The following is a 111,380-nucleotide window of genomic DNA, read 5'->3' as shown; positions in this document are numbered from 1 at the left end:
GGAGAGGCGTAATTGGTGCTGAAATATTATTTTCATTCCTAGGACTGGGCTTTTTGCTCAATGCTGGACGTTCCCTAAATGATGTTTCTCAGGTAATTGGAATCATGCTTGTAATAATGGGAATTGGTCTTGCAGTAGATGGTGTTGTCTTCAAAAAACTTGAAGACAAAGTAATGTCTCGATGGGGACTGCGATAGTTTTCAAAACTAGTTCAAGCCTCTATACCTTATCAAGATCCTTTAAATTTAATTTAGAATCTCTTCACTTCATGAATCTTCTAGTTTTTGCATTCATTCCTCTTATTCTATCTCTTGGAATCATACCTGCTTTACAATCCGAAATTATTCCAAATGCAGACGCCATCAAGGCAAAAGGAAATTCTCTAACTGAAACAAATTCAAAAAAAGTTTGCGGCGATAGATTATGTTCAGAAATTTCTGAAACCCAAAACGACTCTCCTCCAATGATAATAAAATCTGAAAAGAAATTGTTTGCATCTACAATTGATTACACAGTTACAGGACCTGAAATAGATCCTGAAAAAGGATATGCAGTAATTGAGATTGGTGATGGTCTTTACTGGCTCACTGATGGAATGTATCAATTAATGTTCTTAACAACAGGTGAAGGTGTAATTCTAGTTGATGCCCCTATGGGAATGGGAACAAAAATTCAACAAGCCATCTCTGATGTGACTTCTGAAAAAGTTACTCACTTCATTTACTCTCACATTCACAAAGACCATGTTGGTTCTGCAAGCTTACTTCCTAAAGATACGGTTTACATTTCACATATTGATACTGCTGAACATTTGAAAATGAAAAATGACCCTCAACGTCCAGTTCCAACTGTAACCTTTCATGATAATTTTACTTTGATGGTAGGTGATCAATTTTTAGAATTATCTTATTTGGGACCCTTTCATTCCAAAGGGGATATTGTAATTTATTCTCCTTCTCACAAAGTTATCATGGCAGTTGATTTATTCCATCCAAATGCAGCACCATTCCAATTCATGGGAATTACAAGAGATGTTGGCGAACACTTAGCAGTACATGACAAACTTTTGGCAATGGATTGGGAGGTAATTGTTTCTGGTCATGAACCAATTTTAGGAACTCCTGAACACTTGAAATTTAACAAAGAATTCACTCTGGCAGTTTTAGATAATGCAATAACTGCAATTCAGACAACTCAGCCAAGTGCAAATTACTTTGGGGATTTGGCAAACAAATGTGCTGAATTAACTGTCGAGCAATATTCAGATCTTAAAGACATTGAAGTTTATCCTGTTGAAAATTGTGTTACTATGGTTTTCTATGCCATGATTGACTAATCTGCATTCATTTTTGTCCCTCTAAATAGTTCCGACCTCAACGGATTCAAATTGATGATTAGAACGCTTTATGAATCTCCTCCCAACAATGTGTCCTTATGGTAATACTGTACGCAATCATTGGAGCTGTAACTACAGTAGGAATTATACTACTTCGGTATTATCTTGAAGAGCGCAAAAAAAGACCTAGAAACGATAAATTTTGCTATAATTGCAACCTGAATTTTCCAAATAATTATACTGTATGTCCAAAATGTGGATTAAGATTTGGCAGTTAGAAAATGAAAACTAGATTTTTGATAACTACTGGGCTATTGATTCTTGGATGTTCTCTAGTTTTACCAACAATGTCTTATGCATTTGCAGCATGTGCAGCAACACCGTTTGGTGAACATATGCCATGTTTTGATAGTTTTCATGTGTCACATGAACCTCTCACAGAAGAACTGATTATGGATACAATATACAGGAATCTTGATACAAACTATGAAGGCTGGATTCAAACTGACAGAAACTGGACAAACACTGATGAAGGCTATGAACATCCAACAATAATTTGTACTGCATTTGATTGGAAAGGTCAGACTCATTACAGAATGCTACAATGGAAAGATGATTATCGAATTTCAAGTTTAGAAGATTACAGAAATGATTCAATGTGCAACAAGTGGTTTCCTCCAATATCCTTGGATGCTGCAAATCCTAGTTTTGATTGCAAAGAAGCAGTAAAAAATGAAATTCCTACTGATTGGAAATACCATTGCTATGATGAACCTATGGGAAATCCGCTAAGAGACATCAGCTTGTCCAACTTTGATGATCCACAAAGATTAGAATTTATCTTGGAGCATTGTGAAGAGCATGGCCCACTTGATTATGTTGGAGAATTAAGATATCTTAATGACACTCATTTGATAGATCTTAATACCTGTCAATGGGATACTAGAACCAACAGTGGAATAAGTTTGGATAGAACTGCATACACTGTTCCTTTTTCTAGTGAAGAATCTGACTCAGAACCTAACTATGGACAAGATTGTGAAGTCTTACATATTTGGAATTATGCTATAGATGATTGTGATTTTAGGATAAACTCACTTAATTTTATTTTCTCACTTTTATTGCCTATTGGTGCTACAATAATTGCCATAATCTTAATTGTAATAAAATACAAAAGAAGATTTTGATTTGTGCATGTTTGCATCTCATTTTGAATCCTAAAATAACGGCTGAATCTCTATGGATTCAACCATTCTTTGTAGATTAAAAACACAGAGGTTCGATTCATGCAGAAAACAATCCAGTTAAGTTCAAGATAAGATTGCCAAAATATTTAGATTAATGTATTTTTAAAAAATTTATTCTGATGTTGATTCTACTTGAGGAGTGATTTCTATTTTATTTATACAATCTACATTTTTGATAAAGTCTTCTGCAAATAGTCCCTCTGCACGTAAACCATCATCGTGTCTTCCTTCTTCATTTACAATATTGCATCTTACATTTACATTGATTCTATCATCCCATGTGTCATAATACATGTCTAAAAGAATTTGATTACCTGTCTCAAAATCCATAACCCCGACATTGAGATTTCCATTTCCTCTATGACGATTCTCAAATTCTTCTTTTGCATCAGGATATGTTTCATAAAATGCAATGTATGCTGGGTGTGCTGTAAATTTAGCCATTAGTTTTTCTTCCGAGTCTGAAATGTTCCCAATGGCTCGTTCCCAATCATTAGATGAATTCTGAATCATATGTGGAAGAACAGAATACAAAAACATACCAAAAATTATTACTCCAATAGCAATTCCTAGATAAATTGTAAATCGTGGTAATCTTTCCAAAGCTAATGATGTGCATTTTGAAGATTATTTAAAGATGTTTTACAATTAATTCAAGCTTGTATTGATTTGAACTCATGAGTAGAACACTTTATGAATGTCTTATATGCACAAAAAGAAAATGAATAAGATTTTTCCAATATTATTAGCAGTTTTAATCTCAGGAACTTTTATTGCAACTAGTGTGCATGCGGGAGGACCATCCCTCAAGATGCAAAAAGAATGGGGGTATGATTCTGATGAATTTGGTTGTTGGTATGATGCTAGTGTATTAGTTGAAAGGCCAAATGGTGATTTTGCCTGTGTTTACCCTCAAACTGCTGAGAAACTAAATCTGCGTGGATGGATTATCTTTGCATCTAATGTTGAGAGTCTAGATAAATCTGAAATATCTACTTTGTATATTGATTCTAAACTTGTTGATTGTGTAGGTGTAGCACCACAACAATGTATGTTGGTTCGAGAAAATTCTGATGTTGACTGGGAGATGTTTTATGGACACATTGGTGGATTTGAATATCAAGAAGGAACCGCATACAAAATTAATGTAGAAATTACTGAAATTGACAACCCACCAGCTGATGCATCTTCTTTGAAATATACTTTAACAAACATTCTAAAATCTTCCAAAGTATTACCTCCTGTTGACATATCTCATACTGTAAATGCAAATAATCAATTTGCACTTGATTTCTATTCTGATGTTTCTCAAGACAATGATGACAACATCTTCTTCTCCCCTTGGAGTATTTCTACTGCAGCTGCTATTGTTTATGAAGGTGCCAGAGGAAATACTGCAGATGAAATGCAACAGGTATTTGATTTTTCATCAGATTCTTCCACAAGGCAATCAGAGTTTCAATATGCTAACTATCTTCTAAATCAAATTAATTCTGAATATCGACTTGATGTTGCAAATGGATTATGGATTCAAGAAGGATTTGAACCTCATGCAGAATATGTTGACATTGCAAGAACTTTTTATGATAGCAATGTCGAAACTGTTGATTTTGAAACAAATGGTGTGGATATAATTAACGAATGGGTATCAGAGAAAACTCAAGAAAAAATTACAGATTTGTTTCCCCCTGGACCTAGACCTGATACAAAATTAGGAATCACAAATGCCATTTACTTTAATGGAACATGGGCATATCCATTTGATGCTGAAAATACTCGAGATGCTCCATTTTGGATAACCCCTGATGAAAGTATTGATGTTCCAATGATGAATCTTGGAACTCAATTTCTAAATTCAACATGGACAGAAGATCTACAAATTGTACAGCTTCCATACAAAGGAAACAAACTGTCAATGTTAATCATTTTGCCTCACGAAAAAGATGGTTTGTCATCAATTGAAGAAAATCTTTCTGCAGAAACTCTTGAGACCTGGCAAAATTCCCTTTACAACAGCAAAACACATGTGTCTATTCCTAAATTTGAACTTGAAACTGATTATGGATTAAAACCCATATTGGAAAATCTTGGAATGATTGATGCATTTGTATCTAACAAGGCAGATTTTTCTGGAATGTCTAATTTTCAATTATTTGTAAGCGAAGCAGTTCACAAAGCATTTGTCAATGTAAATGAAAAAGGCACTGAAGCTGCAGCTGCCACTGGATTCTTGATGACTTTAGAATCTGCTCCTCAACCAATAATAGCTGATCATCCATTTCTATTTGTGATTCAAGATGATACAACTGGAAATATTCTCTTTGTAGGTCGAGTAATTAATCCATCAGAATAGTCTGTATTTTTTCATATCCAAAAATGATTCAAGCCTCTAAAGATTCATCTAAATAAACATCAATTCTAAACATCTTGTGAACAAAACAGTACTTGTAGGAATTGGAATTGCAATAATTGCTGTTGCAGTATTTGCTACTAGTTTTGATTATGATCTAGAACCTGCTCCTCCTGTAACTCAACATGATCTAAGAGTTATGATTGATGAATGGATGAATAATCCTCAAGAGGATGATATGGAACAAAGATTTGAGATAATGAAAGCATATTACACATTACAAGAATCTGGTCAGAAATTGACTGATGATCAAGAAGGCAGAGTCATGTACAATCAAATTGTGAAGATGGTCAGTTTTGATATTCCCAAAGTTGAACTTGATGCAATGAAACAAGAAATTAGAGATGAACTTCAAGAACTTGGTATTCTAATTCAACAAGAAGAACCAACTGATATTTCCTCCTCTGAATGTTTGGGTACTGCCCGATGTATTACTGGAACTGTGACTTCAATAATAGATGGGGATACAATCAAAGTAGATGGACAATCTGTCAGATTTGCACTAGTTGATGCTCCTGAATTAAAATACGATGGTGGACAGTCTGGTAAGTTTATTGAAGAAATTTGCCCTGTTGGTTCAACAGTTGTAGTTGATCAGGATGATGATCAGCTTCAAGACAAATACGGTAGACTCTTGGGAGTGATTTACTGTAATGATTTGAATCTAAACAAAGAGGTGCTTGATTCAGGAATTGGAGACCTTTACTCTGCATTTTGCGATCAAAGTGAATTCAAAGAGAGTGACTGGGCCATAAAACACGGATGTTGAAAATCAACTAATAGTATAAATTCCAAAAAAAACATTCTACAATAATGCAAAAAATTTTAGTTCCATTTGATGGCTCTGGATATTCTCAAAAAGCATTTGATAAAGCATTAGAGATAGCAGAAAAGTTTGGCTCAAAACTCATAGTCGTAACTGTACTACAATCCAAAGTCTCTGACTCTACTGGAATTTCTCTTGAAAGAATGCAAGAGATACAAGATGAGGAGAAGGATGCTGCTACTGTTATGTTAAAGGAACTGGAATCTCAAGCAAACGCCAAAAGTGTGGCATTTTTGATGGAAGTAATTCACAACCCTTCTTCTTCTGATGGAATAGTAACTTTTGCTGAGAAGAATAATGTTGATCTGATTGTAATCGGCTCTCATGGCAGAACCGGTTTTAGAAAGATTGTGTTGGGAAGTGTTGCAAATGGTGTGCTTGCAAATGCAAAATGCCCTGTTCTAATAACCAAAGGAACGGAATAACGAATCTGTATTCAATTCCTAATTATATGAACATTCAAATATATGAAATTCATAAAAAGTATGAATTTGTGAATGACTGAAAGAGTATCTTGCCCCTACTGTAAAAGACATCTAACCAGCAAAGGTTTTCTCCAAAGACACATTAGAGCATTTCACAATAGAGAAAATTCTAAAAAATAATTTTAGTATTGTTTCAATCCTTTTTCTAGTACTTCGTTTATTACTCTTGAAAAACTAACTGATGATGGAGATTCTTTTAGTTTTTTTGCTTGTAAGTTTCTTAGTTTTTTTGAAAGTTCACTGTTTAATATGATTGTAATTCTTTCTCCCATAACAATTATTGTTGTTTACATTACTTTGAATCAATAATAACTGATTTGTTTACAAGAATGTCAAACAAAATTAAATATTTCCATTTTTGGAAATGTGTTTAGATTTTATGATTTGTATTTAGATTATGAATTCGTTGATTACATTTATTTGAAAAGCTTACATTTAGAACACTTTATGACTCTCAATTAGGAACATATTTTGTGGACATTCGAAATTTTCGTCCAAATTACACTCGTGTAGTAATTTTATTCTCTGCATTTGCAATGGTTGCTTTAGTCATAAACACATTATTTTCTTATGAACCTGAACAAATTTCTGATAGCGTAAGTCATATCTTAGAAGGTGATGTCATTCTGACTCGACATCATGCAATCAGTCTGTCATTAGTAAATACTCCTGGGCCCGGCGAAGATGGATTTGAAAATGCTGTATTATTTACAGAATCATTATGTCCTGTAAATTCTATAGTTATTATTGATAAAGATAATTTGCAACCATTTGATGCTGATGGTAATACGGTTGCCAAAGTAATTTGCAAAGATGACAAGATTCTAAATCTTGAGTTACTAAATAAAGGACATGCCACTCTCTTAGAACCCTATTGTGACACAAGTGAATTTGCAAAAGAATTTGGTTGCTAGTTTTCCAAAATTAGGCAAATCTGATTGAATATACGAAGATCCTTTTAGCATACTTTATGAATGTGCTTTAATTTAGAATGTTGTATTGCAATATTTTTCTCTTATTTTCTTATTATTTCTTATTTCGTTTGTTTCAATTTCATTTGCTGATCCGCTTGTTTCAATTAACCATCCTGATCCTGTGGAAAACATACGCTTTGGAAATTCTGTAGACATTTCTGAAAATTATATTTTAGTTGGAGAACAAGATCAAGGTGCAACTAACTCTCCACTTGGTACGGCCTACCTTTATGATTTATCTGGAAACTTGGTACATGAATTCACAAACACTGATGCTTCTTTAGCAGTTGGTTTTGGAACTTGGGTGCAATTTTTTAACAATGATATTCTGATTGCATCTCCATTTGATGATACTGATGCAATTGATTCAGGTCATGTCTACCTCTATGATGTATCTGGGAACTTGATACGAACTTTTGAAAATCCTGAACCTTCTAATTTTGATAATTTTGGTTCTGTGATGGTTGTGTCTGAGAATCGTGTTTTGATTAGTGCACCTAGTCACAATCTTAGCGGAATAGTCTATCTGTTTGACTCTTTAGGTAACCTACTTCAAACTTTTGAAAATCCTGATCCTATTGATTACAATAATTTTGGTCATTCAATAGCTATTTCTGGCAACCATGTTTTGATTAGTAATCCATTTGATGACACTGATGCTGATGATGCTGGTGTTGTTTACTTGTTTGATGCAACAACAGGTAACCTACTTCAAACTTTTGAAAATCCTGCTCCTGCTGAATTAGATTATTTTGGATTTTCAGTAGCAGTTGATGAAACTAGAGCATTCATTGGAAGTTATGGGTATGATGTTGGTGGAACAAACTCTGGAATAGTATATGTGTTTGATCTATCTACTGGCAATCAGATTTCTACAATTTCTAATCCAAGTGTAATACATGCTTGGGATAATTTTGGCTCTTTTGTTTCTCTAGATGGTGATTATCTGATTATTAGTGCACGAAATGACGGTGAACCAAGTAATGCTCCTGCAGGAACTGTTTACTTGTTTAACGACGAGACTTTTGAGTTGATAAAATCCATTCACAACCCAGATCCTCATTATAATGACGTATTTGGAACATCTGTTGCATTACATGGTGAAAAACTGGTAATTGGTTCACCTTTTGATGATACTGGTTTTTCTAACGCAGGTTCCGTGTATCTTTTTGATACATCACCTGATGACATCCAGGTGGCACCCACTGTTCAAATAACGCCTGGTTCACCTCAATTCCTATTCAATATTGATGTGATATCCTCTGAATCTGAGCATGATTTTACCCCTACTGACATTGCATTTTCTAATGATGGAAAATTGTATGCAGCAGATAGCAGTAACGAACAAGTTCAGATTTTTGATACCGAAGGAAATTTTCTTTCTAGCTTTGGCGAATCAGGAACTGATGAAGGAAAATTCAAAGGTTTGTCTGGAATAGCAGTTGATTCTGTGGGAAATATCTATACTTCTGAAATTGATATCAACACAAGCCGAATTCAAATCTTTGATAAGGATGGCGAACATGTATTTTCCTTTGGTTCACGTGGTGAAAGTATATCTCGATTCATGAATCCAAAACACATTACAGTTGATGATTCTGGAAAAATTTTTGTTGCAGATTCTGGAAATAATAGAATAAAATCCTTTGATAGTTCTGGTGAAAATGATTTAGTATTTGGAAATCAAGGTGTGCAGAATGGCTACTTTAATGATGCAAATAGTGTTGCAGTAGATTCCAGTGGAAAAATATACGTTGCAGACTTGCATAATTATCGAATTCAAGTATTTGATAATTCAGGAAACTTCCTCTCCAGTTTTGGTGAGACTGGAACTGCCAATGATAATTTCTATCCGTTAGATGTGGACGTTGATTCTGTTGGCAACGTCTATGTCACAGATCTTGGAGAAAGACCAATTCACATCTATGATGACACTGGCTCTAGGTTATTCGTTTTTGGTGAACCTGGAACCAAAAATGGTCAGTTTAGTTCTATGCGCAGTATTACAGTAGGACCTGATGGACGAATCTATGTTGCTGATACCTACAATAACAGAATCCAAGTTTTCTCAGCTATTGTTGATTTGACACAAAATGATTCTGCAGATGAAGATATACCAATTGATGATTCCACCACTGAAACTGAACCGATTTTAAATGACATTTCACAATTTACTGATCTCGATTATGATGATACTGTTGGTACCCTTGTTGAGAATGACATTGAACTGTTCACGTATCATGATGATACATACAATTTCTCAATTGACTACCCTTCGTTTTGGAAAGTATCTGACACTGTGATACATTATGATCCTACTCCGGGCGTTGATGATGGTCACATACATCTGGTCTCTTTTGAATACATTTACACTGGAGCAATGAACCGCATCAGTGTTTATTTATCTCAAAATGATATTGCTGCAAAACACGATGGACAATCTTATCTGGATTATCTGGAAAAAACATCAATCGACATATGCGCCAATAGTCAAGAAAATCTTGGAACGATATGTCAAAATCATGTAATCAATGATCTATCTACTATAGAAATAGATGAAAAAACATGGTATCAAGTAAGATACAGTTATGATTCTGATGATATGCGATACGAAACTGACTCTTTTGCGTTTAATCACTTGGATATTCTAACTGACACCCTAGTTGGTGATGACATTTGGATAATTGAATCTCACAACTCGTTTGTCAATGACAAAACCCAGTATGCCATGCCTCTGTCAATAATTGACCAATCCATTGAGTCATTTAGATTTACTGAACCATCTGTTGAAGAATCTGTAACCCTTGAAGATTCCCCCGAGTTAGGTCTTGCACCTTTTGTTGATCCAACCAAAGATCCGCAGTACTATGTAGACCGATACAACAATGAACCATCCTACAAAGAATGGTTTGACAATAATTATCCAGAATACACAATTGAGGAAGCAGTAGGCTATGAAGAAATAATAGAGTTGGTCCCATCATGGGTAAAAAACAATGCAAAGTGGTGGGCAGATGGCAGCATTAATGATGATACGTTCAAACAAGGAATTCAGTTCATGGTCAACGAAAAAATTCTAGATGTCAAAGTGGAAACTGATTCAAAATCTATCTTGTCTTTTGTTGATAAAGAAAAAGATCCCCAAAGTTATGTAGACCGATACAACAATGAACCATCCTACAAAGAATGGTTTGACAATAATTATCCAGAATACACAATCGAGGAAGCAGTAGGAATTTCTAATAATGCAATTCCAACTTGGGTAAAAAATAATGCTGAATGGTGGGCAGATGGTTTGCTTTCAGAAGATGATTTTCTAAAAGGCATTGAATATTTGGTAAAAGAGAGAATTATCAGTGTAAATTAATTTCAAAATTAAATCTCTATTCGTTTTCAACTTTTTGATTCTGGAATTTTTACTTTAAATTCAAATTCCTCTTCATTTGATTTAAAATTACTTGTAGAATATTTTGCGTCATTGAACATTTTGAAATATATCATTCCATTCACATAAAGCCAATTGTAACCCATGTCACTATTGGCACATACAATTGTTCTAATTCCATTGTTGTCATCATAATACAAATGATGTCCATTTTGTTTGAACCATGTAGACATTGTTGCAGTCATCTCTTCAAATTTTAGCATTGGAGAAAATAATTGCATGCAAGATACTGTTGGTTTATATTTTTCTTTAACCCAATTATCTAACTCATCTTTTGCAAATCTATTGTATAGCTTTTTTATTTCACCACGTTGTACTATCAAGTCTTGACGCTTGAAACATTTGTTTAATACGTCAATGTTGTTAATGATCATATTTTCTGCAGCTTTGGTAGGGGAGATGTTTTGTTCTTTTGCAGCAAGTCTGATTGAATCTGCATGATCTTTTGTAAATCGTAAACTGAATACTTCGTCTTTTGTCTTACCCATATCTGTAATGGCATGATTTTATTATAAAATGATTTTTAGCATGATTTTTGTCAAAATATCATATTTCTTGCAAAAGCTTACATTTACAGCTAATATTATATGCTATTCATACTCATTATTGTTGTGGAAATTATGGATTTAGCCAAAGTTTGTATCCGATGTCAAAAAAAATTCCAAAACAGATCTAGTGATTATTGTTCAACTGAATGTGCAGAAGAATCCATGCCTACGAAAAATTAATTTCTGATACTAAACTCCAAAAAGTTCAAGTTTTGTTATGGCCGTATCTTTTCTTCTTTATTGTTAAATACAATGATTTGAAAATTTTTTTGTGACTAGAACCAATAGCAAAAAATCTGTCGCACTTACTGCCATAATGGCAATAGTTGTCATGATGGCATTGGGCATCACCGATGTTTTTGGTGATCATGAGGCAGACACACTAGTTCACGAGTTTGGAGAGCTTCTTGATGGTGTAGAGGCAGAGATTCTAAAAATCCCAAATGATACAGAACCCTCTGTAAATACATCTGATACGATGCAAACTGAAATAATTTTGTCACAGATTGCATACATTGAAGCCTTTGACGAAGTAATTCGTTCACAAATTCTCTAAAGTACTCGATAGATTCCACTAGTGGAAACTAAATTTTGAGTACTTGATTTTACATTCATTTTTTTGTAGCAAGTACTCTAACCCTCATTTTTTTATGCAAATGATGCGAATACTTTATGAATCACATTTCTCAATTTTTTGTGATGATTGATGAAATTGAAGGTATGACTGTAATGGTTTCTGATCAACAAAAGGCATTAGAGTTCTATACAGAGAAACTAGGCTTTGAAACAAAATTGGATACTGATGTTGCAGGATTTCGATGGATAGTGGTGGGTCCAAAAAACTCTAACACAGTCATTAGTCTGGCAGATCCTACTAGTGTTGAAAAATGGTCTGAAAAAAAATCAAAAAAACTAGATCTGAAAATAGGCACTTCTACTGGAATTTGGTTTTTTACAAAAAATATTGATGATACATATCATGAATTGCAGTCAAAAGGCATTGAGATTACAAAGCCTGAAAAACAAGTTTGGGGAGGAATAATGAGTACTTTGTTTGATCAAGACAAGAATAGTTTTGGTCTTGTGGGCGATTCTGAAAAACACTAACTAATATTGAGAAAAGAAATGAACAGTAAATACAAAATTCTTTCAATTGTAATTTTAGGAATTACTGTAATTAGTAGTAAACATTTTAGACTTTCTGAATTTAATACCCACACTTGGCGGTTTTTGGTTTATGATGCAAAGTTCTGATTCTTCTTTTGCTAAAAGATATTATCCATTAATCTTGATAGCAATAGGCAGTTTTTTCCTACTATTTCCATTTGGCGAGATTGGTGGCGAATATGCGTTTTATCTGTCAGGAATTATTGGATTTGCTGCTTTGATCATAGGGGTAGTCATATACTATCAGAAACGAGCCACATATTCTACTAGTCTTCGAAAGAAGATGAAGATTTTAGGAATACTGTTCCTTGCAAGCGTGGTTGCTATTCCATTGGTAGGAGTTGGAATGGGCGTGGCAGTTGGATTGGGCCATGTCTTTTATGATCCTAGTAGTTTGGATGACACCCAAGATATTGATCCCATACTTTTACAGACTCGTATTTTGGATTGGGTGAATACCAATCGTGTCAAAAGTGATGTTAGCGGTCTAAATCTCGATGATACTCTGAATAGTCTTTCAAAATTACGTAGTACTGATATGGCAAATGAATCTCCAGAACAAGCAGAGATTATTTCTGATTTGGATGTAAATCTAATTGCAAAAAACAACAATCTAGAATGTGTTATTGATAACGATGTCATACCAATACAAGAATACGTTCTTTTCATCCCTCATTCAAAATTTACTAACATCGAAGAGTTTGTTGATTTTATCATGGGATTTTTGATTGAACATGAAACTGAAAAAAATACGGTATTTGATTCTGATTCTACTCTAACAGGAATTAGTGTTTCAAAGAATGATGAATTTTTGGTGGTAGTGCAAAATTTCTGTTAGATCATGAAAACTAGTTATCTAATTCTAATTTTAATTGGAATTGCATCTTTGGGAATTGTCTTTGCATTAAATTATGATAATTCTACGTTTTCTAAACAAAGCTTGCAAACAGGTGAAACAATATTTCCATCAGGAACATTTACTTCTATAATTATTGGCAGTCTCGGTCCAATTCTAATTGTATTTTTTATTGTGATTTATGCTATTAAAAAAAGAAAAGCAAAAACAGCATCAAAAAGGGGGTTGTCAAATAATTGATAACAGAAATATTGTCTATGGACTATAAACTTGGAATTTGGATTGTTCTAGGTGGAATATTGGCAATTGCAATTGTTTCTACTTTGATTAACCACCACAAAAAGAAAAAATCCAATCAAGAGATGTGTATTTCGTGTAGAGGCATAGGGTTTATGCCTACATACACTAGTAAGCCTATTCCACCATGTAAACGATGTAACGGTACAGGATATGTGAAGAAAAAATGAGTCTAACACAATTTTTATGTGAAATTGGAATTTTTCATTCTTTTACTGAAATTGATGGTCAAATACGATGTCAATATTGCAACAAACTTCCTGGATTTTGGGATTTTTTTTGGGGTAGTTAGAAAATGAACACTAAACTTTTGATAATTATTGGAATTGTTCTGGCATCAGTAATTTTTACTGCATTAGGAACTGTAATGTATATTCAAAATCAATGTGAATCTCTTCCAGGTTATTGGCATATGCCTAGACCCCCAACTTTAGAAAATTGTTTACAGTATTTGCAACAAAATGATAATTCTAAACAATCTCAACTCGACGATGATCACCTGCGAAAACTTCATTGTGTACAAACCTTTGAGAAAATTTATCTTGAATTTCTTGACCGGCCATCATGTGAAAGATCTCCTCCTGAACCAACATGTGAACCAGAATTGTTTGAAACAGTAATTAGAGAAAACAAGGAATTTCTCGAATCCTCGTGTGTATATGATTTTGAAGACTGGGCATATTTTTCAGAATACAATGATGTTATCTGGTACTCGTTAACGCCTCAATATTCTTTTGATGTTCCCAAGGTAAACCCTGCAAGTAAACCTGTCCCACTTGTAGTTGAAGAATGGGGTTATCACATGTGTGATGATTTCAATGTGATGATAATTTCCCATGATGAAAAAAGAGATGTAGTTTGGCATGATAGAAAATCCAACTTTTGTGTTGTTGTAGACCCTCCAAAATGGCAGAAATTTACCCATGAAATGTCTGTTACATCTAATCCGATATTATTGGAGCATGGAAATTACTATGCGCTACTTTATTTTGGCAAAATGCTAGAGATAGACAATCTAATTGATGATAGTTATGTGGAGTTTGATGAGGTTTCCAAAATTTACTTTAGTGTAAATGCCAATATGGATTTAGAAAATGAAAATTAGATACATTGCAATAGGTGCAGTATTTTCTCTTTTGCTAGGTATTTCCATATCTATTCTAAGTATCGAAACATTTCCATCTGAACCTCCTCAAAACTTACCCAAAGGAATGGTTCCTATAACACCTGAAGTTGGAAAAACATCAACTCCTATTGGAATTTACATGATTATTGCAAGCGTGTTAGTTCTGATTGGAACTGGCATCTATTCATTAATTGACTTTCAAAAAAGAAGAACTGGCAAGACGGATATGAGGAACAAAAAATGAAAACTAGACTTTTGATAATAATTGGATTTGTTGTAGTTGGAATTATAGGTGTGTCTGCAGTTTCCCCTGTTTTTGCTTCAATATCTTTTGACAAATCTACATACACATGGACTGATAAAGTAAACATTAGAGTTACAGAACACGGTGTTGATTCTGAAAACACATCTGTTAGAATTTACACTTCTGATCATGAACTAAGAAATTACAAGTTATCAAAGGCTGGAAATGGACTATTTACAGGCCAAATAACACTTTCAGGCTTTACACATGATGCTGATGGTGATGGCAAATCTGATACAATTCCACAAACAACTGGAAATGGTCCCAATAATGGTTTTATTGAAACAACTAGAGATGATGAAATTACAATTTCCATAAGATTTGCTGATGGTGATAAGATAAAAAAAACTGCAAAAATTCTTTGGAACGTTGGAAGTATAGATTTTGAGAGATTGTTTCCTAGACATAATGAATCTATTCACATCAAAGTGACTGATGTTGACATGAATCTACATCCTGATACAATTGATATAGTTCCAGTTCATGTATATTCTGATTCTGACAAGGCAGGAATTACTCTTGATGCAAGAGAACAATATGATAGTCCTGGACTCTTTGAAACAATCTTCTCACTTTCATCAGGAGAATCTAGAGGAGATCGTCTTCACGCACTACCTAATGATACAGTTTATGTCCAGTATGACGATTACACACTTCCAAAACCATATGGAATCAATGATGACTTGGCAATCATTACAAAATTGCATCCTTTCCCACTTGAACCGCTTGATGATAAAAAAATAGAATGGAGTCAGGGAAACTATGCAGTAAAAAATGGAACAGGTACTGCAAAAATTATTGTAACTGATCCTCAAAAAAATACTTTTGAAGATAGTGTTGAAACTGTTTCTGCATCTGTCTTCTCTGATAGTTCTCGAGAGGGAATAGTTATTGATCTATATGAAACTGAAAAAAACTCGGGAATCTTTGAGAGAACTTTTTCATTTAGTGACAAACGTTCTGCACCAAACATCTTGTATGGTGTGGAAGGTGATACTGTAACTGCACGCTATTCTCCTATTACTGACGAATCTGAAAATGTGTTTTTGGTATCAACTATGTTTCTGGGACTTTCTGCCCCTCCTGTAGAACGTGCACCTGTAAGCAGTCCTAGGATATATGATCTTGAGCACAACACAATAGCTTATCCTGTTGTTGGAGAGCAGGTCTTACTGACATCTGATATTACTAGTCAACAAAACCGTGAGCAACCATTTGTTTGGATTGCTCAAATAACTGATAGTGAGAAAAAAACACAAGCACTATCCTGGATTAATGGAACATTAAATCCTCAATCATCCTTTAGCCCTACCACTTCGTGGACTCCTCAAATTGCAGGTGAATATCAAGTTGTGTTCTTTGTATGGGAAAGCATTGACAACCCCTCTGCCTTATCTCCTCCAATAGAGTTAGATTTTACAGTATTAGATGAGGATCCTACAAGACATCAATATGAAGAACTTTCAGATGATCAAATCCTAGAAAGACAAAATCTGATTGAAGAGTTGAGAATAGTTCCTAGGGAAAACAGCATGGAACATCTGTCTGATGATGCACGTGATTTTGTGATTTCTGAAGTGTTGCAAAACAAACAGGTTTCCTCAATACTTGATGGTTATACATATGATGTTGAATGTTGTTCTTTTTCAGTAGATAGACAGAATCCAACTCTTAACCAACATGTGGGATTGAAATTCCATGTAGATGAAAAATATCTTTTCGTTACTATTACCTTTGATTTGAAACAAGAAAAAATAACTGCAATCCTAAAGGGCTCTAGTGATGGATTTTCCATAATGCCAATTGATGATTAAAATGAAAACTAGACTTTTGATAATTATTGCATTTGTGTTGTTGTTGCCTCTTCAAACGATTTATGCTCCACCTCCACCTGACCCCGAATCGGACTTTTATTATTCAGACCATGTTGTAACAGGAGTAATAACATCTTCTGAAATTATTGTTGATCCTAGAGAAGATAATTCATCTACAACATTCTATGATACCGTAATCTATCAAGTAGAAGTTTCACAGTGGCACAAAAACCCCTTGACTGAGAACACCGTTACCGTTTATGGAATACATTTTCCAAATAATGTGAACCCCGAACCGCAATGGGGTATAGCAGAGTTTGAAATTGGAGACATGGTGTATCTTTATCTTGATTATACTGATGATGGTCTGAAATTTCGAGAGTATGGCTCTTACTTGATTGAACCCGAACCCGAACAAGATGAACTCATCTATGTCAACTGCGGTTTTGGAACAACACTACAAGATGGAATATGTGTAGTAAACGAAACAACGGACAATGCTATAGATTCCTCTGATTGTTGGGGAGGACCTGCATGCAAATATGAAATTCAATCTCCACTAAAACAATTCAAGTTAGGAATTCCAGTTGATGAAATTCAATGTAATGAGTCATTAATTCTTGTAACAAAAAATAATGGCACTCCTGCTTGTGTGAAAGAACAAACTCTTCTAAAATTAGTTGAAAGAAAATTAATCATCACATCAAAAGCAGAAGGAGATCTTATGCTAGATGCTGGATACAAACTATTTCCTGGTGTTGGTTGGGTAGAACAAGAAAAATCATTATCTCCTGAACCCGAACCCGAACGCAATCCTGTTCCAGAAGGAAATTATGTTGATAAGAACATCTACGTCTATTCAGTTAATGATGCTGAATCCCATCTAAATTACACACTTAGTACACCCTATCTTCCAGAGGGAACAGAACTTGAAAAAATCAAAATATCTGGTGACAAAAGAAAAGCAACCATTTTCTATTCCAATGGTTTGGAGATTAAACACAATCCAATGGGAATAAACTTCAACAATACTCATTACAAACTAAACCCTGAACGAGAAGCAGGTAAAATATTCTATGATTTTCGTGGAACGTTTGCAGAAGGATATGAAATAGATGAACCAAATCGACCGCACTATTCTACAATAATAATTCACAGAGATGACAGAATCTATATCAGAGCTACAATGGATGCTGGCCTTGATGAATTGTTAAAAATGATAGAGCCCATGGATTTGAACGTACCACACGTTCGGTACACCCCGACTCTTGATTATGTAATGGGTGCTCCTGAACCTGAACCGACACCTGAGCCAGAAAATGAAAACTAGATACAAAATAATTTTAGTTATTGGAATTTTTGTTTTATTCTATGTGACAATTCCCTTGTTTACTCAACATTGTTTTGAAATTTCTGATGACTGTGAGGTGTTTAGACAATTAATGAATCATACAAGGGCTGGAATGGTTGTAAGTTCTGGGGATGGAGGTATTAGAGAATGGAGTGGTACGGCACAAGGAATAGAAGAGCCAACACTTGTTCAGCAACTAAGAGTAAACATTCCATTTATTCAAACTATGATTCTTCCCCCAATAGTAATTATTATTGCAATAATATTTTGGGATAGAAGAATATGAAAACTAAAACTTTGATGCTGCTTTTAAATTCAATTCTATAGATCTTAGGTAGGACATTTGTTAGGACATCTAAAGCCTTTCATGTTTGTTGGAGAATCTGCAACAAGTTCTTCCATAATACTTCCACATTTTTTACAAATTCTAGTTTTCAAATTCTATCGCCTAACAATTCTAAAAATTCATCAGGCACCGAATCGTATCGCTGTTCATAGTGCTTTATTTTTTCAGTAAATTCTGTTTCATCAAAATTGTTATCCATGGCAAGGCGTACCAATTCACTAAGTAAGTTTAATCGATGCAAATCTTTTACAATTGGATTGATATCTTCAGGATCTTTGCTATCTTGTTGTTGAATTATTTTGAGATAATTTTTCACATCAATTGAGATTTGTTCATTGTATTTTGCAAGTTCCTGTCTCCATGGGTCTAGATGGATTTCACAAAAATCATCGCTTTGAAGGCTTGAAATTACTTCATTTGGATAATTACTGCTTGTTGCGTTTTTGATTACGGGTTCATGACAACGCAAAAAGAAGTAATCCAATGTCTCCCCCGTACAAGAATCTACATGAAAGAAAGTTGATGCGTGTTTGTCTCCTGATTTAGCTGAAAAACCATAATGTACTGTGGAGTTGTAATATCGCTCATCAGCAATATCTAATTCTATGGGATACTTTTGATATTTTTCACTATACATAAAGAAAAGTTCTGTTTCACGAATATTTTGTAAATGAAGAGAAAGATTAGGTAATATGTTACAGATGGGAGTATTCTTGTATTCTTCACTAGAGTGTTTTACCTCTGATGAATCTCTAAACGGGAAATTCCAATCCTCTTTGAGATATATCGAATCAATCTCAACTCCTAGAATTGATGATGTAACAGATTGTAACTGTTTTTTCATTTTTGATTTGTGTTCATCAAGACTGTTTTGATTTTCTGATTCTTTTGCTTCTTGTGCCTTTTGATTTATTTTTTCAAGACTTGACAAGGATACAATTTCATTTGGATCATTTGTAATCAACCCCAAAGATATACAAGCCAAAACCCCCACAACTGTAATTATTCCATATTCTAGTTTCATTTTCTAATTGTATTCCATTTTCGTGAACATTTTACCAGGTACCGTCAATTGATTTTTTGTTTGGATACTCATATAGTATTCTTGTGCTTTGTTCGTATTGATTTTAAGTCATCTAGAATTATAGTAATACTTTCATATAGTAAGCATGATTGTGTTTTTGATATGGGACTGTCTGTATGCAAAAACAACTGCCGTTCTTATGAACAAACATCAAAACACAAGGCATATGAGATTGGAGGCTGTTTTTGCAGAAACTGTGACTATTATTTTGCAGAAAAATTCCTGAGATGTCCTTGCTGCAATGTTAGAGTACGATATTCCACGCGCTCAAATAGGCGAAAATTAGAATCTGAAACTGTAAGACTGTGAGATTTGGATTCGAATAAAAAATAAGAAAAAAATTAACTTGTAGGATTCATCAAGGCTGCTCTCTCTTTGACTTTTTGGTCAACATATGCAGTAACCCATTCTCCTGGAGATGCATCACATGCTCCTATGTTCACTGCATAGCCGTCATAGGTTTCTCCAATACATCCTGATTCTGTAACTGCGACTATTTTGACACTCTCCAAATTCTCTTCTGGTGCTACATACCACATCAAATATGCAAATAACAATACTGCACCAATCGCAATAACTCCTCCAACTATTGCCAGAGATTTTATGTTTGATGAATTGTTTGTTTTGTTTGGTTGTCTATTGATTGCAGACATACCATCTCTACTTGAAAGTTAATTAAAAGACAAGGAGATATTTTCCAACAGTAGATTTCAGATCTGGAAATCGATTATGAAAGTTGTTCCTGTCCTTTTTATCTGATTTTGACGTAACTATAGTGAAGAACATGTTAGAGCAAAAACAATCAAAAAAACCGCCACGACTTGCAATTATTGCATTGATGGCAGCAGGACTAGCAGTAGTTCTTGTTTTCACACTCACTCCATGGAACTTTGTTCCAACTCAGGTAACTGAAGATGTAACTGTACTTGCAGTTACTGAGCATGGCTGTGTTGGAGAATCCCAATATGGGGTAAGTGTTGTCGTGCCTCAATGCAGTGCACAAGTTGGCGATATAGTATCTGCTACATTTTATGTTCCATCAATGGAACTAAACGGATACTATGACAGATTACAAGATAGAGTTGATGTGGTAACCCCATAACTCTATTTTTTTAAAAATTATTTTGCATTTTCTATTACTTTAATGAGATTGTCTTCTATCTCTTCGCCTGAAAATTTGAGATTATTCTCTGATGCCATTGAAAGCAATGATGTTGGTCTTGCCAAGCTTATGTAATTCTCTTTATCTTTTTGATATACTGCAATTGTGCATGGTAATAACAATCCCAGGTCTGGATTTGCCTCTAGAACTTGCTTTGCCAAGTTTGGATTACATACCTCCATTAGTCTGTAATTATCTGCAAATTCTAATCCTTTTTCTGACAAAATTTTCTTAAAATCCAGAGTTTCTAAAACCCCAAAACCAATCTCTTTTAGATCTTCTGTAAGCGTATTGATCACATCATCAATATTTTTTTGTGTTTTTACAGTATGTGTGAAACTCATTGTGTATATTTCTCATTTTATACATATATTGAAGAAATACGATTTCCACACTTGAAAGCTATTTGTGGAAAACATATTTTGGTATTATAATCAGAAATATTGTATGACATTCATGGAAACAAAAAATGTTGGAATTATTGCAGCCATTATAGTTGGAATTGCATTAGTAGGTGTAATTGCCATTACTCCTGATAATTCTCAGCGCACTCTTGATGAAAATGCAGTAGATTTTGATACAGTTGATGTGTTACTGCAAAACAAAGAACATGTTTTTGTTGTAGATATTAGAGATGCAGAACAATACAACGCAGGCCACATTGATGGTGCTGCACATGATGTTTTGGATTCTGCAACTCTTGAAAAAAGAGTAAATACAATACAAAACAGATTGCCTGAGATAGCCTCAACATACAACATTGTATTAGTTGATGATGATGGAATTGGTGCAAAACAAGCAGCCCAGACTATGACTGCAATGGGAATCAACACATTCTATCTTGAAGGTGGAATGGATGGTTTGTCTGAAAATCTAGATGTTCATTCTCAGACTGTAATTGATTCACAAGAACTATCCCAAAAACTTGCAGCAAACGAAGATCTATACTTGCTTGATGTTAGGGAACCTGATGAACTACTCCAATCCAAGATTGATGGTGCAATCAACATTCCTCTTGCAGAAATATTTCAATCAAGCACATTAGATGAAATACCAAAAGACAAACCAGTTGTGATTATTTGTGGTTCTGGAAATAGGGCAACGATTGCAACTTATGCCATGGCACAAGAAGGAATTGACTTTCAAGTATTGGAAGGAGGAATGATTGCCTGGAATGCTTACCAAGAATCATGATTCTGATTCCCATCTCATTTTTTTAACCAATATTATATGGTATGATAATTTAGAGGAATAGATTGACCGATTTCAAAATTCTAGCAAGAGACTCCGATTTCAGAAAAGCGATTCTAAAGGCACTCTCTGATGATTATTCTAGAACAATAATGAATTTTACAATAGAGAAACCAAAATCGGTTGTAGAGATTGTTAAGGAATGTGACATTCCAATGACTACTGCTTATAGACGTGTAAAAGAACTTGAAGAGGGTAAAATTCTCAAAGTTACCGGTTCAATTATTACTGATGATGGAAAAAAATATTTTCTTTATCAAAATAGATTAAAGTCAATCTATGTGATATTTGGTCTAGAGTCACTGGATGTTCAAATTGTAGAAAATGAAGGAATGGGTACTAGTGCTTACTGGTAATTAGATTCTTGTTTTTGAGTTTGGAAAGTTTGTTTCGTGGTTTTGTACGTAGAACCATACTGCAACATGGACATCTATTTTCATTAGTATCCATAAAAATCCCACAAAACGTGCATCGTCTGTATCCTAATTGATATCTTGATTTCATTGGCATTCCTGAAATTTTGAGTGTTTCACATATGCCTCTACACGTTGCAGCCATTCTTACTCAAACTCCCACAATAATCCACAACATCTACAAAAAATTCCATATTGATTTACACATGTGTTGTTGCTCCCACATACAAGACAGATTCTTACTTGTTTCTCAAGATGTCTATGTTTGCTTGAAAAATTTAGATTTGCTAATATCGTTTTCATATTATTACTTCGGCATTCCGATATATTACAAAAATAGACAATTCCCTATCTAGACTTTCACATTTGGAAATCAGTCTTGGAAGATGTATTCTCTATTTTAATTCAAAATTCAATATAATATACACATGAAACAAAAATCAATCATTGCACTTTTTTTGGGTGCAGTACTTGTCTTAACTTTATCAACTGCAGAGATTGCCTTTGCTGATGACGATGACAGATACGACGATGACGACCGATACCATGACGATGACAGATACGACGATGACGACCGATACCATGACGATGACAGATACGACGATGACGACCGATACCATGACGATGACAGATACGACGATGACGACCGATACCATGACGATGACAGATACGAAATAAGCGAATATTCTGATTTATCTGAACTCGAAAAACTAAGACAAGAAAATCAACAATTAAGAAATGAGATCAAGGAATTGAATCAAAAAATAGATGAACTTCACCAAATTATTATGGAACAAATGAATGTCATCTTAGATACATTGATCAATCTGAAATCTCAATAATCCCTTTTTTTACTCCCTAAATTTATCAAACTTTACTTTACATTCCCTGTTTAGATCTTTTACTATCATAAAATACGTGAAAATAAGAATTGCAATTGAGATTATTCTTAGAGGAATTTCAAAATTTGTAAGAACTGAGGTTGCAACTCCTCCGATTACCCCGAAAATAGAAATCAACGCTACTCCTATTCCTCCGCAACATGCACCAGCTCCTGCACCGATTATGGAACCTAATAGTCCAGTTCTGAGCTTTTTACTGCTTGCTTGCAAAAATTTTATTCTGTAAATTGACATACTAAGAACTAATCCTGTCAAGAAACAAATTACAAAAACTGATAAAAAATTTAGAATCTCGTATTCGGGAACATAGAACAGAAAATATGGTTCAAAGAATAGATATTCTGTTACATAGATTAATGGCAAGAATAATCCTGAAAAAAATAACGCAAATAACGCAAGATAACTAAAATTTGAAAATACAATTTTGAGAGCTAACTCGTGTTTTTCAAAAAAAGAAAATTCAACTCATCTCCTTAATGACTGACTCAAAGACCATAGGGGGTTGTGAACCTGCAATTTTTTCAACCTCCGTGTCTGGTCCTATAATAAAGAATGTTGGAGTTCCCACAACTCCATGTGCTAATGCAACTTTTTTGTTGTAATCCACTCTTATTGCCTGCTGATCCCAAAAAAGACAATTATCAAATTCATCATAGTTCAAATCTAGTTCTTTTGAATAATCTGTTAGTGATTTTACGCTGGCCCATCCGTTTTGAACCCCTGCGTATTTTTCACTGAGGATGTCCATATATTCAAAATATTTCTCTTGTTCTAATGCACAATAAGATGCCTCTGCAGCAGAAACTGAATCCTCACCCAACATTGGGTAATCAAGAATAAAGAATTTGGCAATTCCTGAATCAATTAATTTTTCATCAATTACTTCTTTTTCATGTAATAACCATTTTACACATTTTTCACATTGATGATCACTAAACATGATTATGGTAAATAATGCATCTGGGTTTCCTTCAAAAGGACCTGCATTACTCAAATCAAAACTCCCAATCATAAATTTTTCATCAATGACATTTTTTCTTTCAACAGAAATTATTCCATTTGAAACAAGATATTCTATTCCTTTTACAAAGTCTGCATCTTCAATAGCTCCTTCGGCCCACCATCCAGCAGAATTTTTTACCCATAAAGGAATACTTTCTGAATTTTCTTTATTGGAATTACTAGTATCAACAAAAATGATTTTTTCATTAATCAAAAACTCTATTCCTTTTACAAAGTCTGCATCTTCAATAGCTCCTTCGGCCCACCATCCAGCAGAATTTTTTACCCATAAAGGAATTTCTTGAGCATAGGCATTTTGTGCTGAAAAGATTATCATTAACACAAAAAAAATTGCAAAATAATTCATGTGATGATATACGTTTTTTTGCAATATAACATGAAACACAATTTTCACTATTGAAAGTAATTTCATAACTGTACCACTTTTTCAAAGATGGAAATTGTTACTTCTCCTTTTATACGAAAAATGCTCAAATTGGTTTTAATGAAATTAACAGCCCTAGCGGTACTATTTGTTACTGGAATCTTGTTCTCTGGTGCAATCATGACATCAACTGTTCAATCTGCTGATGCTATTAGAGGTGAAGGAGTTTCTAGTTCTTCATATGGTTCCAAAACAAAAGGAACTGTATGTGGTGATAGACTATGTTCTGAGATCCCTGGTGGTAGAGAAGCATGGGAAGAACAACAATCCTCCCCAGATGTTGTAATTCCAAAATATGGTCTTGAACAAAAAGGATTACCTGCATCTGAAACTGTACATGAAAAACGAGCTCATGGCGAAATGTGTGACTGTGCAGAAGGATGTGCATGTGATCAAGGTGGAATGTGCATCTGTTCAGGAGAACCTGGACCATGTATGTGTGGACCTGATTGTAATTGTGGAGAATAATCTCCCCTCTTTTTATTTTTAGAACATAATTGTGCTTAGACCATGTATGGGATTTAAATAAAAAAATTATCCAGTTATGATGAAGCAATGAAAAACAAGTTACCCATTATAACAATAGGTCTAGGAGTACTATGTCTTACTGTGTGGTTTTTCTTTGTCATTCCACAATTAATGAACACTCCTGATTTCTATGAGGTATCTGCTCAGAATGTTGGAACTATTCAACTTGCTGATGAAGTTGGATCTCCTTTATCTGACCCTGTGAAGATGGTTTTTGATTGGGATGGAAAAATAATCAAAGATAATGGTAATCAAATAATAATACAAACGTCATATACTTACAAAGATATTCTTACTGATGAAATTTTTTGGGAAGTAATATTTGATGAAACTGTAGAGAAAACTACTCGTCAATATATTGACAAACCTGGTTATTTCATATTTCCGTATAATTTAGAACAAAAAGACTATCAGGTATATGATGTTGGAGGAGCAGTTATGAATTACAATTTTGTTGGTGTAACAGAAATTGACGGATTAGAAGTATACGAATTTGTTGGAAGTACAACTTTTGATATATCTGAGATTTATCCTGATTTTGACTATCAAATTTTTGAGGATTACTCTGCAACTAATCTCATTGAACCTAAAACTGGTATTGATGTATCATTTACAGAAGAGTTTACTGATTATGCCATTATTGATGGACAAAAAATTCCAATACTGATAGCATCTGACGGTCCATCTGAATTGTCTCAAAAAATTCTGATCCAAAAAGTTCAAAGTTTGAAAATTTTACATGAAATCTATCATGAAATCATGCCTGTTATAATTATGATAATGACTGGTGTTGTTACAATAATGACTTTGTTCCAACAAAAATTTAAAAAAGCAAAAAAAGAATTTCTTGAATTAGAAGAAAAAGAGAAACTAAAAGATGAATTTGTATCGATGCTAAATCATGAAATCAGAAATCCTCTAACTCCGATAATTGCTATGTGTAATCTTCTTCTAGTTGAAAAAGATGGAAATCTCAACGAAAAACAGCGTGAAAGACTAGAATTAATCCTCAAAAATGGGCATGTTCTAAAAGAACTCCTTTCTGACTTTGCAGATGTCAAAAAGTTTGATCTAGAGCAAGGACAACTATCAAAAACTGAGGTTGATTTGAAGGAATATCTAGAAAATGTGGTAGAGAATGTAAAGTCCTTTACTGGCAAGAAAGACATACAACTTTCATTAAATCTTGACAAATCTTGGAAAATAACTTGTGATCAAACACGAATTTCTCAAGTCATATCTAATCTAGTAAAAAATGCAATTGATTTTGTTCCTAAAGAAAAGGGAAAAATTATGATTAGTGCTGAATTGACAAAGGAAGGTACTATCATATCTATAGCAGATAATGGTATTGGAATTCCATCAAATAATGCAGAAATAATTTTTGAAAAATTCAAACAACTTGATTCTCCAGCACATATTCAACACGAAGGAAGTGGTTTAGGTCTATCAATTTGTAAGGTAATAGTTGAAGCTCATGGTGGACGAATTTGGTTGGATACGAGTTATGATGCAGGATCTAAATTCCAATTTTTAATTCCATAAACGGTTCAAGCCTCTATAGATTCTATACCTAAAACAGGACATTTAGGTACGATTTGATAAATTTCCAAAACCTTTATACAATCGATTGACTAATCAGTCAATATGTCAAAGACAATATTCATCACAGGAACAAGTTCTGGAATTGGTAAATCTACTGTCCAATATTTTGCTCAAAAGGGCTGGAATGTAGCTGCCACAATGAGAAGTCCAGATAAAGGAAAAGATTTAGCTGAACTTTCAAACGTTAATGTCTACCAACTAGATGTTACTGATGAAAATTCAATAGATCAAGCAGTTACCAAAGCAATTCAAGATTTTGGGAAGATAGATGTGGTCCTAAATAATGCTGGATATGGTCTGATAGGTCCATTTGAGCTTGCCACAAAGGAACAAGTTCAGAGGGAATTCCAAACAAATCTGTTTGGTGCAATGAATGTAATGCGAGCATTTCTGCCACATTTCAAACAAAACAAAGATGGTTTGATCATCAATCTTACATCAGTTGGAGGTCTAATCACGATGCCTTACACAAGTCTATACCACAGCACCAAATTTGCCTTGGAGGGATTTTCTGAATCTCTTGCATATGAGCTAGAACAGTTTGGGATTCGCATAAAGATTGTAGAACCAGGAGCAGTATACACTAACTTTGCCACTTCCTCAATAGATATGGCAACAAGTGATTCTGTAAAAGACTATGATGCTGACTTGCAAAAACTACAGGAAGCATTTACAAAGTTAATGAATCCAGAAACAAATCCTCTTGGAGGAGGAAGTACTCCAGAAATGGTTGCTGAGACAATCTATACTGCAGCAACTGATGGTTCTGAACAGATGAGATATCTTTCAGGCAAAGACGCAGAGCAAATGATTGCTGCAAAAAAAGAACACGGGGATGCTGGATTCCACAAGATGATGATGCAAATGCTTCTAGGACAAGAAGCATAATCATCAAATACCCTTTTTTTATTGAGTGATTAGTCATGGCAGAAGATAAGCGAGATTTGCTGATCAAGACAGCTGTACAATTATTTACTGAAAACGGTTTTGATAATACCTCTACTGCTAGTATTACCAAGAAAGCCAAAGTGGCTACTGGAACTCTATTTCATTATTTTAAAAATAAGAAAGAGCTGATTAGCGAAGCATATCTGGATACTAAGAAAGAGTTTTTCGGAGAATTGAAAAAAAATCTTTCAGATAAAGATTCAACAGAAAATGTCATCAAAAAGTTGTTTACTAACTCAATTTTGTGGGGAATTAATAACCCTGCAAAAATTCAGTTTCTTTTACAATTTTCATCATCTCCTTACATTTCATCAATAACAAGAAAGAAAATTGAAGAAGACGAGGAGTATTTCATTGATTTTATCAGAAAAGGAATCAAAGAAAAAGTAATCAAAAATCTTCCAATAGATTACATTCTGGCCAGTTCTTTTAATCAGATAGTGTCTTCAGTCAATTACATGATTATGACCAAATCCAAAGACAAAAAATTGATTGAGAAGATGGTTTTATCTTCATTGAATTTTCTAAAAAACTAGGCCAATACTCACTAAACAGTATTTGGCGTGCAAACCAAGAGTCTTAAACTAAAACAACAATTCCCTTTTGAAAATCTAAATTAATCTTCAATCATGGTTCAAGCCTTTATCCAAAACCCCTATTGCCTCCCATGAATTTTAACATCTTGACCATGAATAATTCTCTGCATGCATGGCACTGATATGTTGATGTTTTTTCTAGCATTGGATTTCCGCATGAAATGCAGTGATATTTGACATGTTCTTTTCTAGGATTTATTTTTTCTAGCTTGATTTCGTCTACTTGACAAATTAAATCTTCGATCTCTTCTGGAGTAAGATGCTGTAGTACCAGCTCATCAAGATACACCTCATTTTTTGCAAACATGGGAAGCCCTCTTGCCAATTTTAATTGAATTTTTTTTAATCGTTCAATGTCCCCTATTTTTTTATCAATTAACAACTGTGCTTTTTTTATTCCTAGTTGTCTTTGTTTTCTTGTGGTCTCTATGAATTTTTTAGAGCAAGATTGTTCATAAAGACTTCTATTGACTTGACCCTCATGGATTCAGTCTTCTGATTCATCATCAAGTTTTTTATCAATGTCTTTTTGCTGTTCCTTAAATTTTTGATATTTCTTGTCCCACTTTGATAATACTGTCCACTGTCTAATTCCTATGCCTAACCAAACTAGCGAAATCACAAAAATTATCATCTGTGGCGGGCGTAGCATCACTGGAGGCTTTTCCTTGTCAATCATTCTGTCTTTGAATCTGTCATATTCCTCTTGAGTTATCCTGCCTGAATCTAGCTGATGTTGTAATCTTTCTTCCATTCTTTTTGGGAATTTATCTTCAAATGGTGAATCCAACACTGCAGTAGATACTAGTAATGCAATTGGTGGAATGATTAGAGTAGTCAGGATCATTATCATAAACATCTTTTTTGTTCTTCCTAACTGGATCATTACTCCGTCAAGAACTTCAAAAATATTTTCTTTCTTTTCACTATCTTTACTCATTTGAATCCTCCCTTGGAAATAGTTCTTCATATGGTTCTAAAACTGCTCTCAAAATATCTTGTCCTTTTTGTGACACTTTGTATTTGAAAATTGTTTTGCTGCCCCAAGCTTCTTCGGTTTTTTCTAGAATTTCTTTTGCAACCATATCATCTAGAATTCCTTTGTGTTTTACATTGTTTAATCCACAAATACTCATCAGCCTACTCTGATTCATCTCTCCATATTCGTAAAGTTTCAACAAGATATCCTTCCTAATGTAAATTCGGTCTCTATATTCACGTACCAAGTATAGTCTCCTCTAAAAGCACGTTCCATAAATCATCATTGTTCCTAGTTTCCTTTATTTTCGTAATTTTCTTAGATAAAGGTCAGGTAACATTGTTACGTTACTTTGGTTAGCAATTCCTTTTATTCAAAATCACATCCACTATTCAATGAACAGAAAAACAACATATCTGATTCCAGCATTCGCAGCAGTCTTTGCTCTGATGTTCTCAGTTGGCTCTCCCCTTGCCATGGCAGAATACAGCGAAGGAATGCATGGCGAAAGCATGGCTCAGAAACACAAAAAGATGCACAAAGTTGTTGAAATTGAAGGATTCACAGGTTCAATTCAGATAACTGAAGATGCAGACAGACAATCCCTAAAAGATCAAGTCTCAGTTTCTCTAAGTGAAGCTGCTTCAGGATTAGATGTTATGAAGGGTCACATTGGAGTTGCATTAAACGAAGATGGTGACAAATTTGTAGCATGGATTCTAAAATCAATTGAAAAGGATTCTGAATCTACAGTTGCAACTGTAACAATTCATGTAGTTGATGCAGGAGATGCAACTAACACTGCTACCATAACAAAAGAGGTTGATTTTGCAGAGAAAAGAATAAACAAAATCTCAAACAAAATCGACAGAGTACAAGAGAAATTCTCTGAATCATCTGGAGATGCAGAAATTGATGCTGCAAGAACTACATTTGTAGAAAAATTGCAAGAATTAAGACAAGCAATCGAGGATGGAGACTCTGAAAGAGTTTCTGAGTTAAGAGAAGAACTCAAAGATCTTAGAGGCGAGTTAGGCAACATCAGATCATACAGAAATTAGGCTAGCCACCTATCTTTTTTCTTTTTTAATAATTTTCCAAATCTGAGTAATGTCTTGATAGGATCCTTGATTAAACACCTTCCAAGCCTATTATTGTTGGACAAAGTTTTGATTGAAAAAGTTCAGACTCTTTTGAGTTTGGGCATAGGTGATGTTGGAAGATTAGAACATATCAAAAGTACACTGGAACAAGATCTATCACTGTATATCTCAGATGCAAAATATTTGGATAATCTTATTCAAACTCATTTACCTGATTCTCCAAACCCTGCTCCAGAATCTGATACAGAAAAAAAAGATGTCTCTACAAACTCAGAACAACCAAACAACAACGATAAGCCTGAACCAAATCCCGCAAAACCTAATCAACTTCGTATCTCCTCCACTAGAAACTATGTGAGACCTACAGGTGTCACTATCCTTGCAATTTTGGTAATTATCTCTGGAATTTCTGCAATAGCATTTGGTTCTATTTTTAGTGTGTTGGTAGGCTTTGTAGGCGCAAGTGCTTTTGATATGATTAGTGGCACTGTCATGGGAATTTTTAGTGGTGCCATGATTGCGACGGGCATAGTATCTTTTGTTATGGCTTGGGGGCTGCTTAAGGGAAAATCATGGGCATGGACTCTGACCATTATTTTGACTATAATCAGTTTAATCATTGATATTCCATCAATGAATGTAATTGGTTTGGTAATTGATGCTGTGATATTGTATTACTTGTATAGACCACATGTCAAAGCATATTTTGGCAAAAATGCAGAAGTACTGTAAATATTTTCAACCTTACACAATAATCAAATCATATTTTTTATTTTCAAGTCCATGTTAGTAGGAACATATCCTTGGGTTCATACAATAGATTAGAATACTTTATCAAGTTCTAATTGTCGATTTAATCAATTTATGAACAAATTAAGAATACTCAGTATAATTTCAACTGTTATCATCATTGTTGTGTTTTTTGGAACAGGCGAGATATACAAAGAACAAATTGAAGAAGATGCACAAAAGGCCAATCTTGATAATCCTTTCTTGCCTTATGCTGGGTTGTTCTTGTTTGGTATTCCACTTTCTGTTGCAGGAATCATAGCGTCATTTCTCAAAACCACTAAATCAAAAATCATAGTTTCATGCAGTATCATTGGCGTATCTTACATTGTAATTTTTATTATTGCATTTTTGATGTTAGAATACCCTGCAATGTTTGGAATTCCCGAAACATACTGGGATTAAAAATGGAAACTAAACGAAAATTATCAAAGGATGTTTGGAAAAAAACTGGTCCCTTAGTTATGGGTCCTTTTGAAAAATTAAATGTTGATTTTTTATCTCTTGCCAAAAAGATTGATGAGTTTTTTGATGATATTGGTTACAAAGTCAATATGTCTGATGTTGAAAAATTGGATACTGGCGAAGATAGAATGACTTTGCGATGTGCACAATCTACTTTCAGTGTCTTTGGAGCATACAGTCCAGTGCTTCAGATACTAATCAAAGGCAATCCTGATCATTTTTCATTGATAATTGACCTTCATGTTGTTGCTGGTTCTTTGTATAGTGCACTAACACCATTAGCCTCAAAAACCACAATAGCTGGCATTCTCATGTATCCTAAAAGAGACAATTCAATTGTGTATGAAATTCCAAAATTTATCGAACAGTTGAAAAATTCTGGTTCCTAACTGAATCTATTGGAAAAAAGGTTATCAATTATTGTAATTTTGTGTCTGTATGAATAAAGTAGTACATTTTGAAATTCCTTTTGATGATGAATCAAGAGCACAAAAGTTCTACCAAGATGTCTTTGGATGGCAAATAACAAAGTTTCCAGAAATGGATTACTTTCTTGCCATCACCACTCCAAGTGATGAGAACATGAAACCAAAAGAACCTGGTTCTATTAATGGAGGTCTCTTGAAAAAAGATCCTACAGGAAATCACCCAGTTATTGTAATTGATGTTCCATCAATTGATGACCATATTGCCAAAATTGAATCTGCAGGAGGCAAAACAATCATGCCAAAAATAGAGGTTGGTGATTTTGGATTATATGCACGAGTACAAGACACTGAAGGAAATATTATTGGAATTTGGCAGACCTTGAAGGCTTGCTAAAAATTCTTTTTCTTTGATTTTAATTTTTTAATTAGTTTAATTTTCATTGGTGGTAATCATCTTTTGTTTTTTATAATCTGATGAACCCTTAAAGTTATGAAGCACGCTTTAGATTACAAAAATTCTCCACGAACGATAAAATTCGAATCTACTATTGCTGATGTTTTAAAGAAAATCATTGATGAAAAAAAGAGTAGACTACTAGTTACAGAAAATGACCAAATAACTGGTATTGTTACTGAGAAAGATCTGGGTGTTTTTCTTCTTACTGATGATAGTGAAAAGAACTTGAATGAAATACCATTATCTGCAATTGTTAAAAAAATTATTTCTGTTGATGAGCATACTAGTTTAATTGAATGCGCCGAAATCATGTTGACAAAGTCAATTGGCTCACTAGTAATAACTTCTAAAAATGAAGTTGTTGGAATATTAACCAAAACTGATCTTGTGAGATATTTTTCCAAAACACATCCTGATGAAAAGATAGTTGGAGAGTACATGTCCCCATACTATGCTTGGCAATATTCTGATACTCCATTACACAAAGTAGTTCTAAAAATGATCGATGAGAAGATATCTAGAGTGATTATTCGTAATCGTGATGATGCTCCAGTTGGAATAATCACATTCAGAGATTTGTTTGAACTGGCACTAAAACAAGGAAATTTTGAAGACGTTCTTGATAATACAGATCCTGTAATTTCTGTAATATTTCCTAGAAAAGGATTCATCACAGAATCTGGCTTTGGTAAGAGTATCAAGGCTGAAGATATCATGAGTAAAGATATAGTTTCTGTAAATTATGATGATGATCTAGCAAGTACAAGCAAAATGCTTTTGGAGAAAAATATCAATGGTGTTGGAGTCTTGTCTACTCATGGAAATATTGTAGGAATTCTCAGCAAAACTGATATCATGAAAGTAGTAGCATTTTTAAAATAAATTCTAGATTACACTCTCTTTTCTGATTTTTAGTGATACTGCAAAGGCACATACAATAATTGCAATTGCAAAGTACATCACTGCAACATAGTCAAATACAAATGCAATACTTCCTGCAATTACAGGACCAACTACCGTTGCAATTGACAATGTTGAACTAAAAATTCCAGTCGAAGTTGAACGCGGATTATTTTCCATTAGGTGAAAGTTTCCTCCAATAAACAAGAATGCCCATGTTGCACCTACAAGTGACATGAATGGCATTGCCATCCACCATTCAGTAATAAACGACAATCCCACAAAAACAAATGTTGTACACCCTACTCCTATTTTGAATTTAGTAACATTTGAAAGATGAATCTTACTTGCCATTACATTCATCAAGATAAAAGCAGTTATCGTATTTGCTGTGTATACAATTGATATGTGATAAAGTTCTCCTCCCCATTTATCAACAATCATTATTGGAAGAATTACCCAAACAGCTGCTGCTCCAATATGTCTTAGTAATAACGACAAGAAAAGAAACTTGTTTTTTGAAATGACTCTTTTTGTTGTTCCGGGTTCTACTTCTTTTTCTTGTTCTGGATTTGGAAGTCTGATTGTAAACAACAACCCTACAACAAATGATGCAGCACTAATCAAGAAAATTAACTGCAAGTCGTTTGCAAGTCCAGCTGCTGCAATCCCTGCCATCCATCCTAATGCATGAAATGAGATTACTGTTGCAGCTCTTTTCTTGTCAACGTTTGCCTCATAGGTATATGCAATCATTGCAGGAATCATTATTCCACTTGCAACTCCTGCTGCAATCCTCACCAAGAAAAACATGGAAAGGTCTGTGGCAAAATAGTGTAATCCAAATGCTATAGCACAGCCAATAAAGCCAATTCTGATGAATTTGAGTCTGGTTCCTTTCTTGTCTGAGTGTCTACCAAAATAGATTTCAGATAAAATTTGAGCAAAACTAAACGAGGCTACCAAAAGCCCTATCTCAAATACAGAGTCTGTAACGCCTTGGGCAATAATGGGCATGAAAACAAAGACAATGGAGATTCCAGCGTGCTGAAAAAATGTTGCACTACGTACTAGATTATTTACTTGAACTTTTTGCATAAATGTACTAAAAAATTATCTTTGACCTAATTTCAACATACGTATCAATACTACCATGATTGGTGGTTTTTTCTGAAAAGAGTTAAACTGTACAAACTTATTTTCAAATTAAATTGGCTGAAAAAGAACCTTTTCTAAATGCTCTACAAAATAGAGTTTTACTTTTTGATGGTGCAATGGGAACTGAAATCCAAAAGTTCAACCCAAAACCAGAAGACTTTCCAAACAATCAAGATGGATTCAATGATGGTTTAGTAGTAACACATCCTGATTGGATTAAACAAATTCATAGACATTACTTGGATGCCGGAGCTGATTGCATTGAAACAAACTCTTTTGGTTCAAATAAAATTAAACTTGATGAATATGGTTTTGGTGATCAAACAGTTGATTTTAACAAAAAAATTGCACAACTTGCATCAGAAGTTTGTCAAGAATATTCAGACAGACCACGATATGTAATTGGTTCTATGGGACCTTCTGGATTTCTTCCAAGTTCAAATGATCCTGATTTGGGACAAAAACCTCTTGATGAAATTAAAGAAGCATTTGCATTACAAGCAGAAGGATTGGTTCTTGGTGGTGTTGATGCATTACTAATTGAAACAAGTCAAGATATTTTGGAAGTAAAGTTGGTAATTGAGGCATGTCATGAAGCAATGGAGAAAACTGGAAAGAAAGTTCCAATCATTGCAAACACAACACTTGATCAATACGGAAAAATGTTACTGGGAACAAACATCCAAGCTGCATACACTACTGTTTCTGATATGGGAATTGACATTTTTGGAATGAATTGCTCTACTGGCCCAATTGAGATGACTCCAAGTGTAAGGTGGCTTGATGAGCAAAATGAACACAATATTTTGGTGGTCCCAAATGCCGGCATGCCTGAGAATGAAGGTGGTCAGGCAGTCTACAAGATGACTCCTGAGAAGATGGGTGATGCATTGGGTGATTTTCTTAATCAATACAAAAAAGTTCGAATAATTGGAGGCTGTTGTGGAACAAATCCTGAACACATCAAAGTCCTAAGAAAAGTAATTGACGAAAAAGCCAACTCTGTCGAGGGTTAAGTATTTAGAAAAACCGAGATGATTTTACACTATTGACTATTCCTAGAATAAGCTCCGCATTAAAGGCAGTTGATCTAAAACAAGTTCCTGCTCCTCTCATTATAGGTGAAAGAATCAACACTCAAGGATCTCGCAAGGCAAAAAAATTAGTTCTTGCTGATGACTATGACGGACTGGTTGATTTAGGAAGAACTCAAGTTGAAGATGGTGCACACTGTCTTGATGTATGTGTTGCAACAACTGAACGTGCTGATGAAAAAGAGTTCATGTTAAATCTGGTTAAACGCTTAAGCTTGGAAGTAGATGCTCCTCTTGTAATAGATTCTACTGATCCTGATGTAATTGATGCATCAGTAAAACAAATTCCAGGAAGACCAATTATCAATTCGATTAATCTTGAAGGTGACGGAAGTAGGTTTGAAAAACTTGCACCAATAATGGCAAAGTATGGATTACCTGCAATTGCATTGTGTATTGGACCCAATGGAATGGCAAAAACACCTCAGCAAAAACTAGAAACAGCTGAATTACTTTTTGAAACCGGCAAGAAATATGGACTAAAAATTGAGCAGTTTATCTTTGATGTACTTACATTTACTCTTGCAACTGGAGAAGATGAATTCCTTAATGCAGGAAAAAATACTCTTGAAGGAATTCGCCTTGTAAAAGAAAAGTTTCCTAACTCCTTTACTACATTGGGTCTAAGTAACATTAGTTTTGGTCTTGTACCTTATGCCAGAAAAGTTTTAAATTCCGTATTCTTACATCATGCAATAAAGTCTGGTCTTGACACTGCAATTGTAAATGCAAAAGAGATCATTCCATATGGTGAAATTGATGAAAAAGAAAGAAAACTTGCTGAAGATCTAATCTTTAACACTAATTCTAATGCATTATCTGAACTAATCACTTACTTTGAGAATGCAGGACCTCAAACTAGTACTGCATCCAAAAAAGTTGATGTGGATCCCTCTTGGCCTGCAGGAAAGAAAGCTCATTTTAGAATCGTTAACAGGCTTAAAGATGGAATAGAAAATGATGTAGTTTCTGCCATTTCAGACAAAGTCGGAAAAAATGAAATTCTAAAAGACACTGATGGTGTGCTTTCACTTGATGCTCCTCCTGAAGTAACTCATGATGGCGCTATTAGAACTCTCAATGAAGATTTGTTACCTGCAATGAAAGAGGTAGGTGACAAATTTGGAGCAGGGGAATTAATTCTTCCATTTGTTTTGAAATCTGCTGAATGCATGAAGGCAGCTGTTGGTGAATTGGAGAAATACCTGGTTAAAGAAGAGGGCTCTAGCAAAGGAAAACTAGTTTTGGGAACCGTATATGGTGATGTTCATGATATTGGAAAGAACTTGGTAAAGACAATCTTTCAAAATAATGGTTATTCTGTTTATGATCTTGGAAAACAAGTTCCTTTACAAAAATTTCTTGAAAAAATTGATGAGGTAAAACCTGATGCAGTTGGACTTTCAGCATTATTGGTTTCTACTTCAAAACAAATGCAGTTCTTTGTAGAGCATGCAAGAAAAAACAAAATGAACATTCCAATTCTTTGTGGGGGTGCAGCAATTAACAGCAACTACATTAACCGAATTGCAAAAGAAGATGGAATCTACGAACCAGGTGTTTTTTACTGTAATACAATGTTTGAAGGCCTAAAAACAATGGACATTTTGATTTCAGATGAAAAACCCAATCTTCTAGCACAATGGAAAGAAAAATTAGAAAACTGGAAGGAAAAATCTACTGCAACAGTTGATCCTGCTAGCTTGCCAAAAAGTAACATCCAGCCTGTCTCAGCACCTACCCCCAAAATTATTGGTGAGCCTATACGTCTGAAATCTGATCAAATCAAGATGGATGAGGTATGGCAACTAATTGACAAAAAATCACTCTTCAAACTTTCTTGGGGTCTAAGGGGCAAAGCCGGCTCTGAATCAGAAGATGATCATGAACAACTGCTTAGTGAATGGAAGATTAGAATAATTCGAGAAAAACTGTTTGAACCTGAAGTGGTTTATGGATATTTCAAATGTCATAACAAAGATGGAAAATTATCTGTAGACAACCCTCATGGTGACGATGTCACATTTGATTTCCCACGTTCGACCAAACCTGAACATCTGTGTTTGACTGATTATTTTGGAGATGATGATGTTGTCGCATTTCAGGCTGTAACTGTGGGAAATAAGGTTGCAGACATTATTGAACAATGGAATCAAGAAGACAAATACACTGATGCATACTATCTTCATGGATTGGCAGTTGAAGTTGCTGAAGCATTAGCTGAATGGATTAATCAAAAAATAAAATCTGAATTGAATTTGGATGCAGGTGGTTTAAGATACTCTTGGGGTTTTCCTAGTTGTCCTGATGTATTGCAACACAGATCTGTGTGGAAGCTCTTGGAACCTGAAAAATCTGGAATGGAATTAACTGAATCAGGTCAGATAGTTCCAGAACAATCCACTGCCGCAATAGTGGTACATCATCCTAAAGCACAATACTTTGTACTTTAGATAGTCACTTTACTCAAAAATTCGTTTAGTCCTGTAAAATCATTTGGAGATGTAAGTAAAATATCTCCTGTAATTTTGTGTGCTTGTTTTAGTAATTCTTCAAATTCTTTACTGTATGAATCTAAATCTAAATCCAAAAACTTTGCAGATTTTTCATTTTTTTGTGATGGAAATAGTATGATTGGAATCACTGAAAATTCCTTGAGATTGTCTGTTAGTGCTTGTACTTGTTGTATGTTTTGAACTACTTGAGTCATGAATCCTTTTGGTTTTGCATCAATCTTCTTTCCGAGTTTAGAGAAATTTGGTTTGTTTGATACTGAAAGATACAAATCAATTTTTGAATCTACATTTTTCTCTCTTAGTTTTTTTACAGTCGAGCTTGGAATCTGTCCAGAGTCAATTTTTCCTGTTTGTGAAGGATCTCCCATTAAAATTAGGATTCCTTCAAAGCCAATCTCAATACATTTTTCTGCAAATTCAAAAATTTCTTCTTCTGATTTGTCTCTAACTCTAAGACTTACTGTAATTGGTAAATCTGGGATTTCTTTTTTTATTATTTGACCTACATCTAGTGGTGATACTCTTTGATACCCTAACACATTTTCTGTAAGATGAATTGCATCACATTTTTTTGAAATATTTTTTATCCTTTCAATGAATTTTTTTATTGATTCATTTGTGTCTACATCAGGTAAAATTTTAGGTGGATTAGCTTCATACCGGATTGCCATATTGTCATTTTTTGCATCCTTGGTTAAAACCTTTGAATACCAAAACCCATATGGAAAAGTAGGAAAGAAGAAAAATGATTCTTGAAGATATCAAATCTACTCTTACTAATTCAATTCATCCTACAATTGAAAGTCCTGGAGACTATAGATTAGCATCAGTGCTTGTTGTAATTTATGGCAATGAACCAGTTGTTGTAATGACTGAAAAACCAAAGAATATGAAATTTCATGCTGGTGAAATTTCATTTCCTGGTGGAAAACTTGATTCAAATGATTCTGATCTTTTGGATACTGCATTACGTGAAACAAGTGAAGAGATAGGTCTGAATATTTCAAGAGAGCAAGTAATTGGTCAACTGGAACCTGTTGTTACTTTGAATTCTGGATTCTTGATATTGCCATTTGTATCAATACTGAATGAAATTCCTACTCTTTCTCCAAATCGTGAAGTTGAAAAAATTTTTCACATGCCTCTTGATTCATTACTGAATACTATGGCTCATGATCCTGATCCCTCACACAACATAATTCAGGAAATGTTCACATTTGAATATCAAAACAAAATTGTGTGGGGTGCCTCTGCTAGAATCCTAAAACAGATTCATGATGGCCTAAAACCCTGAGATTCATTTAAAAAGAGCTCTACGTGCCTGAAAATCTATGGCTGCACGCAAGTCCTCTCCAAGGAAGATTCGTCTGTTGAAAAAAACAAAACAGGCATCACCAGTACCTGCATGGATTATTCTCAAAACAAAAAGAGGCGTTAGAACAAATCCAAAACGTAGAGCTTGGAGATCAACTGATGTGGAGGTAGGATAGATGTCTCAAGAATTAGAACGTGTTTACACAATTCCACTTGGCAAAGTATTGCTCTCACAATCCCAACACAGAGCAGTTAGAGCAATCAACATGATCAAAGAGTTTGCTCGTCATCACATGAAAGTTGAAGATATTAAAATTGAAGAAGAATTAGCTCATCAGATTTGGGCAAAAGGAATCAGAAGTCCTCCAAGAAAGATTAGAGTTAGAATGAGTAAAACCGATGAAGGATATGTTCTTGTTTCACCTTATGAGGAAGAAATTGAATCTAAAATAACTCCTGAAAAAGAAACTGCTAAAGTCGAAGACAAAGTAGAAGAGCCAGCTAAAGAAGAACCAAAAGTCGAAGACAAAGTAGAAGAGCCAGCTAAAGAAGAACCAAAAGTCGAAGACAAAGTAGAAGAGCCAGCTAAAGAAGAACCAAAAGTCGAAGACAAAGTAGAAGAGCCAGCTAAAGAAGAACCAAAAGTCGAAGACAAAGTAGAAGAGCCAGCTAAAGAAGAACCAAAGAAAGAAGATAAAGAATAATCTTTTCTCAAAAAAACTAATTTTAAAAAATTAATTTATTCTAATTGATACAAATCTAATTTACAATCGATACTACAATCTGGTGTGGACCAGTCAAGTGTATCTTCTTGTGGAATCATTCCAAGAGGATCATAGTTATCAAATTTAGTCATTCCTTGAATGGATGATAACATTACTACTTTGGATTCTTCAGATTCTGAAGTCATATCAATTTGTGAATTAGTTTCATTAAGAATTCCACTAGTGAGATTGGTGATGGAATTTAGTACTCCTACTGGAATGTTACTTCCTCCAACGACGTATAACATTGAGCGTTTTACGGCATTTGGTGGGGCATTTTCATATAACATTTTGAGAGAGTCTCTAAGTGAGTCTTCAATGTCTTGTCCTTCTTTGCTTGTAGTGAGAATGTTTGTCTCTGAAGACATTTCTGAGGTTCCAAGTGATTCAACTACGTGCATAATTGCAGAGTTTGCAATATCGTAGCATGCTTTTGGAGTCAAGTCTGGATTGCTTTCTAATAATGAATCATTATCAAGCACAACAGTGCATTCAGAGTTCTCTCTAACTCGCTTTAGTGATACACCTGAATTGAAAATTCTGTCTTTTTCATATTTGAAAGGCATAATTGCAAATGAAACTAGTCCAATGTCTGATTCTTTGCACATCTCTGATACTACTGGTGCTATGGCTGAGCCTGCTTTTCCAGCTAAGTTACTCATCATGACAATAGTAGAATAGCCTGAAATTTTTGATTTGATTTCTTCTGAAATGTTGTAAGTTGAGCCTCTGATTAATTGCATTGATGGATTTACTACTGAATCTGTTGAAACATGCACAGAAGGAACATCTCCTGCAAAGTCCTTTGAATCGTTACTGATTAAGAGGCAATCTGAATTTAGTGAATCTTTGGCTTTGAGTGCTAGTTTTGAGCCTGCACCACCGAGACCTACTACTAAAACTGGTTCTTTTACTTGAAAACTCATTTCAGATCCTATTCTCTGAATTCCATAAAAAACCTTCTTACGTTTTTTTAATCAAATTTTAGATCTAAAAAATTTAGCTTGCGATCTTTCCTAGAAGGCTATTCTGTGTAGCATCAATGATCTCCACTGCGTGTAATTGTCCAATATCTACTTGTTCAGGGACAAACACTGGCTTGTAAGCAAAGTTTCTACCTTTGATTCCTTCATCTGTCTTTTCATCAAAGAGAACGTTGCCCTTCCAGCCGATCCACTTTTTGTTGTTATCTAATGATATTTTGTTGATCTGTTCAAAAATTTTCTTGCTTCTTGATTTAACTTCTGCAACATCGATTTGTTCCCATTCAGCAGCTTCAGTTCTTGGTCTGGCACTATATTTTGAAAGATTAACTACATCGGGTCTTGTCTCATCAAGTAATTCTACTGTTTTCTCAAAGTCTTCTCTAGTCTCTGATGGGAACCCAACTATGATGTCCGTAGATATGGTAAAGTCTGGAAATCGCTCTCTTGCTTTTTTTACTATCGCTCTAAATGTCCCAGCAGTATGACCCCTTTTCATATCATGTAGGACTTTGTCGCTTCCACTTTGTACTGGGATGTGGAGAAACTTGAAGACTTTGTCATTATCATATGATTCAATTAATTTTTCTTTAATTCGTGGCATGTACATTGGGTTCATCATTCCAACTCTAATCATAAATTCTTCAGGGATTTCTGAAACCGCATTAACCAAAGAAGGCAAGTCTGTTCCAATATCAAATCCATAACATCCGTTATCTGTTGATGTTAACCAAACTTCTTTACATCCTTCACTGATCTCTGTTTTTACTTGTCTTACAATGTCTCCTAATCTGTAACTTTGCAGATCACCTTTTGAAATTTTAGTCTGGCAAAATGTACATTCACTCATACACCCACTTGCAATCTCTACAATTCCTACTGCTGGATTCAATCTTACTTTTGGCAGCCCTACTTTTGATAAATCAGAGTCCTCTAATGCAATTTTTCTTCTTCCTTTGAGTGTAGAATCAATGACTTGGAGAGTTTGACCTAAAGAATTTGGACCAAGTAGACTAGCATTATTAGAAAATCTCTCAACAGTTTCTTTTTCAGCTTTTGGCAGACATCCAGCTACGACAAGTGGTTTTGTTTTTAATGATTTTATTCTGTGAACCATTTTGTTTGCTGTTGCATCTTTTACAGAACATGTTACAACGATGTTAAGATCTGATTCTGAAGAATCTTCCACCAAAGTGTGACCGCCGTTTAGAATCAATCCTGAAATCATCTCAGAGTCTGCAAAACTTGCAGAACATCCGTAAGATTCTACAAATATTTTTGCCATGCTTTATCCAAACAGAGAATCAATTTCTTTGTTAGTCATTAATTTCTTTGAAACAACTAGTTCTCTGATAGTTTTTCCAGTCTTTAGCGACTCTTTGAAAAGTTCTGCAGATTTTAGATAACCGATTTTTGGAGTTAGTAAGGTTACGATTACTGGACTGTTTTCGATATCTGCACGTAATTTGTCCTTGTTTGCAGTAAGTCCGTCAATTAGGTTTGCAGAAAATATTGGCAAGAAATTCTTTAACATGTCTGTTGACTCTAACATGCACTTTAACATTCCAGGTAACATGACATTAAGCTCAAACTGACCACTTTGTGCTGCATATGATACTGCAGTATCATTCCCAATTACATTGAAGCAAATCATATTCATGCATTCAGCTAATGATGGATTTACTTTGCCTGGCATAATTGATGAACCTGCATGAACTGCAGGAATTCCAAGTTCTGCTAAACCTGCAATTGGACCTGATGCCATTAATCTAATATCGTTTGCAAGTTTTCCAATCTCTAATACCAAGTTACGTAATGCACTTGAACAATTTGCAACTGCATACTTGCTTTGCAGTCCATGTTGCATATCTTTTTCAGGCTTTAGTGATAACTTTGAAATTTTTGCAAGTTCTGATATTGCAATCTTTCTGTAACCTTTTGGTGTGTTTGCACCAGAACCAACAGCAGTTCCGCCAAGTGCAACGTTTTGCAATTCTTTTTGTGATGCAACAATTTCGTTTCTTGCTTTAGTGATTGATGTAACATAAGCTGCAAACTCACTACCCAAAGTTACTGGCAATGCATCCATGAGATGGGTTCTACCAATTTTTTTAAATGATGAAAATTGTTTTGCCTTCTTTGATAATGATTTTATTAAAACATCAATAGCTGGAATTGTTTCTCTGAGATTCATCAAAATTGCAACATGCATTGCAGTTGGATATGTATCGTTACTTGACTGTGACATGTTGACATGATCATTTGGATGTAAGAATTCATACTGTCCTTTCTTTTTGTGTAATACTTCTAATGCCACATTTGAAATAACTTCATTTGAGTTCATGTTAAATGCAGTTCCTGCACCAGAGTTTATCATATCTACGACGAATTGATCAACATACTTTCCTGCCAAAATTTTATCACATGCAGAAACTATTGCTTTTCCTCGTTTGTTGTCAATTACTTTAGTTTTCATATTAGCTACGGCAGCTGATCGTTTAATCATAACAAACGACTTTATCAAATTCTCATGAGACTTGTTTCCTGTAACATGGTATTGTTTGATTGCTCTACCAGTAAATGCTCCATAATATGCGTCTGATGGGATTTTGACTTTGCCCAAGGAATCTTGATCTAATCTGTATTTCATCTAAAATAGCCGTATTGTACCCATTATTCATTGTTTTTCAGCATAGTCTCACATTTTCATAATTCCTAGTGTTGGGAAATTATTATATAGGAACTGGGTGTCATCGTGCTTAATGAATAAGCGTGTTAGTATGCTCTTTACAATTGCAGCAGTAGCTGTAATGGGCGCAACCTTATTCGGAAGCACATACACACAAACCCAGATTGCTGGTCAATCTATTGACATGGACCAAATGGATGTCGATGTCTTAGAGAAAATCAGACATATGGGCGGTTTACAGCTTGTAATGCCTCAAGCATTCGCAGAAACTGATTGTGGTGTTCTAGAAAACTCTGGACGTAATGTTGTTGAGTTTAATTTGACAGGTGAAAGTGTCGAACTTCCAATCATGGGAGGAAAAACTTTCAACGCCATGACCTTTAGTGGACAAGTCCCAGGACCAACACTAAGAGTTACACAAGGTGATGTTGTCAAAATGACCCTAACAATTCCAGATCATGAAGTTACTGGACACGGTAACGACATGCACGCATCACAAATGTCAGCAGGAAACTTTGAATCAGTTAATCCTGGTGAAACAAGTCAGTACTGTTACATCGCTGAATCTGCTGGTATTTTCAAATACCATTGTTCTGGTGTTAAACTAATTGGTATGGACCAACACGTACTTTCCGGCATGTACGGAATTACAATTGTTGATCCTGCAAATGGTTACAAGAAACTAATGGTAGAGAAAACAAGCGGAAGTGGTGAACTTGACAGAAAATTCTATGATGCAGATGCATTAGAGTTCCAACTCCAATACAACCAATTGTATCTAACTGAAGACGGCAACTATGATGCCGGTGCAATGTTCAAACATCAAAACACTGCAACAGTTGTTAACGGATTACAATTTGGTTATGTACCAAACATGGCTCATAACTTACTCGTCAATGGCGATGTAAACAAGAACATCTTTGTTGCACAACCATGGAATGGTCTTGAACACAAGCAATACCAATCACAACTCTTATTTGTTGAAAATGATCAACACGTAAGACTATTCGTTGAAAACCAAGGTAACGAACCAGTCTTCTTCCACATTGTAGGAGAAATCTTGGACAGAGTTACACAAGGTAACAGAGTACAATCCGCAGCAACTGAAACATGGTTGGTCGGTGGCTCACAAGGAATGATTGTTGACTTGGTATTTGATGAACCAGGTGCATACGCAGCAGTTAACCATGACTATGCAGCAATTTACACTGGCGCAGCTACAGTCTTTGTAGCAGGTGACCCATTCGGCTTGAACCCAGTTCTAGTTGAGAAAGGAGTTATTCCAGCACCAGTAGCATCTTATGCATATGCTTTGGGTAATCCAAGTAGTGCTGTCCCTCCAATGGGAATGAACAGTATTGCTCACCCAGCAATTAACATTCATGGTCTAATGACTGATGATGTAGCTTCTGAAATGCAAGCAAGTGGCGATTATGTCGCATTATGGGAAGTAATTCCTGTAGTAGCAGAAATCCTAACTTCTTGATCATTTAACATCTTTTTCTTTTTATTATTTTGAATGAATTATATTCCCTAGCTCTATTTTCTATTTTATGGGATTTGATGATTCTGTACTGATCTGTGATGAAGTGGATCCAATTTTAAATAAAATTCTGCAAGATAATGGCTTGAAAGTATCTTATGAGCCAGAGATTACTCCTGAACAAATTTTAGAAAAAATAATTGATTACAATATTGTGATTGTTAGAAGTAGAACTACCATTACAAAAGAAATGATCGACAAAGCAGATAACTGTAAAATTATTGCCCGTGTTGGAGTTGGACTTGATAACGTTGATCAAGAAGCAGCCAAAGCAAAAAACATTCGAGTAATCAATGCTGTAGAGGGAGCAATGAATGCAGTTGCTGAACTAGTATTAGGTTTGATGTTGTCTCTTGCAAGACAAACTGCAAGAGGTGATAGAGGAATTAGAAATGAACAGTGGCTCAAAAAAGAATTGAAAGGAACCGAGCTTAGAGGAAAATATCTTGGAATTATTGGATTGGGAAACATTGGAAAAAGATTGGGAAGACTTGCACATGCACTTAACATGAATATCATTGGATATGATGTAGTTCCAATTGATGAAGAATTTTCAAAAGAAGTTGGTTTGATGAAAGCTGATTTGAATACTTTGTTACAAAGCTCTGACTATATCTCAATTCATGTTCCGTTGTTGGATTCAACTTATCATTTGTTGGATGCACAGAAAATGTCTACAATGAAAAAGACTGCAAAAATCATTAACACATCTAGAGGTGGGGTAGTTGATGAGGATGCACTTTATGATGCACTCAAAAATGGAACTTTAGGCGGTGCAGCCTTAGATGTATTTGAAAAGGAACCTGCTATTGGAACAAAGTTAGCAGAACTTGATAATGTAATTTTGACTCCTCATATTGGCGCTCAAACAAAAGAAGCACAATCCTTGGCTGCAAATGTAATTGCTGAGAAAATTGTACAGATTTTGAGAGGCGTTATCTGATAATTCCTGCGTGACTTTTAAAAATACGCAAAAAAGTTGACTTTTACGTGATTAATTATCGTCTCTTTGTTTTTAACACCCATTTGGAGGAATTCAATCGTTGAATAATTACGGTATGGCTCAATTGCAATCTGAAAGATTACGAAGTTTGGCCAATGGGAATTCTTTATTAAAAATCTCTTTGGGATTGATATTCTTTACAATACTCTCCTCGGCATTTGTATATGCTGAAACAATATCTGTTGATGTTGAAGGGACTAGTTATGATGTTGATTATACTGTAACAGGAATGTCTGTCTCTGGTATTGAGTCTGATTCAGATTTTATTTCCTTGATAGTAACTGTTGATGTGACTGATTCACCAGGAGTTTTAGATATTACCTTTGATAGAATTTTCTTTGATTCTGTTTATGATGGTATAGATGATGAGTTTATTATTTTAGCTGATGGTGATGAACCATCTTTTACAGAAATTGAAACTACTTCTCAAAGTAGGACTTTGAGTATTGAACTACCTGTTGGAACTGAAGAGATAGAGATTATTGGTTCTGTATTTGGTCGTACTGTAGATGAAACACCTTCTGAACCTGAGGAAACTCCTGAAGAAACCACTGAAGAAACAACCCCTGAAAAACAAATTCCTGCACCATTTGTAGATCCGTCAAAAGATTTAAAATTTTATGTTGAACGATATGTTAATGAATCATCCTACAAAGATTGGTTTGAAGATAATTATTCTGATTATACTTTCCATGAAGCCTTAGATATTTCAAAATCTGATTTAGACAAACTAATTGCAGAAATTGAAAAAGAAAACTCTGAATCTGCCCCCGTAGAAACTCCAGTAGAGACTCAAACAACAGAATGTGGATCTGGAACAATTCTCAAAGATGGAGTATGTGTTTTAGATGAAAGATGTGGTCCTGGAACCGTTCTAGAAGGTGACGTATGTATTCTTGTTGAATCCCAAACATCTCCGCCAACAACTACCACACCGATTTCTACCAAAGGACTTGGTAAAGAATTAGGTTATGGACTAATTGCAGCATTTATTGTAACTGGTGCTATTGCAATTATCTTAGCATTAATGTCAAAGGCAAGTAAAAGTAGCGATTAGTCACAAGTCAAATCTTCAGCATTCATTATTTGATCAAATTCAAATGCCGAAATTTGTGTAGTTGATGAATATGGTATTATGCCTAGAATTGGTGTTTCAGTATTAACTCCTACAACAAACTGGTTTGGGTCTAATCTGACATCTCCTGAATCAAATTCAAAATCAAAATTCATGAAAATATGTTGCGCTTCTTCAATACTTTGAGATGAAAAAACTCCTTCTTGAATTCCAGATGAAGATGGATCAAGTGTTAGTTGTTTCACTGTATATGATCCAAGATATGTTCCTGTGTAAAATACAGAAACTTCAAACTTTTCAAATGTTATCCAAAATGGTAATGTATTACAAAATTCTATTTCTCCATGATTTAGCATTGTAAAAAAGGAAAAAATTCCTGGAGAGTGCCATCTGTATTCTAATTGTTGACTACCAACAATATTCATTGCAGAAAATAGGAACGGTGTAACTATAACAATAATTGCAATTGTGGTTATGATTGAATATTTGTTCATATCTCATTTTCTGTTTCTTGATAAAGTGATATTATGTTTCTCTCAATTAGATTATTTACTGCATTAGCTAAATCGTCATCAGTTATTACCCCTTCAAGCCACCAGTAACCTACATTCTTCACCCATTCAGGAATTATTACATTGTAAACCGTTGTTTCATTTATGTCAAAAGGAATTTTAAAAATACCTTGTCCTTCTGTGAATTTTTGAAATGCATCTATCAAAAATCCATCTGATATGTTTCCTGAAAGCCAATTCGCCATAATTGGTTTTACTACTTCTGGAATGCATACTTTGTTTGCATCCATTAATGTAAATTCTGTTGTTGTTTGTACTCCTGAATATTCTACATCAATGAAATATTTTCCCAATGGAAAAATTTCTTTTTCAAAAGCAACTCTTGATGGTACTGGATTCTCTAAATCTGTTATTGGAAATGGAATTGCACTACTTCCTTTTCCTGTTTCATCTCTAATGTGAATTATTGCATGTTCTCCTGTAACCTCTGAAACCTTGATCGTATAGAATAATTTCTCACAGTAACTGTAAGTTGTTTTTTCCATGATTATTTCCACTGTAGATTCTGCATATGCGGATGGAAAAACTGCTAAACTAAGTGTCAAAACTGTGGCTATTACTACAGCTGTGACTTTCATCTTTTTTCTTATTCTTACTGTTCAATAAAAATCTCAAATCAATTCTCAGGAATCCTTTTTAACAACTTTAGCGTGATTATAATATCGAGTTTTCTGCGGATGCAACTCTTTGAGTGTGTGGAATGTGATGCCCCACTCAAGAGAATTTTAACTGCTTAGCGGTGCTTAGATTTGTTCGATTTACAGTTATTAAAGGGGATTTTACTATGCCCGATATGCCTAGTCGTCAAGACCAAATTTGGATCAGACTCTGGAAAGAAAATGCTCCAGAACTACGTGAACGTATAGTTGGCTGGCGTAAACAAAATGCAATTACTCGTATTGACAAGCCTAGTAGAATACAAAGGGCAAGAAGATTGGGATACAAAGCAAAACAAGGCGTTATTGTTGTTAGAATGAGAGTTGGTACCGGTGGTATGAGAAAACAAAGACCTACTGGTGGTAGAAGACCAAAACATCTTGGTGTTACAAGAATCAAGGCAGATGACAATATGAAAACTGTTGCTGAACGAAGAGTTAGTGAAAGATATCCTAACATGAAACTTTTGGGTTCTTATTTTATCTATAAAGATGGAAAACACTATTGGTTTGAAGTAATCCTAGCAGATCCAGATCATCCAAGAGTTGCACAAGATAAAGAATTAACTAAACGTATTTCTCAAACAGCATAAATTGAAAATAATATTTTTCATTCCGTTACTCTTACTTTTGATAATATCTCCTGTGTTTGGTCAATTATCTGATAAAACAGGATTGGTTACTCGTTTTGATGTTGATACAAGTGGTCATCTTTTTGAAGTTGTAACTGTTTCAAATTTTGAGATTTTAGAACATGAGTTTGATAAAGATGAAAAGCGTTTGACCATCTTCATTAACAGTGGACTAGAAAATAATCTAGCTGAAGTAACGATTCCACAAAATTTGCTTGGCGGTAATTTCACTTTTTACATTAATGATGTTGAAACTATTCAAGAATCAAAATCAAATGAAAGAATTTCATTTATTACCTTGAATTTTACTGGAATTGGTAATAACAAAATCGATGTCATTGGAACAGATGCACTTGTAGGTATAAAAGAGATTGTAGAATCTGTTCCTGATGAAAAGGAATCGTATGAAGAGTCTGGTGGTGGTTGTTTAATTGCAACTGCAACATTTGGTTCTGAATTATCTCTCCAAGTTCAACAATTAAGAGAATTAAGAGATAACAAATTACTACAAACAGAAACAGGAAAGTCATTCATCAATTCATTTAACACGTTTTACTATTCATTTAGTCCACAAATAGCAGATTATCAAAGAGAAAATCCAATATTTAATGAAGTGGTCAAGGTTGGAATCACTCCTATGCTTGCTACTCTATCGCTAATGGATTATGCAGAGACAGAATCTGAAGTGCTATCTATTGGAATATCATTAATTATTCTAAATATTGGAATGTATGTTGGTATCCCTGCAATTATAATTGTAGGAATTAAAAGAATCTAAAATCTATTTTTTAAACATAATCCATATCCTTGTTCCTACAAAAATTCCAACTGCTACTGCAATTAATATTGGAACAATAACTTGCCCTTCCTCCATATTTTATGTTGTTTTAATTTGAATTAATGTTTTTTACAAATCCTTAAAATTTAGAAATCAAAAACAAATCTTATGGATACCCCAAAAATTGCTATAATTGGAGGATTTATCACAGCTGTAGCAGTATCTGTTGCTGTTCTTTTAATTAGATGAACTAATCTTCATTGAGTAATTTTTGAATCATTGATTCTGTTTGTCCAACTTGACCAAATGAAACATCTCTTAGAATTCCTTTTCTGTCTACTAGAATGGTTGATGGTGTTCCTTGTAATGCAAATTTTTCAAATGTTTCAGCAGAATATTCCTTTGATTTCATATAGTCTTTGACTCTTTGTATGATTTGATTTCTGTATTCTTCTGGTTGTGAGTCAAACTCTGGAATTTGTGGATAGATAAATTGCATAATTTTTTCTTGACTGATTTCCCCTGTTGTTTTTACCAAATTATCCATTGCTAAAGGAAATGGAATTTTGTATGGTAGTTTGTCTCCTTCTTGTAATTGCCCGCTCATTTGAAATGCACTTTTTGTTTCTCCAACTATCTCTCCTGTCTCTGCAAGCATCTTCAAATTGTCTAGTGTATTTTTATCAAAATCCTCAAAGGCAGTTGCAATTCCAATTACTCTTACCCCGTCGTCTTTGTACTTGTTGTAAATCTCGATGGCTTCAGGTAATGCATGCATAAAACATCCTGGGCAGTTTACCTGAAATACCTCTACTAGAACGATGTGGTCTTTTTCTTGATCAAAATTTGTTGGTGCTCCCTGAACCCAGTCTGAGACTCCAAAATTTGGTACTTTTTCACCTATTACTGCGCTCATGAGACATTATCGTATTTTTTCCATTAAATACATACCTCAAAAATTTTGGATTTTCTTCTGATTAACTAAATATAGGACGCAGAAATCTCAAAAAACGTTGCAAGTAGTTACTGATGATCGATTGACACTTTTTGCTGAAATGGAAAAAAAATATGAGCAAAAAGATACTGAATACTTTGTAAAACTTTTAGATCATCCTGATTACGTGGTTAGAACAAGAGCCACTTGTATTTTAGTTGATTTTGGTGGGGAAGATAAAGTTCCCTATATTGCCAAAGTATTGAAAGACGATGATAATGAATTGGTAAGACACGAAGCTGCATTTTCCTTAGGTCAGATGTGTTATTCTAGCTCAGTTCCTCCACTAACTGATGCAACTTTGAACGATCCAAGTATGTTTGTAAGACATGAGGCAGCAATTGCATTAGGTGTTGTTGGCAATAAAGATGCAAAAGATGCTTTAGAGAAGGCATTAGATGATCCTGATAAACCCGTTGTAGAATCCGCTGTTGTAGCACTATCTAATATTGAATTTATGGAAAAGTTAAGTAAGAACGAAAAGTTTGCAAAGTTGACAGGTGGATGAAATGAATTTCTCTTATGGAATTATAGCTACAGTTGGAGTTTTAGTTGCAATATCTATTGGCTTTATTGCAATGTCTCCTGATGAAATTATTGAACCTCGAGTAGTTGGGGAAAAACCCACTGTTTGTACAATGCAATGGGATCCTATGTGTGGTGTTGATGGAGAAACTTATGGAAACTCATGCATGTTAGATGCTGCTAATGTTAAACTTGATTATGTAGGTGAGTGTGTTGTTGCAGAACCAACACCTGAACCAGAAGCAGAACCAACACCTGAACCAGAAGCAGAACCAACACCTGAACCAGAAGCAGAACCAACACCTGAGCCAGAAGCAGAACCAACACCTGAGCCAGAAGCAGAATCTGATTTACCAATGTCATTAACTATTTCTGCACCTGAAGGATCAGGTGTTCCTGGATGTGAGGAAACTAACGAATGTTATTTGCCTTATGAAACAACTGTAGCAGTTGGTGCAACCGTGACTTGGAGTAATGACGATACTGCCGCTCATACTGTGACTAGTGGAAATGTAAATGCAGGTCCAACTGGAGTGTTTGATTCTGGATTATTCATGTCTGGTGCAACTTTTGAATTTACATTTGAAAACTCAGGAACTTATGATTACTTTTGTATGGTTCATCCTTGGATGACTGGAATCATTCACGTAGAGTAATTATCTATTATAGTTTGATTCATAATTTAATTTGCTATTGAAGTGTTAAGAAATTTTGATGATGTTTGGTGAAAACAGATTGAAAAATCTGTTCCACAATTAACGCACCAAGGATCTGTTTCTCTAGCAGAGTGTTTACAGATAATACATGATTTTTGATTTTGTTGCATGTTTTCAGTATTGATTTTGGTTTTAAAGATTCATTGAAATTATTGCGGCATGCTATTGATCTGTTTTTATTTGAATATTTTTTGTGTTTGAAGTTCTTTGTAAAAACAATCTAGAAATTCAGGCATATGTTCTGAACAATAATTATAAGACTCCCATATCTCGATTCCACATTTTTTACATATTGTATTTGGCATTTTTTTCTCCGAAATAGGACTTGGGGAGAATTTCTTCCCCCCAAGGATAACATGAATTTCTATCATTATTAGAAATGACTGATATATGACAATACCAATCCATTTGCGGTATGGCTTAAAATTTAATTAGATAACGTAATTATTTTTTGGTATTAAATTGAATCATTAGGAACGAAATAGGACTGCCGGGCCATAAAAAAATCGACCCGGCTGTCATTTGGGGCGTTTGATTAATTTAGATAATTGTTATATATGACAATACCAATCCATTTGCGGTATGTCTTCAGATGAAAACACTCCAAGATATGGAAATCTATATTCTTACAAATTCTATCTTAGGCCTACTGCCCATAGACTTTACGGTGATAGATTCTCCTCAATAAAAAAAATCAAACATCATGAGAATGTTCAAAAATTATTACAAGTATTATTTCTTAATGGAACATGTACTACATGGGAAATGGCAAAAATAAAACACCCAAATGACGTATCTACAATTAGAACAAAAGAAAAAGAATATCGACGATTAATCAAAGGACGTACTGATAGAGGTAAACATTCTTCTGGAATTATGGAATTAGGTTTAGTAATTAATGATGGTCAAAAATTCAACAAAGGATATTCAGACACCTATCGATTATCACTCCCAGGAATTCTTTACTGTCTTGATGTATTGAATCTAAGCAAAAAAGATATTGATCAAATGGCAGCAAAGTATGCTGTGTTTGTTCCAAAGCTCTTTGGAAAATGGGAATTTATAAAATCCATTGTAGATGATGATGTGTATAAAATTCAAATTCTTGCTAGAGGACTATTGCTTGATAACCCTGAACTTTCATTAGAAAAATCGCCTATGTATGAATTAATGTCTTATCTAAATTTCAAATATAGAAAATTTTATGAATTTATTTCTGAAGAAGATTTATCTGAACAAATCTCATATTGGTTTTATACTTGTATATTACATCAAAATCAAAGAAAGGGGAAAAATACTCTTTCTGGTGTTGAAAAATTACATGCGATTTTTAAAAAAGACAAAGAAATTGCAGCATGGTATAAGGAATTCTTTAAGGAATCAGAACTCTATTTCAAAAACCGAACTAAAATTTTAAAAAACTCTGGAATTTTTTAACTATTTTTTGCGAATTTTTTTATCATTTTTTCATATTCATCAAAATCTGCAGGTTTGTTAATAATGCCACACAAATTCATTTCTTTTGTTTTTTTGTATTTTTCATTTTCTAATGCATAACTTGATGCAAACACAATTTTTGCTTCTGGATCTATCTTTTTTATTCGAAAAAATGCCTCATATCCATCAATTCCTGGCATCTTTATGTCTAAAAATACAATATCTGGCTTTGATTCTCGAAACTTTGTAATTCCATCTTCCCCATTGATGGCAGGAATAACATCATACCCTTCATCCATTAACATTAACTGAGTAACTTCCAAGTAATCTGAGTCATCATCTACTAGTAGGATCTTAGTGGTTTTTTCCAATTCAATCTAATTATTTTTCTTTCTTTAAATTTTTTGGGATTTTGATGGTAAATGTCACTGGATTGTTTGTTACTGAAATTGTACCTTGATGCTGTGTAATGATGTTCTGGCAACTTGAAAGGCCCAGCCCTGTTCCTTTAAGTTTTGAAGTAAAGAGTGGCATGAAAATTTTTGAAATATTTTCTTCTGAAATATTTGGACCTGAATTCTCAAATGATATGATGATCTCTTTTTCGTTTTGTTTTGAATTTATGTTTATTTTCCCTTCTTTTGAATCAATTGATTGGATTGCATTTAGTAGTAGATTCTCAAATACCACCTTGAATTTATCTGAATCACACTCAAATTTGATATCTTCTTTTGGAATGACAAGTTGAATATTTTTTGGGATGGTTAGTGAATTAGAACTCGATTTGATTAAATTATTTAAAGAATTTTCAGATAAATTTAGAGGCGTCGTTCTAACATAATTTAAAACACTTTCAACTTGATGATTCATTCTTGCCACTGAACGTTTAATTCTTTTAGTTTCTTGATCTATTACTTCATTCTGACTCATGTTTTGTTTTTCAATTCTTGTAATTGAACTTCGAATAGTTCCTAATGGATTTCTAATATCGTGTGCAATGTTTGATGCTAATTGTCCTATAACTTTGAGTTTTTCATTTTCAATGGATTTTGCTCTTTTTATTACAATCACAATAAACAGAATTGTAATTACAAATAAAATTAGATTATTTTTTAAATCCTCTACAAAGAGATTACTCTCTATATTTCCTATGATTTGCTTTACTGGAGTTGTTACAAAGAAAAAGAATCTGTTTTTTTCTTCAATACTGACTGCTGTTCCTGTACTGATCACTTCGCCTTTCCTATGATCTTCGTATGCAAATGACTCTGTATTTCCTAAAAATACACTTTTGTAATGGGAATTCTGATTTTCATTTTCTCCAAAATAGCTTTGTGCAAAATAACTTGTAAATTCCCTTCCAAGCAAATCATCATTTTCTGCAAATAATATTTTTTGATTTTCATCAAATATGGTAATTGATGAAAGTTCAATTTCATAAATTCCGATATATTTTGCGATAATTTCTGATGGTTCAATTATTCCAAACACTATGCCTTTGAATTCTCCAGACTGTGAATTTGTTATTGGGCTGAATACGAGAACCCTGTAAACCCCATCTGTGCTAATTATCTCTCCAGAATATCCTGATTTGGTCATAAATTCGCTGCTTGATTGAATATTTTGTAGATTTAATCCGACTAGACCAAATTTCTTATCATTTACTTGTGAAACTACTGTAAGTGAATCATCTACCAAAAATATATCTGAAATTTTTGTTATTGAATTAATGTTCTCAAAACTGTCTGTAAGGTAGTCTTTTGTTTGACTACTTGTTAGATTTTCTTGAACTTGTGTGGATTCAGAAATAGCTTTCATATCTATCAAAAGTCTCTGAAATTCTGAATTTACAGAGGCAGCAAGACTTTTGGTCATAATCATTTGAATCTCACTTTTTTCTTCAATCAGAGATTCTCGGATATTGGTTTTTGTAAAATCATTAATGTAAAATCCCACAACGATGATCGATATTATCCCTAATCCTAACAATCCCCATAAAATTTTATTTTTACCTAACGCCATTTTGCCCCAATTGATTATTCCTTTACAATTATTTAATTAAATTTTTTATCGTCTATGCTGCTTGAGCATTTACTGCTTTCATTTCTTCGGCAACTCTTGCTTTGAATTCTGCGTTTGTCTCAAACCACTCTTGTTGGAATTTCTTTTTATCTGGGATTATTTTTGATTTTTTGTTTTTAGAACCTTTTGGTCTTCCTCTCTTTCGAATTTTTGGTGTTTCTTGTGTAGATTCTAAATCTATTTTTTGAGTTGATACCTCATCGCTATTTTCTAATACTTTTTCAACATTTTCTGTTGTTTCTTTTTTAAGCATCTTTGTGTTTTCCTGTTTTGTTCCTTGTGTTGATTCTGGAACTATTCTTAAACTAGAATGAATTTCTCCGTTATCGTCTAAGAAAAATCTGATGTCTATGGGTTTTGTATTTGAAAAAACAAACCTCACATCAGATGCAGGGGAATTGTCGGTCTCGTTTGGTAAGGTAAAAACGAATGAAAAGCAACGACTAGCAGATGACTCTAAAAAACAACTGTCGTTTTCTTTCTCTGATGTGAGTGTTTGTTGATTCATAGACTGTAAAATGAGTAGTGATATATCATAATACCAATCCTTTTGCGGTATGCCTTTGATGTGATTAATTGAGTAATGTAACCTTGCTACCTTGTTCTGATGATTCAAATTTGTAAATTTGTTCCACTGTAGAGTCCTCAAAAATCTCGGCATCGTGTGTGATTATGATAAATTGCATTGGTGTTTCAGAATTTGAAATGTTTGATAACTGAGAAAGTACCCCTACTAGTGATTTTTTTCTCTCTGCATCAAGGTGGGTTGTAGGCTCATCTAGAATCATCAAGTTAAGATTTGATGCACCAAGAAGATTTGCCATTCCTAATCTTAAGGATAATGCTACGCTGACTTTTTCTCCTCCACTAAGTGATTCTAAATCTAATTCTTCACTCTTTGAATTGCAAATTATTGAAATGTCTCTTGCTTTTTCAGTGAGTTGAATTCTTTGAATTTTTGTATTAAGTAACGCAAGATACTCTGATGCTTTTGCTGAAATTGCATTTAATGCCCATGATCTTAAACTTGTGGCAACAGGACCGTCTCTGCTAAAGATATTATTTTGTATCTCGCCAAGATTTGTAACATATCTTTTAACAATTTTTAGTTCTGAAATTGTATCTTCAAAAATTTTGACTTGTTCTGTTCCTTTTGAAATTTTTTCTAAAATTGCTCCTATCTGTTGATCTATTTTTGATAATTCCATCTGTTTCTCATTAACACTATTTTTAAGGTTCAAAAATTCTTGTTCATCAAATCCACTTGTTTCTAATTCTAGTTTTGAAATATTCTCAAAAATTGTTTTTGCATGTGAATCAATTTGTGATATTTCAACTAGATTTGTACTAGAAGGGATTTTTTGTATGTTCTCTTTTTTTGTTTTCACTTCTTCTTGAATTTTATCTAATTGTTCTTTTGAAGAAATTGAATGTGCTCTAAGTGTTGCTTCTGCATCTCTTGCAAATTGTAGTTTCTCTGAGAATTCTTTTCTTTTTTGATTATACATTTGATGTTCTTTTTCTTTTGAAATTATTTGTTCTTCCAATGATTTTATCTCTTGTTTTAAATGCTCTTTTTGAAATAGTGGATTTAGTTTTTCTACATTTGAATCACAAACAGGACATTTGTTGTCTTTTAGTTGTAGCTTTTCAGCCAGTAGTTGTTTTTCTCTAAGGGATGCTGTCTGATCTTTCATCTCTTGTATTTTTTTTAATGTCTCTTCGACTGCCTGCTCTACTTTTTGAATTTTTGATTCTAAATCATCTTTCAGATTGGCATGCTCAAAACATCCTTCACAATCTCTTATTTTACGCTCATTTTCACTGATCTCCTGCTGAATTTCACGAATTGCCTCTTTTGCATATGCTACAAGTTCTTTTTTCCTGAATTCCAATTGATTGAGTTTGTCAATTTTTGGTGCTTCTGTTTCTATTTTTTTCCTTAATTCCTCAACTTCATTCTGTAATTTCTTTTGATTAGTTTCTAATTGTATTTTTTTAGGTTCTGATTCTTTAATTTCATTTTGATATTTTTCTAAATCTCTTAATAAAATTTCGATATGTGTATCGTCATATCCTATTTTACTTCGAATATTTTCACGAAATTCTTTACTTACTGTCTTCATTGATTCAGAAGCTACATCTAACTTGTCAATTCCAATAATTGCATTTAGTAATTCTTTGAATTCTTTTGGTTTTGCATTAATAATTGCATTTAATTCCCCCTGTTGTACAATTGATGCAATTTTTAGTTTTTCAAAGTCAAGACCAATTGCTTTTTCAACTTCCTGTGTCATTGATTCCCCAAATTGTTTTCGTTCACCAGCTGCAATCTCTATTTTTTCATCTCCTCTAATTTCAGTAAATTTTGCTGAAAGTGTTCCTTTACTATCAATTTTTCTTACGGCTTCAAAAGATTTTTCATTTACAGAAAAATTTACCTTAGAATATCCTTGATTTGAACCGCGTTTGATAAGTCCTTTATTAGATTTCCTTGTGTGTTGTCCAAATAATGCAAATGTAATTGCATCAATAATGCTTGATTTTCCTGCACCATTATGTCCTACAAAAACAGTTACTCCATCATCAAACTCTAATTTTGTATCTGAATGCGCTAAAAAATCTCCTAACTCAATTGATGTGATCATTATTTTTTCTCCTTTTTGAATTTCTCAAAATCCTCAATGATTATTTGTGATGCCTCTTGAATTTGTCCTGATGCTAAAACTGGAAGAAGTTCTTTGATTGCGAGATTGGCAGCTTGCTCTGAGCCTAATGCATCAACTGATAGTCTGTACATCTCATCATCTATGATGTTTGGTCTATCTAGGAAAACAGAAGAATCTGAAACTTGTTTTGTGCTGATTCTCCAAAAACATCTCAAAACCATTGTATTTAGCCTTGCAATTTGTGCCTGAATGTGGTCTGTTTCTATGTTTTCTCCTTGAATGTTTATTTCTACTATGGGTTTTTTTGAAAAATCTACAATTTTCTCAGAAATACCATCAATGACCTTTGATAATTCTTGATACTCTGTTTTGAATGAAAATTGTGGCCTAGTGTCAAGTTCAATCCATCTTGGATTTGCTTCTTGTCCTGAAATATCTACTTCAAAGAACCCCTTCTTTGTTTCTTTGATTCCTTCACTTGTTGTTAGTTCAATTGATCCAGGATATGCAATTGGTCCATTTAGATGATTAAATTTTTTGATGTCTGTATCATGAAGATGACCCATTGCATAATATGTGAAATTTTTTGGAAGATCAGTTGATTGTAATTCCCCTGCAAATTTGTTAAATTCTGTTATGCCTTGATGTAAAACTAAAATTTTGTGCCCTGAAAAATTTTGAGCAGCTTTATCTACCTCTGCAAATTTTTCTTCATATTGTGGAATCTCTGTTTTTCTTATCTTATCAAATCCTGCAAGAAAAACCCCTTTGTATTCAATTGGCTTTCCTTGACCGATATACTTTGAGAACTCTAAATTATGATACACATAAGGAATTGGTGTTGTTCTAATTCTACTGATATCGTGTTCCCCTAAAATAAAAAAAGAATCGATATTATTTTGTTTTAATCTCTTTAACCCATTTGCCATTTGTACAATTGCCGTACCATTAGGATTTGGAACATGAAAAATATCTCCTGCAAAAATTACAAAATCTACGTGGTCTTTGATTGATGTATCAATTGATTGATTAAATACATCATACACATCTTGTGCACGTTCTTCTGAACCATATTGCACTAATCCTAAATGAGTATCTGAAATATGTGAAAATAACATTTATTCTACCAACCTTTTTTTAATGAAACATAATTTCAGATAAATTTCCTTGATTTTAGGCATGTTTTTAGTCATATTGAGGCTGTATTTAGTAATATCAATGTGTTTTTTGATTACAATCACTTTCCAAAAATTAAACAATATCTTGTCTTGTATGGATTCAGATCAAGTAAGTAATTCTTCTATCGTTCTCTCAAAAACTGTGTATGGCTGAGCACCTGTAATGGGAATTGCTTCTTCTGATGGGCCAACTATCACAAATGATGGAGTAGAGTCGACACCTGCTTTAGTTGCAATATTTTTATTATTTCTTACTTTTTCTTCATATTTTCCAGAATCTAGACACTGTGAAAATGATTCTATGTCAATTCCGTCCATGTCTCTGACTAACAGTTTTAGATTCTCTGAATTTACCCAACCATTATTTTCATGTCCTTGTTTAGAATACAAATAATCATGATATTCCCAATACTTCCCTTGGTCTCCTGCACAATAACTTCCCGCATGAGCTTTAATTGAATCCGGTCCAATTATTGTATAATCAATAAAAATTAGCTTAGCTTTTCCAGTCTCAATAAAATTTTTTACAATAGATGGTTTGGTTTGCATGTTCCATTTCTGACAAAATGGACATTGATAATCTCCAAATTCTACAATAGTTACTGGGGCTGATGGTGAACCAAGAATAGGATAACTTGCATTTGGATCTAATGATAAATGACTATCTGAAGAATTCCCAACAATAAAAGAATCTGGACTAATGATTCCAAAAGAAACAATTCCTATAACTATTGCACCTATAATTCCCATCACAACGAATTTAGTTTTAGGATTGTCTGATGATTTTGATTTTTTGTTTCTTTTTGTCATGTTCCTACCTATTCTAATAACAAATCCTTCTTAACTAATCCTTGTGTTGATTCTACTGCAACTTCTTTCATTTTTTCTGCATTAGCCCAGGCATTTACTGCGCTTTGGTCTGCTCCCATAATTTTCTCTTTAACTTCTTCAACATGTACTAGTGATGGCAAGTTAGTCCATTGTCCGACTAGGACTGCATCTCCTACGTTTAGTGAGGTTAACTGAGCAATCAATTCACGGCTAGTTGACTCTGTTGCTGAGGCTATTTGGCGTTGATCATCTTCTTGAATTATCTTCATTATTGCAAAAGAACCCATTTGGCTGAGAACATTAAGATCCACACTTCGAGGTCTCTGGGATACCACTCCTAATCCTAATCCGAATTTCCTTCCTTCTCTGGCAATTTTTGCTGCCCAATATTTTGCACTAGTATCGTGGTCTTTTGGAATGAAAACATGTGCTTCTTCAATAATTACAAAAATTGGAGAATTGAATCTATAGTTTCTCTCTCTCTTGCTTTTACCGTGTCTTGCAATACTTGCATCTTTTCTATCTTTGAGTAGTTGTTGCAAGTAAAATGCCACTGCAACATTTGCTTGTTTTTCAGATAATTCTGAAATGTTGAGAACATTAGTGCGTCCTTCTTTGATAAAACTAATTGGATCTCCCATATCCGGATCCAAAATATCTTCAAATCTTTTTTGAGATTCCTCTATGATGTCTTGAACTCTATATGCTGATGTTCTGATTTCTTTTAGTTTTTTATCTTCTGAATTTACAATAAACTCTATCTCATTTTCTAATTTACTCCAAAACTCTTTTGATTCTTTAACATGTTTTGTAAATGCCATTCTCAAAACCCTTTGTTGAACATTTGCACCGTCTCTAATCTCTAAAACTTCTGAAAGTTGATCTGCATCAAGTAATCTTGGATTAATCTTTGCGTCAACTACATTAATTCTTGGAATGTTTAATGCTGTGTAGTCATTATGGTAATCAAAAATTATTACTGTTCCTTTTAATTTTGAAATTTGTTTTGTAACTAGTGATACGAGATTACTTTTACCCATACCAGTCATTGCTAAAATCCCTAAATGTCTTGAGACAATCTTATCTAAATTCACTTTTGCATCAATTGTTTTGTTTCTCAAAAGATTTCCAATCTTTACCCATCCATCATTTTTAGGACTAAAGATTTCTTCCAAATCTTGCTTACTTGGTTGAGTGATTTCTGTGCCTGGAATAGGTGGAATTGCAGGAATAATTGACTGGCCTTTTCTCAAATTTTCCAAAAACCCCAAAATTCCAATATGTGCAGTAAATGTTTTGTCTCTTTTGTTTAGTTCTGCAATTTCTGTGCTTTCAACTGCTTCATCAAAATTTCTAACATCTGTAAATGCTGCACTAGTTACCGATGACTTTTCTACGAGTCCTAGAATCTCTCCTTCATCAGAACCAATCTTAATGTATTCTCCAACAGATAAAGCTCTTGCTGTGATTGCAGTAACAAATGTTGGTTTTGATTCCCCAATCACAAATCCTAAACTCAACCTAATACCTCACGTGAACCGATCTCATTACTTAGACCTAACAAACTAACCATTTTTGCAAGTTCTTTATCAGATATTTTACAGTTATTATGTGCAAGCTTTAGTGCATATGGATATCCACCAATACTTGTTTTGTATAATTTATTCATGACTGATTTTATGTCATTTTCATCATGTTGTTCTCCTAAAAATTCTAGTTTTATTATTGGTGTAGAATCACTAAGTCTGGCAAACGTAGATGATATTACTTTATCAGAACCATATTTTTTTTCTACAAATAATTTGCTAAATCCTGGATTATTTGTGACATGATTATAGTAGAAAATATCTCCTGCAAGAGAACCTAATTTTTCAAATTGTTTTTTTGTGTTTGATGTTTTTGCAATGAAAATTACATTGTCCTTTTTTCTCATTGTTCTTACTACTTGTGCATCTAATGTTGATTGTCTTGTCATGAATTGAGAATGCAAAGAGCCATCCATTAAAACCAAATCTACTTGGTCTACCGTTTTCTCACAAGCATCAATCTCCATCTTACTTGCAATTCGTGAAAGGTCCGTATCTGAGCCTAATCCTGACTCGTGTAAATCAACTAGTACTTCGCCATCTGCCTTTATGGATACCGCTGTAGTTGCCCAAAGCTCAATTCCTTGGAATTTTGTATTGTTAAAACTTGAATCAATACCTGCAGTAACAACTTCTTCTTTTACAGGCGTAAATTCTATCCAATTCTCTCTTGCCTTTTGTATTATTTGCTCAAATTTTGGACCCTTTAGGATAGATAACATCTTGTCTCTATTGATGATGGCATCTTTGTATACAGTATTGAGCACAACAATAGTTCGTTGGTTTGAATAAAATCTTTAGGTTATACTGAACCTTGACAAAACTGATCCATCTATCCAATTCTTCCTTTGAAGATTACCTTCTCTTCTGTTCCTGAAGGAGTACTTCTGTCAATATACCTAATTTCATATTTGTCTCCGATGTGAATTGTTTGACCATCTAATTCTCTTGGAATCTTGATCTTTACTTCAAATGTACTTGTATTGGGACCTGTTTCAATCAATGAACTAGAATTTGCATCAAATCTAGGATTTGCTAGAGTGGTTCTAATTCCGCCATCTCCTCTATATTCAAATGAACTAAGAGGAATTTTGTCTTCATCTTTTGAATCTTTGTTTGCATCTGGTTCGTAGATTCTTAATGTAAACTCGTGACCTATTCTAGAACCTCCTCCAGAAGTTTCTACTTTTGCAAATGTTTGGCTAAGCACAAATGATTTTGTCAGAACTCTTTTTTCACCTGCAGCGTCTGTTTGGTCTAAATAGCGAATCAAAACCACATCATCTTGTGAAATTGTTTTTCCATCAATTTCGTTAGGTAAATCTAGTTTCAAATAGAATTTTCCTGTATCTGGTCCTGTTTCAACCATTGTTTCTGGCCCTTGAATTGGAATTCCATTAATTGTGAATTCAAAGAGTTCCTCGATGTTAATTGTATCAACACCACTGTGACTTGTGTTTAGATCATCATCTGTGATATAGAAATTTACACTAGAGCCTTGAGATGCAGGAATGTTTTCAATTTCTTTTTCTGCTCTCTCAAATTTTTGAATAACTTCTTTCCAACCCCTCTCTTCTAATCTTTCTGCAGTAGTTGGCTTTACACAAGCTGGCATACCTGATATTTTTAACATCAAAACCAACCCTTCGTTACAGGTTATTTTTTCTGGCATAATCCCAAATTTGATTTGTTTTCTTGGTGATTCTACATCTCCAAATGCTGGTTGAATAGCAATTAAACAAAATACTGTAAAAATTGTTAAAACTTGGGATAATTTCATAATTTTTTTTTGAGTTTCTTTGCATAAATAATTTGATAATCAATTATACGCTTTAATCTCAACACTGAAAATCAACGGAGAAAATATCGATACTGAATATATCTGAGAATTTTCTAAATTAAATATGAAATGTCAATATTTTGTATCGGTTGTAGTTTTGTTGTCTCTAATGATTCTTCCAGTAAATGTCTATGCAGAACATGTTTTGGATATTGAAGCATTTGGACAATATCTTGATATTTCACAATTAGAATCTGATAAGGTTACATTTTTCTTTGATGACAAATCCTATGATGTCTACTATGGATATCGTGGTAGTCTTGATGACATGAGTTCTAAAACATCTTACCCAATTCTTTCTTCTATGAATATCAATCAAGAAAACAAATCAATTGATATTGTAATGGAAAGTGTTCCAGAAAAAACTGATTTTTGGGTTAGAATCCCTGATAATGTACTTTATGCAGAAAATGAAAAATTCACAATATTTGTTGATGGCATTGATACTAGATATGATTTGATGAAATTTCCAACAGATCATGTAATTGGATTCATAATTGACAAGAATACAAAAAATATTGAAATTATTGGAACTCACATTATTCCTGAATTTGGAGCCTACACAACTTTGATTTTGGCAATTTCTATTGTAGGGTTGGTATTTTTTGCCAGAAAATTCCCCTTTGGAAATAGTTTACCTAGAATTAATTAAGTGATGTTTTCTAGATATTCTGTTTGAAACGAATAGCTCTTCTTGGATGTGGTTCCATGGGAACTCAAATTGCATTAGCAATTGATTCTGAAAATTTTCCCGCAGTTTTAACACATGTGTATGATTCATCAAAAGATGCCTCATCTGCTCTTGTTCAAAAACTAAATAATAAACCAGAAATTGTTGAAAACTCCCATCTACTATCTTCTCAGCATATAGATATTGTTGTCGAGGCAGCATCTCAAGATGCAGTAAAAGACGTTGCACTAAGTGTTCTACAAAACAAAAAAGATTTGATGATCATGAGCGTAGGTGCATTGCTTGATGAATCAATTTATGATATTTTATCAGATGCATGTAAAGACTTCAAAAAAACGATCCATCTTCCCTCAGGAGCTATTGCAGGACTAGATGGGATCAAATCAATTAAAAATGAATTGGAATCTATATCCATTACAACAACAAAACACCCACGTTCATTAAAGGGTGCAAAGTTTTTTGAAACTTCTGAAATTAATTTAGATGAAATCAGTTCCCACACTGTGGTATATGAGGGAACTGCAAAAGAAGCTGTTATGCTATTTCCTGCAAACATCAATGTTGCAGCACTCTTATCATTAACTGGAATAGGAAGTGAAAAAACTGATGTAAAAATTATTGCAGATCCCAATACTGATAAAAATACACACCATATTGAAGCTGCAGGAAAGTTTGGAAAGATGACATTTACAATCGAAAATGTTCCTGACGCAAACAATCCAAAAACAAGCAGATTGGCAATTTTGTCCGCAATTGAAACTCTGAAAAAGTATTGTTCTGATGATATTCAAATTGGCACATAATCTGGCAATAATTGCCACTATTGTTCAGATGTATGAAAATTATGGGCACGATCCCATTCTTTAAATCCTCACCCCTCAAATTTTCTATGGTTTATGCTCGTACAACAAACCTCTCAACTCAAAGAAGAGATTGAACGTCTCAAAAAAGAAAAAGACGTGATCATTCTTGCCCATAATTATCAAATTCCTGAGGTTCAAGATGTGGCAGATTTTACAGGTGATTCCTTGGGATTATCAAGACAAGCAGCAAAAGTTCCACAAAAGACTATCCTTTTCTGCGGTGTAAACTTTATGGCTGAAACTGCTGCAATAATCAGTCCTCAAAAGAAAGTAATCCTACCTGATTTAGAAGCTGGGTGTTCCTTGTCTGATTCAATTACTGTTGATGAATTAAGAAATTGGAAGAAACAACATCCAGGTGCAATTGCAGTTGGATATGTTAACACCACTGCAGAAATTAAAGCCGAACTTGATTATTGTTGTACATCATCAAACGCAGTAAATGTGGTTAAAGCAATTTCTGAAGATAAAGAAATTTTATTCTTGCCTGATATGTTCTTGGGATCTTATGTTGCAAAAATGACTGGTAGAAAAAATATGCATATCTGGGCAGGTGAGTGTCATGTCCATGCAGGAATAACTCCTGAAGATGTTACTAAAAAACTAGATTCAATGAAAGATGCAGAATTTGTAATTCATCCTGAATGTAGTTGTACTACCCCCATGATGTATGATGTTGCTGATGGAAGTTTTGATGATCAAAAAGTTTCAATTCTTTCGACTGAAGGAATGCTAAATCATGTAAAAGAATCAAAAGCTAAAAACTTTGTTGTTGCAACTGAAACTGGAATATTATACAGAATGAGACAACAAAACCCTGATAAGAAATTCATTCCAGCTTCTGAAAAAGCTGAATGTCAATACATGAAGATGATTACGCTTGAAAAAGTTCATGATGCACTTGTAAATGAAAAAAATATTGTAACTGTTCCAAAAGAAATTGCAGACAAGGCCCGTTTGGCAATTGATAGAATGCTTGCAATAAGCTAATTGTGTGACTATTTTGGTTGGATTATTCAGTAGAACTCCAAAGGATCCTAATCAAAAAAGAAATCAAGAAAAATTCAAAGAATTTAAAAAATTGGCCAAACAAAAAAAATATGATGAAGCCCTAAAATCAGGCACAGAATATCTTAGAATGGTGCCAAACAATCATGATGCATTGTTTACCATAGGTGGAATCTATTATTTGAAAAAAAAGTACAAAACTGCAATATCTCATTTTGATAAAGCCCTTGAAATCGGCTCTTATGATGTTGATGTCTTACTTCTGAAAGCATATTCACATCAAAAACTAGGTGAAAAGAAAAGAGCACTTCAATGTTGTGAGAAAATTCAAGAAGTTGACCCAAAAAATAAACCAGTTTCTGAATTGCTGTCTCAACTAAATTCTTAAATTTCTAGACTCATATCAATTCCTTTTACAGAATTGGTGATGCTTCCAACTGAAATAATATCTACTCCTGTTTGTCCATATCTGGAAATATTTTTGGAATTAATTCCTCCTGACGCTTCAAGAAGAACTTTTCTTCTCAAATTTTGATTTTTGAGAGCTATGATTGTTTTTTTAATTTGATTTGGAGTAAAGTTATCTAACATGATTATTGTTGCGCCTTCTTTTGCAGCAAAAACTGCATCTGGAGTATTTTCAACTTCAACTTCAAATTTTCTATGTCTCTTCTTTGCTTTTTTAATTAATGATTCTAATGAATTTCCTATTGCAATGTGATTGTCTTTAATCATAACCATCTCATCTAGTCGTAATCTGTGTTTTTTACCCCCTCCAATCTCTACTGCTTCTTTGTCAAAGTATCGTAATCCTGGTGCTGTCTTTCTTGTAGCATAGAGTTTTGTTTTCTTTGGAATTTTTTTTACAAGTTCGTTTGTTTGAGTTGCAATGCCACTCATTCTTGTTAAAAGATTCAATGCTGTTCTTTCACATGTCAGAATTTTTCCAGCATTGCCTGATACCCTCATTATAGTTTCATTTGGCTTTATTTTTGAGCCATCTTTTTTCAAAATTCTTACATTACATCCTTTGATTTTGAAAATCTGTTTTGCATAATTGACTCCTCCAACAATTGCAGATTCTCTTGAAATTATTCTAACTGTGATCTTTTTCTTTGGTAATAGTGCGCTTGTGATGTCCCCTTTACCAATATCCTCAGCTAGAAATTGTGATAACTGTTTTTTAGAATTAAATGACAACATTATGATAAAACGCTAGTTTGATTTTAAATATTTAGAAATTTTATGTTACTTTGATTGCGTATTTGCCTTTCTGAGTAATGCCAAGTGTTTTTGAAATCTCAGAGTTTGTTGGATCTACTACTAGCACTACTCCACTCCAATCTGGTGTTAAATCTGATGATTTGCATACTGGACAAACTTTTCCAACAGTTACATACTTGCATTTTCTGCATGCCATTTCTCGTGCCATCTTAACTTGCCTCTACTTTAGCTTCTTTTGCTGGTTCTTCTGCACCACCAGAAGATTTCTTAATCTCTTCTTCAATCCATTCATCTGCACCAAGGAATGGTTGTCTACATGTAATTCCAATTTTTCCCATTGCTGCTGCTTTACCTAATGATACTGCAGTAATTCTTGCACGAAGTGTAGAACCAACTTTTAGTGTTCTTCCACTTTGATTGGCCAAAATCATTCCAGATTTTACATCGCTCTTAAGATAATCATCCATTACTTGTGACAAGTGAAGCAATGCATCGGTAGGACCAATTCTTACAAATGCACCAAAGTCTGTAATATCTACGATTTCCCCTTGTACAATTTCTTGTAATTTTGGATAAAATGTCAATGCTTCAAATTGAACTCTGTGGAATGTTCCGCCGTCTCCGGCAATCATTTTTCCCATTTCGTCAACTTTAGCATCTAAAATCATAATGATGTAACCTAAATCTGCATTAATCATACTCTCGTACTTTTCTTTGAGAATGTTTACTGCTGCCTTTTTGAGTGTGGTTCCAAACAAGCTTGGAGGAATCCTGACAACATCAACTAGGGTAGATATAGAAAACAACTGTGCTGTTTTTCTTGAATTTCAATTTATGAATCTTTGGGTAATTTGGGCACATTTTTCCAAAGATTTTGCTAATTTTGCAAAATAATGACAATTTCTTTTTGGCTTCGACTTATGTTTAAATAATGTAGACGGGTTTTTTGACGCAATGGTTGGCATAGATCAAGTCCTTGAGAAACTTAGTACTGTAATTGATCCTGATTTGAAAAAAGACATCGTATCAATGGGAATGATCAAAGACTTGGAACTTAATGATGGTAATTTGAAATTTACACTGGAATTAACTACTCCTGCATGCCCTTTCAACGTCGAAATTGAAGATGATGTAAGAAAAGCAATTGGCGAACTTACTGAATTGAAAAACTTTGACATGAATGTAACTGCAAAAGTAATGGAAGGACGTTCACTTGATGCTGACACTGGAATGGCTACAGTCAAAAACATTATCGGTGTTGCAAGTGGAAAAGGCGGTGTAGGAAAATCAACAGTATCTCTGAACTTAGCTTTGGCACTGCAACAAACAGGTGCTAAAGTTGGATTACTAGATGCAGATATCTATGGTCCCAGTATTCCATTAATGCTTGGAATGAAAGATGGATTTATGGAAGTTGAAGACAATAAACTTCAACCGGCAGAATCAAACGGTCTCAAAGTTGTTTCATTTGGTTTCTTTGCAGAACAAGCACATCAAGCAGCAATTTATCGTGGTCCAATTATTTCCGGAATTCTTAAACAATTCCTAGTTGATACAAACTGGTCTGACTTGGATTATCTTATTGTAGATCTTCCTCCTGGAACTGGTGATATCCCATTAACTCTTGCACAAACAATTCCTATTACTGGAATCCTAGTTGTTACTACTCCTCAAGATGTTGCAAGTAACGTTGCAGTAAAAGCAATTGGAATGTTTGAAAAACTAAATGTTCCAATCATTGGTGTTGTTGAAAACATGAGTCACTTTATTTGTCCTAGCTGTGATGAAAGACATTACATCTTTGGTGATGGTGGTGCAAAGAAAATTAGTGAACAGTTTAACATGCCTTTCTTAGGTGAAATCCCATTAAACTCTGGAATCATGTCTGGTTCTGATGTAGGAAAACCAATCATGATTACAACTCCTGATTCTCCAAGTGCTGATGCATTTAGAATTGCTGCAAAAAATATCGCAGCACAATGTAGTATTCTTGCAGCAAAACTTCAAGAAGAGATGGAGTCTGAAGGCTCTAATGAAGAATCTGCTCCAGAGGCAAGTACAAACTAGAATCGATTTTTGTGAAGTTACCTGATTCTCTAAGAGAGCAAATGAAAATCCCTTTAGGTATCCTTTTACCTGAAAGTCAAGCAAACAAAGAAAATATTCTCAAACACATTGAACAAAATTCCTACATCATAACAGTTGGTGATAGAACTACTGAAAAAATGATTGATTTTGACTTGACTCCCTCATTGCAAATTGTAGATGGTATTGAAAAAAGAGAAAAAAGAAAACCGCCAAAACTTGTTAATGCCACTGAGATTACAGTTGACAATCCTCCTGCAGAAATTACTCCTCAAAGTATTGATATTATCAAAAAGGCATTTTCAATGAAATCTCCAATACGTATTCTTGTAACTGGTGAGGAAGACCTTTTGGTGTTGCCTGTTTGCATTCATGCTCCTGAAGACTCTGTTGTAATGTATGGCCAACCAAACGAAGGACTAGTAATAGTCAAAATTACCTCAGAAATTAGAAATAAAGTACAAAGTCTACTTGATCTAATGGAATAACGGGGTATGATGAGACGGTGGCTGTATGATTAATGATTACACTACTAAAACCTCTGACCCTATTAATTCCTAATTTTGAAGAATGAAAATCAACCAAATTTCTTACAAGAATTGACATTCCAAGATAAACACAGATTACATGATTGGATTGTGTGAAGCTTGATCCTGAACTAAAATTACAAATTCTAGAAAAAGTTGGAATTTACTCTAATAGATTCTCAATACCTGAACCTATGATTCTACTAACAACAAAAGAAGTTCTTGATGCACCAAAAGAGATGACTGAAGGAAGACGTACATCTGCTTACAAGTATTATGGAGTATCTTACCTTCAACATAACCTAGTTTTCATAAATGTGAGAAAAATTCCTGATGAGAAAACTCTAGAAAACACAATTGTTCATGAACTGATCCATATGAGATTTCCATATCTTGCACATGGTAAACGATTCAACAAACTAGTAAGACAGGGTTTGCGTGGCAAATCCTTTTTGCCATATAGAAAAAGAAGCAAAGCCAACGCTATTTGATTTATATTTCCCAGAATTGGGCATGCGAGTATAACATGGAAATCTCTGAGATTCTGCCATTTATCGCAGGAATTGCATCATTTTTAGTCGCTGGTGGATTAGTTGCTTGGATTTCAAAGCAACCTGCTGGAACAAAAGAGATGCTAGATATCTCAAATGCCGTCAAAGAAGGAGCTTCTGCATTTCTCAAAAGAGAGATGAAAATTATTGTTCCAGTAGCTATAGCACTTACTTTGATTATTGGTATATTCTTAACTCCGTCAAACGGAATTGCATTTGCAGTTGGTGCAGCACTTTCAGCAGTTGCAGGAATCATTTCATTAAAAATTACAGTCAAAGCAGCAGTAAGAGCTGCAAATCTAAGTGGTACTGGCTTGGGTCAAACCTTTGCTATGGCATTTAGAGGTGGTGCAACAGTAGGTCTTGCAGTTCCTGCAATGGCATTGTTAGCAATCACAGGACTTTATCTAATTTATCCCGACCCAATCACTATTGCAGGTGTAGGTATCGGTGCAAGTCTTATTGCATTATTCATCCGAATTGGTGGTGGTATTTTCACAAAGGCAGCAGACATGGGTGCTGACCTAGTAGGAAAAGTAGAAGCAAATATTCCTGAAGATGATCCTAGAAACCCTGCAACAATTGCAGATAATGTGGGAGATAATGTAGGTGATGCAGCAGGTATGGGCTCTGATGTTTACGAATCATACATTGTAACTATTCTAGCCGCATTGTTAATTGCTGCATTAATTGGCGCACCAAACTTTTTCCTTTATCCAATTCTAATTGGTTCATCTGGAATGATTGCATCAATCATTGGTGTTGTAATTGTTGGTTCCAAAAATATAACAGATGTAATGAAGCCGCTTAATCGTTCGTTTTATGTCTCGGCTGCAATTGCAATTGGACTAAACTATGTGTTTATCACACAATTTATCGGTGACTCTATGGCCTCATATGCCTTGTTTGGCTCTACTGTAATCGGCGTAATCTTAGTTCCAGTAATCCAAAAAATCACTGATACTTATACAAGTTACAAGAAAGGACCTGTTCAAGAAATTGCAGATTCTGCAAAATGGGGCTATGCATCATTAACATTAATGGGAATTATCAAAGGAATGCAATCAACTGGACCATTCATGATTGCACTAGTTGTTGCAATTATCATTTCATACAGTGTTGCATCTGCAGCGGCACCTGAAGGTGCTGATCCAATTCTTTACGGAATCTTTGGTACAGCATTGACAGCAATGGCAATGTTGAGTCTTGCAGGTATTGTACTTAGTATTGATGCATTTGGTCCAATTGCTGATAATGCAGGTGGTATTGTTGAAATGACTGGGATGGGAGAAGAAAACCGTAAAGTCACTGATGAAATTGATGCAGTTGGAAATACAACAAAGGCTGTAACCAAAGGCTTTGCAATTGCAAGTGCAGCTCTTGCTGCATTGGCAATGATTCAGGCATTCCAATTCGAAGCATCACACGTCTTTGAAGGTGCTTTAGATTACAGTTTGACTAATCCGGCAGTTGTTGTTGGATTGCTAATTGGTGGTTTAATTCCATTTATCATTACTGGACAACTAATCAATGGTGTGTCTCGTGCAGCAGGAAAGATGGTTGATGAAGTTAGACGTCAATTCAAAGCTGATAGTGGTATTCTTACAGGAAAATCAAAACCAGATTATGCAAAATGTGTAGACATTGCTACTGTTGCATCCATCAAAGAATTATACAAACCAGCACTTGTCGCAATTATCGCTCCCATCATTTTAGGAGTATTGCTCGGTCCAACTGCAGTAGCAGGATTGCTAATGGGTTCTCTAGTTACTGGAATTCTACTTGCATACCACTTGGCAAATACTGGTGGTGCATGGGATAATGCAAAGAAACTAGTTGAAATGAAAGGCGAAAAAGGATCTGATGTTCACAAAGTTGCAGTAGTTGGTGATATTATTGGTGACCCATACAAAGATACAGCAGGTCCTGCACTTAACACTGTAATCAAATTACTAAATACAATTGCAATCGTATTTGTATCTGCATTTGTCGCAATTATTGCACTTTAGATTCTTCAACAACCAAAGTCATATCTAACTCATCAATTTGAGCTTGAATTGCTTTTTTCAAAGTTTCATTATGTGAATCACAGAATTTGAAATAGTTATCTGCAGTTTGAAAACAACCACATATCCATTTTGTTTTTTTATCTCCTTCTACTGTCCACTTTGAATATTTTTGTTCATTCATGTACGATGAATACCTGTTAATCTAAAAAATGTGTCTTGTAGAAAAAGGAAAAAATGTTTAAGGACAGCCTTCCATTTTTTGGATAAAGTAGCCGTTTTCCTTAATTGCCTGTTCAACAGGCTCTGGTGCTCCTTGGGAGTGGCAAAATTGACATTCATTTTGAGTCATTGTTGCATTTTCTTCTCCAATGGATTTTAACCACTCTTTACCATATGTGATGGCTTTGTCGTGGTCTTTTTCACCAGTAATTACATCAAAGTGCATGGTGTGACCGTCTGCTGCTTTGACATAAGTGTCGTATACGTGAATTTCCATAAATTTAATCAAAAAAAGGCATATTTAATTCAAAATGAAATTCTACATTCTAATCCTGTGTAATTATGCATGAACAAATCATTTTGCGATTAGAACTGGTTTCTTTGATTTATGTAGCACATAATTTGATGTGCTTCCCAAGAACATCTCTTTTGCAGCTCCCATACCTCTTGAACCAATAACTATAAGATCAAACTTATTTTTATCAGCAATCTCTACAATTCTTTTTCCTTCATCACCATATGATACTCTGTCAAAAAACAAAATTCCTTTTTTTGCTGCCTTTAGTTTTGCTTTACTCATAATCTTTTGTGCATGTTCTAATAGAATTTTTTCTACAGGTGTTATTGGATCATTAGTTCTAGGTTTTGTGATTCCAAGTATGTATATCCCTGTAATTGTCGCATGATTCTCTCTTGCCATATGAATTGCCATATCTAACCCTCTAAAGGAATTTGAAGAACCGTCAAGTGGGACAAGAATTTTTGAAATCTTACCTATCATGATATGTTTTCAAGAATTTTCAATTTAAAAATATTTCATGATTACCTGTCATGATTTTCACTCTTGATATTCTAGCAGAGTCTAAAATAACAAATTACTGTAAATTAATTGTAAGATGTCTAATGGAAAGACCTTGACTATTGGAGATATTATGACAAAATCTGTCATATCTGCTGACTCTTCTTTGAATGTAAATGAAGCTGCAAAAATGATGGAAGATGCAAAGGTTGGTGCAATAATTGTAATGGAACATAACACCCCTGTTGGAATTGTTACTGATAGAGATTTTTCAGCAAAAGTTGTTGCTCATGCTTATCCTATAACCACTTCTGTAAAACAGATAATGTCCTCCCCGATGTTCTCCGTTGGCTCTGATGATTCTGTTAGATCTGCTGCTGATTTGATGCATGAACGAGGGATTAGAAAATTACCTGTTATTGATAATGATGCTGTTGTTGGAATTGTTACTGCGTCTGATATTGTTAATTTATTGGCAGTCTCAACTGAAGATGATATTCGAGATATTTACTTTCATTCTGTAGTAAAGATTTTTACAAATTATAGTCCATACAACTAGTAAGAAATGGTTCTGCCAATCATAATCCTTGTTGTAATACCAATATTTCTTGGAATCTCATATGTTACTCCATTTGAGGTACCTTCAGAAATTGAAGAATCTCCGGTTTCTGAAAATTCTGGTGCCACTGTTCTTTACGTTCTATTGATGGGAATATGGATTATCTTTTTGCTTAGAATCATAATCTTGATGAAGAAAGGATCTTACAAGATTACTCAGAGGTATTGACATGAACACTGCACCTTATTGGAACAAAAACATGTGTTCAGACTGTAAAAGAATCAAATGTCAAAAAGGATGTATTTGTGATTGTCATCAATTACGAGATAGAGTAAACTGAGTATTCTTATGTATGTCAAATCTTTTAGAAAATTATGAAACATACAATACATGTTGATGTTGATTCATCAAAAATAATTTTAGAATTAGATGATACTTATTCTCCAAAAACTGTAAATGAATTTGTTGAAAAATTACCCTTTACTGTGGATCTCAATGTTTGGGGTGATGAAATCTATTCTTCAAAATCACCAATTAATCAACCTGAAGAGAATGCAAAGTCTCCTGTAGAACTAAATGATGTTGCCTATTGGCCAACAGGAAAAGCTATCTGTTTGTTTTATGGATCTACTCCAATCGGTGAACCTGGGGAGATAACTCCTGCATCACCTGTAAACATTATTGGTAAAGTGATTTCACCTGACAAATCAATTCTTAAAATAGCTGATGGAACAAAAGCCATATTTAGAAAATCTTAGTTTTCTTCAATAGGAATTTCTTTTATCTCTGATTCTAGTAGATATGCTCTAAAATCCTTGGTTGTTCCAGAGTAAATTATCCATACAACGGGGTTGCTTTGCATGAATTTCTTATCTGTGTTTGATGGATATGCCTCAGAATTTGGATGGGAATGAAAAATGCCTATCACATCTACTTTTTTTTCTTCTGCAATCTTGTATCCTTCGATAAGCTGCTCATTTGAAATGGTGAAGGTTACTGGTGATTCTTCAATATTTTTTGTCAAAAATATTTCTGAAACGATTTCATCTTTACCAAATAATATGGCACATGATTCATTTGGTTTTTCATTTTCAGCATGCTGTGTTAGAATTTTTTTATCTGAACTTGATAATGTAATTTTCTGCAAATCTATTCTACGTTAACAGTTCCTACCATCCATGGATGGAATGTACAGTAATAATCATAAGTCCCTGCTTCTGTAAATGTAAATTCAAAACTATCTCCTGCCATCATCATTTCAGAATCAAACACTCCTGTTGAATCTGTAGGTGGCATACCTGATGTTACAGTGTGTACAGTAGTATCTGCATTATCCCATAGAACAGTGTCTCCAACTGATATTGTGATTACTTCAGGATCATAATAGATTTGACCTTCTTCTGGAAGTGCTGCACCTTCTGGCATTACTACTTTGATTGGTTCTTTTGCCCCTTCAACGGTTAATGTTGCAACCATCCAAGGATGTACAATACAGAAGTATTCGTACTCACCAATTCCTAAATTAGTTGTATCAAGTGTAAATGATTCACCTGGACCTAACAATCCCGTGTCAAATGTTTCTCCAAAGTCTTCAGAACTAGTTGCTGTGTGTGCTGCAGAATCTGCATTAACCCATTCTACAATATGTCCTTGTTGAACAACTGCTGCATCGGGTGCATAATCTGGATTTCCTTCTTCAGCTGAACCTTCTAACATTTCAATTGTAAAGACTGGACCTGCCGGTGCAACTTCTTCTGCACTTGGCTCTTCAACTGTAACTTCATCAGGAATCAAATATGTATCTGGACTAACAAACCCAAATCCAATCCATGCAATAATTCCTGCAGCTGATGCCATTCCTACTATGGAACCTACCGGTTTCAAGTATTGTGGATGCTTCATTGCAAGATATGCTATGATGATTGCTGGAAATGCTATTGCCATCAAAATTCCAGCTATTGTAACAGTATAAGCTGAAGTATTCGCTGTAAATGCAAACATTCCAAATCCTAGTGAAATAGACGCAATTACCAAAACTGTTGCTTTTGCTCTATTGCTAGTTGAGACTCCTCCGTCTAAGATGCCTGTTGCTAAGAAGATCATTCCTATGAACATAGTAAGACCAGTCAACGCATGCATTCCATCAATGAATGTGTGTGCAATCTCAGCGTATGATATGACGACTCCTGCCAATCCTATGGCTGTGAGTCCCATTCCTGGCATCATGAGGTCCCAATTACTCATTTAACGTAGCTGGTAGGACTGAGATACTTATTCCTTTTGAAATGGTACGGATCAAAGACGAAGAAATTAAATGGCTTTGGACTAGGATAGAGTGAGATTGGGATTTAATGAAATAATGGAGATATCCAAACCAAGGATAGTTGTTCTTCTGGTAATCACTGCAGTTACCTCAATGTATGCTGCAAGTAAATTGGTTCCAGGTGCTCCTGAGCTTGATTATTGGTCATATCTACACATCATTATAGCTGGTGCATTGGCATCTGCCGGTTCTAGTGCTCTAAATCACTATTATGACAAAGACATTGATCCAAAAATGGAAAGAACAAGTAAAAGACCTATTCCATCTGGACGGATGGCAGCATCTCATGTTTTGATTTATGGTTTGGTTGTAAGCTGCATATCTGTTATTTACGGATTTTTTGCATTGAATGCAGTTTCTGCATTTTTTATTGCAGTGGGAATTTTCTCTTATGTAATAATCTACACTGCCTGGCTCAAACGTCTGAACACTTCAAACATTGTAATTGGCGGTATTGCAGGTAGCGCTGCTGCATGGGCTGGTTGGTCTGCAGCTACTGGAAGTATGGATCTTTTGGGATTCTTAGTTGGATTTCTTGTTTTTGTTTGGACTCCATCACACTTTTGGTGTCTTGCAATGAAAATTAAAGATGAGTATGCACAAGCTGAAGTTCCAATGTTGCCTGTTGTAATTGGAATGCAAAAAACTTCCAAGTATATCTTAGGAAACACAATGATCTTACTTCCTTATTCTCTGATACTTTCTTTTATTCCAGATGGAATGGGTGTTGTATATACTGTAATTGCAACTGTATCTGGTGGGCTTATGTTGGCATATCATTACAAACTTACAAAAACTCCCACATCTGAATTTGCTTGGAAAGCATACAAAGTAACTGCGCCTTATCTCACAATAATTTTTGTTGCAGTTGCATTAGATGCTGCATTCCATATTCCTTTGTTTTAGGAATTATTTTTCAAAACCTGGAAAACTTGCTTCGTAGTCTTTTTCCATCATTTCCTTGTTTTGTTCTTCGATTTCATCGACTTCTTCTTTAACTACGAAAACCTCGATTCTACGCTCATCTTTTGTAATCCAAGATACTTTGATGAGTCCAAGAATTTCTAAATCTAATAAAATTTTGTTAAATTTTGCTTCTGCCATGGTAAATCCATCTTTTGTTAGCATCTTGTAAAGCTCAACATCTGTTAGTGAACCTGCATCTCTAATTTTGTCAAATACTGTATTTCTGATTGGAATTGCCATTTTTATCCGTAGAATGTTTTATCTCCTGTCTTTGGTACCACGTTAGATATACTTTCCTTAACTGATTTGTACCACTGATCAACTTCTTTTGTAATTGAGGGTCTAACCTGTTTCAAACTGTTTGCAAAGTCTTGACTAGATATCTTTGTTGCATTATTTTGCATGGCTTGAACTGCTGCTTCTCTACATAATGCGGCCAAATCTGCACCTGTGTAATTTTGAGTTGCAACTGCAATTTCTTGCAATTTTACATCATTAGTTAATGGCATTTTTTTTGTTAAAATTTTGATAATTTCTAATCTTCCTTTCTCATCAGGAGGTTCAACATACAATACCAAATCTAATCTTCCTGTTCTTAACAATGAATTGTCTACAACATCTGGCCTGTTTGTAATTCCTATCACTACAACACGTGAAGAAACTCCATCTTCAATTTCTGTAAGTAACTGACTGAGAATATTTTCACCAACTCCTCCTTCTCCTGACTTACTGCGTGCAAGTGAATCTAATTCATCAAAAATAACTACACATGGCGATGATGCCTTTGCTTTTCTAAAAATTTCTCTAACAGCTTTTTCAGATTCTCCTACCCATTTTGAAAGAATTTCAGGACCTCTAACTAAAATCATGTTTGCACCTGTCTCTGTTGCAAGTGCTCTTCCAAGCAAAGTCTTTCCACATCCTGGCGGTCCGTAAATCAATGCACCTTTTGGTGGCTTGATTCCCATTTTGGTAAATTTCCCTGGTTCGTTCATTGCTAAAATTAGATTATCTGTCAATGATTTTTTAATTTCATCCAGTCCTCCTACATCTTGCCACCAAACTTTTGGTCGTTCTACATAGACTTCTCTCATTGCAGTAGGAACAACTTCATGCATCGCATCGTAAAAGTCAATTAATTTTATTTTCATTGATTGTAATACTTCTGAAGGAATTTTTTCTGTTTCAAGATCAATTTCTGGTAGATATCTTCTAATTGATTTCATTGCAGCTTCTCTACATAGTGATTTGATATCTGCACCAGTGTATCCATGTAATTCTGATGCCAAATCTTTTAGATCAATGTCTTCATCAATTGGCATTCCTCTTGTGTGAATTTGAAGAATCTCTATTCTTCCATCTTCGTTTGGAACTGAAATCTCAAATTCTCTATCAAATCTACCTGGTCTTCTAAGTGCAGGATCAACACTATCTGGTCTATTTGTTGCTCCAAGTACAATTACGTTACCTCTATCATTTAGACCATCCATTAAAGCCAAAAGCTGCGCAACTACTCTTTTTTCAACGTCTCCATATGCCTCTTCTCTTTTTGGTGCAATAGCATCAATTTCATCAATGAAAATTATGCTTGGCGAGTTATCTTTTGCTTCTTTGAAAATATCTCTTAACTTTGCTTCTGTTTCACCGTAATACTTGTTCATGATTTCTGGACCGTTAATTGGGAACATGTTAGCTTCTGATTCACTTGCCATGACTTTTGCAAGCAAAGTCTTTCCACATCCTGGCGGCCCATAAAGTAAAATTCCACTATGAGGTTCAATTCCTAATCTGGAAAATAATTCTGGATGTCTTAATGGGAGCTCAACAATCTCTCTCATTGCTTTTACTTTTTCGCCTAATCCTCCTACTTCTTCATATGTCACTCTAACTTTTCTATCAACTGCAGTTTCAGTTGAAATGTTCAGTGTAGTAGAACGGTCAATCTTTACTACTCCTTTTGGTGTAGTCTTTGTAATTTTGAAATCCATCGAGTTTCCTAAAATCATTACTGAAATTTCATCACCGTGATTAATTGGCAATCCTTTTAGTCTATTTTTTACAAAATCTGTAAATTCTTTATCTACTGTAACTGAATCATTAACTGGAGTCAAAGAAACAGACTTTGCAATCTTTGATGTTACTTTTCTGATCTTTACGATATCATTTAATGACGCACCAACATTTTTCCTTGTTTGTCCATCTACTCTGATTATATCTGGGAATTTCTCATCTTCGTCTACTGGCCAAATTACTGCACAACTTGTTCTTGAACCCATAACTTCAACAATGTCTCCTGGAGTTACTTTGAGAAAGTCCATTGCTTCAGGACCAATTCGAGCTCGTTTTTTACCTACATCCCTTTGTTTTGCTTCTCCAATTCGCATTTGCAAAGGTTCTTCTTTGCGTACCAAAAAATCACCTATTTCATGTCAACTGACATTCGGCTCATGTTGAGGACCTCAAACTCACTTACACCCTCTGTACCTTTAACCGCATTTTCTAATGCGTCACTTTGACCTTCTTTGTCTTCTAAAACAAATTCAGCTTTCAAAAATTCCAAACCAAATGCTAATGGTTCTTTTGCATGTCTCTTCATAACGATTCCTTCTGGTAATGTGCTCTTTAGAGTCTCTGCTAATTTGTCAAGATCTACTTCAGTTCCCTCCGGAAGAATTTTTGTGATAAATAGTAACTGTGCCATTTTCTTAAGGTCCTTGTGTGTTACATGAAGAACAAGTGTAATTTCTTGCTGATTCTCTGCAACTTTGACATCTCCAAATCAAATCTGCCCCGCAATCTGGGCAATTGAATTTTACACATTTATCATTAGGCATAATATGTCGGTGACAACAACTACATGTTGGCAATGATATTGTAGATGATGACATACCACGATTTTCTGCAAACATCATTTATATCTTCCTTAGAATTTGGGCACGTTTTATCGAAGTAATTTTTTGAACTCTCCTCCAATTAGAGTTTGAGCTGTTTTAATTGATCCTTTTAATCCTAATAGTTTTACAATCGAACCTGTATGAAAATCAAAATCATCTTTTTCTGATATGTCTTTTAGAATTTCTGGTGTAATTGATTCAAATAATTTGTTGATTGTGTTGTTGTCAAGTCTTTCTAAAATTTTTCTTGCAAAAATTTGTTTTTCAAATTCTTTTCCGAATTTTTCTGTCCATCTGGTTTGATATTCTTCTAGTTTTGATTTATCATCTGTTTTTAGAAATTCTACTATTGCTTGTCCTGCAAAAACTCCTCCCATACCACTAGTGAAAATACCTCCTGCTGTAGTTGGTTTTGCTTGTCCTGCTGCATCTCCGACAATTACTATGTTGTTTTCTACAAATTTTTCAATTGGACCTTTTATCCAAATTGGGGCAAAAATCTTTCTTATTGTAGAATGTTTTCCCTTTTCTTCAAGGATTTTTTCTATTGTCTCTGACACATTAATCCCTCTTCCTGCAACTCCAACTTTCCCTTTTCCTTCATTAGATGGAATTACCCATGCAAAGAATCCTGGATATTTTTCTTGATCAAAAATCACTTCCACCTTTCCCTTTTTTATCCAGTCCGCATAGATTTCATACTGTGCAGTTGATAAAATTCCTGTTCTATCTTTATGAATTAGAGATGAAACTCCTCTTGCGTCTACAAATATCTTACAATCAACATTTTCTTCATTTGTTCTAATTCCCGTCTTAGTCATTTCCTGAAAACTGGTTCTGACTTTGATTACAGCTCCATTTTTTTGAGCTTGAAAAGCAATTTGTTTATCCAACTCTCTTCTGCTAATCTCAATTACTTTTTGTTTTTTTGAATTTATTGAAAATCTTTTTCCATTAGGGGCAATAATCTCTGCTGATTCTATCATATGATCAAATGTTTTTCTAAATGGAACTACTCCTAGTTCTTCTAATCCAGAAATACTGACTAATCCTCCACAATGTTCTGGTGTACCTATCTCATAATCTTCTTCAATAACTAATACTGAGAAACCCTTTGCAGCAATTTCTCTTGCACAAAGTAATCCTGCAACACTTCCACCTGCAATTATTGCATCAAAGTACACAGTTTTTGTTTCTTTGTCAATTATTTAATTCAAAAGTTTTTCATTATGCCTGTTTTTGATAATAGTATGGGTGATATCAAACAGGTTATTGTTGTTAGAACTGACCTTGAAATGGGTAAAGGAAAAATTGCTGCCCAGGTAGGACATGCTTGTGTTCTTGGTGCAGAACATGTTAGAAAATCTCATCCTGAATGGTATGAACAATGGTGGGGGGGACAAGAAAAAGTTGTAGTCAAAGTTTCTGGTATCAAGGATTTACAAGAAGTAAAGAAACATGCAATTGATTTGAATTTACCTTGGTCTGAAGTTACTGATGCAGGTCATACTCAAATTGCTCCTGGAACAACTACATGCATTTCAATTGGTCCTGCTCCTGAAAATCTTATTGATAGAGTGACTGGGGATTTGAAGTTACTATAGATATTTTGGAATAAGATATAACAAGGAAAGTCTGCTTTTTTATTTGTGAAAAAACAGACCAAAGGAATTTTGGCTTTTGCATTTTTGGGAGGAATTATGGTTACTTCTGGAGTTGTTATTGCAATTCCTGGACTTGATCCCGGTGAGGATGCGCCTGAAATTACGATGACTGGAACTCCTGCAGATAATTTCCCTGATGAAGATCGTCCTCGATTTTGTGGTTCTGGAAATGCCAAGTCTACTGATTTTGTAACAGAGTATTCGATTCCAACTGAATGTACAAACCCTTTGGCAATTGTTGCTGATTTTGATGGTAATGTTTGGTTTGCCCAAACAAATACTGGGAAATTAGCAAAATTTGATCCTAGTACTGAAACATTTATTGAATATGATAATCCGACATGGCCAAAAAATGGCCGTTCAATGATGTGGGGAATAGATTATGCCCCTGATGGCTCTGTATGGTTTACTGATGAAACATTTGATTCTGTTTGGAAATTCTCAACAATTGATGAAAAATATGATAGACTTGGATATCCTTCTGAAGGTGACTCTTTACCTCAAAGACTACACATTGATGGATCTCAGATAATCATTAATGATTTTACTGGAAATAAACTCACATTCTTTGATATCGGTCAACCCACTGGTGATGTTGAATACATTAGTCTACCCTCTCCTGTTGATAACTCTGTAACTGCTGATTTTACAATAGATGAAGATGGTAATGTATGGTATACTAATTGGTTATTTCAACAAGGTGGTGTTTTGGTAAAATTTGATCATGATGGATATAGAAATGCAGTTCAAGAATCTGGAAAAGAATTCTTTGCAGGAGACATGTTTACTGAGATTTATCCATTACCCGTTCAATTACTTACTCCAAATGGAGCTGCAATCTCTAATGATGGAAAAATTTGGTTAGCTGATACTACGTCATCTTCCTTCTTTAGTTTTGATCCAATAACTGAAGAATTTGTTCAATATGTGACAGCAAAACCCTTGCTTGAAACATATGGAAATCAAACTGGCGTAATTAAATCCCCTATTTCTAGACCATATTGGATTGACTCAGATGTTCAAGGACGAATTATCTTTAATGAACAAAATGCAAACAACATATCTGTATTTGATCCAAAATCTAACTCTTTGATAGAGTATCATGTACCTTCCAAGAATCCATACTGGGGTGACTGTGATCCTGGAACTGGTTTAATGGTTGCTGATTGTGGACTAGCGCAAATTTTTGATTTTGCAGTTGATGGGGAAAAAATTTGGTTTACTGAATGGGTTGAAAATAACATTGGTGTAGTTAACACGTCTGTTCCACTACCTCTTGAAATACAATTAGAATCTGAATCAATCTCTCTTAGTTCTGGAGATTCAAAACATTTCAACTTTATAGTATCTCCAAATTCCGACAATGAAACATTGGGCGGTTCTCTAATTCTCATTACCTCCCATGACTTTTTGAATATAGAACTTTCTCACGATAGCTCTGAATCTTTCCAGTTGGTTCCTGGTACATCTCAACCAATCCATACAAACATTTCAGCATCTGATGAAGCAATTCCTGGAAAATATCAAGTTCTAATTGGAACCCAATTATCTGATATTGCAGTTAGCAAATATGTTACAGTGACAATAGAGTGATACCTGCTTTAGATTCTCAAATTGGGATTTCTGTTTATAGTACGGAATTTGATGGCATTGGTGGAAAAATCCGTGTAACTCCTGAAGATTTTGAAGTATCTGAAAAAATTTTAGAAAAAACCCAAAATACCATTAATCAAGAACAAGGATATGCTGTTTACAAACTAAAAAAGAAAAAAATCGATACAAATCACGCACTATCTGATATTTTTAGAAAGAAAGGAATCCGATTGAAGTCCTTGGGATTAAAGGATGCATCTGCAATTACTGAGCAGTTTGTATGTTCTGGAAATAAGGACAAAGTAATTGAAGATTACTCCACAGAAAAATACTCTCTTAAAAAAATTGGTTTTGTAAAAAAACCCCTTTCAAAGAAAGATATGATTGGTAACCATTTTAAAATTAAAATTTCTGAATACTCTGATGGTTTGACTTCATTTACCGAATTTAAAAATATTCTAAATTTTTATGGTTATCAGAGATTTGGCTCAAAAAGACCTGTAACACATCTAATAGGTAAAGCAATTCTTCAAAGAAACTTTGATGTTGCAGTTGAACTGATTTTGTCTTTTACTTCTGAATATGATTCAAAAGAAAATAATGAAATCCGACAAAAACTTGCTGACAAACAGAATTACAAACAATATTTTGAAAAAATTCCAAAACAAATGGATATTGAAAGAATTGTAATAAAAGAAATGATTGAACATGGTAATTCTTTTCGAGCAATACGTACAATTCCACTATCTTTGAGGAGATTTTATGTTCAGGCATATCAATCATTTATCTTCAATAAATCATTAAGTGCTGCATTTATTGATGGTGAAAATTTGTTTGAATCTGAACCTGGCGACATTTGTTTTGACCTTAAGGGAATTATTGGAAAATTCACAAAGGGATTGGACCAAAATCTGGCATTACCTTTTGTTGGATATTCATATTACAAAAAAACACGATTTGATTATCAAATCTCACAAGTACTTCAACAAGAAGAAGTAACTCCAAAAGATTTCTTTATCAAAGAGATGCAAGAAGTTAGTAGTGAAGGTGGATTTAGACAGGCTGCAATAGATTGTTCTAATTATTCTTCTCATGATGATGTTGTAGAATTTACCTTGTCAAGAGGTTCGTTTGCAACGATCCTTCTAAGGGAGATAATGAAGCCTTCTGATCCCATTCATGCAGGCTTTTGAGATCTATTTTAAAAAATATTTTCTTAGATGTGTTTAAGTTGGTGTCTTTTTGAAATATTTTAGATATGGAGAAATCTTACATGTTGATTAGTTGTGAAATTGGTGAAGAACAGTTTCTCTATTCTCAACTAAAAGAGATTCCTGAAGTAAAAAACTGCTTGGTGACATTTGGCAGTTATGACGTGGTTGCTGAATTTGAAACTGATACACAATCCCAAATGAATGAAGTAATCACAACAAAAATTAGAAAACTAAAAAAAATTCGAAGTACTATAACACTTCGTGCAATGAACTAATTCCGTTTTACTACGCTCAACACTATTCCTGACATCGCAATGATAATTCCTATGATCAAGATTTGTAATCCATATGTTATCCAATCAGGGTTAGAATACATGAATGACGATTCAGGACCTATGACTGATTGACCTTGAAAATGAAATATTATTCCCAATATTGTGATAACCCCTCCAATTATTGTAAATAATGTACCTAATTTCATGACTTGATTAGTCGATTTCTCCTAAAAAGGGTAAAGAGAATTGATAATTTGACCAAATGATTTTTGGATTTGGTCTTTAATGATTTTGATATGACCAGGTAGAGTGTATAATTGGACTAACTCCTACGAGTCAAATGACCACAAGTATTTGGGGCTTATCTTATTTGGCGTTTCTGCATCACTTGCAGTAATCTTGTTTCTAATCTTCCATCCTCAAATCGAAGAAATTAACAAACAATCTCCTATTCTCATCAATATCATGTTCATTCCAGCTATGGCAGTTGGTTTTCTATATGGTGTAAGGATTACTGAAAGAGCTGTTAAACCCTCTGAAATTAGGAGTCCTTTAAAACGTTCAATTGTTAAAATTTTCTTATTCTTCTTTGTTATAGGTGGAATGTTTAGCTCTGTAAACTTTGCAATAAATGGTGGTAGTATTATGCCTGAAGTTTCAATTTTTGAAGATGGATTGTTAGTATGGCTTAACAGCTTTGTTGTTGCAAATGGCGGTGCAACATTTCTAATTATTACAAGTATTGCATTGATGGCAGCAGCTACTAAAAGAATCGTTGGAATGAATTCCGGCTTTCTAAATAGAATGGTGACTTCTGTTGGAACATTTGTGTTTGTTACGATGTTAGTTCTTAGTTTTACAAAATCTGATCCTACTTCATCAGGTGTCTTTTTGTATACTTTTTATCAGGCAGGAATTGTGGGTGGTGCATTCTTTGCAATGAATAGACTAACAAAGAATCAAAACATGTTAGAAGATTTTTCAAACGGATTTTAGAAATTATTCATCAAGATCTACATAAATTCCTGAGATTTGATTGTTAATCCTATCCCAGTATTTCTCACAACCATCTGTTTTGAAATCATTTGCTTTACATTCGTTAAAGTGTATTGTATTGTCTCTTTGTAAATTGTCAGCATATAACACATCATCTGCCATAAACAGGGCCATAATTCCAATCACTGCTAGTGAAGCAGCTACTGCAATCATAGAATATCCTACTTTTGCATGATTGTGAGGCTCTTTCATTTAAAAAAAATCAATTACTCTTGAATTTAATCTTTTCAAGTCCAGATTTTGCGATCAATTTCATGGCACTAGGTAATTTCCTAGGAAAAGAAGAAAAGACAGTTATTCAAAATATCTCTATTGAGCATTCAAATTCTACAATATGAGTTCCTAGGTCCGATTCCCCTTGATGGTTGGGGTCCTCCGATGGAAAAACTCGTGTTTTTGATCATGTCTAGAGATAAAGATAGATTCAATATTGTTTATGCAGGCGATTGTGAAAAAACAGATGACAAATCATTTTTTGTTCAGCATTCTGGTTTCAAATGTTGGGTTGAAAAATCAGGCTCTGAAAAATCACTGTATCTTGCAATATTGCCTTTGTTTGATGCAAGTAAAGATCATCGAGAAAGCGTTCTAAACAAAATCAAAGTACGCTACAATCCCCCATGCAATGTAGGCGAGATTATTGAACCCAAACCTGATTATGTTGTTAGAAAATCAACAGATTCTTCTGAAAAATTTTCTTGTCCTTGCTGTGGTTCTGAAATGAAAGCAGAACAAATTCTAGAAAAATCTACACTCTATAGATGCAGCAGTTGTGGAATTAGTGATACTAAACTTAATTCTTGACTTTATTTTGAACATCAAAGAGCTGTAATGTTAGCAAATCAATTGCTTTTTTCAAATGACCAAATTCTTTTATTGAATGAATTTGTCCTTCAACTAGAGCCCTCATGATTTTAATTGAATTTTTTTGAAAGTCATCTGATGCAACAATTTCCATAGCATTAATTTTTGACAATAAATTGTCTAATTCCTTTATCATCTCTTCAGATGGTTTGTGTTTTTCCATGAATATTCAAAATGATTTTGATATATGAATTGTTACAACAATTCTTCATCAATTTCTTGTATTGGATCCAAGTATTGATTACATGTACATGTTGGAATCTGACATTTGCCCATTTTTATCAATGAATTGCTTTGTTCATTTGGAACATGTGCCTCATCTGTATGATGACACCTCTTACAATTCATACTAGAGAACATCTCCTCCGATATTTAACTAGTCAAGGAATCAAAACTGCTCTAGCTTCGATGTTTGAATCTTTTAATTTTTTGAGAACTTCATTTGCACTCTCTAATGGAAATGTATCTGTAATCACTTCAATATTTTTTTCATCACATATCTTGATTACTTCTTCCATGTCTGCAGTTGAACCAATTAACGTACCTCTGATTGTTTTTTCTTCAAATGCCATAAATGCAGGATTTTCACCAACTGTTGCAATAACTATCAGTCCTCCTTTTTTGACTGCTTTGATTGCAGTGTCAGTTACAATATCTGCAGGCGCAAAAACAATTGCTGCATCAAGCATCCCGTGTTTTTCTTTTAATTTTTTTAAAAATTCTTCTTGATTTTCAGAAAATGTCATTGCATCAACTGCTCCTAGTCTCTTTGCAATATCTAGGTGATTTTGTGATCTTGAAAATGCTACAACTTCACAATCTTTTACTTTTGCAAATTGTACTGCCATATGCCCAACACCTCCAATACCAAAAACTCCAATTTTCTTATGAGTTTGCGGTTCTGCAGCTTTGACTGCTTTGTATGCAGTGATTCCTGCACAGAATAATGGTGCTGCATATTCTGGTTTCATATTTTCAGGCACTTTGGTGGCAAAATCTTCAGTTACTGTAATGTATTCAGTATATCCTCCCTTGAAAGACTCTCCTGTAATTGTTGATGATTCACAAAGATACTCTTTTCCTTCTTTACAATATTGACATTCTTTGCATGCTTCTAGTAATGGAGTGATTCCTGCCCTATCCCCAACCTTGAATTTTGTTACGTTTTGTCCTACTTCTACCACTTTGCCCACAACTTCATGTCCTGGAACTGTTGGTAGTTGTGGAGGAATTCCTATGTCTTGCCAATCTCCTTCAATACCATGAAGTTGTGAATGACAAACCCCACATGCTTCAATTTTCAGTAAAATCTCATTTGGTCTTTTAATCTCATGTCTGTCAATTTGAGTTAATTTTAACGGATTAGTTTCAATTGCTCCACATTTCTCAAGTACCATTGCTCGCATCTTGTCCATGTAACACAAAATTTTTCAAATAATTTTAAGATTCTCCTTGGGCCATTAGAAAAATAAAGGACGCAAATTATCCTATTTTGTGCCTGAAATTACCGATGAAGACCGAGAACGAGTAGAATTACTGCGTCTTGTGTCTAGTTCAAAAAATGAATTCAAAAACCTCACCCTTGAACAACTAAAGCGTTTACAAGAATTAGTTGAAAAAAAAGATTATAGTCATGATAAAAAGGCTCACAGATCTAAAGTAAAATTACTTGGAAAAATCAATGTTAGAATTTATGAGATAACTGAAGGACGAGGAATTTGGGGCTGACCAATTAGGTACAAATATCAAAACAAATCTGAAAAACTGTGGCAGAAAATAATCTCATTCGTGAAACTAGTCCTTATCTTCTTCAACATGCCCATAACCCTGTTGATTGGTATGGATGGAATGATGAGGCACTAAAAAAAGCAAAAGATGAAAACAAACCAATCTTTCTTAGTATTGGTTACAGTTCTTGTCATTGGTGTCATGTGATGGCACATGAATCATTTGAAAATGAGGATGTTGCAAAATTCATGAATGAAAATTTTGTAAACATCAAGGTTGATAGAGAAGAACGCCCTGACATTGATGATATTTATCAAAAAGTTTGCCAAATAGCTACGGGTCAAGGTGGATGGCCTTTGAGTATTTTCTTGACTCCTGATCAAAAACCATTCTATGTTGGAACGTATTTTCCAGTTTTGGATTCTTATGGCCGCCCTGGATTTGGAAGTATTTGCAGACAACTTTCCCAAGCTTGGAAAGAAAAACCAAAAGACATTGAAAAATCTGCTGAAAACTTCCTTGATGCTCTAAACAAAACTGAAAAAGTTTCAGTACCTTCAAAACTAGAACGAACTATTCTTGATGAAGCAGCAATGAATCTGTTCCAATTAGGTGATTCTACCTTTGGTGGATTTGGTTCTGCCCCAAAATTTCCCAATGCTGCAAATGTCTCATTTTTGTTTCGTTATGCAAAATTATCTGGTCTGTCAAAATTCACTGAATTTGGGCTCAAAACTCTCAAAAAAATGGCAAATGGAGGAATATTTGATCAAATCGGAGGTGGTTTTCATCGATATTCTACAGATGCAAAGTGGCTTGTACCTCATTTTGAAAAAATGCTTTATGATAATGCACTAATTCCCGTCAATTATGCTGAGGCCTACCAAATAACAAAGGAACCTTTCTATCTTGATGTTTTGAAAAAAACACTAGATTTCGTATTACGTGAAATGACTTCTCCTGATGGTGGATTTTACTCTGCATATGATGCAGACTCTGAAGGCGTAGAAGGAAAATACTATGTCTGGAAAAAAAGTGAGATTAAAGAAATTCTTGGTGATGACGCAGATGTCTTTTGTCTTTTTTATGATGTCACTGATGGTGGAAATTGGGAGGGAAACAACATTTTGTGCAATAATTTGAATATTTCTACAGTTGCTTTTAATTTTGGAATTACAGAAGATAAAGTTCGAGAGATTCTTCAATCTTGTTCAGAAAAACTACTTGATGTTCGTTCCAAACGAATTACTCCTGGATTAGATGATAAAATTTTGGTTTCATGGAATTCCTTGATGATTACTGCATTTGCTAAAGGATATCGTGTAACAAATGATGTGAGATATCTTGATGCTGCAAAAACTTGTATCTCTTTTATTGAAAATAATTTGTTTTCGGGAGACACGTTATTGAGAACTTACAAAAATAAAACTGCAAAAATTGACGGTTATCTTGAAGATTACTCTTATTTTGTCAATTGTCTCTTAGATGTATTTGAAATTGAACCTGATCCAAAATATTTGAAACTGGCTCTCAAACTAGGTCATCATTTAGTGGATCATTTCTGGGATTCAGAAAACAATAGCTTCTTTATGACTTCTGATAATCATGAAAAATTAATTATCAGACCAAAAAGCAATTATGATTTATCTTTACCATCGGGAAATTCTGTCTCTGCATTTGTCATGCTTAGACTATTCCACTTTTCTCAAGAACAACAATTTCTAGAAATCACTACAAAAATTATGGAATCACAGGCACAAATGGCTGCTGAAAATCCATTTGGATTTGGACATTTACTAAACACAATTTCAATTTATTTAGAAAAACCTATTGAAATTACAATAATTAATACTGAAAATTCTCAACTATGTGAATCCGTAATTTTAGAATATTTACCAAACTCCATTGTTGTTACAGTACAAAATCCTGAACAACTGTCTGCATTGTCTCAATATCCTTTCTTTACAGGAAAATCATTTGAAGAAAAAACATCTGCATTTGTTTGCAAAAACTTTACTTGTTCTTTACCTTTGCATACTGTTGATGAAATAAATTCACATCTCTAGATTTTTTTCAAGTTAACTTCTATCGTATTTCCTACTTGTGGTCTTCCCATTCCATCATATCTTGATTTTGGCATTGCAATTGTAATCTGGGTTTGCTGATAGGATTTGATATTCACAGTGGGCTGAGCTGACATTATTGCTTCAAGTAACGGCATTACTTGTTCTTTTGTCTCTTGATCAAGTTTTTTTGAAACATTCTCAATGATCATTTGTTTTTGTGAAATTGGTTCTGTTGAAACATTCTCAATTAGTGTCAATTGTATGACTTGACCATTATCTACTATCTGTGTTATCTTAAATTCATTGGTTGCTGACAATACTATGTTAGAATTTCTTTATGATTTATCTTTAACGAATTGAAAAATATAACACAACAATTGCTGTAACTACTGCAGCAGCAGTTCCTCCCCAAAAAATTATTTTACTACCATCTACATTCATATTTTTACCGTTTTTTTTCAGGATTAAACTGTATTGATTTTTTCTAAATATCTGAATGATTCCTATTTGCCCGAATCCTCTTCTTTGGTTTCTGTTTCTGGGTTCTCTGAATCTTCTTTGATTATTTCTGGTTTATGAGGCTCAATTATGGCTTTTTTTATCAAGGCAGCACGGTTTTTTATTATTTCATTGAATTCTTTCATATCTTCTAAACTTGGGGTTTGTTGCTGGTTTTGATATGCCTGCAAAAAACCTGAGTAGACACATCCTGTGATAATTCCAAATGCTGTGTCTGGAACGGATTCTATTTCTGGAACAAAATTTTCTGCAATTTGTGTATATGATTCAGATTCACTAATGTAATAATCAATCAAACTATCTATGAATTCCTTATTCTCCTTTGAAATTCCCATGCATTTTCTTCTTTTTCCTAGTTTATTTAATTGTCTTTTATTTATCTAAAACACATGAATTAGTTCCAGCATCAAAAACAGTTCCTTCACCACATACTGAATTTGTCTCAGTAGATGAATCTGTTTTTGTTGTACTAACATCACTTTCTAAAACACATGAATTAGTTCCAGCATCAAAAACAGTTCCTTCACCACACTTTGAATTTGTCTCAGTAGATGAATCTGTTTTTGTTGTACTAACATCACTTTCTAAAACACATGAATTAGTTCCAGCATCAAAAACAGTTCCTTCACCACACTTTGAATTTGTCTCAGTAGATGAATCTGTTTTTACCGGCTCGATCACTTTGGGAGTAATCTTTGGTTCTTGTATGTTTGCTCTTTCAAAAGTGTTATCAAAAACACCTTGACTATATGCTCCTCCAACAATTGCTAAAATCAATATTGGAATTCCAATCATTATGGGAATTTTTATTTTAATTGTTCTGGTATTGTTTTTTTGATTATCTGGAATTGGTTCATGTTCTACTTTAGATTCAGATGCAACTTCAAACAAAGATGCTCCACAACTCATACAAAAATTTGCCCCTAATGTGGTCTTTTTACCACATTTCCAACAATGTATTTCCTCTTCTTTTTCAGTTCCATCTTCATCATTTGTTATTATTTTTGCATGTTTTGTTAGGTATTTGTCTTTCATTTTCTCCAAGTAGTTTTTATCAGTAATCCATACGGATTTGTTTTGAATGTAAGCTTGTTTTATGTGCTCGAGTCTGTATGCATCTCCTACTCCTAACTTTAACAGAGCATTTACATCGTCGATTATATCTGAATCTTCCATATCTCATCTGTGTTGAGGGTATTCAAAATTGTTTCTCGAATAATTAAGAAGAGTATATAAAAAATATTTTTACATTGTATATCTTAGATGTCGTGGAAACTAGAACTAGATGAAGAATATTTTCGTATATATGATTCCAAAAAAATGATTGCAGGTTACTTTGATCCTGATTATGGCGAACTTTATCCTAAAGAAAATTCTGAACAAATTATTTCTTCTATGTTAAAAAATCATGATAAAATTTTAGGAGGGATGGCGATGGTTCCATTAGTAAAATTTGGATTGTTTGATAAAGATTTAGACACTAGTCTTTCAGATGTTCATGAAAATGTTGCTAGAGTAAATGTACACTTGGAAAAATGGAATGATGTCTTATCTGAAATTAATTGTAAATTTCATTCAGTGCGTATATCTCATACTGACCAAGATATGCTGACAATAACTTTTCCTATCTTGTTTTCAAAACCTACTCCTCTACAAAAAGAAGAACTGATCAAAGAACTTTTTCCTACTTTAGATTTGTTGCAGAAAAGAGATTTGTTATAATTCTTCCAGAGTAGCGTGTAATTCCAATATATGCTGATAATGTGAGTATGAGTAGGATAACTGTGCCTACTGGAAATTCTGGTACTGCTGCATATTCTTCAGACTCTGCAATCAACGTATACTCGTCAATTTCTTTAGTTTGAATTTTGTCTGGAACTGATAGTAAAAAGAATGTGCTGTCTTCTGATCTTAGATAATCTGGTTCGGGATTAACTTTTGATACTGCTGCTACATTTCCCTGTTTGTCATAAAGTGTTGCAATAACTGATATTGTATTTGCTGTGATCTCTCCATTGTTAACTACTGTACCTGTGATCATCAAGTTATTGTGATTGTCTCTTGAAAGTGATGATTCTGTAATGTCTATGACTTGACTTTTTGGATGAGTAACTTGATAGTTTAACTCCATTGAATATGATTTTGCGTTTTTTGCCTCGTTATCTGTTAAAACAAGATCAAATGGCCCCTTCATTCCGGGCATTACTGTATTTACCAAAGAGTTTGTCTCTTTTGTTTGAATTAATTGTTGATTCCCATCAAACAAATCAACTTGCACATGAATTTGATTCAGAGGCATGTCTAGATTATTTACAATTTCTCCAACAATGTGTATTGAACCGTCGTCTCCGATGTATTGTTGATCATTTTGAATATAGACCTCTGCAAACACTAGTGGCGTCATACTTGCAAAAATAATCCCTATGATGAAGATTTTTTCCACAATCATTGTTTGTCTAGTTCTTTAAAGTAGTTTTTGTGATTTTGATTATTTGTTATGGAAGATGTTCTATTTTCCATTTTTTAGCCTCATTTATGCAGTTAAACCACTCTACTTCTATATTATCCGAATCGAATTCCCCTAATTCGTTTTTGAATTCTTCATCACATTTGCTTGCCATGTTTTCTGCAACTTGAATTACTTTTTGTGTTAATCCTGTTTGTGGGGCTTCAAACTTTGCATCTTCATCGTAGTTTTTGATACCTGTTTTTGCTGAATAAAATTCCACTAAACCTTGTAGTTCGTATTCTACTGACTCTTGGAATTGTGTATCTGATCTAATTTTGGCTGACTCATCCCCTGTTTCAATCCATTTGATGTATTCTGAATCACTTGATAGTTGTGTTTCTGATGAAATCTTTAGTAGTTCTACTGAACTCTCAAATAATTCTGGTGGATTAAGCTCATCGTATTTTGAAATAATTTCATTAAATTCATCCAGATGTTCATCATAGAAAAATAACAACTCTTCCTTTGTTATGTCTCCTTCTTGCCACTTTGTTTTCTCTGAATAAAATTTAATTTGCAAGTCTTTTACTTCTTGTTGAATTTGTTCTAACTCTATTCCAAACTGTAATCCTTTTTGTTTATTTTGATCTGCTGAATAATTGTATGCACCAATTGCTCCAATGATACTAATTGCAATTATTCCGATTGTGATATTTTGAATTTTCTTTTTTTTCAAAGATAATCTATGTAATTCCCATTTTCGTCTAATTTTAATTCAATTGTAAATTCTGTACCGCTGATAAAAGAATCATTTCGTGTTGATCTTACTTTGCCTATTACAAGCTCATATGGCCAAATTTCTACTACAATTGCGCCTATTTTTGCAGTTGGGGTTTCAGTAATTTCCATATCTTCCCGCTTTACCCCATGTCTTTCTAGCATGTGTATGGCATGATCTAAAAGCGGTTTTGGATTATTGTAATTTAGTACCCATACTGGTGCCTCATAATCAATTTTTTGCAATTTGATTCAATCCTGAATTTTCTCATATAACAATTATTCGGGGCGAATAACATTGAGTGTCATAGTACTGACTACTCTGGATAATTTTCTAATTACTGCAATTGCTTTCTCAAATCCTTCTTGATTTTCTGTCTCTATTTCTGCAATAACATCATATGCACCAAAAGTTAGATACGCATTTTTCACATCTTGCATCTGATTTAATTCATCTACAATGTATTCTTCAGCTCCAAGATCACAATTTAACAAAATGAATCCTTTGTGCATTACTTTACCTTGAAATAATTACGTAGTTCAGGCCTTTAAGTTTTACAGTTACCATCTACTGCGACCGCCGTAACTATTTCTGTTACCGCCTTTGTCGTTATATCTTCGTCTTCCACCTCTGTCATCTCTAGAATCTCGTCTTCCACCTGATCTTCCGTATCCTCCAGAACGACCGCCTCTAGAATAATTGGATCTTGATTGACCTCCATATCTTCTTGATGGCATTTGTCTTTTTAGAGGATCTGGAATTGCAATTTCTATTCCCATTTCTTCATTCAAATCTTTGATAGGAACTTTGATTTGACGTTTGATAAGATTCCAATCTCCTACTGATGAATATGATACAAATGTTACTGCTTTACCCTTTGCTCCTGCTCTTGCAGTTCTTCCAATTCTATGAAAGTATGCCATTTCTTGATTTGGAACATCGTAATTAATCACCAATTCTACTCTTGGGACATCAATACCTCTTGATGCAACATCTGTTGCTACTAGAATGTCTGCTTTACCACTACGGAATTTTCCCATTGACTGCTCTCTTCTGTGTTGTGACATGTCTCCTTCTATTGCTACAGCATCAAACTTTTCTTGATGTAGGAATTTTGCAACATCTCTGGTTCTGTATTTTGTAGAACAAAATACAATGGATTGACCTTTTACGGGTTTTATGAAATCAATTAGATACTTGAATTTGTCTCTATCTTTAATGACTAGATATGATTGATCTATTCCTTCTCCGCTAAGGTCATCTGCATCTAGTAAGAATTGTTTTGGATTTTTCAAATATTCTTCAGATAATCTGAGAATCTCAGTTGGCATTGTTGCAGAAAACAATGACATAACTCTGTCTTCTGGTGCTAAATCTAAAATAAATCCAATATCATCAATAAATCCCATATCTAACATTGTATCAGCTTCATCCAAAACAATGTGTGTGACATCTCTAAGCTCTATTGAGCCACGTTTGAGATGATCAATTAATCTACCTGGGGTTGCTACTACAATCTCCACTCCTCTTTCCAGAGCATCTAATTGTAGTCCCATTCCTTGTCCTCCGTACACTGTTGCTACTCTAATTCCTGTATATTTTCCAAATTTTTTAATCTCGTCTGTAATTTGCATTGCAAGTTCTCTAGTAGGTGCCATGATCAAACCTTGAATGCCATTTTTTGGTTGAATTTCTTGTAGCATTGACAATGAAAATGCTGCAGTCTTGCCAGAACCTGTATGTGCTTGTCCTACGACATCTCTTCCTGTGAGTAATACTGGAATTACTGCCTCTTGAATTGGAAATGCTTCTTCAAATCCAAGGTCGCTAATTCCTTTTAGTATATCATCTTTTAATCCTAATTCTTGAAATTTTGTCATTTTATTTTCTTCTCTTTAGCAATGACGTAAAGCTCATTGCCAGACGTCATTATTCCGATGCGTAAAGTCACAGTTTAGGTCTAATAAACGCTTGTTATTTTTTATGCCTCTAATTGTGCATCAATAACTTTTTTGAAACTTTCAAACGGTTGTGCACCTTTTAGTTCTACATAACCTATCTCATCATTTCCTACAAAAAACCCTGGAGTGCCTGTAACATCATAACTTCTACCATCCTCAAGATCATTTCTTATCTCTTCAATGTATTTTCCACTAGTAAGACAAGAATCAAACGTTTCTTGATCTAGTTGTATTTGAGTTGCATATTGACTAAACAGAGATAGTGCATCAACTGTATCCTGATTGCTCCATTGACCTTGATTATCAAATAACATGTCGTGCATTGCTTTGAACTGTCCTTGTTCGTTTGCACATTCTGCTGCTACTGATGCAGGAAGTGCATTTGGATGAATGCTTTGTATTGGAAAGTCTCTAAAGACTAACTTTACTTTGCCTTGCTCAATGTATTCCTCAAGAAGTAATGGAAGTGTTTGGACATGGAATCGTGCACAGAATGGACATTGAAAATCAGAAAATTCTATTATTGTGATTGGAGCGTCTGGATTTCCAATTATTGGATCATCGTCTGCTGAAATCTTTACGGGTGCTGATGGCTGCTCTGTTGGTAGTCTGTTTTGCAACATTTTGAGTTCTAATTTTGCAATTGCATCATCCAGATCTTCTTGTGAAATCTGATTTGAATTCATATTTGAGACATACATTCCTGCAAAAAATGCTGCAGCTCCTACTGCAATGATTAACCCAATTATCAATCCACTTGGTTTTGATTTATTTTGAGAAATTTCATTTTGTTTAATCTCATTATCTTCAAAACTCATGTAAGATTGTTCCAAAATTCAGCATAATTAACCGTATTGCCAAATTATTTTAGAATTTTAAAGCCAATGATGGGATCTGAACCCATGACCTTTCGCTTACAAGGCGAATGCTCTAGCCAGGCTGAGCTACATTGGCACGAAGTAAAATGAAATTTTTGAAGGTTTAAAGTGTTACCTGTCTTCTTTTTGTAAGGATTTTTTAGAAATTCCCTTAACCGTCAGTTTATAATAATACCATTTTTTGATATCTGTTATGAGGTATATTGAACCCACCAGAGTCAAAGTCTTGATGATGATGTTCTTTGCAACTGGCACTTTGGGCATCATAATTGGGTTGTCTCCTATTGCTGGAAAAGAACAAACAATGTTCATTACATTTATGGGAGTTGTCAATGTTGGGTTGGGGGCATTTTTCACATTCATCCTTCTTACACAAGAAGCAAAAGCTCCTGATAAAAGAAAAAAGAAAAAGAAACGAGATTAACACTATAATAACTTCACTTCTTAATATTTCTGAAATACTGTATTTGATTAAAGTTAAATAATAATATATTTTCTAAAATTTTGAAATGCTTGATTTAGTTGCCAAGAAATTATTTCTTACAAGAGGAAAAGGAATCCATGAAGATAGATTAACCAGCTTTGAATATGCTTTAAGAGATGCTGGTATTGCTGGAACAAATCTTGTATTGATTTCTAGTATATTTCCACCAAAAGCAAAATTAATTTCACGAAAAGAGGGACTAAAACAAATCAAACCTGGACAGATTCTATTTACAATTTATTCAAAGAATCAGACTAATGAACCTCATAGAATGTGTTCTGCATCTGTAGGGATTGCACAACCAAAGGATACAAGCAGATATGGCTATTTGTCTGAATATGAAGCCTTTGGGCAAACTGAGACTCAGGCAGGTGATTACGCTGAAGACATTGCAGCACAAATGTTGGCATCCTCATTAGGAATCCCGTTTGATGTTGATAAGAACTGGGATGAGAAAAGACAGCAGTGGAAAATATCTGGCGAAATTTACAAGACTCAAAACATTACTCAACAAACACGTGGTGACAAAGATGGTAAATGGACTACTGTTTTTGCTGCGGCAGTACTTTTGCTCTAATTATTTTCTATATCCTTTTAGATAAAATAATGCAGATGCTATTGCTATTATTGAAATAATAATTACAATTACGATTGACTCGTCAAATTCTGTAGTTGTTGGTTCTATTTCTATGTCTCCTAATGTGAACTCTAATGTATTTTTGTTAATTGTTGTTTCTTCTCCAAAAATATATTTTCCTTGAATTCTTTGACCTTCTTCTGGATCAAAAATCCATCCTGCTTCTGAAACTGTTGTTGGGATTTTTTCATTTTGTATAATTTGTGTTGGTACAATATTTCCTTGAATATTTGATACAAAAGTATCTTCAGGTGATAAAATGACAACTTGTATGATTGAGTTTAGTGGATAATTTCCTTCAGCAAAGTATTTTGATCTTTTAATCGAGTCTGTTTTCAGATATTCTAGTGGGCTAATTTTAGTGATTTCAGATGCTGCTCCTGGATAATCGGTTGATAATTTCAGTTGTAATAGGGATTTTGCTTCCAATGGAATTATTGAAAATGTAGTTTTTGCTTTTTCTTCTAATGAAAGATTTTTTGCTATGTTATAAAATCCACCTTGGTCTCTAATTATTTTTGGAACTAGTATTGCTGAGATTTTTTCATACATGGAATGAGTATCTTCCATTGTCATTGTATATACTGCAGAAATTGTACCTTTTCCCGAAATAACTCCTGATGTTTCTAATTCTGTATTTGTTTGATCACTAGTGTGAACATAAACTGAATGAAATTCGGCATTCAAATCAAATGTCTGATTGATATCATCAATTAACGTGTCTGCTATTTCTTTGGTATTATCTTGAATGTCTCTAATCCCTTTAATTTCGTGATCTCTTTCTACATTAATTAGGATACATGACTCCTCAAAAACCCCTAATACGCATTGATTTTGATTTGTAATTATTACAGCTTCAATTCTATCATTCTCTCTAATTTTTTGTTCAAGTTCAGCAGGAATTCTGATTTCTTGAATACTTGTTGATTGTAGTGTGATTGATGCAGTAACATTTTGTGATATGCTTTGGTCCATTACTATTTGAGCAGTTTCTTGAAATGTTGCAAGGCCTATTTCTTGTGAATATGCATAATTTGAAAATATTCCTATTGTTGACATCATCAATATGAACAACAATATTCTTTGCATTTGTGTTCCGTCTTTCAATAGAAATTATTAACTTTACTCCTAATTAATTTCTCAAATGGCTTTTTGATGAATTTTTTTTGTTTTTTTTACGAAAATTTGTCATCTTCTAACTAATATTCTGTTTTTCTTAAATTATTACTAACCTTGGCTTTAATTCCATTTCTTGTTGACATATTTCAAGATCCTATTTTTTCTATTGTTGCAGTGATTGGGGCATTTGCAGTTGGATTATTCCAAGGGATAATTCTTGGACGTGCAATTCTTGTAAGATTTCCGCGACTGCAAAACCATCTAAAGACTGTATCCATTACTTTGTTTGTTTTGTTTTTGGCAAATGCAATTCTTAGTGTACCTAGATTTGCATCTCCTGAAAAAATTGAACTCTCAAATCTCTCTCCTACAAGTCCTGCAGAACTTGTATCTGTATTGTTTCTTATTTTTGGAATGAATACTGGATTTCTGACAGTATTGGCAATTTCTGTAACTGTGATGACTTTTGTTATTTTGAAATTTACAGACCTCCGTGGAATCGTAAAATTATTTGTCTTTTTCTTTAGTTCTTTATTGTTAATATTAACTGGAATTAGTAGATTTACAGATCTTACTCCTAGCACATTTGAGGTTTTATTGTATTTCTTGTATCAGTTAGGAATTACAATTGGAATCTTGGGTGGTACAATAAGAAAAATCAAACCTAAAAAATTAGACTTGGAATAATTTCAAACGTTTAAATCAGATAATTTGTGATGGGGTTTTGACATCGAATTCAAACCGTTCGGGGAACAAGCTGGCAGTCCTTGCGTTGGACTGTCAGCCCCATTTATTAAAAATCTAGTTTAGTGATGAGAGTGCTTTTACTTGCCCATTAACATAATCAAAGCCTTCTTGCCAAAACTTGGTAGATTGAATATCTAACCCATGTTCTTGCAGGAGTTTTTCAGGTTTTTTTGAACCCCCTGCTGCAAGAATATCGATGTATGCTGGAACAAAGTCTTGACCTTCTTTTTTGTATCTTTGGAATAATGATAATGCAAGCAGATTCCCAAATGAATATGCATAGCAGTAAAACGGTGTGTGGTAAAAATGTGGGATGCAACTCCATTCTATTGCAAAGTCATCTGTAACATCAACTGATTTCCCAAATTGCTGTTTCAAATTTTGTAGATATGTTTTTGAAATTTCATCTATAGTTGTTCCTTTGCCAATTTGCTTATGTGCATCAACTTCAAAAATTGTAAAAAATGATTGTCTTAGGATTGTTGCATACAAGTCATCAATCTTTTCAGATAACATGATCTTCTTTTCGTCATCTGAAATTTTATCTGAAATATTATCATAAAGCAATAATTCTGAAAATGTCGATGCTGTTTCAGCTAAAGGTAATGGTGCATCTTGGACTAGAATTGATCTATCTTGTGCAGCTTGACTGTGAACGGCATGACCCAACTCATGTGCTAGTGTAAATACGTCTCTTGATTTTCCTGTAAAATTGACCAATACATATGGAGTAATTTTTGGTGTCAGCGTACTACAAAATGCTCCGTCTCTTTTCCCTTGCCTTACTGAAGAATCTATGTGGTTTTCATTGAATACCTTTCTTGCAAAATCTTCTAATGTATTGCTAAATTTTCCAAGTGATTCGAAAACTAATTTTACAGATTTATTGTATGAATAATTTTTTTCTTTAATGTTTGCAGCAGCAGGTGCGTAGATATCATATCTTCTAAGCTTTTTCATTTTCAGCATCTTTGCTTTTTGCACAAAGAATTTCTGAAACACTGGAGCATTTTTTTTACAAACTAGTAGTAATGATTCTATAGTTTTATCATCTACATCATTTCCAATGTTTCTCATTGAAATTGGTGTTTTATAGCCTCGAATATCGATTCCTTCATCTTTCCAGTTAAGTACAATATTTTGATAAATTTCTCCCACAACTCCTTTGTTTTCATTATATTTTCCAAGAATTGTTTTGTAAGCTGTTTCACGAACTTTTGGATTTGTATCTCTAACATAATTTGTCAATTCTTCTCTTGTCATCTTTTTTGTTTTGTTTCCAATTTTCATTTGATATTCAAATACATTAGTTATCTTATCATACAATTTTACAAGTGCAGAAATTCCTGTAACATCTAATGTGTTAATAATTCTCTCTTCAGGTTCGCTAAGTGAATATTTTGCAATTAACCTTTTGTGTGCAAGATATTCTGAAAGCTCTCCTGCATCTTTAATCAACCTCTTTGCATTTTTTTCATCAACTTGAGTTTTCCACCATAAATCAAAAAATAGTATCTTGTTTGAAATGTCTGAACCTAGTTTTGACATTCTAGTCATTAATGATGTTGCTTCATCTGATTGAGTGTCTGAAGAATATGAAAGGGACGCATATCCGCCAATTTTACTCATTTTTTCAGAAATTTCTTCTACTTGTGTTAGTATTTCCATAAATTTTTTTGATGACATTTCTGGGTCTAATTTTGATTTAATTTTTTCAAATTTTTTAGCATGATTTTCTAATTCTTGAATTTGTTTTTGAAATGCTTGGCTTTTTGGATTCTTTACTAATTCTGAAAGATCCCACATTCCTAATTGATATTGAGACATCTACTATCGTAATTTTCTAACTATTAAAAAATGAATACACTAACGTTCAGGTTCTTTAGATTTTGCAATTTTTTTAATTGTAGAATAGATGATCAGAATTATGCCAAAAATTACCCAGCCGTAACTGTATGTAATTGTCTCTTCAACAAAACTTGGCGGACCTTCCCCCGCAAGTAAAATTGCCCAGCTGATTCCTCCTGCTATTAGAAATCCTATGCCTACCCAAAAAGTCCAGTGAAGTTTTTCTTTGTTCAATTGTCTATAGATTTCTAATATTTTGAAAATTAATAGTATTCCTTATGGTGATAACACCACTTCCAAATGTCTCCTGGAATTGCTTTCATTACTGGATGACCTGTCTCTTCAAAATGCTTTGTTGCATGTTTTCCAATAGATGAATCACAACATCCCACATGTCCGCATGTTAAACACATCCTTATTGCAACAACTGGTAGTTGTTCTTTTTCACATTCTTCACAGCTTTTTGTATTTGATGTTATTCCTTCTTTTTCTTCTAAAAAATGGTTACACTCTTTTGTCATCTTAAAATTTCTTCAAAGTATTCTTGTATCTTTTAATTGATTCAACAATGATGCTCTTTGCTTCTTTTGCTGATTGCCATCCTAGTATCTCTACTTTTTTTCCTTCCAAGTCTTTGTACACTTGGAAAAAGTGTGCAATTTCAGAACGATAGTGGTCTTCAATGTCTGAAATGTCTGTAGTGTGTAAATATCTAGGATCATTTGTTGAAACACAAATAATTTTGTCATCCAAATCTCCTGCATCTTTCATTTGAAGTAATCCAATTGGTCTTGCTTCAATCAAAATTCCTGGGTATGTTGGGTTTGTGACAAGCACTAGTGCATCTAATGGATCCCCATCCTCAGAAAGTGTTTGAGGAACTAGTCCGTAATCTCCTGGATAATGAAATGGTGAAAATAAAACCCTGTCCAGTTTTATCATGTTGTGTTTTTTATCATATTCGTATTTGTTCATAGAACCTTTGGGAATCTCTACTACCACATTGATGATTTCAGGAATATCTGCTCCTGATTCTATATCGTGCCAAAAATTTTTACTCATTTTCTAGCTAGCATTTTCTTGAATAGTATATGAATTCTGTGAAAAATAAAGAGTGTTTAGACTAGTTGATTTGTATTAGGAATGACTCTGTATATCATTACAGTATATTCGCCTTCAAAGGCTTTTTCCATACTTCCATTTTCATCAATACTAGTTACTCTAAACTTGTATTCGTAAGAACCATCTCCTTTGACATCTACTTGGGCAACATGTACCAAATCATCTGCTTCATCAAAGAATTGAATGATTACTGGATGTCTCTCTACATATTCTGAGGGACTACCTGTAACAAATCCCCATGGCAGCGTATTGTCTTCTGGGACAATCATTGTTGTGACTGTTTTTTGTAGACTAATCTCTTCATTAATTGGAGTGATTGTTGTAGTTTCTGTATTCTCCGCAATTACATCTGATGGGAACATCAGAACTGCAAATGATGCAATAATTGCTAGAAAGATACTTGATTTTGTCTTCATTTGACTAGCTTTTTTACAAGTTGTTTAAAAGATTTATTGCAAATTTAATCATTTTATGGTAATTCATCTTCTAAATCTGAACATGCTGCATGAACCCATTGTTCTTTAGAATTTTTGAGAATCTCTTTTCCTGCTTTGATTGCTTCTCCACACTCTACACATTTTCCAGGGAATCTTGCTTTCATGAATTTTTTGATATTTTGTCTAATTTTAACTTGTTATTTTGATATATTGTCAAAAGTTTCAGTTAATTTCTAGTTAGTTTTGTTTGGTGTTGCCAATTTTCGTGTAATTGAATCAATTCCTGCCACAGTACCTACCATCATCAATACCAAAAGAGCAAATTCTGATGGATTTTGAGGATCCCATGCTAATGATGACATTTGTGGTAATACTAAAGCTGCTCCACTGAAACTGCCTGTAATTAATGCAATTCCAATTTCTTTTCTTGTTGGTTGTTTATCTGCATCTGCTCTCAGATATCGTAATCCATATTGTAAAGCTAAACCAATTCCTACAATTACAACTGTTATCACTATTTGGGCATAACCTTCAACCATTTTTTACTCCTGAAAATATTTCATTTTGTTTCAATTTGTGACTCCTTACTTATCCTGATAGTTAAATCTTCTTATAATATGATACTATCTATTAATTAATATATTATTTTCATAATTACTTAAATCTTATCTTCATCTGATATTCTTATGGAAAAAATAGAATTAGCTCTGTATAAGGGTGGACCACAACTATCTTTCAAAGGGATTGCATTAAATCCAATTGAACAAGAACTTGCTACAAAAGTCAACGAGATAATTGAAAAATTATCTTAATTTTATTTTTATTAAAATAAGTGGACCGGATGGGATTTGAACCCACGACCTTTGCGGAGAATTTTATTCCCTTACGCAGTGTGAGTGCGTCATCCAAACCAAACTAGACGACCGGTCCAACAAAATTATATAACTACGAGTTTTTTTGTCTTTAGATTCTGGATATTTTGTAATTACCAACGCCTTTAGTACTAATTTTTGAAAATCTTATCATGTCTTTACAGGAATTTGATGCATTAATTGACCGGATGAGGTTGGCATTTGAATATGCTGAAAATCTTGGACAGTATGTTGATGCTGCAAAGATTCTCTTTCAGATGAATGAACAATTGCCTGATGATCTGCAGATCTCTCTAGAAGAGTTGGAACATCCTGATTTGGCCAAATCGTTTGTAATGAGATACAATTCTGATATAAAATCTGCAATTGTTGATTATCGACAAAGATTGATGAATTTTTAATTCTATTTCTTTACGCCGAGATTTCTGTTCTTTAATCTCAAGTATGGGTTTCTGCATTTTCTGCATCTAGTAGCACCAATATCATTTCTACATCCACAATTAAAACAAATTCTCATAACAAGTCTAGCTTGCTGTGCAATTCGTTTCTTTTCTGGGTCTGTGATTGGCATTTGATTCTCTCCTAAATCTCTCTCTTTTAATCTAATCGGATTTTTCCATCTTTCCTGCTAGCAAAACTGGTACTTCTGCAGGTCTTTTTGCTACTGGGATGTTTGCTTTGTTAAACATTGAAACTTTGGATTCTGCTGAGCCATATGTTCCCATGACTATTGCACCTGCATGCCCCATCCTCTTTTCTTTAGGAGCTGCTCTTCCTGCAATGTATGCAACAGTTGGTTTGTTAAATCCTGAATCAATTATTCTTTGAGCTAACATTTCTTCAGAGTCTCCTCCAATTTCTCCTACAACTACCATTCCTTCCAAATCTGGAATGTCTTTTACCATGTCAAATGCATCGATTAATCTTGTTCCATTAACTGGATCTCCTCCAATACCGATTGTAATTGATTGACCAAATCCTGCATTAGTTAATGCATCTGAAATTTCATAAAGTAGTGTTCCACTTTTTGATAATACTGCAATCTTCCCTGCTTTGAAAGGCATTGGTGGCATGATTCCGATTTTAATCAATTCTGGAATCATTATTCCTGGTGTGTTAGGACCAATAATCACTGCCCCTTTTTGTTTAGCAAGTTCTAATGCTTCCATTGTATCTCTGATTGGAACGTGTTCTGGAATTGCAACTAGTAATTTGATTCCTGCCTCCAATGCATCTTTTGCAGCACTTAGGAAGAATTTTGCTGGAACAAAAACTATTGAAATTTTAGCATTAGTTGCATCTACTGCTTCTTGCATTGTGTTGTAAACTGGAACCTTGTCTTCAAACTTTTGACCCCCTTTTCCAGGAGTAACTCCTGCTACAACATTTGTTCCATATGCAATCATGTTTCTTGCATGAAGTGAACCATATGATCCAGTAATCCCTTGAACAATTACTCCTTTTTTCTCGTAATCTGAATCTCCTGGATTTCCTTTGAGTAGTCCAAAAATATCTGTCAACTTTTCACTCCCATTACTGCTGCATTAATTGCTTCTTCAACTGTTCCAAAAATTTTGGTTCTAGAACCTTGCAGCATCTCTGTTGCTTTTTCTGATTCTGTTCCCTTTAGTCTTGAAAATACTGGCAAGTCAATTACATTATCCTCATATGCTTTAAGAAATGCTTCAGCTACTACTGTTGTTTTTACAATTCCTCCATAGAGGTTTACTAGAATTCCTTTTACTCTATCTAATTTGCTAATCAAAGTCAATGCCTCATACACTGATTCAGTTGTTGCACCGCCACCAACATCTAAGAAACATGCTGGTTTTCCCCCATTATCCGATAACATGTCTAATGTTGACATTACTAACCCTGCACCGTTTCCAACAACTGCAATATCGCCGTCTAGTTCTACCAATGAAAATCCGCTCTTCTCAGCTTGTTCTTCAATTGCTGTTTTTTCTTGATATTTTTCTAATTCTGGATGTCTGAAATTACTGTTGTCATCTGTAACAAATTTTCCATCTAGTGCCATTATTGTATCGTCTTGCATAACTGCAAGTGGATTAATTTCTACTAACTCTGCTTCTTTTTCAATTGTAAGTTTTGATAATTTTTTCAAAGTATCTACAACACCTTCGGCGTGTTTTCCTTCCAGTCCCATTTCCTTTGCAACTTCTTTTGCAAGTTCATCTGAAACTTCACCTAACCCAATCTCTTTGATAATTTGATTTTTTACTGATTCAATTTCAACACCGCCTTCATCTGATGCGATAATTGTGTAACATCTCTTTGAACGATTCAAAAATATTGAAAGATACAACTCTTTTTTGATGTCTGCCATTTTTTCAAGAAGAATTGCCCTTGCTTTTTCGCCTTTTATTGTCAAGTCCATAACTTGGGGATATTTTATCTCAAATTCGTCATCATTTTGGCATTTTTGGATTCCTCCTGCTTTACCTCTTCCTCCTACTGGAACCTGAATTTTAATCACAAATGGATATCCTAATTCTTTTGCATGCTTTCTTCCATCTTCAATGTTTGTTGATGAAATACTGTCTAGCAAATTGATACCGTATTCTCGAAATAGCTCTTTAGCCTGAAATTCTAGTAATTGCATGCAAAAATCTTGAATTTTACGGTCTTTATTAATTATGACGTTATCTTAACTGTTCATCAAGAAAATCAATCATTTCTAAAAAGCGATCTTTGCTTTTTCTCAATAATTCCTGAGGATACTCTTCAATGGTAAATACAAACTGTTGATGAAAACTTGGAACTAGGATCCCTCCTGATGTCACCATCTGCTCAATTACATATCCTTTGGTAAGTGTACATACAATCTCTTCATAAGATTCCTCTTCTTCTTCAAGAGTTTGTCTGTAAAGTACAATGGGACGATTAGTTTTTTCAACAATTTTTGAGCCTTTTTCAAGCAAGTCTGCTAAATGTTGAATCTGCCATGCATCAAGACTAATCTGCTTTACCATACTATCAATACGTGATTTTTCTATTTAACCGTGATAAAACAACTCCTCTTCACTATTTGTCGTCAATAAAATCAATATTTTATGAATAAAGAAAGAAAGTGATTTGGCATTTATGCCATATCTAATGCTCTAGAGTGTTTTCTGGTGTGTGGTCTTTCACCAGCATATTTTCTTCTCATGTGTCCTGATGGTCTTCCGTAGATTAACTCTAAGAACCAAGACTCATGTTCGATCTCCTCAGCTAGAATATCTTTTGCAATATCATATGTTGCAGGATCTTTGCCTAATGTCATCTTGCAAATTTTATCCCAGTTGACAATTGCTCCTTGTTCTGCTTTTAGGCATTTCTCTAGAATTGCTTTATGGTCTGTTGGATTTGCTGGAAGTTGTAAAAACTCACAACCTGAAATTTTGATAAATTCAGTTGCGTCATTTGGAAGTGATCCTCCTAATTGGTATATTCTTTCAATACATGACTCAAAATGACTTAGGTCTTCTAGTCTTGCATCTTCAATAATTCCTTTTAGTCCTTCTCCTTCCATGCCTGTACAATGTGCTCTGAGATTGGTAAAATAGTAGTATGCTGTAAATTCTACTGCTGCATTTTTTATCAGCTCTTTTACCAATTCATCCACATCAAGACCGTTTTGTTTTAGAACATTAATTCCAACAACGTTTGGTGCCTTTGATTCGGACATTTCCCTATGTCTGTTATGATTGTAATAAAAATATTACATGAATCTAAAAATTAATTCTCAGAAGAGATGGGAGAAAATACTGGTTGGGGACCTAGAGGCCATTCTCTTCTGGAATATGATGAATTTTTTCATTTTTAATTTATAAAAAGTGAGTCTGCACTGCACTAAGATTTTTCAAGAAACTATTCAACTGAAATTCGGATTTTTTGTCCGTCAATATCATCATCTTTGTATTCTTTACATGATTCTGTAAAGTTTACTTGTTTTACCCTTACCAAGAAAGCCAAATCATCTGCCTTTTCCTTAATCATTTCAAGTGACTCTTCATCCAAGTCCAGAATTGATGCCACTCCTAATACATCAGTTGGATTGTATCCTCTTTCTTTTCTTAAAGTTTGTAATCTTCTTGCAATATCTTTGATCAAACCTTTTGCCATCATCTCTTTGTTTCTTGATGTTGAGATAAACACTACATAATCATCTCTTTTTGACACTGCAAAATCTTCATCTGCATCAAAGTCTACAATAAAATCTTCATTATCTAATGAAATTGTTTCACCATCAATGTCAAAATCAAACTTTGAATTATTTTGTAAAGATGAAACTATCTCTTCAGGATTTGTTTCAGAAAATTTTGCCACTAGTTTTCCCATGTGTTGTTTTGCTTTTGGTCCTATTCTTTTTCGCTCCAACTCAATGACTGCCTTTGCAGGCAACCCTAATTGTTTTAATTCTAAAATTTGTTCTAATCCTGATTCTTTTTCTGTTTCAACTACACTGAATTTTTCCACGTTTAATTGAGATTGAAGTAATTCTGATAATGATTCCAGTTTTGCCTTTAGTCCTTTCTTAACACAAATCTTTGCTTCATTTAATGGCCATCTTCTTTTCAGCTTTCCTTTCATTCTTGCAGCTGATGAAATAGACACCACATCTTTCATTATGTCAAATGATTCTTCAATTTCTTCATTGACAAGGGATTCTTGCGATTCGGGCCATTTGTCAAGCAATATGCTTTGTTTTCCATCAAAAACTGTTTGATACAGATGCTCACTAGTAAATGGACAAAATGGGTGAATCAAAATATCTAATGTCTTGAGAACTTCCCCTAATACTGCATAAATTGCCAGCCGTCTTTCTTTTTTCTCTTCATCTTCATCCCATAACTCTCCTCTTGTTATTGGGATGTAGATTTGACTTAGATTGTTGATGATAAAGTCATCAATTGCTTTTGCACCTTCATGAAACTTACATGAATCATTGCGGTCTGTGATTTTTAGAATTAATTTTTGGAGTTTTGATAAAAGCCAAATGTCTGGCGATGTTAGCAAATTCTTTTGTTTTGCCCATTCTACCGTGTTTGATTTCTCAAAATTGTCATATTGACTATTTTGTTTAAAGTACAAATGCAAATTGAATAGTGTGTTGATTACCTGGTATGGTCTTGACATCAATTCCTCTGTGCTGAAACTCAGTGGTTCAATTGGACTTGCTTTCCACATGAAATAAAATCTGATCAAATCTGCAGGATATTTTTCTAGTAACTCTATTCCTTCCAAAACATTGCCTTTACTCTTGCTCATCTTACCTCCTTTTTCATCAAGTACATGTCCTTGGAACAAAAATGACTTGTATGGTGGAGTTGGACCGTTGTTTAATATTACATTTTCAATAAGTAATGTGTATGCCCATCCTCTGGTCTGATCAATTCCTTCAGTAAAGAACGGTGCTGGAATTTCATTTGAATATTCTTCATCTGTTAATGATGAATATGGTGCAGAGCCACTGTTGTGCCAAGTATCTAAAACATATTCTTCTCTCTTTGTTTTTGTACTGCCACACTTTTTGCATTTTATTGTAATGTTGTCAATCCATGGTCTATGCAGTTCAAAATCTGGACCATCAGGAAGGTTGTCTGCTGATTCGACAATCTCTTTTCTTGTGAAAAACCAATTCCTTTCACTACATTCTTCGCATGTCCATACTGGTAATGGACATCCCCAAATTCTTTCCCTAGAAATACACCAAGGATGTCTTTCTTTGATAATTCCTAAGAATCTGTTTTTTGGTTGTTCAAAATAATACTCTACACTTTCAGCTGCATCAATTGCTTTGTTATCTAGTCTGTCTAATTTGTAAAACCAACCCTTTCTTGCAAGCCATACAATTGGATGGTGTGATCTCCAGCAAAGTGGATATTTGTGTTTGATTTTTCCAATTTTTACAAGAGCGTTGCATTCCTTTAGATCTTCAACAATTGGTCTGTCTGCATCTCTGACAAACATTCCTTGATATTTTCCTGCCTGAGAAGTGAATTTTACTTCATCATTTATGGGACTGAAAACCTTGACTTTTCTCTTATTGGCAATTTTGATATCTTCCTCACCGTTTGCAGGAGATAGATGTACAAGACCACTACCCGTACTTGCATCTACA

Annotated in this window: 141 protein-coding genes and 2 tRNA genes (2 of these 143 only partly in view); 71 read left to right on the top strand and 72 right to left on the bottom strand. The window is 34.1% G+C overall.

Annotated elements, in window-relative coordinates; genetic code table 11:
- The 3 genes from ACQY2P_RS05110 to ACQY2P_RS05100 form a co-directional block, all read left to right on the top strand.
- Positions 1-197 carry the end of an ABC transporter permease gene (locus tag ACQY2P_RS05110; protein WP_428325612.1) on the top strand. 562 nt of this gene lie to the left of the window's left edge, so the window shows 197 of its 759 coding nt (coding positions 563-759); the start codon falls outside the window, past its left edge; its stop codon occupies positions 195-197.
- A gap of 71 nt (positions 198-268) precedes the next feature.
- Positions 269-1,336, top strand: coding sequence for an MBL fold metallo-hydrolase (locus ACQY2P_RS05105; protein WP_428325611.1), 1,068 nt, complete (start codon positions 269-271; stop codon positions 1,334-1,336).
- A 281-nt stretch (positions 1,337-1,617) separates the two neighbouring features.
- Positions 1,618-2,523, top strand: coding sequence for a hypothetical protein (locus tag ACQY2P_RS05100; protein ID WP_428325610.1), 906 nt, complete (start codon positions 1,618-1,620; stop codon positions 2,521-2,523).
- A 171-nt stretch (positions 2,524-2,694) separates the two neighbouring features.
- On the opposite strand, the gene ACQY2P_RS05095 is transcribed toward ACQY2P_RS05100, so the two are convergent.
- Complete coding sequence (locus ACQY2P_RS05095; protein WP_428325609.1) at positions 2,695-3,186, bottom strand: hypothetical protein; 492 nt, start codon at positions 3,184-3,186, stop codon at positions 2,695-2,697.
- 118 nt (positions 3,187-3,304) lie between these two features.
- Here ACQY2P_RS05095 and ACQY2P_RS05090 point away from each other — a divergent pair, with 118 nt between their 5' ends.
- The 3 genes from ACQY2P_RS05090 to ACQY2P_RS05080 all read left to right on the top strand — a co-directional run bounded on the left by ACQY2P_RS05090 (position 3,305) and on the right by ACQY2P_RS05080 (position 6,244).
- Positions 3,305-4,936 carry a serpin family protein gene (locus tag ACQY2P_RS05090; RefSeq protein ID WP_428325608.1) on the top strand — a complete coding sequence of 544 codons (1,632 nt, stop codon included), beginning with the start codon at positions 3,305-3,307 and terminating at the stop codon, positions 4,934-4,936.
- Positions 4,937-5,012: 76 nt separating this feature from the next.
- Positions 5,013-5,762 (top strand): thermonuclease family protein, encoded by a 750-nt coding sequence (locus ACQY2P_RS05085; protein ID WP_428325607.1) that lies wholly within the window; start codon positions 5,013-5,015, stop codon positions 5,760-5,762.
- A gap of 44 nt (positions 5,763-5,806) precedes the next feature.
- Positions 5,807-6,244, top strand: a complete 438-nt coding sequence (locus tag ACQY2P_RS05080) for a universal stress protein (RefSeq protein ID WP_428325606.1) — start codon at positions 5,807-5,809, stop codon at positions 6,242-6,244.
- A gap of 182 nt (positions 6,245-6,426) precedes the next feature.
- On the opposite strand, the gene ACQY2P_RS05075 is transcribed toward ACQY2P_RS05080, so the two are convergent.
- Positions 6,427-6,576 (bottom strand): hypothetical protein, encoded by a 150-nt coding sequence (locus tag ACQY2P_RS05075; RefSeq protein ID WP_428325605.1) that lies wholly within the window; start codon positions 6,574-6,576, stop codon positions 6,427-6,429.
- Positions 6,577-6,777: 201 nt separating this feature from the next.
- On the opposite strand from ACQY2P_RS05075, the gene ACQY2P_RS05070 reads away from it, so the two are divergent.
- Together ACQY2P_RS05070 and ACQY2P_RS05065 are read left to right on the top strand one after the other, a co-directional pair.
- A complete protein-coding gene (locus ACQY2P_RS05070; protein ID WP_428325604.1) occupies positions 6,778-7,218 on the top strand; it encodes a thermonuclease family protein in 441 nt (146 codons plus the stop codon).
- A gap of 85 nt (positions 7,219-7,303) precedes the next feature.
- On the top strand, positions 7,304-10,645 hold the full coding sequence (locus ACQY2P_RS05065; RefSeq protein WP_428325603.1) for a hypothetical protein: 3,342 nt from the start codon (positions 7,304-7,306) through the stop codon (positions 10,643-10,645).
- Positions 10,646-10,671: 26 nt separating this feature from the next.
- Here ACQY2P_RS05065 and ACQY2P_RS05060 read toward each other — a convergent pair whose 3' ends face one another.
- Positions 10,672-11,211: a hypothetical protein gene (locus ACQY2P_RS05060; protein WP_428325602.1), complete on the bottom strand. Its 540-nt coding sequence runs from the start codon at positions 11,209-11,211 to the stop codon at positions 10,672-10,674.
- Between the two features lie 331 nt (positions 11,212-11,542).
- Here ACQY2P_RS05060 and ACQY2P_RS05055 point away from each other — a divergent pair, with 331 nt between their 5' ends.
- The 10 genes from ACQY2P_RS05055 to ACQY2P_RS05010 all read left to right on the top strand — a co-directional run bounded on the left by ACQY2P_RS05055 (position 11,543) and on the right by ACQY2P_RS05010 (position 18,472).
- Positions 11,543-11,827, top strand: coding sequence for a hypothetical protein (locus tag ACQY2P_RS05055; RefSeq protein WP_428325601.1), 285 nt, complete (start codon positions 11,543-11,545; stop codon positions 11,825-11,827).
- 143 nt (positions 11,828-11,970) lie between these two features.
- Positions 11,971-12,378, top strand: coding sequence for a VOC family protein (locus tag ACQY2P_RS05050; RefSeq protein ID WP_428325600.1), 408 nt, complete (start codon positions 11,971-11,973; stop codon positions 12,376-12,378).
- A 130-nt stretch (positions 12,379-12,508) separates the two neighbouring features.
- Complete coding sequence (locus tag ACQY2P_RS05045; protein WP_428325599.1) at positions 12,509-13,276, top strand: hypothetical protein; 768 nt, start codon at positions 12,509-12,511, stop codon at positions 13,274-13,276.
- Positions 13,277-13,279: 3 nt separating this feature from the next.
- Positions 13,280-13,534 carry a hypothetical protein gene (locus ACQY2P_RS05040; RefSeq protein ID WP_428325598.1) on the top strand — a complete coding sequence of 85 codons (255 nt, stop codon included), beginning with the start codon at positions 13,280-13,282 and terminating at the stop codon, positions 13,532-13,534.
- A 17-nt stretch (positions 13,535-13,551) separates the two neighbouring features.
- A complete protein-coding gene (locus tag ACQY2P_RS05035; protein WP_428325597.1) occupies positions 13,552-13,761 on the top strand; it encodes a hypothetical protein in 210 nt (69 codons plus the stop codon).
- 125 nt (positions 13,762-13,886) lie between these two features.
- Positions 13,887-14,696: a hypothetical protein gene (locus ACQY2P_RS05030; protein WP_428325596.1), complete on the top strand. Its 810-nt coding sequence runs from the start codon at positions 13,887-13,889 to the stop codon at positions 14,694-14,696.
- Complete coding sequence (locus ACQY2P_RS05025; protein ID WP_428325595.1) at positions 14,686-14,961, top strand: hypothetical protein; 276 nt, start codon at positions 14,686-14,688, stop codon at positions 14,959-14,961. The genes ACQY2P_RS05030 and ACQY2P_RS05025 overlap by 11 nt, the downstream gene beginning before the upstream one ends.
- On the top strand, positions 14,958-16,835 hold the full coding sequence (locus ACQY2P_RS05020; RefSeq protein WP_428325594.1) for a hypothetical protein: 1,878 nt from the start codon (positions 14,958-14,960) through the stop codon (positions 16,833-16,835). Before ACQY2P_RS05025 ends, ACQY2P_RS05020 begins: the two co-directional genes overlap by 4 nt.
- A 1-nt stretch (position 16,836) precedes the next feature.
- On the top strand, positions 16,837-18,165 hold the full coding sequence (locus ACQY2P_RS05015) for a hypothetical protein (protein WP_428325593.1): 1,329 nt from the start codon (positions 16,837-16,839) through the stop codon (positions 18,163-18,165).
- The gene (locus ACQY2P_RS05010; RefSeq protein WP_428325592.1) at positions 18,155-18,472 is read left to right on the top strand and encodes a hypothetical protein; all 318 of its coding nucleotides are present in this window, start codon (positions 18,155-18,157) and stop codon (positions 18,470-18,472) included. The genes ACQY2P_RS05015 and ACQY2P_RS05010 overlap by 11 nt, the downstream gene beginning before the upstream one ends.
- 148 nt (positions 18,473-18,620) lie before the next feature.
- Here the strand turns inward: ACQY2P_RS05010 and ACQY2P_RS05005 are convergent, their stop codons facing one another.
- Both ACQY2P_RS05005 and ACQY2P_RS05000 read right to left on the bottom strand, forming a co-directional pair.
- The gene (locus tag ACQY2P_RS05005) at positions 18,621-19,556 is read right to left on the bottom strand and encodes a hypothetical protein (RefSeq protein ID WP_428325591.1); all 936 of its coding nucleotides are present in this window, start codon (positions 19,554-19,556) and stop codon (positions 18,621-18,623) included.
- A 401-nt stretch (positions 19,557-19,957) separates the two neighbouring features.
- Positions 19,958-20,269, bottom strand: a complete 312-nt coding sequence (locus tag ACQY2P_RS05000) for a hypothetical protein (protein WP_428325590.1) — start codon at positions 20,267-20,269, stop codon at positions 19,958-19,960.
- Between the two features lie 131 nt (positions 20,270-20,400).
- On the opposite strand from ACQY2P_RS05000, the gene ACQY2P_RS04995 reads away from it, so the two are divergent.
- On the top strand, positions 20,401-20,718 hold the full coding sequence (locus ACQY2P_RS04995) for a hypothetical protein (RefSeq protein WP_428325589.1): 318 nt from the start codon (positions 20,401-20,403) through the stop codon (positions 20,716-20,718).
- A 17-nt stretch (positions 20,719-20,735) separates the two neighbouring features.
- On the opposite strand, the gene ACQY2P_RS04990 is transcribed toward ACQY2P_RS04995, so the two are convergent.
- The gene (locus tag ACQY2P_RS04990) at positions 20,736-21,122 is read right to left on the bottom strand and encodes a DUF302 domain-containing protein (protein ID WP_428325588.1); all 387 of its coding nucleotides are present in this window, start codon (positions 21,120-21,122) and stop codon (positions 20,736-20,738) included.
- Positions 21,123-21,234: 112 nt separating this feature from the next.
- Between ACQY2P_RS04990 and ACQY2P_RS04985 the strand changes: the two genes are divergently transcribed.
- Together ACQY2P_RS04985 and ACQY2P_RS04980 are read left to right on the top strand one after the other, a co-directional pair.
- On the top strand, positions 21,235-21,972 hold the full coding sequence (locus ACQY2P_RS04985) for a rhodanese-like domain-containing protein (RefSeq protein ID WP_428325587.1): 738 nt from the start codon (positions 21,235-21,237) through the stop codon (positions 21,970-21,972).
- A gap of 62 nt (positions 21,973-22,034) precedes the next feature.
- Positions 22,035-22,385, top strand: coding sequence for a winged helix-turn-helix domain-containing protein (locus tag ACQY2P_RS04980; protein ID WP_428325586.1), 351 nt, complete (start codon positions 22,035-22,037; stop codon positions 22,383-22,385).
- Here ACQY2P_RS04980 and ACQY2P_RS04975 read toward each other — a convergent pair.
- Positions 22,369-22,587 (bottom strand): hypothetical protein, encoded by a 219-nt coding sequence (locus tag ACQY2P_RS04975; protein WP_428325585.1) that lies wholly within the window; start codon positions 22,585-22,587, stop codon positions 22,369-22,371. The two genes, ACQY2P_RS04980 and ACQY2P_RS04975, sit on opposite strands and share 17 nt — an antisense overlap.
- Positions 22,588-22,870: 283 nt before the next feature.
- Here ACQY2P_RS04975 and ACQY2P_RS04970 point away from each other — a divergent pair, with 283 nt between their 5' ends.
- Complete coding sequence (locus ACQY2P_RS04970; RefSeq protein WP_428325584.1) at positions 22,871-23,284, top strand: hypothetical protein; 414 nt, start codon at positions 22,871-22,873, stop codon at positions 23,282-23,284.
- A 9-nt stretch (positions 23,285-23,293) separates the two neighbouring features.
- Here the strand turns inward: ACQY2P_RS04970 and ACQY2P_RS04965 are convergent, their stop codons facing one another.
- Both ACQY2P_RS04965 and ACQY2P_RS04960 read right to left on the bottom strand, forming a co-directional pair.
- On the bottom strand, positions 23,294-23,707 hold the full coding sequence (locus ACQY2P_RS04965; RefSeq protein WP_428325583.1) for a hypothetical protein: 414 nt from the start codon (positions 23,705-23,707) through the stop codon (positions 23,294-23,296).
- A gap of 97 nt (positions 23,708-23,804) precedes the next feature.
- On the bottom strand, positions 23,805-24,713 hold the full coding sequence (locus ACQY2P_RS04960) for a DsbA family protein (protein ID WP_428325582.1): 909 nt from the start codon (positions 24,711-24,713) through the stop codon (positions 23,805-23,807).
- 138 nt (positions 24,714-24,851) lie between these two features.
- Between ACQY2P_RS04960 and ACQY2P_RS04955 the strand changes: the two genes are divergently transcribed.
- The 4 genes from ACQY2P_RS04955 to ACQY2P_RS04940 all read left to right on the top strand — a co-directional run bounded on the left by ACQY2P_RS04955 (position 24,852) and on the right by ACQY2P_RS04940 (position 28,408).
- Positions 24,852-25,259, top strand: coding sequence for a hypothetical protein (locus tag ACQY2P_RS04955; RefSeq protein ID WP_428325581.1), 408 nt, complete (start codon positions 24,852-24,854; stop codon positions 25,257-25,259).
- 87 nt (positions 25,260-25,346) lie between these two features.
- Entirely contained in the window at positions 25,347-26,864 is a 1,518-nt protein-coding gene (locus ACQY2P_RS04950) for a porin PorA family protein (protein ID WP_428325580.1), read from the top strand.
- A gap of 102 nt (positions 26,865-26,966) precedes the next feature.
- Positions 26,967-27,812 carry an SDR family oxidoreductase gene (locus ACQY2P_RS04945; protein ID WP_428325579.1) on the top strand — a complete coding sequence of 282 codons (846 nt, stop codon included), beginning with the start codon at positions 26,967-26,969 and terminating at the stop codon, positions 27,810-27,812.
- A gap of 35 nt (positions 27,813-27,847) precedes the next feature.
- Entirely contained in the window at positions 27,848-28,408 is a 561-nt protein-coding gene (locus tag ACQY2P_RS04940) for a TetR/AcrR family transcriptional regulator (RefSeq protein WP_428325578.1), read from the top strand.
- A 106-nt stretch (positions 28,409-28,514) separates the two neighbouring features.
- On the opposite strand, the gene ACQY2P_RS04935 is transcribed toward ACQY2P_RS04940, so the two are convergent.
- From ACQY2P_RS04935 to ACQY2P_RS04925, 3 genes are all read right to left on the bottom strand, one after another.
- A complete protein-coding gene (locus tag ACQY2P_RS04935; protein ID WP_428325577.1) occupies positions 28,515-28,850 on the bottom strand; it encodes a hypothetical protein in 336 nt (111 codons plus the stop codon).
- Positions 28,851-28,955: 105 nt separating this feature from the next.
- Positions 28,956-29,408 (bottom strand): hypothetical protein, encoded by a 453-nt coding sequence (locus tag ACQY2P_RS04930; RefSeq protein WP_428325576.1) that lies wholly within the window; start codon positions 29,406-29,408, stop codon positions 28,956-28,958.
- The gene (locus ACQY2P_RS04925; RefSeq protein WP_428325575.1) at positions 29,401-29,694 is read right to left on the bottom strand and encodes a winged helix-turn-helix domain-containing protein; all 294 of its coding nucleotides are present in this window, start codon (positions 29,692-29,694) and stop codon (positions 29,401-29,403) included. Before ACQY2P_RS04925 ends, ACQY2P_RS04930 begins: the two co-directional genes overlap by 8 nt.
- Positions 29,695-29,842: 148 nt before the next feature.
- Between ACQY2P_RS04925 and ACQY2P_RS04920 the strand changes: the two genes are divergently transcribed.
- The 6 genes from ACQY2P_RS04920 to ACQY2P_RS04895 all read left to right on the top strand — a co-directional run bounded on the left by ACQY2P_RS04920 (position 29,843) and on the right by ACQY2P_RS04895 (position 33,571).
- Positions 29,843-30,508 (top strand): hypothetical protein, encoded by a 666-nt coding sequence (locus ACQY2P_RS04920; RefSeq protein WP_428325574.1) that lies wholly within the window; start codon positions 29,843-29,845, stop codon positions 30,506-30,508.
- A 96-nt stretch (positions 30,509-30,604) separates the two neighbouring features.
- Positions 30,605-31,282, top strand: coding sequence for a hypothetical protein (locus ACQY2P_RS04915; RefSeq protein WP_428325573.1), 678 nt, complete (start codon positions 30,605-30,607; stop codon positions 31,280-31,282).
- 132 nt (positions 31,283-31,414) lie between these two features.
- A complete protein-coding gene (locus tag ACQY2P_RS04910) occupies positions 31,415-31,744 on the top strand; it encodes a hypothetical protein (RefSeq protein WP_428325572.1) in 330 nt (109 codons plus the stop codon).
- A 2-nt stretch (positions 31,745-31,746) separates the two neighbouring features.
- Entirely contained in the window at positions 31,747-32,193 is a 447-nt protein-coding gene (locus ACQY2P_RS04905) for a hypothetical protein (RefSeq protein ID WP_428325571.1), read from the top strand.
- Positions 32,194-32,242: 49 nt separating this feature from the next.
- Complete coding sequence (locus ACQY2P_RS04900) at positions 32,243-32,626, top strand: VOC family protein (RefSeq protein WP_428325570.1); 384 nt, start codon at positions 32,243-32,245, stop codon at positions 32,624-32,626.
- Between the two features lie 96 nt (positions 32,627-32,722).
- Positions 32,723-33,571, top strand: coding sequence for a CBS domain-containing protein (locus tag ACQY2P_RS04895; RefSeq protein ID WP_428325569.1), 849 nt, complete (start codon positions 32,723-32,725; stop codon positions 33,569-33,571).
- Positions 33,572-33,574: 3 nt separating this feature from the next.
- Here ACQY2P_RS04895 and ACQY2P_RS04890 read toward each other — a convergent pair whose 3' ends face one another.
- Positions 33,575-34,687, bottom strand: coding sequence for an MFS transporter (locus tag ACQY2P_RS04890; RefSeq protein ID WP_428325568.1), 1,113 nt, complete (start codon positions 34,685-34,687; stop codon positions 33,575-33,577).
- A gap of 113 nt (positions 34,688-34,800) precedes the next feature.
- Between ACQY2P_RS04890 and ACQY2P_RS04885 the strand changes: the two genes are divergently transcribed.
- Both ACQY2P_RS04885 and ACQY2P_RS04880 read left to right on the top strand, forming a co-directional pair.
- Positions 34,801-35,763 carry a homocysteine S-methyltransferase family protein gene (locus ACQY2P_RS04885; RefSeq protein ID WP_428325567.1) on the top strand — a complete coding sequence of 321 codons (963 nt, stop codon included), beginning with the start codon at positions 34,801-34,803 and terminating at the stop codon, positions 35,761-35,763.
- Positions 35,764-35,795: 32 nt separating this feature from the next.
- A complete protein-coding gene (locus tag ACQY2P_RS04880) occupies positions 35,796-38,294 on the top strand; it encodes a dihydropteroate synthase (protein ID WP_428325566.1) in 2,499 nt (832 codons plus the stop codon).
- Here ACQY2P_RS04880 and ACQY2P_RS04875 read toward each other — a convergent pair.
- A complete protein-coding gene (locus tag ACQY2P_RS04875; protein ID WP_428325565.1) occupies positions 38,291-39,028 on the bottom strand; it encodes a methylenetetrahydrofolate reductase in 738 nt (245 codons plus the stop codon). The genes ACQY2P_RS04880 and ACQY2P_RS04875 overlap by 4 nt on opposite strands.
- Positions 39,029-39,102: 74 nt before the next feature.
- Between ACQY2P_RS04875 and ACQY2P_RS04870 the strand changes: the two genes are divergently transcribed.
- The 3 genes from ACQY2P_RS04870 to ACQY2P_RS04860 are packed head-to-tail and all read left to right on the top strand — an operon-like array spanning position 39,103 to position 40,375.
- Entirely contained in the window at positions 39,103-39,651 is a 549-nt protein-coding gene (locus ACQY2P_RS04870; protein WP_428325564.1) for an NUDIX hydrolase, read from the top strand.
- Positions 39,652-39,688: 37 nt separating this feature from the next.
- A complete protein-coding gene (locus ACQY2P_RS04865) occupies positions 39,689-39,847 on the top strand; it encodes a 50S ribosomal protein L39e (protein ID WP_297592946.1) in 159 nt (52 codons plus the stop codon).
- Positions 39,848-40,375, top strand: coding sequence for a 50S ribosomal protein L31e (locus ACQY2P_RS04860; protein ID WP_428325563.1), 528 nt, complete (start codon positions 39,848-39,850; stop codon positions 40,373-40,375).
- A gap of 35 nt (positions 40,376-40,410) precedes the next feature.
- Here ACQY2P_RS04860 and ACQY2P_RS04855 read toward each other — a convergent pair whose 3' ends face one another.
- The 3 genes from ACQY2P_RS04855 to ACQY2P_RS04845 form a co-directional block, all read right to left on the bottom strand.
- Entirely contained in the window at positions 40,411-41,361 is a 951-nt protein-coding gene (locus ACQY2P_RS04855) for a cell division protein FtsZ (RefSeq protein WP_428327255.1), read from the bottom strand.
- A 73-nt stretch (positions 41,362-41,434) separates the two neighbouring features.
- Positions 41,435-42,703: a tRNA (N(6)-L-threonylcarbamoyladenosine(37)-C(2))-methylthiotransferase gene (locus ACQY2P_RS04850; RefSeq protein ID WP_428327254.1), complete on the bottom strand. Its 1,269-nt coding sequence runs from the start codon at positions 42,701-42,703 to the stop codon at positions 41,435-41,437.
- Positions 42,704-42,706: 3 nt separating this feature from the next.
- Positions 42,707-44,068, bottom strand: a complete 1,362-nt coding sequence (locus ACQY2P_RS04845; protein ID WP_428327253.1) for an aspartate ammonia-lyase — start codon at positions 44,066-44,068, stop codon at positions 42,707-42,709.
- Between the two features lie 130 nt (positions 44,069-44,198).
- On the opposite strand from ACQY2P_RS04845, the gene ACQY2P_RS04840 reads away from it, so the two are divergent.
- From ACQY2P_RS04840 to ACQY2P_RS04830, 3 genes are all read left to right on the top strand, one after another.
- Positions 44,199-45,593 (top strand): multicopper oxidase domain-containing protein, encoded by a 1,395-nt coding sequence (locus ACQY2P_RS04840; protein ID WP_428327272.1) that lies wholly within the window; start codon positions 44,199-44,201, stop codon positions 45,591-45,593.
- Between the two features lie 67 nt (positions 45,594-45,660).
- Positions 45,661-46,593 carry a D-2-hydroxyacid dehydrogenase gene (locus tag ACQY2P_RS04835; RefSeq protein ID WP_428327252.1) on the top strand — a complete coding sequence of 311 codons (933 nt, stop codon included), beginning with the start codon at positions 45,661-45,663 and terminating at the stop codon, positions 46,591-46,593.
- Positions 46,594-46,708: 115 nt separating this feature from the next.
- Positions 46,709-47,710, top strand: coding sequence for a hypothetical protein (locus ACQY2P_RS04830; protein ID WP_428327251.1), 1,002 nt, complete (start codon positions 46,709-46,711; stop codon positions 47,708-47,710).
- Here the strand turns inward: ACQY2P_RS04830 and ACQY2P_RS04825 are convergent.
- Together ACQY2P_RS04825 and ACQY2P_RS04820 are read right to left on the bottom strand one after the other, a co-directional pair.
- Positions 47,707-48,222 carry a thr operon leader peptide gene (locus tag ACQY2P_RS04825; RefSeq protein ID WP_428327250.1) on the bottom strand — a complete coding sequence of 172 codons (516 nt, stop codon included), beginning with the start codon at positions 48,220-48,222 and terminating at the stop codon, positions 47,707-47,709. The genes ACQY2P_RS04830 and ACQY2P_RS04825 overlap by 4 nt on opposite strands.
- Complete coding sequence (locus tag ACQY2P_RS04820; RefSeq protein WP_428327249.1) at positions 48,219-48,878, bottom strand: hypothetical protein; 660 nt, start codon at positions 48,876-48,878, stop codon at positions 48,219-48,221. The genes ACQY2P_RS04825 and ACQY2P_RS04820 overlap by 4 nt, the downstream gene beginning before the upstream one ends.
- 215 nt (positions 48,879-49,093) lie before the next feature.
- On the opposite strand from ACQY2P_RS04820, the gene ACQY2P_RS04815 reads away from it, so the two are divergent.
- Together ACQY2P_RS04815 and ACQY2P_RS04810 are read left to right on the top strand one after the other, a co-directional pair.
- On the top strand, positions 49,094-49,549 hold the full coding sequence (locus ACQY2P_RS04815; RefSeq protein WP_428327271.1) for a 50S ribosomal protein L15e: 456 nt from the start codon (positions 49,094-49,096) through the stop codon (positions 49,547-49,549).
- Position 49,550: 1 nt separating this feature from the next.
- The gene (locus ACQY2P_RS04810) at positions 49,551-50,366 is read left to right on the top strand and encodes a CFI-box-CTERM domain-containing protein (protein WP_428327248.1); all 816 of its coding nucleotides are present in this window, start codon (positions 49,551-49,553) and stop codon (positions 50,364-50,366) included.
- Positions 50,367-50,616: 250 nt separating this feature from the next.
- On the opposite strand, the gene ACQY2P_RS04805 is transcribed toward ACQY2P_RS04810, so the two are convergent.
- A complete protein-coding gene (locus tag ACQY2P_RS04805; RefSeq protein WP_428327247.1) occupies positions 50,617-51,282 on the bottom strand; it encodes a TlpA family protein disulfide reductase in 666 nt (221 codons plus the stop codon).
- 97 nt (positions 51,283-51,379) lie between these two features.
- Between ACQY2P_RS04805 and ACQY2P_RS04800 the strand changes: the two genes are divergently transcribed.
- The 3 genes from ACQY2P_RS04800 (at position 51,380) to ACQY2P_RS04790 (ending at position 54,038) form a co-directional block, all read left to right on the top strand.
- Entirely contained in the window at positions 51,380-51,868 is a 489-nt protein-coding gene (locus ACQY2P_RS04800) for a HEAT repeat domain-containing protein (protein ID WP_428327246.1), read from the top strand.
- A gap of 1 nt (position 51,869) precedes the next feature.
- Complete coding sequence (locus tag ACQY2P_RS04795; RefSeq protein ID WP_428327245.1) at positions 51,870-52,541, top strand: plastocyanin/azurin family copper-binding protein; 672 nt, start codon at positions 51,870-51,872, stop codon at positions 52,539-52,541.
- A 642-nt stretch (positions 52,542-53,183) separates the two neighbouring features.
- Positions 53,184-54,038, top strand: a complete 855-nt coding sequence (locus ACQY2P_RS04790) for a hypothetical protein (protein WP_428327244.1) — start codon at positions 53,184-53,186, stop codon at positions 54,036-54,038.
- Here ACQY2P_RS04790 and ACQY2P_RS04785 read toward each other — a convergent pair.
- The 9 genes from ACQY2P_RS04785 to ACQY2P_RS04745 all read right to left on the bottom strand — a co-directional run bounded on the left by ACQY2P_RS04785 (position 54,035) and on the right by ACQY2P_RS04745 (position 64,164).
- Positions 54,035-54,409, bottom strand: coding sequence for a response regulator (locus ACQY2P_RS04785; RefSeq protein WP_428327243.1), 375 nt, complete (start codon positions 54,407-54,409; stop codon positions 54,035-54,037). The two genes, ACQY2P_RS04790 and ACQY2P_RS04785, sit on opposite strands and share 4 nt — an antisense overlap.
- A gap of 10 nt (positions 54,410-54,419) precedes the next feature.
- The gene (locus ACQY2P_RS04780) at positions 54,420-56,060 is read right to left on the bottom strand and encodes an ATP-binding protein (protein ID WP_428327242.1); all 1,641 of its coding nucleotides are present in this window, start codon (positions 56,058-56,060) and stop codon (positions 54,420-54,422) included.
- 52 nt (positions 56,061-56,112) lie between these two features.
- Positions 56,113-56,628 carry a hypothetical protein gene (locus ACQY2P_RS04775; protein ID WP_428327241.1) on the bottom strand — a complete coding sequence of 172 codons (516 nt, stop codon included), beginning with the start codon at positions 56,626-56,628 and terminating at the stop codon, positions 56,113-56,115.
- 64 nt (positions 56,629-56,692) lie between these two features.
- Positions 56,693-58,768 (bottom strand): AAA family ATPase, encoded by a 2,076-nt coding sequence (locus ACQY2P_RS04770; RefSeq protein WP_428327240.1) that lies wholly within the window; start codon positions 58,766-58,768, stop codon positions 56,693-56,695.
- Positions 58,768-59,907 (bottom strand): metallophosphoesterase, encoded by a 1,140-nt coding sequence (locus tag ACQY2P_RS04765; protein WP_428327239.1) that lies wholly within the window; start codon positions 59,905-59,907, stop codon positions 58,768-58,770. The genes ACQY2P_RS04770 and ACQY2P_RS04765 overlap by 1 nt, the downstream gene beginning before the upstream one ends.
- 165 nt (positions 59,908-60,072) lie before the next feature.
- Positions 60,073-60,777 carry a DsbA family protein gene (locus tag ACQY2P_RS04760; RefSeq protein WP_428327238.1) on the bottom strand — a complete coding sequence of 235 codons (705 nt, stop codon included), beginning with the start codon at positions 60,775-60,777 and terminating at the stop codon, positions 60,073-60,075.
- 8 nt (positions 60,778-60,785) lie between these two features.
- Positions 60,786-62,318, bottom strand: coding sequence for a helicase HerA domain-containing protein (locus ACQY2P_RS04755; protein ID WP_428327237.1), 1,533 nt, complete (start codon positions 62,316-62,318; stop codon positions 60,786-60,788).
- The gene (locus ACQY2P_RS04750) at positions 62,315-63,106 is read right to left on the bottom strand and encodes a DNA double-strand break repair nuclease NurA (protein WP_428327270.1); all 792 of its coding nucleotides are present in this window, start codon (positions 63,104-63,106) and stop codon (positions 62,315-62,317) included. The genes ACQY2P_RS04755 and ACQY2P_RS04750 overlap by 4 nt, the downstream gene beginning before the upstream one ends.
- A gap of 110 nt (positions 63,107-63,216) precedes the next feature.
- On the bottom strand, positions 63,217-64,164 hold the full coding sequence (locus ACQY2P_RS04745) for a hypothetical protein (protein WP_428327236.1): 948 nt from the start codon (positions 64,162-64,164) through the stop codon (positions 63,217-63,219).
- A gap of 169 nt (positions 64,165-64,333) precedes the next feature.
- Between ACQY2P_RS04745 and ACQY2P_RS04740 the strand changes: the two genes are divergently transcribed.
- The 4 genes from ACQY2P_RS04740 (at position 64,334) to ACQY2P_RS04725 (ending at position 67,174) form a co-directional block, all read left to right on the top strand.
- Entirely contained in the window at positions 64,334-64,876 is a 543-nt protein-coding gene (locus tag ACQY2P_RS04740; RefSeq protein ID WP_428327235.1) for a PEFG-CTERM sorting domain-containing protein, read from the top strand.
- 23 nt (positions 64,877-64,899) lie between these two features.
- Positions 64,900-65,718: an aspartate dehydrogenase gene (locus tag ACQY2P_RS04735; protein ID WP_428327234.1), complete on the top strand. Its 819-nt coding sequence runs from the start codon at positions 64,900-64,902 to the stop codon at positions 65,716-65,718.
- 93 nt (positions 65,719-65,811) lie between these two features.
- A complete protein-coding gene (nadA, locus tag ACQY2P_RS04730) occupies positions 65,812-66,768 on the top strand; it encodes a quinolinate synthase NadA (protein WP_428327233.1) in 957 nt (318 codons plus the stop codon).
- 4 nt (positions 66,769-66,772) lie between these two features.
- The gene (locus ACQY2P_RS04725; RefSeq protein ID WP_428327232.1) at positions 66,773-67,174 is read left to right on the top strand and encodes a tetratricopeptide repeat protein; all 402 of its coding nucleotides are present in this window, start codon (positions 66,773-66,775) and stop codon (positions 67,172-67,174) included.
- Here ACQY2P_RS04725 and nadC read toward each other — a convergent pair.
- The 3 genes from nadC to ACQY2P_RS04710 are packed head-to-tail and all read right to left on the bottom strand — an operon-like array spanning position 67,171 to position 68,816.
- Positions 67,171-67,989, bottom strand: coding sequence for a carboxylating nicotinate-nucleotide diphosphorylase (gene nadC, locus ACQY2P_RS04720; protein WP_428327231.1), 819 nt, complete (start codon positions 67,987-67,989; stop codon positions 67,171-67,173). The genes ACQY2P_RS04725 and nadC overlap by 4 nt on opposite strands.
- Before the next feature lie 40 nt (positions 67,990-68,029).
- Complete coding sequence (spt4, locus tag ACQY2P_RS04715; RefSeq protein WP_012215619.1) at positions 68,030-68,218, bottom strand: transcription elongation factor subunit Spt4; 189 nt, start codon at positions 68,216-68,218, stop codon at positions 68,030-68,032.
- Between the two features lies 1 nt (position 68,219).
- Positions 68,220-68,816: a DNA-directed RNA polymerase gene (locus tag ACQY2P_RS04710; RefSeq protein WP_012215618.1), complete on the bottom strand. Its 597-nt coding sequence runs from the start codon at positions 68,814-68,816 to the stop codon at positions 68,220-68,222.
- 148 nt (positions 68,817-68,964) lie between these two features.
- Between ACQY2P_RS04710 and ACQY2P_RS04705 the strand changes: the two genes are divergently transcribed.
- From ACQY2P_RS04705 to ACQY2P_RS04690, 4 genes are all read left to right on the top strand, one after another.
- Positions 68,965-70,077 (top strand): Mrp/NBP35 family ATP-binding protein, encoded by a 1,113-nt coding sequence (locus tag ACQY2P_RS04705; protein ID WP_428327230.1) that lies wholly within the window; start codon positions 68,965-68,967, stop codon positions 70,075-70,077.
- 41 nt (positions 70,078-70,118) lie between these two features.
- Positions 70,119-70,583 carry a GTP-dependent dephospho-CoA kinase family protein gene (locus ACQY2P_RS04700; RefSeq protein ID WP_428327229.1) on the top strand — a complete coding sequence of 155 codons (465 nt, stop codon included), beginning with the start codon at positions 70,119-70,121 and terminating at the stop codon, positions 70,581-70,583.
- Positions 70,584-70,735: 152 nt separating this feature from the next.
- A complete protein-coding gene (locus ACQY2P_RS04695) occupies positions 70,736-71,113 on the top strand; it encodes a hypothetical protein (protein ID WP_428327228.1) in 378 nt (125 codons plus the stop codon).
- A gap of 35 nt (positions 71,114-71,148) precedes the next feature.
- Complete coding sequence (locus ACQY2P_RS04690) at positions 71,149-73,182, top strand: sodium-translocating pyrophosphatase (protein ID WP_428327227.1); 2,034 nt, start codon at positions 71,149-71,151, stop codon at positions 73,180-73,182.
- Here ACQY2P_RS04690 and ACQY2P_RS04685 read toward each other — a convergent pair.
- From ACQY2P_RS04685 to ACQY2P_RS04675, 3 genes are all read right to left on the bottom strand, one after another.
- Complete coding sequence (locus ACQY2P_RS04685; protein ID WP_428327226.1) at positions 73,169-73,363, bottom strand: hypothetical protein; 195 nt, start codon at positions 73,361-73,363, stop codon at positions 73,169-73,171. The two genes, ACQY2P_RS04690 and ACQY2P_RS04685, sit on opposite strands and share 14 nt — an antisense overlap.
- A 57-nt stretch (positions 73,364-73,420) precedes the next feature.
- Positions 73,421-73,678, bottom strand: a complete 258-nt coding sequence (locus ACQY2P_RS04680) for a DUF2024 family protein (protein ID WP_428327225.1) — start codon at positions 73,676-73,678, stop codon at positions 73,421-73,423.
- 78 nt (positions 73,679-73,756) lie between these two features.
- Positions 73,757-74,182 carry a universal stress protein gene (locus ACQY2P_RS04675; RefSeq protein ID WP_428327224.1) on the bottom strand — a complete coding sequence of 142 codons (426 nt, stop codon included), beginning with the start codon at positions 74,180-74,182 and terminating at the stop codon, positions 73,757-73,759.
- A gap of 115 nt (positions 74,183-74,297) precedes the next feature.
- On the opposite strand from ACQY2P_RS04675, the gene ACQY2P_RS04670 reads away from it, so the two are divergent.
- The 3 genes from ACQY2P_RS04670 to ACQY2P_RS04660 all read left to right on the top strand — a co-directional run bounded on the left by ACQY2P_RS04670 (position 74,298) and on the right by ACQY2P_RS04660 (position 75,517).
- Positions 74,298-74,759, top strand: coding sequence for a CBS domain-containing protein (locus ACQY2P_RS04670; protein ID WP_428327223.1), 462 nt, complete (start codon positions 74,298-74,300; stop codon positions 74,757-74,759).
- Between the two features lie 6 nt (positions 74,760-74,765).
- Complete coding sequence (locus tag ACQY2P_RS04665) at positions 74,766-74,987, top strand: hypothetical protein (protein WP_428327222.1); 222 nt, start codon at positions 74,766-74,768, stop codon at positions 74,985-74,987.
- Between the two features lie 146 nt (positions 74,988-75,133).
- Positions 75,134-75,517, top strand: a complete 384-nt coding sequence (locus ACQY2P_RS04660) for a cyclophilin-like fold protein (protein ID WP_428327221.1) — start codon at positions 75,134-75,136, stop codon at positions 75,515-75,517.
- On the opposite strand, the gene ACQY2P_RS04655 is transcribed toward ACQY2P_RS04660, so the two are convergent.
- Together ACQY2P_RS04655 and ACQY2P_RS04650 are read right to left on the bottom strand one after the other, a co-directional pair.
- Positions 75,514-75,906 carry a Mov34/MPN/PAD-1 family protein gene (locus ACQY2P_RS04655; protein ID WP_428327220.1) on the bottom strand — a complete coding sequence of 131 codons (393 nt, stop codon included), beginning with the start codon at positions 75,904-75,906 and terminating at the stop codon, positions 75,514-75,516. The two genes, ACQY2P_RS04660 and ACQY2P_RS04655, sit on opposite strands and share 4 nt — an antisense overlap.
- 2 nt (positions 75,907-75,908) lie before the next feature.
- The gene (locus ACQY2P_RS04650; RefSeq protein ID WP_428327219.1) at positions 75,909-77,003 is read right to left on the bottom strand and encodes a cupredoxin domain-containing protein; all 1,095 of its coding nucleotides are present in this window, start codon (positions 77,001-77,003) and stop codon (positions 75,909-75,911) included.
- 97 nt (positions 77,004-77,100) lie between these two features.
- On the opposite strand from ACQY2P_RS04650, the gene ACQY2P_RS04645 reads away from it, so the two are divergent.
- On the top strand, positions 77,101-77,988 hold the full coding sequence (locus tag ACQY2P_RS04645) for a heme o synthase (protein ID WP_428327218.1): 888 nt from the start codon (positions 77,101-77,103) through the stop codon (positions 77,986-77,988).
- 3 nt (positions 77,989-77,991) lie between these two features.
- Here the strand turns inward: ACQY2P_RS04645 and ACQY2P_RS04640 are convergent, their stop codons facing one another.
- From ACQY2P_RS04640 to ACQY2P_RS04620, 5 genes are all read right to left on the bottom strand, one after another.
- Positions 77,992-78,288 (bottom strand): hypothetical protein, encoded by a 297-nt coding sequence (locus tag ACQY2P_RS04640; RefSeq protein WP_428327217.1) that lies wholly within the window; start codon positions 78,286-78,288, stop codon positions 77,992-77,994.
- Between the two features lie 2 nt (positions 78,289-78,290).
- The gene (locus ACQY2P_RS04635; RefSeq protein ID WP_428327216.1) at positions 78,291-80,459 is read right to left on the bottom strand and encodes a CDC48 family AAA ATPase; all 2,169 of its coding nucleotides are present in this window, start codon (positions 80,457-80,459) and stop codon (positions 78,291-78,293) included.
- Positions 80,460-80,467: 8 nt separating this feature from the next.
- On the bottom strand, positions 80,468-80,749 hold the full coding sequence (locus ACQY2P_RS04630) for an elongation factor 1-beta (protein ID WP_428327215.1): 282 nt from the start codon (positions 80,747-80,749) through the stop codon (positions 80,468-80,470).
- Positions 80,750-80,753: 4 nt separating this feature from the next.
- Positions 80,754-80,882, bottom strand: coding sequence for a zinc finger domain-containing protein (locus tag ACQY2P_RS04625; RefSeq protein WP_255430864.1), 129 nt, complete (start codon positions 80,880-80,882; stop codon positions 80,754-80,756).
- 107 nt (positions 80,883-80,989) lie between these two features.
- Complete coding sequence (locus tag ACQY2P_RS04620) at positions 80,990-82,126, bottom strand: NAD(P)/FAD-dependent oxidoreductase (RefSeq protein ID WP_428327214.1); 1,137 nt, start codon at positions 82,124-82,126, stop codon at positions 80,990-80,992.
- A gap of 66 nt (positions 82,127-82,192) precedes the next feature.
- Here ACQY2P_RS04620 and pth2 point away from each other — a divergent pair, with 66 nt between their 5' ends.
- The 4 genes from pth2 (at position 82,193) to ACQY2P_RS04600 (ending at position 85,688) form a co-directional block, all read left to right on the top strand.
- Positions 82,193-82,546 carry a peptidyl-tRNA hydrolase Pth2 gene (gene pth2 / locus ACQY2P_RS04615; protein WP_048069677.1) on the top strand — a complete coding sequence of 118 codons (354 nt, stop codon included), beginning with the start codon at positions 82,193-82,195 and terminating at the stop codon, positions 82,544-82,546.
- Positions 82,547-82,591: 45 nt separating this feature from the next.
- A complete protein-coding gene (locus ACQY2P_RS04610; protein ID WP_428327213.1) occupies positions 82,592-84,199 on the top strand; it encodes a lyase in 1,608 nt (535 codons plus the stop codon).
- Entirely contained in the window at positions 84,196-85,392 is a 1,197-nt protein-coding gene (gene truD, locus ACQY2P_RS04605) for a tRNA pseudouridine(13) synthase TruD (RefSeq protein WP_428327212.1), read from the top strand. The genes ACQY2P_RS04610 and truD overlap by 4 nt, the downstream gene beginning before the upstream one ends.
- Positions 85,393-85,457: 65 nt before the next feature.
- Complete coding sequence (locus tag ACQY2P_RS04600) at positions 85,458-85,688, top strand: Lrp/AsnC ligand binding domain-containing protein (RefSeq protein WP_048069680.1); 231 nt, start codon at positions 85,458-85,460, stop codon at positions 85,686-85,688.
- Here the strand turns inward: ACQY2P_RS04600 and ACQY2P_RS04595 are convergent.
- Positions 85,685-85,894 carry a hypothetical protein gene (locus ACQY2P_RS04595; RefSeq protein ID WP_428327211.1) on the bottom strand — a complete coding sequence of 70 codons (210 nt, stop codon included), beginning with the start codon at positions 85,892-85,894 and terminating at the stop codon, positions 85,685-85,687. The genes ACQY2P_RS04600 and ACQY2P_RS04595 overlap by 4 nt on opposite strands.
- 103 nt (positions 85,895-85,997) lie before the next feature.
- On the opposite strand from ACQY2P_RS04595, the gene ACQY2P_RS04590 reads away from it, so the two are divergent.
- Complete coding sequence (locus ACQY2P_RS04590; protein ID WP_428327210.1) at positions 85,998-86,684, top strand: hypothetical protein; 687 nt, start codon at positions 85,998-86,000, stop codon at positions 86,682-86,684.
- Positions 86,685-86,687: 3 nt separating this feature from the next.
- Here the strand turns inward: ACQY2P_RS04590 and ACQY2P_RS04585 are convergent, their stop codons facing one another.
- Positions 86,688-86,936: a hypothetical protein gene (locus tag ACQY2P_RS04585; RefSeq protein WP_428327209.1), complete on the bottom strand. Its 249-nt coding sequence runs from the start codon at positions 86,934-86,936 to the stop codon at positions 86,688-86,690.
- A 120-nt stretch (positions 86,937-87,056) separates the two neighbouring features.
- Here ACQY2P_RS04585 and ACQY2P_RS04580 point away from each other — a divergent pair, with 120 nt between their 5' ends.
- Positions 87,057-87,548 (top strand): hypothetical protein, encoded by a 492-nt coding sequence (locus ACQY2P_RS04580; protein WP_428327208.1) that lies wholly within the window; start codon positions 87,057-87,059, stop codon positions 87,546-87,548.
- On the opposite strand, the gene ACQY2P_RS04575 is transcribed toward ACQY2P_RS04580, so the two are convergent.
- From ACQY2P_RS04575 to ACQY2P_RS04565, 3 genes are read right to left on the bottom strand one after another with little or no spacing between them, the layout of a single operon-like run.
- Positions 87,538-87,771, bottom strand: coding sequence for a hypothetical protein (locus tag ACQY2P_RS04575; RefSeq protein WP_428327207.1), 234 nt, complete (start codon positions 87,769-87,771; stop codon positions 87,538-87,540). The genes ACQY2P_RS04580 and ACQY2P_RS04575 overlap by 11 nt on opposite strands.
- A 32-nt stretch (positions 87,772-87,803) precedes the next feature.
- On the bottom strand, positions 87,804-87,956 hold the full coding sequence (locus ACQY2P_RS04570) for a hypothetical protein (RefSeq protein WP_428327206.1): 153 nt from the start codon (positions 87,954-87,956) through the stop codon (positions 87,804-87,806).
- Positions 87,957-87,988: 32 nt separating this feature from the next.
- The gene (locus ACQY2P_RS04565) at positions 87,989-89,023 is read right to left on the bottom strand and encodes an alcohol dehydrogenase catalytic domain-containing protein (protein WP_428327205.1); all 1,035 of its coding nucleotides are present in this window, start codon (positions 89,021-89,023) and stop codon (positions 87,989-87,991) included.
- Between the two features lie 79 nt (positions 89,024-89,102).
- Between ACQY2P_RS04565 and ACQY2P_RS04560 the strand changes: the two genes are divergently transcribed.
- Both ACQY2P_RS04560 and ACQY2P_RS04555 read left to right on the top strand, forming a co-directional pair.
- Positions 89,103-89,336, top strand: coding sequence for a hypothetical protein (locus ACQY2P_RS04560; RefSeq protein WP_428327204.1), 234 nt, complete (start codon positions 89,103-89,105; stop codon positions 89,334-89,336).
- A gap of 38 nt (positions 89,337-89,374) precedes the next feature.
- Positions 89,375-91,402, top strand: a complete 2,028-nt coding sequence (locus tag ACQY2P_RS04555) for a thioredoxin domain-containing protein (protein WP_428327203.1) — start codon at positions 89,375-89,377, stop codon at positions 91,400-91,402.
- On the opposite strand, the gene ACQY2P_RS04550 is transcribed toward ACQY2P_RS04555, so the two are convergent.
- From ACQY2P_RS04550 to ACQY2P_RS04540, 3 genes are all read right to left on the bottom strand, one after another.
- Complete coding sequence (locus ACQY2P_RS04550) at positions 91,399-91,719, bottom strand: hypothetical protein (protein WP_428327202.1); 321 nt, start codon at positions 91,717-91,719, stop codon at positions 91,399-91,401. The genes ACQY2P_RS04555 and ACQY2P_RS04550 overlap by 4 nt on opposite strands.
- A 186-nt stretch (positions 91,720-91,905) precedes the next feature.
- The gene (locus ACQY2P_RS04545) at positions 91,906-92,256 is read right to left on the bottom strand and encodes a hypothetical protein (RefSeq protein ID WP_428327201.1); all 351 of its coding nucleotides are present in this window, start codon (positions 92,254-92,256) and stop codon (positions 91,906-91,908) included.
- Between the two features lie 37 nt (positions 92,257-92,293).
- Positions 92,294-93,097 carry a zinc-ribbon domain-containing protein gene (locus ACQY2P_RS04540; RefSeq protein WP_428327200.1) on the bottom strand — a complete coding sequence of 268 codons (804 nt, stop codon included), beginning with the start codon at positions 93,095-93,097 and terminating at the stop codon, positions 92,294-92,296.
- Positions 93,098-93,184: 87 nt separating this feature from the next.
- Here ACQY2P_RS04540 and ACQY2P_RS04535 point away from each other — a divergent pair, with 87 nt between their 5' ends.
- Positions 93,185-93,643 carry a hypothetical protein gene (locus ACQY2P_RS04535; protein ID WP_428327199.1) on the top strand — a complete coding sequence of 153 codons (459 nt, stop codon included), beginning with the start codon at positions 93,185-93,187 and terminating at the stop codon, positions 93,641-93,643.
- On the opposite strand, the gene ACQY2P_RS04530 is transcribed toward ACQY2P_RS04535, so the two are convergent.
- The 7 genes from ACQY2P_RS04530 to ACQY2P_RS04500 form a co-directional block, all read right to left on the bottom strand.
- The gene (locus ACQY2P_RS04530) at positions 93,606-94,370 is read right to left on the bottom strand and encodes a DUF3426 domain-containing protein (protein WP_428327198.1); all 765 of its coding nucleotides are present in this window, start codon (positions 94,368-94,370) and stop codon (positions 93,606-93,608) included. The genes ACQY2P_RS04535 and ACQY2P_RS04530 overlap by 38 nt on opposite strands.
- Positions 94,371-94,416: 46 nt before the next feature.
- Positions 94,417-95,106, bottom strand: a complete 690-nt coding sequence (locus ACQY2P_RS04525; RefSeq protein WP_428327197.1) for a hypothetical protein — start codon at positions 95,104-95,106, stop codon at positions 94,417-94,419.
- Entirely contained in the window at positions 95,103-95,393 is a 291-nt protein-coding gene (locus ACQY2P_RS04520) for a hypothetical protein (RefSeq protein ID WP_428327196.1), read from the bottom strand. Before ACQY2P_RS04520 ends, ACQY2P_RS04525 begins: the two co-directional genes overlap by 4 nt.
- A 33-nt stretch (positions 95,394-95,426) precedes the next feature.
- Positions 95,427-95,660: an Lrp/AsnC ligand binding domain-containing protein gene (locus ACQY2P_RS04515; RefSeq protein WP_048070591.1), complete on the bottom strand. Its 234-nt coding sequence runs from the start codon at positions 95,658-95,660 to the stop codon at positions 95,427-95,429.
- Positions 95,661-95,708: 48 nt separating this feature from the next.
- Complete coding sequence (locus ACQY2P_RS04510; protein WP_428327195.1) at positions 95,709-97,028, bottom strand: DEAD/DEAH box helicase; 1,320 nt, start codon at positions 97,026-97,028, stop codon at positions 95,709-95,711.
- Positions 97,029-97,129: 101 nt separating this feature from the next.
- Positions 97,130-97,927 carry a thioredoxin domain-containing protein gene (locus ACQY2P_RS04505; RefSeq protein WP_428327194.1) on the bottom strand — a complete coding sequence of 266 codons (798 nt, stop codon included), beginning with the start codon at positions 97,925-97,927 and terminating at the stop codon, positions 97,130-97,132.
- A 61-nt stretch (positions 97,928-97,988) separates the two neighbouring features.
- Positions 97,989-98,063: transfer RNA gene (locus ACQY2P_RS04500), tRNA-Thr, on the bottom strand.
- Between the two features lie 117 nt (positions 98,064-98,180).
- On the opposite strand from ACQY2P_RS04500, the gene ACQY2P_RS04495 reads away from it, so the two are divergent.
- Together ACQY2P_RS04495 and ACQY2P_RS04490 are read left to right on the top strand one after the other, a co-directional pair.
- The gene (locus tag ACQY2P_RS04495) at positions 98,181-98,411 is read left to right on the top strand and encodes a hypothetical protein (RefSeq protein WP_428323863.1); all 231 of its coding nucleotides are present in this window, start codon (positions 98,181-98,183) and stop codon (positions 98,409-98,411) included.
- 85 nt (positions 98,412-98,496) lie between these two features.
- A complete protein-coding gene (locus tag ACQY2P_RS04490; protein ID WP_428327193.1) occupies positions 98,497-99,048 on the top strand; it encodes a pyruvoyl-dependent arginine decarboxylase in 552 nt (183 codons plus the stop codon).
- Here the strand turns inward: ACQY2P_RS04490 and ACQY2P_RS04485 are convergent, their stop codons facing one another.
- On the bottom strand, positions 99,049-100,197 hold the full coding sequence (locus tag ACQY2P_RS04485; RefSeq protein ID WP_428327269.1) for a hypothetical protein: 1,149 nt from the start codon (positions 100,195-100,197) through the stop codon (positions 99,049-99,051).
- A 144-nt stretch (positions 100,198-100,341) separates the two neighbouring features.
- Between ACQY2P_RS04485 and ACQY2P_RS04480 the strand changes: the two genes are divergently transcribed.
- Complete coding sequence (locus ACQY2P_RS04480) at positions 100,342-100,914, top strand: hypothetical protein (RefSeq protein ID WP_428327192.1); 573 nt, start codon at positions 100,342-100,344, stop codon at positions 100,912-100,914.
- Positions 100,915-101,028: 114 nt separating this feature from the next.
- On the opposite strand, the gene ACQY2P_RS04475 is transcribed toward ACQY2P_RS04480, so the two are convergent.
- The 7 genes from ACQY2P_RS04475 to ACQY2P_RS04445 form a co-directional block, all read right to left on the bottom strand.
- Entirely contained in the window at positions 101,029-102,801 is a 1,773-nt protein-coding gene (locus ACQY2P_RS04475; RefSeq protein ID WP_428327191.1) for a M3 family oligoendopeptidase, read from the bottom strand.
- A 39-nt stretch (positions 102,802-102,840) separates the two neighbouring features.
- Complete coding sequence (locus tag ACQY2P_RS04470) at positions 102,841-103,056, bottom strand: hypothetical protein (RefSeq protein ID WP_428327190.1); 216 nt, start codon at positions 103,054-103,056, stop codon at positions 102,841-102,843.
- Positions 103,057-103,085: 29 nt separating this feature from the next.
- The gene (locus ACQY2P_RS04465) at positions 103,086-103,343 is read right to left on the bottom strand and encodes a UBP-type zinc finger domain-containing protein (protein WP_428327189.1); all 258 of its coding nucleotides are present in this window, start codon (positions 103,341-103,343) and stop codon (positions 103,086-103,088) included.
- 1 nt (position 103,344) lies between these two features.
- On the bottom strand, positions 103,345-103,884 hold the full coding sequence (locus ACQY2P_RS04460) for an inorganic diphosphatase (protein WP_012215558.1): 540 nt from the start codon (positions 103,882-103,884) through the stop codon (positions 103,345-103,347).
- 56 nt (positions 103,885-103,940) lie between these two features.
- On the bottom strand, positions 103,941-104,360 hold the full coding sequence (locus ACQY2P_RS04455) for a hypothetical protein (protein ID WP_428327188.1): 420 nt from the start codon (positions 104,358-104,360) through the stop codon (positions 103,941-103,943).
- Positions 104,361-104,413: 53 nt separating this feature from the next.
- Positions 104,414-104,545, bottom strand: a complete 132-nt coding sequence (locus ACQY2P_RS04450; protein ID WP_428327187.1) for a hypothetical protein — start codon at positions 104,543-104,545, stop codon at positions 104,414-104,416.
- A gap of 69 nt (positions 104,546-104,614) precedes the next feature.
- On the bottom strand, positions 104,615-104,920 hold the full coding sequence (locus tag ACQY2P_RS04445; protein ID WP_428327186.1) for a hypothetical protein: 306 nt from the start codon (positions 104,918-104,920) through the stop codon (positions 104,615-104,617).
- Between the two features lie 147 nt (positions 104,921-105,067).
- Here ACQY2P_RS04445 and ACQY2P_RS04440 point away from each other — a divergent pair, with 147 nt between their 5' ends.
- Positions 105,068-105,193 (top strand): hypothetical protein, encoded by a 126-nt coding sequence (locus tag ACQY2P_RS04440; protein WP_428327185.1) that lies wholly within the window; start codon positions 105,068-105,070, stop codon positions 105,191-105,193.
- 21 nt (positions 105,194-105,214) lie between these two features.
- On the opposite strand, the gene ACQY2P_RS04435 is transcribed toward ACQY2P_RS04440, so the two are convergent.
- Positions 105,215-105,311, bottom strand: a tRNA-Val gene (locus ACQY2P_RS04435).
- A gap of 94 nt (positions 105,312-105,405) precedes the next feature.
- Between ACQY2P_RS04435 and ACQY2P_RS04430 the strand changes: the two genes are divergently transcribed.
- Complete coding sequence (locus ACQY2P_RS04430) at positions 105,406-105,654, top strand: hypothetical protein (RefSeq protein ID WP_428327184.1); 249 nt, start codon at positions 105,406-105,408, stop codon at positions 105,652-105,654.
- A 2-nt stretch (positions 105,655-105,656) separates the two neighbouring features.
- Here the strand turns inward: ACQY2P_RS04430 and ACQY2P_RS04425 are convergent, their stop codons facing one another.
- From ACQY2P_RS04425 to ileS, 6 genes are all read right to left on the bottom strand, one after another.
- A complete protein-coding gene (locus ACQY2P_RS04425) occupies positions 105,657-105,824 on the bottom strand; it encodes a 50S ribosomal protein L40e (protein ID WP_428327183.1) in 168 nt (55 codons plus the stop codon).
- A gap of 31 nt (positions 105,825-105,855) precedes the next feature.
- Positions 105,856-106,773, bottom strand: coding sequence for a succinate--CoA ligase subunit alpha (locus ACQY2P_RS04420; RefSeq protein WP_428327182.1), 918 nt, complete (start codon positions 106,771-106,773; stop codon positions 105,856-105,858).
- A complete protein-coding gene (locus tag ACQY2P_RS04415) occupies positions 106,770-107,876 on the bottom strand; it encodes a succinate--CoA ligase subunit beta (protein ID WP_428327181.1) in 1,107 nt (368 codons plus the stop codon). The genes ACQY2P_RS04420 and ACQY2P_RS04415 overlap by 4 nt, the downstream gene beginning before the upstream one ends.
- Before the next feature lie 40 nt (positions 107,877-107,916).
- Positions 107,917-108,246 carry a hypothetical protein gene (locus tag ACQY2P_RS04410; RefSeq protein ID WP_141978020.1) on the bottom strand — a complete coding sequence of 110 codons (330 nt, stop codon included), beginning with the start codon at positions 108,244-108,246 and terminating at the stop codon, positions 107,917-107,919.
- Positions 108,247-108,356: 110 nt separating this feature from the next.
- On the bottom strand, positions 108,357-108,944 hold the full coding sequence (gene dps, locus ACQY2P_RS04405) for a DNA protection during starvation protein (RefSeq protein WP_428327180.1): 588 nt from the start codon (positions 108,942-108,944) through the stop codon (positions 108,357-108,359).
- A 182-nt stretch (positions 108,945-109,126) separates the two neighbouring features.
- Positions 109,127-111,380, bottom strand: the 3' portion of a protein-coding gene (ileS, locus tag ACQY2P_RS04400) for an isoleucine--tRNA ligase (RefSeq protein ID WP_428327179.1). Its footprint extends 944 nt past the window's final position; only the last 2,254 of its 3,198 coding nucleotides appear in the window; its start codon lies off the right edge, out of view; its stop codon occupies positions 109,127-109,129.

It is taken from the genome of Candidatus Nitrosopumilus sp. (assembly GCF_965262695.1).
Classification (GTDB): domain Archaea; phylum Thermoproteota; class Nitrososphaeria; order Nitrososphaerales; family Nitrosopumilaceae; genus Nitrosopumilus.
The sequence above is the reverse complement of the archived record's forward strand: the minus strand, read 5'-3'. Positions and strand labels throughout refer to the sequence as shown.

Excerpts from the sequence above, each read along its gene's own strand:
- ACQY2P_RS04425 (WP_428327183.1), bottom strand. The coding sequence starts at position 105,824 with ATGCCAATCACAGACCCAGAAAAGAAACGAATTGCACAGCAAGCTAGA.
- ACQY2P_RS04770 (WP_428327240.1), bottom strand. The coding sequence starts at position 58,768 with ATGATCACATCAATTGAGTTAGGAGATTTTTTAGCGCATTCAGATACA.
- ACQY2P_RS05035 (WP_428325597.1), top strand. The coding sequence starts at position 13,552 with ATGGACTATAAACTTGGAATTTGGATTGTTCTAGGTGGAATATTGGCA.
- ACQY2P_RS04685 (WP_428327226.1), bottom strand. The coding sequence starts at position 73,363 with ATGAATGAACAAAAATATTCAAAGTGGACAGTAGAAGGAGATAAAAAA.
- ACQY2P_RS04445 (WP_428327186.1), bottom strand. The coding sequence starts at position 104,920 with ATGGTTGAAGGTTATGCCCAAATAGTGATAACAGTTGTAATTGTAGGA.
- ACQY2P_RS04660 (WP_428327221.1), top strand. The coding sequence starts at position 75,134 with ATGAAACATACAATACATGTTGATGTTGATTCATCAAAAATAATTTTA.
- ACQY2P_RS04795 (WP_428327245.1), top strand. The coding sequence starts at position 51,870 with ATGAATTTCTCTTATGGAATTATAGCTACAGTTGGAGTTTTAGTTGCA.
- ACQY2P_RS04545 (WP_428327201.1), bottom strand. The coding sequence starts at position 92,256 with ATGGGAATTTCAAAGGAGAATAAGGAATTCATAGATAGTTTGATTGAT.
- ACQY2P_RS04970 (WP_428325584.1), top strand. The coding sequence starts at position 22,871 with ATGAAACAAAAATCAATCATTGCACTTTTTTTGGGTGCAGTACTTGTC.
- ACQY2P_RS04760 (WP_428327238.1), bottom strand. The coding sequence starts at position 60,777 with ATGACAAAAAGAAACAAAAAATCAAAATCATCAGACAATCCTAAAACT.
- ACQY2P_RS04745 (WP_428327236.1), bottom strand. The coding sequence starts at position 64,164 with ATGAAATTATCCCAAGTTTTAACAATTTTTACAGTATTTTGTTTAATT.
- ACQY2P_RS04665 (WP_428327222.1), top strand. The coding sequence starts at position 74,766 with ATGGTTCTGCCAATCATAATCCTTGTTGTAATACCAATATTTCTTGGA.
- ACQY2P_RS04495 (WP_428323863.1), top strand. The coding sequence starts at position 98,181 with ATGAGGTATATTGAACCCACCAGAGTCAAAGTCTTGATGATGATGTTC.
- ACQY2P_RS04675 (WP_428327224.1), bottom strand. The coding sequence starts at position 74,182 with ATGATAGGTAAGATTTCAAAAATTCTTGTCCCACTTGACGGTTCTTCA.
- ACQY2P_RS05015 (WP_428325593.1), top strand. The coding sequence starts at position 16,837 with ATGAAAACTAGACTTTTGATAATTATTGCATTTGTGTTGTTGTTGCCT.
- ACQY2P_RS04955 (WP_428325581.1), top strand. The coding sequence starts at position 24,852 with ATGAAATTAACAGCCCTAGCGGTACTATTTGTTACTGGAATCTTGTTC.
- ACQY2P_RS04780 (WP_428327242.1), bottom strand. The coding sequence starts at position 56,060 with ATGGCGTTAGGTAAAAATAAAATTTTATGGGGATTGTTAGGATTAGGG.
- ACQY2P_RS04765 (WP_428327239.1), bottom strand. The coding sequence starts at position 59,907 with ATGTTATTTTCACATATTTCAGATACTCATTTAGGATTAGTGCAATAT.
- ACQY2P_RS04585 (WP_428327209.1), bottom strand. The coding sequence starts at position 86,936 with ATGAAAGAGCCTCACAATCATGCAAAAGTAGGATATTCTATGATTGCA.
- ACQY2P_RS05030 (WP_428325596.1), top strand. The coding sequence starts at position 13,887 with ATGAACACTAAACTTTTGATAATTATTGGAATTGTTCTGGCATCAGTA.
- ACQY2P_RS04775 (WP_428327241.1), bottom strand. The coding sequence starts at position 56,628 with ATGAATCAACAAACACTCACATCAGAGAAAGAAAACGACAGTTGTTTT.
- ACQY2P_RS04700 (WP_428327229.1), top strand. The coding sequence starts at position 70,119 with ATGAAAATCCCTTTAGGTATCCTTTTACCTGAAAGTCAAGCAAACAAA.
- ACQY2P_RS04855 (WP_428327255.1), bottom strand. The coding sequence starts at position 41,361 with ATGAGTTTTCAAGTAAAAGAACCAGTTTTAGTAGTAGGTCTCGGTGGT.
- ACQY2P_RS04975 (WP_428325585.1), bottom strand. The coding sequence starts at position 22,587 with ATGGCTGCAACGTGTAGAGGCATATGTGAAACACTCAAAATTTCAGGA.
- ACQY2P_RS04845 (WP_428327253.1), bottom strand. The coding sequence starts at position 44,068 with ATGAAATACAGATTAGATCAAGATTCCTTGGGCAAAGTCAAAATCCCA.
- pth2 (WP_048069677.1), top strand. The coding sequence starts at position 82,193 with ATGGGTGATATCAAACAGGTTATTGTTGTTAGAACTGACCTTGAAATG.
- ACQY2P_RS05040 (WP_428325598.1), top strand. The coding sequence starts at position 13,280 with ATGAAAACTAGTTATCTAATTCTAATTTTAATTGGAATTGCATCTTTG.
- ACQY2P_RS04985 (WP_428325587.1), top strand. The coding sequence starts at position 21,235 with ATGGAAACAAAAAATGTTGGAATTATTGCAGCCATTATAGTTGGAATT.
- dps (WP_428327180.1), bottom strand. The coding sequence starts at position 108,944 with ATGTCCGAATCAAAGGCACCAAACGTTGTTGGAATTAATGTTCTAAAA.
- ACQY2P_RS04490 (WP_428327193.1), top strand. The coding sequence starts at position 98,497 with ATGCTTGATTTAGTTGCCAAGAAATTATTTCTTACAAGAGGAAAAGGA.
- ACQY2P_RS04940 (WP_428325578.1), top strand. The coding sequence starts at position 27,848 with ATGGCAGAAGATAAGCGAGATTTGCTGATCAAGACAGCTGTACAATTA.
- ACQY2P_RS04945 (WP_428325579.1), top strand. The coding sequence starts at position 26,967 with ATGTCAAAGACAATATTCATCACAGGAACAAGTTCTGGAATTGGTAAA.
- ACQY2P_RS04625 (WP_255430864.1), bottom strand. The coding sequence starts at position 80,882 with ATGCCTAATGATAAATGTGTAAAATTCAATTGCCCAGATTGCGGGGCA.
- ACQY2P_RS04860 (WP_428325563.1), top strand. The coding sequence starts at position 39,848 with ATGTCTCAAGAATTAGAACGTGTTTACACAATTCCACTTGGCAAAGTA.
- ACQY2P_RS04920 (WP_428325574.1), top strand. The coding sequence starts at position 29,843 with ATGAACAGAAAAACAACATATCTGATTCCAGCATTCGCAGCAGTCTTT.
- ACQY2P_RS04950 (WP_428325580.1), top strand. The coding sequence starts at position 25,347 with ATGAAAAACAAGTTACCCATTATAACAATAGGTCTAGGAGTACTATGT.
- ACQY2P_RS04875 (WP_428325565.1), bottom strand. The coding sequence starts at position 39,028 with ATGGCAATCCGGTATGAAGCTAATCCACCTAAAATTTTACCTGATGTA.
- ACQY2P_RS04415 (WP_428327181.1), bottom strand. The coding sequence starts at position 107,876 with ATGCAATTACTAGAATTTCAGGCTAAAGAGCTATTTCGAGAATACGGT.
- ACQY2P_RS04900 (WP_428325570.1), top strand. The coding sequence starts at position 32,243 with ATGAATAAAGTAGTACATTTTGAAATTCCTTTTGATGATGAATCAAGA.
- ACQY2P_RS04910 (WP_428325572.1), top strand. The coding sequence starts at position 31,415 with ATGAACAAATTAAGAATACTCAGTATAATTTCAACTGTTATCATCATT.
- ACQY2P_RS04630 (WP_428327215.1), bottom strand. The coding sequence starts at position 80,749 with ATGGCACAGTTACTATTTATCACAAAAATTCTTCCGGAGGGAACTGAA.
- ACQY2P_RS04680 (WP_428327225.1), bottom strand. The coding sequence starts at position 73,678 with ATGGAAATTCACGTATACGACACTTATGTCAAAGCAGCAGACGGTCAC.
- ACQY2P_RS05100 (WP_428325610.1), top strand. The coding sequence starts at position 1,618 with ATGAAAACTAGATTTTTGATAACTACTGGGCTATTGATTCTTGGATGT.
- ACQY2P_RS04475 (WP_428327191.1), bottom strand. The coding sequence starts at position 102,801 with ATGTCTCAATATCAATTAGGAATGTGGGATCTTTCAGAATTAGTAAAG.
- ACQY2P_RS04835 (WP_428327252.1), top strand. The coding sequence starts at position 45,661 with ATGGGATTTGATGATTCTGTACTGATCTGTGATGAAGTGGATCCAATT.
- ACQY2P_RS04805 (WP_428327247.1), bottom strand. The coding sequence starts at position 51,282 with ATGAGCGCAGTAATAGGTGAAAAAGTACCAAATTTTGGAGTCTCAGAC.
- ACQY2P_RS04690 (WP_428327227.1), top strand. The coding sequence starts at position 71,149 with ATGGAAATCTCTGAGATTCTGCCATTTATCGCAGGAATTGCATCATTT.
- ACQY2P_RS04960 (WP_428325582.1), bottom strand. The coding sequence starts at position 24,713 with ATGAATTATTTTGCAATTTTTTTTGTGTTAATGATAATCTTTTCAGCA.
- ACQY2P_RS05050 (WP_428325600.1), top strand. The coding sequence starts at position 11,971 with ATGATTGATGAAATTGAAGGTATGACTGTAATGGTTTCTGATCAACAA.
- ACQY2P_RS05105 (WP_428325611.1), top strand. The coding sequence starts at position 269 with ATGAATCTTCTAGTTTTTGCATTCATTCCTCTTATTCTATCTCTTGGA.
- ACQY2P_RS04865 (WP_297592946.1), top strand. The coding sequence starts at position 39,689 with ATGGCTGCACGCAAGTCCTCTCCAAGGAAGATTCGTCTGTTGAAAAAA.
- ACQY2P_RS05080 (WP_428325606.1), top strand. The coding sequence starts at position 5,807 with ATGCAAAAAATTTTAGTTCCATTTGATGGCTCTGGATATTCTCAAAAA.
- ACQY2P_RS04995 (WP_428325589.1), top strand. The coding sequence starts at position 20,401 with ATGTTAGAGCAAAAACAATCAAAAAAACCGCCACGACTTGCAATTATT.
- ACQY2P_RS04870 (WP_428325564.1), top strand. The coding sequence starts at position 39,103 with ATGATTCTTGAAGATATCAAATCTACTCTTACTAATTCAATTCATCCT.
- ACQY2P_RS05090 (WP_428325608.1), top strand. The coding sequence starts at position 3,305 with ATGAATAAGATTTTTCCAATATTATTAGCAGTTTTAATCTCAGGAACT.
- ACQY2P_RS04740 (WP_428327235.1), top strand. The coding sequence starts at position 64,334 with ATGATTCTTCCAGTAAATGTCTATGCAGAACATGTTTTGGATATTGAA.
- ACQY2P_RS04930 (WP_428325576.1), bottom strand. The coding sequence starts at position 29,408 with ATGAGTAAAGATAGTGAAAAGAAAGAAAATATTTTTGAAGTTCTTGAC.
- ACQY2P_RS05025 (WP_428325595.1), top strand. The coding sequence starts at position 14,686 with ATGAAAATTAGATACATTGCAATAGGTGCAGTATTTTCTCTTTTGCTA.
- nadA (WP_428327233.1), top strand. The coding sequence starts at position 65,812 with ATGCTCGTACAACAAACCTCTCAACTCAAAGAAGAGATTGAACGTCTC.
- ACQY2P_RS04825 (WP_428327250.1), bottom strand. The coding sequence starts at position 48,222 with ATGAACAAATATTCAATCATAACCACAATTGCAATTATTGTTATAGTT.
- ACQY2P_RS04505 (WP_428327194.1), bottom strand. The coding sequence starts at position 97,927 with ATGAGTTTTGAAGATAATGAGATTAAACAAAATGAAATTTCTCAAAAT.
- ACQY2P_RS04850 (WP_428327254.1), bottom strand. The coding sequence starts at position 42,703 with ATGGCAAAAATATTTGTAGAATCTTACGGATGTTCTGCAAGTTTTGCA.
- ACQY2P_RS04460 (WP_012215558.1), bottom strand. The coding sequence starts at position 103,884 with ATGAGTAAAAATTTTTGGCACGATATAGAATCAGGAGCAGATATTCCT.
- ACQY2P_RS05060 (WP_428325602.1), bottom strand. The coding sequence starts at position 11,211 with ATGGGTAAGACAAAAGACGAAGTATTCAGTTTACGATTTACAAAAGAT.
- ACQY2P_RS04815 (WP_428327271.1), top strand. The coding sequence starts at position 49,094 with ATGCCTAGTCGTCAAGACCAAATTTGGATCAGACTCTGGAAAGAAAAT.
- nadC (WP_428327231.1), bottom strand. The coding sequence starts at position 67,989 with ATGTTGTCATTTAATTCTAAAAAACAGTTATCACAATTTCTAGCTGAG.
- ACQY2P_RS04450 (WP_428327187.1), bottom strand. The coding sequence starts at position 104,545 with ATGAAAGCAAGATTCCCTGGAAAATGTGTAGAGTGTGGAGAAGCAATC.
- ACQY2P_RS04540 (WP_428327200.1), bottom strand. The coding sequence starts at position 93,097 with ATGGAAGATTCAGATATAATCGACGATGTAAATGCTCTGTTAAAGTTA.
- ACQY2P_RS04895 (WP_428325569.1), top strand. The coding sequence starts at position 32,723 with ATGAAGCACGCTTTAGATTACAAAAATTCTCCACGAACGATAAAATTC.
- ACQY2P_RS04790 (WP_428327244.1), top strand. The coding sequence starts at position 53,184 with ATGTCTTCAGATGAAAACACTCCAAGATATGGAAATCTATATTCTTAC.
- ACQY2P_RS05045 (WP_428325599.1), top strand. The coding sequence starts at position 12,509 with ATGATGCAAAGTTCTGATTCTTCTTTTGCTAAAAGATATTATCCATTA.
- ACQY2P_RS04750 (WP_428327270.1), bottom strand. The coding sequence starts at position 63,106 with ATGTTATCTATCCTAAAGGGTCCAAAATTTGAGCAAATAATACAAAAG.
- ACQY2P_RS04485 (WP_428327269.1), bottom strand. The coding sequence starts at position 100,197 with ATGCAAAGAATATTGTTGTTCATATTGATGATGTCAACAATAGGAATA.
- ACQY2P_RS04565 (WP_428327205.1), bottom strand. The coding sequence starts at position 89,023 with ATGGACAAGATGCGAGCAATGGTACTTGAGAAATGTGGAGCAATTGAA.
- ACQY2P_RS04535 (WP_428327199.1), top strand. The coding sequence starts at position 93,185 with ATGTCGTGGAAACTAGAACTAGATGAAGAATATTTTCGTATATATGAT.
- spt4 (WP_012215619.1), bottom strand. The coding sequence starts at position 68,218 with ATGGCACGAGAAATGGCATGCAGAAAATGCAAGTATGTAACTGTTGGA.
- ACQY2P_RS04820 (WP_428327249.1), bottom strand. The coding sequence starts at position 48,878 with ATGAAAGTCACAGCTGTAGTAATAGCCACAGTTTTGACACTTAGTTTA.
- ACQY2P_RS04430 (WP_428327184.1), top strand. The coding sequence starts at position 105,406 with ATGTCTTTACAGGAATTTGATGCATTAATTGACCGGATGAGGTTGGCA.
- ACQY2P_RS05075 (WP_428325605.1), bottom strand. The coding sequence starts at position 6,576 with ATGGGAGAAAGAATTACAATCATATTAAACAGTGAACTTTCAAAAAAA.
- ACQY2P_RS04515 (WP_048070591.1), bottom strand. The coding sequence starts at position 95,660 with ATGCACAAAGGATTCATTTTGTTAAATTGTGATCTTGGAGCTGAAGAA.
- ACQY2P_RS05010 (WP_428325592.1), top strand. The coding sequence starts at position 18,155 with ATGAAAACTAGATACAAAATAATTTTAGTTATTGGAATTTTTGTTTTA.
- ACQY2P_RS04905 (WP_428325571.1), top strand. The coding sequence starts at position 31,747 with ATGGAAACTAAACGAAAATTATCAAAGGATGTTTGGAAAAAAACTGGT.
- ACQY2P_RS04890 (WP_428325568.1), bottom strand. The coding sequence starts at position 34,687 with ATGCAAAAAGTTCAAGTAAATAATCTAGTACGTAGTGCAACATTTTTT.
- ACQY2P_RS04465 (WP_428327189.1), bottom strand. The coding sequence starts at position 103,343 with ATGACAAAAGAGTGTAACCATTTTTTAGAAGAAAAAGAAGGAATAACA.
- ACQY2P_RS04830 (WP_428327251.1), top strand. The coding sequence starts at position 46,709 with ATGGCTCAATTGCAATCTGAAAGATTACGAAGTTTGGCCAATGGGAAT.
- ACQY2P_RS04705 (WP_428327230.1), top strand. The coding sequence starts at position 68,965 with ATGGTTGGCATAGATCAAGTCCTTGAGAAACTTAGTACTGTAATTGAT.
- ACQY2P_RS04455 (WP_428327188.1), bottom strand. The coding sequence starts at position 104,360 with ATGAAGACAAAATCAAGTATCTTTCTAGCAATTATTGCATCATTTGCA.
- ACQY2P_RS04670 (WP_428327223.1), top strand. The coding sequence starts at position 74,298 with ATGTCTAATGGAAAGACCTTGACTATTGGAGATATTATGACAAAATCT.
- ACQY2P_RS04990 (WP_428325588.1), bottom strand. The coding sequence starts at position 21,122 with ATGAGTTTCACACATACTGTAAAAACACAAAAAAATATTGATGATGTG.
- ACQY2P_RS04640 (WP_428327217.1), bottom strand. The coding sequence starts at position 78,288 with ATGGCAATTCCAATCAGAAATACAGTATTTGACAAAATTAGAGATGCA.
- ACQY2P_RS04595 (WP_428327211.1), bottom strand. The coding sequence starts at position 85,894 with ATGAAATTAGGTACATTATTTACAATAATTGGAGGGGTTATCACAATA.
- ACQY2P_RS04530 (WP_428327198.1), bottom strand. The coding sequence starts at position 94,370 with ATGATTGTGGAAAAAATCTTCATCATAGGGATTATTTTTGCAAGTATG.
- ACQY2P_RS04570 (WP_428327206.1), bottom strand. The coding sequence starts at position 87,956 with ATGAATTGTAAGAGGTGTCATCATACAGATGAGGCACATGTTCCAAAT.
- ACQY2P_RS04840 (WP_428327272.1), top strand. The coding sequence starts at position 44,199 with ATGCTCTTTACAATTGCAGCAGTAGCTGTAATGGGCGCAACCTTATTC.
- ACQY2P_RS04575 (WP_428327207.1), bottom strand. The coding sequence starts at position 87,771 with ATGGAAAAACACAAACCATCTGAAGAGATGATAAAGGAATTAGACAAT.
- ACQY2P_RS04510 (WP_428327195.1), bottom strand. The coding sequence starts at position 97,028 with ATGACAAAATTTCAAGAATTAGGATTAAAAGATGATATACTAAAAGGA.
- ACQY2P_RS04410 (WP_141978020.1), bottom strand. The coding sequence starts at position 108,246 with ATGGTAAAGCAGATTAGTCTTGATGCATGGCAGATTCAACATTTAGCA.
- ACQY2P_RS04600 (WP_048069680.1), top strand. The coding sequence starts at position 85,458 with ATGGAGAAATCTTACATGTTGATTAGTTGTGAAATTGGTGAAGAACAG.
- ACQY2P_RS05020 (WP_428325594.1), top strand. The coding sequence starts at position 14,958 with ATGAAAACTAGACTTTTGATAATAATTGGATTTGTTGTAGTTGGAATT.
- ACQY2P_RS05005 (WP_428325591.1), bottom strand. The coding sequence starts at position 19,556 with ATGAAACTAGAATATGGAATAATTACAGTTGTGGGGGTTTTGGCTTGT.
- ACQY2P_RS04440 (WP_428327185.1), top strand. The coding sequence starts at position 105,068 with ATGGAAAAAATAGAATTAGCTCTGTATAAGGGTGGACCACAACTATCT.
- ACQY2P_RS05000 (WP_428325590.1), bottom strand. The coding sequence starts at position 20,269 with ATGTCTGCAATCAATAGACAACCAAACAAAACAAACAATTCATCAAAC.
- ACQY2P_RS04650 (WP_428327219.1), bottom strand. The coding sequence starts at position 77,003 with ATGAGTAATTGGGACCTCATGATGCCAGGAATGGGACTCACAGCCATA.